Below are 114,399 nucleotides of genomic sequence, written 5' to 3' on the forward strand. Positions count from 1 at the left end.
TCGCGCTGGATGGTTGCGTGGTGAAAACCGCAGGCGTCGACGAGTCGATCCACGTGTTCGAAGGCAATGCGAAAATCTTCGAAAGCCAGGACAGCGCCGTACGCGGCATCCTCGCTGACGAAGTAAAAGCCGGCGACATCGTGATCATCCGTTACGAAGGCCCGAAAGGCGGCCCGGGCATGCAGGAAATGCTCTACCCGACGTCGTACCTGAAATCCAAAGGCTTGGGCAAAGCCTGCGCCCTGCTCACCGACGGTCGCTTCTCCGGCGGCACCTCGGGCCTGTCCATCGGCCACGCTTCGCCAGAAGCCGCTGCAGGCGGCGCGATTGGTCTGGTGCAGGACGGCGACAAAGTGCTGATCGACATTCCGAACCGCTCGATCAACCTGTTGATCAGCGACGAAGAAATGGCTGGGCGCCGCGCCGAGCAGGATCAGAAAGGCTGGAAGCCTGTGGAAAAACGTCCACGTAAAGTGACCACTGCGCTGAAGGCCTACGCTCTGCTGGCAACCAGCGCCGACAAGGGTGCCGTGCGTAACAAGGCGATGCTCGACGGGCTGTAAAACTTAACCGTCAAACAAAAAAAATGCCCCGCCAAGTGCGGGGCATTTTTTTGGACTGAACTCGATTAAATGTGGGAGCGGGCTTGCTCGCGAAGGCGGTGGGCCAGTCGACATCAATGTCGGATGTGACGGACCCATCGCGGGCAAGCCCGCTCCCACAGGGATCTTGGGTGTTCACACAATCTGTGATTCACCCGAAACCTTGTGGGAGCGGGCTTGCCCGCGATTGAAGCACCTCGGTCTTACTGAATTTCTTCAGGCTTGACGATCACCCAGTTCTTGTCCGCCGTCACGGGTAACCCTTCCTTGGCCTGAGCCGCGGCGTGCTTGGCCATCATGCCGTTAATCTGGGTCATGTATTTGTCCTTGCGGTTGACCCACAAGTGGATGCCGCCCTTGGCCACGTCGACGCTGTGGAACAGCATGAAACCGTCGCTGGTCGGAGTGTCGCCGCCCACCAGCACCGGTTTTTTCCATTCATCGATATAGGTCAGGATCGCCGCTTGTTTACCCGCCATCCAGGTTGCAGGGGTCCACAGGTACGGGGTCAGTTCGAGGCCGAGGTTGGCCTTCTCGTCATACTTGCCCGCGGTGATTTGCTTGCGCGCTGTGGTCAGTTCGCCGGACTTGGGGTCCTTGAGCAGCAGGCTCACGCCAATGACGTTTTGCGGTTTGACGTTGTAGCCGTACTTCGGATCGGAAGCGACCATGCGCACCAGCTCTTCGGAGGCGGCGGTCATCACGTAGACCTCGATGCCGTTCTCCATCAGCTTGTTGTAGAGCTCTTTCTGACCGGTGAAGATTTTCGGCGGGTTGACGTCGAGGTTCTTCACCACATCGCCTTCGTAATAAGTAGCCGGCACTGGTTTGCCCGAAGCCATCAGCTCATCGACGTAGCCTTTGAGTTCCTGGAGGGTGAAACCGGAGAACACTTGCGCGACCCATGGATAGCACACCATGTCGTCGAGTTCGCAGAGGCGGTAGTAGTAGCTGAACAGGCTTTCCTTGTGGTCGGCGGTGTCCTTGAACGGGATCAGTTTCAGGGAGGGATCGAGTTTGTCGCGGGTGATCAGGCCCTTGTTTTCCATGTACGGCAGCAACGACTCTTCGAGGTCGTAACGGTAACTGGTGTTGTCCATGTCGAACACCGCGTAGTTACCTTTGTTGGCGTTGGCCGCAATCATCGCGTCCAGCGCCTTGGCCTGATCGGCGGGCCAATGCTTTAGATCCGTGGCGAGTACCTGGCCGGCGAGGCCAAGACAGAGTGCGGCAACCAGAAATTTTGGTGCGAACTTCATCTTCATTTCTCCCTGATTCAAAGATATCGACGCTATCAAATTAGTGTGACAGTCCCCGTCTGCCTACGACCGCCCGCGTCCCTTCCGCGTCAGCTGCATCCCCGACAACGACATCCTCTTATTCCAAAAACGACAGTTAACAGACTTTTTTGATATTAATTCATTAGTTTTCAAGCTGTTAGGCTTGCCGGTTCGCAGCTGCCCCGGAAGGTGGCTGGCACAAGTCTCTCTCGGAGTTCACATGAATCTGCCGCTGATCCTCAATCTGCTGGTATTCCTCGCCCTGCTCTTTGGCTTGGCGCAAACCCGTCATACGGCGTGGAGCTTAGCTAAAAAAGTCCTGCTCGCATTGGTGTTGGGCGTGGTGTTCGGTGTGGCGCTGCACACGATTTACGGTGCCGGCAACCCGGTGCTGAAAGCCTCGATCGGCTGGTTCGATCTGGTGGGCAACGGTTACGTGCAGTTGCTGCAAATGATCGTCATCCCGCTGGTGTTCGCCTCGATCCTCAGCGCCGTGGCCCGTCTGCACAACGCCTCGTCGCTGGGCAAGATCAGCTTCCTGACCATCGGCACGCTGCTGTTCACCACTGCCATCGCGGCGCTGATCGGTATCGGCCTGACCAACCTCTTCGGTCTGACCGCCGAAGGCCTGGTGGCCGGCACGCAGGAAATGGCCCGTCTGCAAACCATTCAGAACGACTACGCGGGCAAGGTTGCCGACCTGAATGTGCCGCAGCTGCTGCTGTCGTTCATTCCGCAAAACCCGTTCGCCGACCTCGCTCGCGCCAAGCCAACCTCGATCATCAGCGTAGTGATCTTCGCGGCGTTCCTCGGTGTCGCGGCGCTGCAACTGCTCAAGGACGATGTCGAGAAAGGTCAGAAAGTGATCAACGCCATCGACACATTGCAAGCCTGGGTGATGCGCCTGGTGCGCCTGGTGATGAAGCTGACCCCGTACGGCGTCCTGGCGCTGATGACCAAAGTGGTCGCCGGTTCCAACCTGCAAGACATCATCAAGCTCGGCAGTTTTGTGGTGGTTTCCTACATCGGCCTGGGCCTGATGTTTGTGGTCCATGGCCTGCTGGTGTCGGCGGCCGGGATCAACCCGCTGCGGTTCTTTCGCAAGATCTGGCCGGTGCTGACGTTTGCGTTCACCAGCCGTTCGAGCGCGGCGACGATTCCGCTGAGCATCGAAGCGCAGACCAGCCGCCTGGGTATCCCGCAGTCCATCGCCAGTTTCGCCGCGTCGTTCGGCGCGACCATTGGCCAGAACGGCTGTGCCGGTCTGTACCCGGCGATGTTGGCGGTGATGGTGGCGCCGACTGTCGGCATCAACCCGCTGGACCCGCTGTGGATCGCGACGCTGGTGGCGATTGTGACCTTGAGTTCGGCCGGTGTGGCGGGCGTGGGCGGTGGCGCGACGTTTGCTGCGCTGATCGTGCTGCCGGCGATGGGCTTGCCGGTGTCATTGGTGGCGTTGCTGATTTCGGTTGAGCCGCTGATCGATATGGGCCGCACGGCGTTGAACGTGAGTGGTTCGATTACGGCGGGGGCGATTACCAGCCAGATGATGCAGCAGACGGATAAAGAGCTGCTGGGGGCGGATGAGCATGCGGAGTTGGCGCACGCTTAAATTCTTCAGCGTCTGATCTGGCCTCATCGCCAGCAGGCTGGCTCCCACAGGGATTTGGGGTGTTCACACAATCTGTGTTTCACCTCAAACCCACTGTGGGAGCCAGCCTGCTGGCGATGCTTTCAGGCCTTTTCCCAAACTTCAAAGTTGTACGCTGGTTTGTCGCCTTCGGCCGGATTCGGGGTGTTGGACACCAATGTCCACTGCGTCAAATCAAACTCCGGAAACCACGCGTCCCCTTCCGGGCTCAACGCCACGCGCGTCAAATACAGCCGATCCGCCTGCGCCAACCCCTGCGCATATAACTGCGCCCCGCCAATCAACATCACCTCATCGACGCCCTGCTCGTTCGCCCATTCCTGCGCGCGAACCACGGCCGCCTCCAGCGACGGATAAACTTCCGCGCCTTCCAGCACCAGGTCCGCCTGACGGCTGACCACGATGTTCAACCGGCCCGGCAGGGGACGACCGAGGGAATCCCAGGTCTTGCGACCCATGATGATCGGCTTGCCGAGGGTGGTGGCCTTGAAGTATTTGAAGTCCCCCGGCAAGTGCCAGGGCATGCTGTTGTCGACGCCGATCACACGGTTTTCACCGAGGGCTGCGATCAGGCTGAGGGGGAGTGATTTAGTCATGCCGGCGAGGATACCAGAGCCTCCCGTACCCCGATAAGCGCCACAGCGGTTATGCTCACAGCTCAATTGAGCGACGGGATGCTGCGTGACTGAACTGACTCCACTGCAAAACCTCTGGCTGACCGAGACGGTGCGCCTGCGTGAAGAACACGCCGGCCCCCTGGATGATCTGGAAGCCAACCGACTGGCCCGCAGCGCCGGCGGAGACCTGCCGACGCGGATTCAGCGTCGGGCGGGGTGGCTGGCCGAACGCGACGGCTTGGCCGACGCCCTCAAACATTGGCTGCAAGGCGCGCGACTGGCGCTGATCGTCATGGCAGTGCTGGCCATCGTCAGTGGCGCGGGCCTGGCATTCGCCGCGCTGGGTGACGGCCAGACACCGGTGAATGTGTTCTGGGCCCTGGGCAGTCTGCTGGGGCTCAATCTGATTCTGCTGTTGAGCTGGGCATTGGGCCTGGTGTTTGCCGGTGAACACGGCGCCAGCCTCGGACGCTTGTGGCTGTGGCTCAGCGAAAAACTCGCTCGCGATGCCAAAGCCGCGCAACTGGCGCCGGCCCTGCTGCTGTTATTGCAGCGACGCAAACTCAATCGCTGGGCGATCGGCGCGCTGGTCAACGGCTTGTGGTTGCTGGCGATGCTCAGCGCCCTGGCAATCTTGCTGACGTTGATGGCGACCCGGCGCTACGGCTTTGTCTGGGAAACCACCATTCTGCGCGGCGACACCTTCGTCGCCATGACCCAGGCTCTCGGCGCGCTGCCGGCGTTGCTCGGTTTCAGCGTACCGAGCGTGGAGATGATCCGCGCCAGTGGCGATGCTGCGCTGAACATCGAAAGCGCCCGTCAGGCCTGGGCCGCATGGCTGGTCGGCGTGTTGCTGGTCTACGGCGTGTTGCCGCGTCTGCTGCTGGCGCTGTTCTGCCGCTGGCGCTGGACCTCCGGCCAAGCCGCGTTGCGCCTGGATTTGAACCTGCCCGGTTATGCCCAACTGCGCGAACGCCTGATGCCCACCAGCGAACGCCTCGGCATCAGCGATGCCGCGCCTGCGCAACTGCATCGTGTCGAAAGCGGCGTCAGTGAGCAGCAAAGCGACGGCGCGTTGCTGGTGGCCATCGAGCTGGACGATCAACGCCCGTGGCCGCCGCAACTGCCGAAAACCGTGAACAACGCCGGCATCCTCGACAGTCGCGAATCGCGCAACAAACTGCTCGAACAGTTGAGTCGTTTCCCTCCGGCACGCCTGGCGATTGCCTGCGATCCGCGTCGCTCACCGGACCGTGGCAGCCTGGCCCTGATCGCCGAACTGGCGCGCAATGCCGCCGCCACTCGGGTCTGGCTGCTGCAAGCGCCGCCCGGCGAAGCACTGGATGCCGAACGCCTCGGCGACTGGCACGTGGCGCTGCAACAGCTGGACCTGCCGTTCGCCGATTGCGTGCCTGTGAACTGGCTGGAGACCGGCCATGACTAATGCCTGGAAAGCGCCCTTGAAGCTGGCCGTGGTCGGCCACACCAACGTCGGCAAAACCTCGTTGCTGCGCACCCTCACCCGGGATGTCGGTTTCGGCGAAGTGTCCCATCGCCCCAGCACCACCCGCCACGTCGAAGGCGCGCGGTTGTCGGTGGACGGCGAGCCGTTGCTCGATCTCTACGACACGCCTGGCCTTGAAGACGCCATCGCCCTGCTCGACTATCTCGAACGCCTGGAACGTCCCGGCGAACGCCTCGACGGCCCGGCACGGCTGGCCCGATTCCTCGAAGGCAGCGAAGCCCGCCAGCGCTTTGAACAGGAAGCCAAAGTGCTGCGGCAATTGCTCGCCTCGGACGCCGGCCTGTATGTGATCGATGCCCGGGAGCCGGTTCTGGCCAAGTACCGCGACGAACTGGAAGTGCTGGCCAGTTGCGGCAAACCACTGCTGCCGGTACTGAATTTCGTCAGTAGCGCCAACCATCGCGAGCCGGATTGGCGTGAAGCCCTGGCACGCTTGGGCCTGCATGCCCTGGTGCGTTTCGACAGCGTTGCACCGCCCGAGGATGGCGAGCGTCGCCTCTATGAAAGCCTCGCCCTGTTGCTGGAAAACTCCCGCGAACAACTGGAGCGCCTGATCGCCGATCAACAGGCTCAACGCCTGGCCCGTCAGCAAAGTGCGGCGCGGTTGATTGCCGAGTTGCTGATCGATTGCGCCGCGTGCCGGCGCAGTGTGGTCAGCGATGCGGAACAGGAACAGCAGGCCATCAACGAGCTGCGCAAAGCCGTTCGCCAACGGGAGCAGCGTTGCGTTGAAGGCTTGCTCAAGCTTTATGCCTTCCGCCCACAGGACGCGGCGGCCAGTGATCTGCCGCTGCTCGATGGCCGTTGGGGCGATGATTTGTTCAACCCGGAAACCCTCAAGCAATTGGGTGTTCGAGTCGGTGGCGGTATCGCTGCCGGTGCGGCCGCCGGTGCCGGGGTCGACTTGCTGGTGGGCGGCCTGACCCTTGGCGCAGCGGCGCTGGCCGGTGCGATTGCTGGCGGCGCCCTGCAAACCGCGCGCAGTTATGGCAGCCGGCTGATGGGCAAGATCAAGGGCCAGCGAGAATTGACGGTCGACGACAGCGTGTTGCGGCTGTTGGCCCTGCGTCAGCGGCAGTTGCTGCAAGCGTTGAACGTGCGCGGGCATGCGGCGATGGACAGCATCCAGGTGGCCACGCCGCAGGACAAGACCTGGCGCGAAGGCAAACTGCCCGAAGCCCTGAACAAGGCCCGGGCGCATCCGCAGTGGTCGTCACTGAATCCGCAGGCGAAGTTGAGTCAGGCGGAGCGGCAGGAGCAGATAGAGGCGTTGGCGCAGCAGCTATAAACCCTGGTGATTGTGGTGCCTGGGCTGACCTCATCGCGAGCAGGCTCGCTCCCACAGTTGGAATGCGTTCCCCTGTGGGAGCTAGCCTGCTAGCGATGGCTGCGACTCGGTTTCGCGGTCATGCGCTGATCTTCAAGAACTCCCGCACCAGCGCCCTGACCCGGTTGCGATCCGTGCGATCCGCCCGCCCGTCATTGTCCACATCCGAAGCCAATATCAGCTCGAACACCCCGTCGTTATCCAGATCACGGACGGCGGCTTTATAGGCAATCACTGGCCCTTCATGAAAATGCAGGCGCACCGTTTCAGGCGTGCTGTCTGCGGATGGATTCTGCGAGAAGATGCGCAAGTGACGCGCCTCGCCTTCACCGCTGTTGAACCAGGCACACTTCAAATAGGTGTTACCCAAAGCCTTGAGGCGCTGCCGGTCAGTCTCTGTCGCCTCACGCGGCATTTGCTCCTCTTCATGAAACCGGAAACGAACCGTATCCGCCGCCCCTGCCCCGCTTCGATCCTGTGCAATCACTTCCAAATAACGCATCCGTGCACTTCCTTGCGAAAAGCCCAGACTGAGCTGTTGCCGCAAGGTAATCGATCCGCCGTTTCGCTATTACCTGTGAGACAACTCAACGCGACTCGCCGGACAAGAGGTTCACTGCCTTGCGCTTCAACACCTCGAGATCCATCACCGGCACCCACTGCTCCTTGGCCAACTCATCCCACTGCCGCATGCGCAAACTGACTTTGCACAATGGGTCCTGTTCGAAGGCTTCAGCCTCGGCAGCCGTCATCACCCCGCCTTGATATTCCAGGGTCCGGCGGCTGGCTTCGCTCAATCGTTCGTAGTACCCGGGCTCTTTGAGCGTCAGATAACGCTTGGCCTGAACGTGGTATTCCACCAGCCGCGCCAGGCGCTCGCTGAAACCTGCACGACGCAAGTAATCGGCGCCCAGACGCTCGTGGCTGACCACGCCGAAGCCGCCCATGTTCTCGGCGCTCTCGCCGCAGATATGCCCGATGTCGTGGAAGAACGCGGCCAACACCACTTCATCATCAAAGCCTTCGGCCATGGCCAGTTCGGCCGCCTGGGACATGTGTTCGATCTGCGACACCGGCTCGCCGATGTAATCGCTGTCGCCAAAGCGCTCGTACAAACCGAACACCTCAGCGATTACTCGTTCATGACGCACCATCAGCCTTCCCCCAACAATTGAGCGACATTGCGTTCGGCCATCGCCGGCCCGACGCTCATGCCGACGCCGGTGTGCATCAGCGCCACGCTCACACCGGGCATCGGCCGCAGGAACGAGAACGGCGCCGGCCCTCGTGAACCATAGACACCCTGCCAGCGTTCGACCACTTGCACCTTGCAGCCGAGGGTTTGTTCAGCGAGTTCGATCATCCAGTTATCCACTTGCTCGGCATTGAACGGCGATGGATCGCGGCCGTAATGGTGGGAGTCGCCGATGATCAATTCACCATAAGGCGTCGGGCTGATCAGCAGGTGGATGCCGTTTTCATGCAGGTGCAGTTCCTCGCGCAGGATTTGCGCCTGCACCGCCGCCGCTTCCGGCAGATCGGCGAAGGCGCCGTAGTGCACGCAACTTAACCCGGTGAGCAATGCGTGTTGCAGATTGAGGTTGATCTGCGGTCGGGCGCGGAGCATTTGCAGGCGGCAGATTTGCGGGTTGAGCGCGGCGATCGGCTCGGCCAGCAAGGTCTGATAGTCGTGGCCGGAGCAGACGATGATCTGCTCGGCGCTGAAGGTGCCGGCGGTGCTGTGCAGGCGACCCGGTTCGATGTCGCGCACCAGGGTGGAGAAGTGAAACTCGACGCCGAGTTCGCGGCGCAGGTAGTCGATCAACGCCGCAATCGCTTCGCGGGAATACAGTTGTTGATCGTCCAGGCCGTGCAACGCGGCGCGGTGATGGCGGAACTGGCCACCGTAGAGATCGCGTAAAGCAGCACCGCGCAGCAGGTCGACGCGGTAACCGTGTTCCACGGCGCGGCCGGTGCAGAAAGCTTCGAGCAGGTGTTCTTCGGCTTCGGTGCGGGCGAACAGGTACGAGCCGTTGCGCTTGAGTTGCAAGCCGGCCCGTTGTGCCCATTGGCCCCAGATGTCGCGGCTGGCCCTGGCCAGTTCGAGCATCGGGCCCGGGGGTTGGCCGGTGACGAGGGCTTGGCCGAAATTGCGGACCGAGGCGCCCAAGGGGGTTTCGCTACGTTCGAAAACCGCGACTTTGAGACCGCGCCTGGCGGCGGCGTAGGCGTGGGACAGGCCGAGAATGCCGGCGCCTACGATCAGCATGTCGTTGTGTTGTGTCATGTGGATTTGTCCTGAATTCAAAGCCGCCATCGCTGGCAAGCCAGCTCCCACAGGGTCTCTGGTGTTCACAAAACCTGTGTTCACCCTGAATCCCTGTGGGAGCTGGCTTGCCAGCGATGGGGCCCTGTCAGCCGATAGAGATCTTACTTGGCAGCCACTTTCTCGGACTTGCCGTCATACCGCTTGCGCCACTCGGTCAGGATCTCGTCGCGATGCTTCGACGCCCAGGCAAAGTCGTTCTTGATCAGACGTTGCTCATAATCCGCCGGCAATTCGGTCTGCGGCTTGGCGATCCCCGGCTGCGCGAGCACCGCGAAGTTTTCCTTATAAAGCTCCATCGCCGCCGGGCTGGCCGAGAAGTCAGCCAGTTTCTTCGCGGCGTCTTCATGCGGTGTGCCCTTGATCACAGCGGTCGCTTCGATCTCCCAGCCCAGGCCTTCCTTCGGCAGGATGATGTCCAGCGGTGCGCCCTGGCGCTTCAACTGAACAGCCGGGTATTCGAAGGAAATGCCGATCGGAAACTCTCCCGCCGCCGCCAGTTTGCAAGGCTTGGAACCGGAGTGAACGTACTGGCCGATGTTCTGGTGCAGGTCGTCCATGTACTGCCAGCCCTGCTTCTCGCCGAAGGTCTGCAGCCAGGCGCTGACGTCGAGGAAGCCGGTGCCGGACGAGGCCGGGTTGGGCATCACGATTTTGCCTTTGTACTCAGGCTTGGTCAGGTCCTGCCAGCTCACCGGTTTGGTCAAACCCTGCTTTTCGGCTTCGACCGTGTTGAAGCAAATGGTCGCGGCCCAGACGTCCATGCCGACCCAGGCGGGCGGGTTGGCCGCGTCGCGGTAGTTGCCGCCGATCTTGCCCAGGTCTTTCGGCGCATAGCTTTGCAGCATGCCTTGCTGATCGAGAATCGCCAGGCTCGAGGCCGCTAGGCCCCAGACTGCGTCAGCCTGTGGACGGGCTTTTTCGGCCAGCAGTTTGGCGGTGATGATCCCGGTGGAATCGCGCACCCACTTAATCTCGATGTCCGGGTTGGCTTTTTCGAAGGCTTCTTTGTAGGTCTTCAGTTGCTCGGCTTCGAGGGCGGTGTACACCGTCAACTCGGTTGGCGCCGCGAAGGCGTTCAGGCTGAAAGCGGTGAGGACAGCAGCGGCCAGGGCCAGGGGCTTGAACATGATCTTTTCCTGTTTTGAGTTGAGGTTTGCGGGATGGGGAATCAATTGCCAGGCGCGGTCTGCCGCCAGGCCTGAGAGCGGCGCAGCAACCCGCGCGAAGCCCAGGCCAGCAGCAGGGACACGCCCGCCGAGGTAAAGAGAATCAGGGTCGACATCGCCGCCGCGCCGCCGACGTTGCCGGCATCGTCCATGTTCAGCACCGCCACCGCCGCGAGGATGGTGTCGGGGCTGTAGAGGAAGATCGCCGCCGAGACGGTGGTCATGGCCGAGACGAACAGGTAGCGCACGATGTCCAGCAGCGCCGGCAGGCAGATGGGCACGGTGACCCGCAGGTAGTGCCGATACAGCGGCGCCTTGAGCGACAGTGCGGCGGCTTCGAACTCGGCGTCGAGCTGGCGCAGCGCCGTGGTCGCGGTCATTTGCGCGGTGGTCAAATAGTGAGCAATGGTGCAGACCACCAGCAGGGTCATGGTCCCGTAGAGCACATGCAGCGGGTTGCCGCTGAGGTTGAAGAAAAAAACGTAACCCAGGCCCAGCACCAGACCTGGCACCGCCATCGGTACGAAACTGAGCATGCGCAGGGTCAGGTTCAGTCCGCGCTGGCCCTTGGTTTTTTCCATCAGGTAGGCGCCGGTGAAAATCAGCACGCTGCCGATCAACGCCGTGCCCAAGGCCATCTTCACGCTGTTGCCGTAGGCCAGCCAACCACCGCCCGCGGTGTCGTTGAACTGGTAGTGGTTGAGCGACAGCGACAGGTTGTACGGCCAGAATTTCACCAGTGAGGAGAACACCGCCATGCCGAACACCAGCAGCAACACCGCGCAGATCAGCAGCACGATGACCAGGTAGCAACCGTCCCGCAGCTTCGACGGTGCCGGTTGAAACACCTGAGCCCGGCCGCTCATGGAATCGCCGTGACGTCGACGCAACCAGGCATCGACCCCGAAACTGAATAGTGCCGGCAGTAACAGAACCATACCGATCAAAGCGCCGCGACCGAATTGCTGCTGGCCGACCACCGCTTTGTAGGCCTCCAGCGCCAGCACTTGATAATCGCCACCGACCACCACGGGCACGCCGAAGTCAGTGATGGTCAGGGTGAACACCAGACAAAACGCCGCGAACACGGCCTGACGCGTTGCCGGCCAAGTAATGCTGCGAAAGGCCCTTGCCGGACTGGCGCCCATACTGGAGGCGGCATCGAACAGTCGCGCATCCGCCAGGGAAAGCGCCGACAGAAGAATCATCAAGGCGTGTGGGAAGGTGTAGATGACCTCGCCCAGAACGATGCCCCAGAAGCCGTAGATATTGTCCGAGAGCAAACCGCGCAGCATGCCCTGGTTGCCGAACAGATAAACCAGCGCAATCCCCGGCAACATCGACGGCGCCATCAAGGGCAGCAGCGACATCCCGCGCCAGATGCCTTTGCCGGGAATCAACGTGCGTTGCAGCGCGTAGGCAAACAGGTAGGCCAGCGGTACGACAATCGCCGCGACGCTGAGGGACACTTTCAAACTGTTGCCCAGCAACCAGTGGAAGTTCGCACTGGTCACCAGTTCACGAGCCGCGACCAGGCCGCCACCCTGCCCCGCTTCCGAGCTGAAACCGCGCCAGAAGATCGCCAGCAACGGCATCAACACCGCGATGCCAAGCAACACCAATAAAAGGACTTTGCCACCGACCACGAACACCCGGTCGCCGATCTCGGCACGGGAGGTCTGCCGAACCTGCTTGTGCGGTATCGGCAGCGCGATGTTCGCGCTCATCAGGCAAACACCTGCAGGCTGCGTGGCGGCAAGGCGACCATGATCTGCTGCGCGCCAAGACGCGGCATGGCTTCCGGTGCCAGTTCCGCCAGCAAGGCGTGGCCGGGCAGTTGATCGAGTTCGAAGCTCATGCGGCAGCGGTTGCCGAGGAAGGTGATTTCGCGAACCTTGGCCGGAAACAGGTTTTCTTCGTGTACCGGCGGGTTGACGTTGATCGCCTCCGGGCGGCAGAACAGACGGCCCGACGTGGTTTTGGCGCTGCCATCCACCAGGCGCATGCTCATTCCGCCGACCTGGGCGTGGCTGTCGCTGCTGCGGCTGAATGGCAGCCAGTTGCCCTGGCCGACAAACTCCGCCACAAACGGTGTGGCCGGGCGGTCGTAGATTTCCTGCGGCGTGGCGTACTGCTCGACCTTGCCGTTGTTCATCACGGCGATGCGGTCGGCCATCAGCATGGCCTCGTCCTGATTGTGCGTGACCATCAGGGTGGTGACGCCGAGGTTGCGCTGCAATTGGCGCAGTTCGGTGCACAGATGCTCGCGAACCCGGGCGTCGAGGGCCGACATGGGTTCGTCGAGCAACAACAAGGACGGCGCTGGCGCCAATGCCCGAGCCAGTGCCACACGCTGCTGTTGGCCGCCAGACAATTGGCCGGGGTATTTTTTCTCGCTGCCGGTCAGGCCGACCAGTTCCAGCATCTGACCCACGCGTTTTCGCACTTCATCGCGACCACTGCCAGCGAGGCCGTAGGCAATGTTCGCTTCGACGGTGAGATTGGGGAACAGCGCGTAGGACTGGAAGAGAATGCCGTAGTCCCGCGCCTGGGGTGCCAAGTGGGAAACGTCGCGATCGCCGAGGTACAACTCGCCGCTGTCCTGTTTCTCCAGACCGGCGATGCAGCGCAGCAAGGTGGTTTTGCCACAGCCCGACGGGCCCAGCAGACACACCAGCTCACCGGCGGCGACGTCGAGGGAAACATTGTCCAGCGCGGTGAAGGCACCAAAGCGTTTCTGCACGCCGCGCACTTTCATCGGCGCGCCGGGGTTGGTCAGGGCAGTTGTGATCGAGTGGTTCATGGACGGACCTCATCAAGCAGATGAGAGCCATCCTAGGTTTGTAATGCGTCGGTCATGTGGCAGTGAGGCAAAAACGGCTGATAGTGGTATTCGGGGATTTGGGTTGATTGAAAGAGCAGTGAGTAACCCGTGGCGAGGGGATTTATCCCCGTTGGGCAGCGAAGCGGCCCTAAAATCTGCGACTGCTGCGCAGCCGAACGGGGATAAATCCCCTCGCCACGGGGGTCTATGCCGGCGCCATTTCCTGCGCCAACCCCAGAAACGCCGCCGGCAACCGCGCGCCTTTGCGTTCCTTCAGGCAGTACAAATACTCCGGAATCTGCGGTGCATTCTCAATCGTCAGCACCCGCAGTTGCGGGTCATGCGGCACTTCCTGCCGGGCAATGATGCTGATGCCGATGTTACGCAGCACCGCCTCGCGAATCGATTCACGGCTGCCAATCTCCAGCAACGGCCCGAAACTCACCCCGGCGCTGGCCAGTAACTCTTCGGTCAATCGCCGAGTCGTAGAACCCGACTCGCGCATCAGCAACGTATGCCCGGCCAGCGCACTCAACGTCACGTGATCATGCACCGCCAGCGGATGATTGCGATGCACCGCCAGCACCAGCGGATCGCTGCCGAGCACCCGGCGAATCAGCCGCGCATCGTCGAGCAACTGCGACGACGCCGCGACATCCACCCTGTAATCCTCCAGCGCTTCGAGCACTTGCTGGGAGTTACCGATCTCCACCGACACTTCCACCTGCGGCAAGCGCTCGCGAAAGGTCTTCACCAGGTCGAGGATGTAATACGGCGCGGTGGCGGCGATGCGCAGCGTGCCCTGGACCTGACCGCTGTTGCGCAGGAAAAACTCGATGTCGGCTTCCTGCTGCAACAGCGCCTTGACCATCGGCAGCAACCGCGCGCCTTCATCGCTGACGCTGAGGCGGCGGCCGCCACGGTAGAACAGCTCCACCGAGTACTGGCTTTCCAGATTACGGATCTGCGTGGTCACCGTAGGCTGGCTCAGGCCGAGCTTTTTTGCCGCCAAGGTGATGCTGCCCAGTCGGGCCACCATGTAAAACGCCTTCAGCTCGGCACTCAGCACACCCGTTCCTCATCGCTTATTTGCGCAGCAGGCGCAAACCGTTGAACACCACCAACAGGCTCACGCCCATGTCGGCAAACACCGCCATCCACATGGTGGCGATCCCGGCGAAGGTTACCCCAAGAAAGATCGCCTTGATGACCAACGCGAGGGCGATGTTCTGTTTGAGGATACTCGACGTCTGCCGCGACAGACGAATGAACGCAGGGATCTTGCGCAGATCGTCGTCCATCAGGGCGACATCGGCGGTCTCGATAGCGGTATCGGTGCCGGCCGCCGCCATGGCGAAACCGATCTCGGCCCGGGCCAGCGCCGGCGCATCGTTGATGCCGTCGCCGACCATGCCGACGCGATGACCCTGTGCATAAAGCGCCTCGATGGCTTGCAGCTTGTCGGTCGGCAGCAGATCGCCCTTGGCCTCGTCGATGCCGACTTGTGCAGCAATCGCCTGAGCCGTGTGGACGTTGTCGCCGGTCAGCATCAGGGTTTTGATGCCCAGGTCGTGCAGTTGCTGGATCGCTTCGCGGCTGGATTCTTTCACCGTATCGGCCACGGCAAACAGCGCCAGCGGGCCGGACGTGTCGAGCAACAACACCACGGACTTGCCTTGTTTTTCCAGCGCGAACAGCTTCTCTTCCAGCGCTGGCGAACACAGGCCAAGATCTTCCACCAGGCGATGGTTGCCCAGGTGGTAGACCTGACCATTGATCTCACCGCGAACACCGCGACCGGCCAACGCTTCGAAGTTATCCACAACGAGCGACACAGATTGTTTATCCACAGCCGCATTGGCGATGGCCAACGACACCGGGTGATCCGAGCGGCCGGCCAGGGCTGCCGCAATCGCCGGGGCGGTACCGTCAGCGGTGGGATCAAGCGACAAATAATCGGTCTGCACCGGTTTGCCGTGGGTGATGGTGCCGGTCTTGTCCAGCGCCAGGTAATCGAGCTTGTAACCGCCCTCCAGGTAAACACCGCCCTTCACCAGGATGCCTTTGCGCGCCGCGGCCGCGAGGCCGCTGACGATGGTCACCGGGGTGGAAATCACCAACGCGCAGGGGCAAGCGACGACCAGCAACACCAGCGCCCGGTAGATCCAGTCGAACCAGACGGCGCCCATGAACAGCGGCGGAATCACGGCGACGGCGAGGGCCAGCAGGAATACCGCAGGGGTATAGATTTTCGAGAACTGATCGACGAAGCGCTGGGTCGGTGCTCTCGCGCCCTGGGCCTGCTCCACGGCGTGGATGATCCGCGCCAGGGTCGAGTTATTGGCCGCAGCGGTCACGGTGTATTCCAGCGAGCCCGCCTGGTTGATGGTGCCGGCGAAGACTTTATCGCCCACGGTCTTCTCGATCGGCAGGCTTTCGCCGGTGATCGGCGCCTGATCGATGGTCGAACTGCCCGACACCACTTCACCGTCCAGGCCAATCCGCTCGCCGGGACGCACCCGCACGCGCACACCGAGTTCGATGGTCTTGACGTCTTGCTCGACCCAACTGCCGTCGGCTTGCTGCACCGTCGCCTGTTCCGGGGTCATCTGCATCAGGCCGCCAATGGCGTTGCGCGCCCGGTCCAGGGATTTGGCTTCGATCAATTCGGCCACGGTGAATAGAAACATCACCATCGCCGCTTCCGGCCATTGTCCAATCAGGATCGCACCGGTCACAGCGATGCTCATCAGCGCATTGATGTTCAGATTGAGGTTCTTGAGTGCGATCCAGCCTTTCTTGTAAGTGGTGAGGCCGCCACTGAGGATCGAAATCAGTGCGATGATGGCCACCACCCAAATCGGTGCGGCGTCGGTGAAGTGGATCACTTCTGCAGCCAGCGCACCCACGCCGGACATCGCCAGGGGCCACCAGTGTTTTTTCTCGGGGATCGGTGCTGGCGCTTCGCTGCCCTGCTCCATCGGTTCGGCCACCATGCCCAGCGACTTGATCGCCTCGATAATCGGCGCAGTGCTCGGCAGGTCATGGGTCACGCCCAGGACCCGATTGATCAGGTTGAATTCCAGTTGCTGCACACCCGCGAGCTTGCCCAGTTTGTTCTGGATCAGCGTCTGCTCCGTCGGGCAATCCATCGCGTCGATGCGAAAACTGCTCAACCGTGCGCCGTCAGTCGGCTTGTCGCTCAACTTGATCAGCGAAGGCGCTGCCACTTTTGAGGAACAGCAAGAGTCTCCATGCCCGCCATGCTTATGCTTCTGCACAGGCTGCAGCTTGTGGCTGTGATCGTGATCGTGATCGTGATCGTGATCGTGATCGTGACCAGCCTCGGGTTTGTGGGTGTGAAGGGAATCGCTCATTGGTTGCGTCCATGAAGGTGCCTGTTGCCAAGTAAAGACCCTGTAGCCACTATAGGGTCAAGCACCTATTTGGAGATTGTCGTCATGAAGATCGGAGAACTGGCGAAACTCAATGACTGCGCCGTCGAAACCATCCGCTACTACGAGCGTGAAAACCTGCTGCCGGAACCGGCCCGCAGCGACGGCAACTACCGCGTCTACACCCAGGCCCACGCCGAACGCCTGACCTTCATCCGCAACTGCCGCACCCTCGACATGACCCTCGAAGAGATCCGCAGCCTGCTGGCCCTGCGCGACAGTCCGCAGGATCAATGTGAAAGCGTGAATGCGTTGATCGACGAGCATATCCATCACGTGAAGGCGCGGATCGATGGGTTGATTGCGTTGCAGACACAACTGCTCGACCTGCGCCAACGCTGTGGTGAGGGGCCGGATATTGATCAGTGCGGGATTTTGCAAAGGCTGGAAGTGAGTGGCGGGGTTGTGACGACGGAGGTGGAGCATTCTCATGTCGGCCGAAGCCACGGCCATTGAGCCCAACACAGAACCCAAGGTGGGAGCTAGCCTGCTAGCGATAGCGGTTTTTCAGTCACATCATTACTGGATGTGCCGTCGCTATCGCTAGCAGGCTAGCTCCCACGGGGTATTGCGTGCTACATCAGACCGCCATCGGCGCGGTCATCGGTGGGTGATGCTCATAACCCTCAAGCGAAAAATCGCTCGGCTCGATTAACTCCAGCCACTCCGGCTGATACTCACCGGTCTTGGCAAACTCCGGCACTCGATCACTGATCACCAGCTTCGGCATCGGGAACGGCTCGCGCTTGAGCTGTTCATTGAGCATGTCCAGGTGGTTTTCGTAGACGTGGGCATCACCGATGAAATAGGTGAACCAGCGTGGCGTGTAGCCGGTCAGGCGACCGATCAGGCTCAGCAACGCAGCGCCTTCGGTGAGGTTGAACGGCGTGCCCAGGCCCAGGTCGTTGGAGCGGATGTAGAGGGTCAAAGAAATCTCTTTGGTCTCGACATTCGGGTGGAACTGGTACAGCAGATGGCACGGCGGCAAGGCCATTTCATCGAGCTGCGCAACGTTCCAGCCATGGAACAGGATGCGGCGGCTGCCCGGGTCTTTGATGATGGTGTCGACGCACTGGCGGATCTGGTCGATCGCCTTGTACAGCACCACGTAAGCCTGACCGTCCTCTTCGCCTTCGGCAATCTGACGATAGCCTTGGCTCAGGGTCTGCTCGATGGCAGCCTGGTTGCTGACCGGGATCTGTTTGTACGCCGGCCATTTGCGCCATTGCACGCCGTATATCTCGCCGAGGTCGTCTTCGCCCTGACGGAACGGATTGGCCAGCCACTGCGCATTTTCGTTAGCGTTCTGATCCCAGACCTTGCAGCCCAGCGCACGGAATTCGGCGGCGTTGTTCACCCCGCGCAGAAAACCACACATCTCGCCGATGGCCGATTTGAAGGCCATCTTGCGCGTGGTGATCGCCGGGAAACCTTCCTTCAGGTCATAACGCAGCATCGCGCCAGGGAAACTGATGGTATTCACGCCGGTGCGGTTGGCCTGTTTGGTGCCGTTCTTGATGACGTGGGCGACCAGTTCGAGATATTGCTTCATGAATTACCTGTGTCCTTGAACCCGGGGGTCGTCACCCCGGGATTCGAATTTATACGGCTGCAGCCGGAGTCGCCGGGGCGCGGTGATACGCCAGCCAGATCAGGAACAGCCCGCCGACGATCATCGGTACGCACAGTACCTGGCCCATGGTCAGCCAGTTCCAGGCCAGATAGCCCAGTTGCGCGTCCGGTACACGGACGAATTCGACGATGAAACGGAAGATGCCGTAGAACAGCGCGAACATCCCGGACACCGCCATGGTCGGCCGCGGCTTGCGCGAGAACAACCAGAGGATGGCGAACAGCGCCACGCCTTCGAGGGCGAACTGATACAGCTGCGACGGGTGGCGCGGCAGCTGCGCCGGATCGCTGAACGGCGGGAAGATCATCGCCCACGGCACGTCGGTCGCCTTGCCCCACAACTCGGCGTTGATGAAGTTGCCGATGCGCCCGGCGCCCAGGCCGATCGGCACCATCGGCGCGACGAAGTCCATCAGCTGGAAGAACGACTTGTTGTTCTTCTTGCCGAACCACAACGCTGCCAGCATCACGCCGATGAAGCCGCCGTGGAACGACATGCCGCCCTTCCAGACCTCGAAAATCAGCGTCGGGTTGGCCAGGTAAGCGTGCAGATCGTAGAACAGCACATAACCCAGGCGACCGCCGACGATAACGCCCATCGACATCCAGAAGACCATGTCGGAGAGTTTCTCCTTGGTCCAGTTCGGGTCGAAACGGTTGAGCCGGCGCGATGCCAGCAGCCACGCACCGCCGATGCCGATCAGGTACATCAGACCGTACCAGTGGATTTTCAGCGGACCGATGGCCAGGGCCACCGGGTCGATCTGCGGGTAAGGCAGCATTGCGACTCCTTGTTAGAGTTGAACCAGAATTCCCGGGCGACGCTGTCACCTCAGGATTAAGCCAGCATTTCGGGCTAGAGAAGGAAGCTCAGGCCTACGCAGAACAGCAAAGCGGCAAACAACCTTTTCAGCAACTTCGGCGACAGCCTGTGGGCCAGTCGCGCGCCGAGACGGGCGAACACCATGCTGGTCAGGGCAATCCCCAGCAGCGCCGGCAAATAAATAAAACCGAGACTATGGGCCGGCAGCAGCGGATCGTGCCAGCCCAGAATCATGAAACTTAATGCACTGGCCAAGGCGATGGGCAGACCGCACGCCGACGAAGTCGCCACGGCTTGCTGCATCGGCACGCTGCGCCAGGTCAGGAACGGCACGGTCAACGAGCCGCCGCCAATGCCGAAAATCGCCGAGGCCCAGCCAATCACACTGCCGGCCACGGTGAGACCGAGTCTGCCGGGCACCGTTCGACTGGCCTTGGGTTTGACGTCCAGCGCCAGTTGCGCGGCGATGATCAGCGCAAACACACCGATGATCTTTTGCAGGTTCGGGCCGGAAATCGCTTCGGCCGTCAGCGCCCCGAAACCGGCGCCCATCAGAATGCCCACGGTCATCCACACGAATATCGGCCAACGCACGGCGCCGCGACGGTGATGTTCGCGGACCGCATTGACCGACGTAAAGATGATCGTCGCCAGGGACGTGCCGACCGCCAGGTGGGTCAGGATCGAAGCGTCGAAGCCCTGCAAGGTGAAACTGAACACCAGCACCGGGACGATGATGATCCCGCCGCCAACCCCGAACAGCCCGGCCAGCACGCCTGCACAGGCGCCCAGCGCCAGATAGAGCAGAAATTCCATGGCCGTCCTTATACGCTTCTCAAAAAAAGCACCCGCATAGTAACGGATGCAGGGGGCACGGCTCCACTATGCAAGGCGATGGATCGACAAGCGACGACTGCGTAGAGTGGGCAAAAAACACACAAGGACCACCTTATGTGCCTGATTGTTTTTGCCTGGCGACCGGGCCACACCCAGCCGCTGATCGTGGCGGCCAACCGCGACGAGTTCTATGCCCGGCCCAGCCAGCCTCTGGCGCAATGGCCGCACGCACCGCACGTTTACGCCGGTCGCGACCTGGAAGCCGGCGGCACCTGGCTCGGTATCGGGGCCAACGGGCGCTTTGCTGCGCTGACCAATATTCGCGATCCGCACCAGCCTCCTTCGCGAAAATCCCGGGGTGAGCTGGTGGCGGGTTTCCTCTTGGGCAACATGCCGATTGATGATTACTTGAACGACATTGTCGGACGCTCGCTGGAATATGCCGGGTTTAATCTGCTGATCGGTAATGCCAACGAACTGTGGCACTTCAATGCGCGCGAGTCTGAGGCGGTGATGCTGCCACACGGGGTTTATGGGTTGTCGAATGCCGGACTGGATACACCGTGGCCAAAACTGCTCAAGGCACGGGCGGCGTTGGAGGGAGTGTTGGAAGATCCGCAGCCAGAGGCATTACTGGCGTTGCTGAATGATCCGCAGACCGCACCGTTTGCCGAGCTGCCGGATACCGGGGTGGGGTTGGCGACCGAGACGTTGTTGTCGAGTGTGTTTATTGCCAGTCCCACGTATGGGACGCGGGCGAGTACGGCGTTGATTGTTCAGGCGGACGGGACGCGGCATATGGTCGAACGGAGTTTCGGGCCATATGGGGGGCATTTGGGGGAGGTTGAGGTGCGGGTTTAGATTGTGAGGTGTCAGTTAGAACCACCCCTCACCCTAACCCTCTCCCCAAGGGGTAGAGGGGACTGACCGAGGTGTTCTTTCGAGCTACATCGACCTGAGATATCGAGTCGAACTCATATTAGAACAGCATGAAGATCGGCCCCCTTTCCCCCTCTCCCCTCTGGGGAGAGGGCTGGGGTGAGGGGTCGATTTTAGAGGCGCCGTAGGTTTAGAGAGCCTTGACCGCAGCCGGATTGACCATCTTCGCCAACCCAAGGTTCTTCAGCGCCAATTGCAGCGAGCTGTGGATAACTTGCGGATTGTCGATGGTCATCAGCTCGGCCAGCAATTCCTTGGCCTTGCTCAGGTTGACCTGACGCAGCATCCACTTCACTTTCGGCAGGTTGGTGGCGTTCATCGACAGGCTGTCGAAGCCCATCGCCATCAACAGCACCGCCGCCGCCGGGTCACCGGCCATCTCGCCGCAGATGCTCACGGGCTTGCCTTCGGCATGCGCGTCACGCACCACGCTCTGCAGGGCTTGCAGCACCGCCGGATGCAGGTAGTCGTAGAGGTCGGCAACCCGCGGGTTGTTTCGATCCACTGCCAGCAGGTACTGGGTCAGGTCGTTGGAGCCGACCGACAGAAAGTCCACTTGCCGCGCCAGCTCCTTGGTCTGATAAACCGCCGCCGGAATCTCGATCATCACGCCGATCGGCGGCATGGGCACATCGCAGCCTTCGTCGCGGACTTCGCCCCAGGCCCGGTGAATCAGGTGCAAGGCTTCTTCGAGTTCATGGGTGCCGGAGATCATCGGCAGCAGAATCCGCAGGTTGTTCAGGCCTTCGCTGGCCTTGAGCATCGCGCGGGTCTGCACCAGGAAGATTTCCGGGTGGTCGAGGGTGACGCGAATGCCGCGCCAGCCGAGGAACGGGTTGTCTTCCTTGATCGGGAAGTACGACAGCGACTTGTCACCGCCGATGTCCAGGCTGCGCATGGTCACCGGTTGCGGGTGGAACGCGGCGAGTTGCTCGCGATAGATCGCCAGCTGCTCCTTTTCGCTCGGGAACCTCTGGTTGATCATGAACGGCACTTCGGTGCGGTACAGACCGACGCCTTCGGCGCCACGCTTCTGCGCTCGCGCCACGTCCGCCAGCAGGCCGGTGTTGACCCACAGCGGCATGCGATGGCCATCGAGGGTCACGCACGGCAAGTCGCGCAGGGAGTCGAGACCGAGCGCCAGTTGTTTCTCTTCCTCCACCACTTCGGCGAACTGCTTGCGCAGCACGTCGCTGGGGTTGGTGTAGACCTCGCCGCGATTGCCATCGACGATCAATTCAATGCCGTCGACCTTGGCATAAGGCAGGTCGACCAGGCCCATCACCGTCGGGATGCCCATCGCCCGGGCGAGAATCGCGACGTGGGAGTTGCCTGAACCGAGGACCGAGACCAGGCCGACCAGCGTGCCTTCCGGCACCTCGCCGAGCATCGCCGGCGTCAGTTCTTCGCTGACCAGAATGGTTTTTTCCGGGTAGATCAGGTTCTGCTGACGCTCTTCCTGCAAGTAGGCGAGCAAGCGGCGACCGAGGTCCTTGACGTCCGAGGCGCGCTCACGCAGGTAGGCGTCGTCCATCAATTCGAAGCGGTTGACGTGCTCGGTGACCACCTGGCGCAACGCGCCCTGGGCCCACTGACCGGTCTTGATCACCGTGGTCACTTCGTTGCCCAGCGCTTCATCGGCGAGCATCATCAGGTAGACGTCGAACAAGGCCCGCTCTTCAGGGCGCAGCTGCGAGGCTAACTTGGCGGACAACGCACGCATGTCGGCGCGCACGCCTTCGATGGCGGTCTTGAACAGCCCGAGTTCGGCTTCGATATCGGTGATGGTCTTGTCGGGCACCACGTCCAGATCGGCCGGCGGCAGCATGACCACCGCGGTCCCGACCGCCGCACCCGGCGAACCCGGTACGCCGACGAACTTGGCTTCCTGGATGCCTTTGCCCTGACGGCCCAGGCCACGGATCGAACCGGTGGCTTCGGCGTGGGCGATAACACCGGCAAGCTGCGCGCTCATGGTCACGAGGAAGGCTTCTTCACCTTCATCGAACTGGCGGCGTTCTTTTTGCTGGATGACCAACACGCCGACGACGCGGCGGTGGTGAATGATCGGCGCCCCGAGGAAGGAGGCGTAGCGCTCCTCGCCGGTTTCGGCGAAGTAACGATAGCGCGGGTGATCCGCGGCGTTTTCGAGGTTCAGGGGTTCTTCGCGCGTGCCGACCAGGCCAACCAGACCTTCGTTGGGCGCCATGCTGACTTTGCCGATCGAGCGCTTGTTCAAGCCCTCGGTCGCCATCAGCACAAAGCGGTTGGACTCAGGGTCAAGCAGGTAGACCGAGCAGACCTGGCTGCCCATGGCCTCTTTGACGCGCAACACAATAATCCCCAACGCCGCCTTGAGATCCTTGGCGGAGTTAACTTCCTGGACGATCTTGCGCAGCGTATTGAGCATGGCTCGGGGTCGAACTCCGTCGTCAGTCGCGCGTTAAAAGGCGCGGGGCAAGCTCTTTGAGAGCGCGTCGATACACCTCGCGCTTGAATGTCACCACCTGGCCCAACGGATACCAATAACTGACCCAGCGCCAGCCATCGAACTCCGGTTTACCGGTCAAATCCATCCGCACCCGCTGCTCGTTGGAGATCAGGCGCAGGAGAAACCATTTCTGTTTCTGGCCGATGCACAGCGGTTGGCTGTGCGTCCTGACCAGACGTTGCGGCAAACGATAGCGCAACCAGCCCCGGGTGCAGGCGAGAATTTCAACATCTTCGCGCTCAAGACCCACTTCTTCGTTCAACTCGCGATACAAGGCGTCTTCCGGCGTCTCCTGGGGGTTGATCCCGCCCTGTGGAAACTGCCAGGCATCTTGATTGATACGGCGAGCCCATAGCACCTGTCCGGCATCATTCGTGAGAATGATCCCGACATTGGGGCGGAAACCATCGGGGTCGATCACGGCAACAACCTCGCAAACGCATGTCGCCGCATTGTTCCACAAAGGTTGTGAAGGCAGCAACGAGCCGACCTACCTTATGTGCACTCTTGTGAAAAGTCCGTATTCTGGACGCCTTTCTACAGACTTTTCAGCGAGTAACTGCAATGCGGCTGGCTTTATTCGACTTGGACAACACGCTTTTGGGCGGTGACAGCGACCACGCCTGGGGCGATTACCTGTGCGAGCGCGGTTTCCTCGACGCCGTCGCCTACAAGGCACGCAACGACGAGTTCTATCAGGATTACCTGGCCGGCAAGCTGGATAACGATGCCTACCTGAACTTCTGCCTGGAAGTCCTCGGCCGCACCGAGATGGCCACGCTGGATCAATGGCACCTGGATTACATGCGCGATTGCATCGAGCCGATTGTGCTGCCCAAGGCTATTGAATTGTTGGCCAAGCACCGTGACGCTGGCGACAAATTGGTGATCATCACCGCGACCAACCGCTTCGTTACCGGGCCGATTGCAGCACGCTTAGGCGTTGAGACCCTGATCGCCACCGAATGCGAAATGATCGACGGCCGTTACAGCGGGCGTAGCACCGATGTCCCATGCTTCCGTGAAGGCAAGGTGACCCGGTTGATTCGCTGGCTGGAAGAGACCGGCCACAATCTGGAAGACAGCTATTTCTACAGCGATTCGATGAATGACCTGCCGTTGCTGGAGCAAGTGGCGAATCCGATCGCTGTCGATCCGGATCCTAATTTGCGGGCCGAGGCTGAGAAGCGGGGTTGGCCGGTGATTTCGTTGCGCGGCTGATATCGCCTTCGCGAGCAAGCCCGCTCCCACAATTGATCTTCAGTGGACACAGGATTTGTGTACAGCCGAGATCAATGTGGGAGCGGGCTTGCTCGCGAAGGGGCCGACTCGGTCTGTAGCCTTAAACCGGCTTGGCGCCCATCAAACCCGCAATCGCGATGAAACAAACAAAGCTGAACAGTGCGAGGGCAAAGGTGAACTTGCCGTTCCCCGCCGGCGCCTTGCGCAACTTGTTCAGTCGCACCAGCAACCAGAACCAGCCCAACGCCGCCACGGTGTAGAGCACACTGGAAGCCAGCAGCCAGGTCTGCCCCAACGGCCAGCCCACCAGATGCACCATCCACCACCCGGTGAACGGCATGCTCAGCAACGCCAGGCCCATCAGCAGCCAGACAAACACTCGCGGCCGCTGCAGCGTGCGTGCCGCAGCAGTCGCATCGCCATTACGCCGCGTTTGCCAAACCCATATCCCCAGACCCAGCGCACAGCCCAACAATATTGCCGTCGCCGCGGTGTGCGCCATTTTCAGGGCGGTTAACGTTTCCATTGTTCGATGTCCTTAAGGTCTGCCCACCAGCGTAGCCGCTCAGCCGAGAAACAGCTGATAGGCCGGGTTATCACTTTCATCCCAGTACGGGTAGCCGATTTCTTCCAGCGCCGCAGGAACCAGGTGACGTTCATCGTGAGGCACTTGCAGGCCCGCGACCACACGGCCATCGGCCGCGCCATGGTTGCGATAGTGGAACATCGAGATGTTCCAGCGCCCGCCGAGCTTGTTGAGGAAGTTGAACAGCGCGCCCGGACGCTCCGGGAATTCGAAGCGCAGGATCACTTCATCGACCACGTGGGCCGCACGACCGCCCACCATGTGGCGGATGTGCAACTTGGCCAGTTCGTTGTCGGTCAGGTCCAGCACCGGGAAACCCTGCTCGCCGAGGCTGGCGATCAGCGCGCTGCGCGGGTCGGTTTCCGGATGCGTCTGCACGCCAACGAAGATGTGCGCTTCGCTGCCAGTGTTGTAGCGGTAGTTGAATTCGGTGATCTGGCGCTTGCCGATGGCTTCGCAGAACGCCTTGAAGCTGCCCGGTTTCTCGGGGATGGTCACAGCGATGATCGCCTCGCGACCCTCGCCCAGCTCGGCGCGCTCGGCGACGTGGCGCAGGCGGTCGAAGTTGACGTTGGCGCCGGAGTCGATAGCCACGAAGGTGTGTCCGGTGACGCCGCGTTGCTCGACGTACTTTTTGATCCCGGCCACGCCCAGGGCGCCGGCAGGTTCGGTGATCGAGCGGGTATCGTCGTAGATATCCTTGATCGCCGCGCAGATCTCGTCGGTGCTGACGGTGATCACTTCATCGACGTAGTCTTTGCAGATATCGAAGGTGTGCTGACCGATCTGCGCCACGGCGACGCCATCGGCAAAGAGGCCCACGGTCGGCAGTACCACACGCTCGCCGGCCGCCATAGCCGCTTGCAGGCAGTTGGAATCGTCCGGCTCGACGCCGATGATCTTGATTTCAGGCCGTAGGTACTTCACGTACGCCGCGATCCCGGCGATCAATCCGCCACCGCCCACCGGAACGAAAATCGCATCCAGACGCCCCGGGTGCTGGCGCAGAATCTCCATGGCCACCGTGCCCTGCCCGGCAATGGTGTGGGGATCGTCGTACGGGTGGATGTAGACGTAGCCTTTTTCGTCGACCAGTTTCAGCGAGTAGGCCAGGGCTTCCGGGAACGAATCCCCGTGCAGCACCACTTTGCCGCCGCGGGAACGCACGCCTTCGACCTTGATTTCCGGGGTGGTCTTGGGCATGACGATGGTGGCTTTCACGCCTAACACTTTCGCCGCCAGGGCCAGGCCCTGCGCGTGGTTACCCGCCGAAGCGGTGACCACACCGCGAGCGCGCTCTTCATCGCTCAGTTGGGTCAGCTTGTTATAGGCACCGCGAATCTTGAACGAGAACACCGGCTGCAAGTCTTCGCGCTTGAGCCAAATGGAGTTGCCCAGCCGCTCGGAGAGCTGGCGGGCCGTCTGCAATGGGGTTTCTACGGCAACGTCATAAACGCGCGAGGTGAGGATCTTTTTGACGTACTGTTCGAGCATCGGAAAGCATCACTGAGCGGGTTGGGCAGGGCCAAGGAGTCTAACCCGGCTTTCGGGCGGACGACCACACTAAACAGGTGGTTTTAAGGTTACCCGCGATCCCTGTGGCGAGGGGATTTATCCCCGTTCGGCGGCGCAGCCGTCGTGAAACCTGAGAACGGGGTGTGTCTGGGGGAATGCAGGGAGGAGCGCTTCGCACTCCAACGGGGATAAATCCCCTCGCCACAAAAGTAACGGTCGTGGCCCGCCAATCGGGCAATGACCTTCCCTGCCCCGAAGCCTATAATGCCGGCCTTTCGTTCCCTCCTTCGGCACCTCGGAGCCCGCATGACCCAGGATCAACTCAAACAGGCAGTGGCTCAGGCCGCCGTCGACTTCATCCTCCCGAAACTCGACGACAAGAGCATCGTCGGGGTCGGCACCGGCTCCACCGCCAACTGCTTCATCGACGCCCTGGCCAAGCACAAAGGCGCGTTCGATGGCGCGGTCGCCAGTTCCGAAGCCACCGCTGCCCGCCTCAAGGGCCACGGCATTCCGGTGTATGAGCTGAACACCGTCAGCGACCTGGAGTTCTACGTCGACGGCGCCGATGAAAGCGACGCGCACCTGAACCTGATCAAGGGCGGCGGCGCAGCCCTGACCCGCGAGAAGATTGTCGCGGCCGTGGCCAAGACCTTCATCTGCATCGCCGATGGCAGCAAACTGGTGCCGGTACTTGGCGCGTTCCCGCTGCCGGTCGAAGTGATTCCGATGGCCCGCAGCCACGTGGCTCGCGAGCTGGTGAAGCTCGGTGGCGACCCGGTTTACCGTGAAGGCGTGCTGACCGACAACGGCAACATCATCCTCGACGTGTTCAACATGCAGATCACCAACCCGGTGGAGCTGGAGACGCAGATCAACGCGATCGTTGGCGTGGTCACCAATGGTCTGTTCGCGGCGCGTCCGGCGGATTTGCTGCTGCTGGGCACCAGCGAAGGTGTGAAAACCCTGCGCGCCCAGTAAATCTGGCACGCCGATAAACCTGTGGGAGCGGGCTTGCTCGCGAATGCGGTGTGTCAGTTGATAGAAATGTCGACTGACACACCGCGTTCGCGAGCAAGCTCGCTCCCACATTGGTTTTGCAGTGTTGGTCAGGGCTGCGGTGGTTTCTTGAAGACGTAGAACAGGTTGGGTTCGCTGACGAGGTACATCGTGCCATCGTCATCCATCGCGATGCCTTCCGCCTGCGGCACTGTCTTCTGCAAACCCTGACGCCCCTTGCTCAGTGACATGGTGCTCAGCGGTCGCCCGTCCACATCCAGTTCCAGAATCAGTCGCGACTCGTCGGACAGCGCCAGCAAATGGCCGCTGCGCTCGTCGTATTGCAGGCTCGACAGGTCTCGCACGAACATCCCGGCATCGCGCTTGGGGTTGTTGACCACGTGCACCGCGTAGGATTTCTCCGGGTTGTAATGCGGGAAGCCCTGCACTTCGTAGATCAGCATCGGGTCGCGTTCCTTGGCGACAAACAAGCGCTTGCCCACCGAGTCGTAAGCCAGGCCTTCGAAACCCTTGTTGCCGCTCATGTGCACACCAAGAGTCATCTGCTCGGCGTCTGCCGCGTCGAGGAATGTGGTGTCCTTTTCCAGATGAATCTTGATCAGCCGTTGCTCGCGCTCATCGGTGATCACGTAAGTGTCGGCGCTGATGAACTCCACCGCCTCCGGATCACCGAAGCCCACCAGTGAAATGCGTCGAATGATCCGACCGTCCAGCGACAGCTCGATCAGCTCGGCGTTTTTGTTGGTGACGGTGAACAGGCTTTTGCGCACCGGATCGAAGGTCAGCGCCGACACGTCGTCGTTCAGCCCATCGATGACCCGGGCTTCGATTTCCACCCGATATTGATCCAGACCGATGGACTCGCTGCTCAGCGGTTGCCAGAGGGTGTGCAGGTTGAACCAGGCGCGCTCGAACAGACGCATGTATTGGCCGATCGCAACCAGCACGACCAAGGCAATCACTGTCAGGATCAAAATAAGGGGTTTGGGACGGGCAAGTCGGCGCATTAAGTCGAGCTCGGAAACAGAAACAGGCGGATGAAATATCACGCCTGTATGAATTCAAGCTTAATGGCCAGTTGCCTTTGACCACAACTGCTGGATTCGCGGCGTCTATTTCTGCTTTTCGAAACGGTAGAACAGGTTCGGCTCACTCACCATGTACAGCGTGCCCGCATCGTCCATGGTCACGCCTTCGGCACGGGGAATGGTCTTCTTCAAGCCGTTGAAGCCGCCCAGCAAGGTCATGAAGCTGACCTGCTCACCCTTCTCGTCCAGCTCCAGCAACAAGTGTGAATCGGCGGACAGCACCAGGGTGTGGCCTGTGCGCGGGTCGATGGCCAGTCCCGACAGGTTGCGGATGTCCAGTTCGTCATTGGCGAGTTTCTGCTTGTCGCCCTTGAGGGCCTGGCTGCCGTCGCTTTTCCAGCTGAACAGCGCCGGCGGACGCTCCTCACCCAGGAGGATTTGCTGATTACGCAAGTCATAGACGATGGCTTCGAAGGCCTTGTTCTGGTCCTTCGAAGGGCCGAGGTCGTATTTCGGGAAGTTGGCGATTTTCAGTTCGCGAGTGTCGGCATCGACCTTGACGATGGAGAGCATGTGTTCACGCTCATCGACGATGGCCAGCATGCCGTTGCCCATCACGGTCAGGCCTTCCGGGTTGCTCCAGCCCACCAGCGGCATCTTGCGCAGGACGTCGCCCTGCAAGCTCAGCTCAACGAGGAACGGGTTCTTGCCCATGACCGAAAACAGGGTTTTGGTTTGCGGGTCATAGGCCAGGTCCGACGCTTCGTCCTTCTCCATGCCCGGCAGCAGCTTGGCGTCGATCACCGCGCGGTAATCCGGCAGCCAGATACTTTCCTGACGCTCGGCCGGGCTTTCAAAGCGCTCACGCAGCCAGAGCACACCGCGATCATCCCAATGCATCGCAAAGGCGAGGCCATAAGCGGCGGCGGCCACCAGCAAAAGCCAGGAATACCAACGCATGACGAAGCGCGAGCGGCGGGCAGTTTTGACAGTGGGCAGCGGTCGAGAGGCCATTCAGGATGCGTTCCAGAAATTCAGGCTACGGGTAATAGCACAATTGGGACCGGCTCAGACGCCAGAATCCGCGGAATTATCCAGACAAGATGTGAAAAAAACGGGAAATGGCGGGATTGCCATGTGCAGACACAGAACTTGAGACAACCAAAAACCAATGTGGGAGCGAGCTTGCTCGCGATGAGGCCGTGTCAGTCAACTGAGATGTCGAATGACAAGCCGCTATCGCGAGCAAGCTCGCTCCCACAGGGTTTCGCGGTGTTTCGGTTAGCGGACGCTGCTGGTGAAGCTGCTGGCGCCCGGCAATTCGATTACCAGTTCATCACCGACATTCAGCGGACCAACACCCACCGGCGTGCCGGTCAGGATCACGTCACCGGCCTGCAGCGAGAAGCAGCCGGCCATGTGCTGGATCATTGGCACGATCGGATTGAGCATTGCGCTGCTGTTGCCGTCCTGGCGCACTTCGCCATTGATGGTCAGGCGAATGCCGATGTCGGTCAGGTCGGCAAAGGTGCTGCCGGACACGAACGGAGCAATCACCGCCGCACCGTCGAAGGACTTGGCGATTTCCCACGGCAGGCCCTTGGATTTCAGCTCGGCCTGCTTGTCGCGCAGCGTCAGGTCCAGGGCCGGGGCGAAACCGGAGATCGCATCCAGCACTTCTTCACGGCTTGGCTTGGTCGACAGAGGCTTGCCGATCAACACCGCGATTTCCGCTTCGTAATGCACCGAGCCACGCTCGGTCGGAATGCTGAAACCGCCTTCCAGCGGCACCACGCAACTGCCCGGCTTGATGAACAGCAGCGGCTCTGTTGGCACCGGGTTGTCCAGTTCCTTCGCGTGTTCGGCGTAGTTACGGCCGATGCACACCACTTTCCCCAGCGGGAAATGAATACGCGTACCGTCGACATACTGGTGCTGATAGCTCATTTCCGACTCCTGTTTCGTAGCGCTTAAGTTCGAAAGTCAAACAGCGAAGATCTTGCCCGGGTTCATGATGCCATTCGGGTCGAACACCGCTTTGACCGCTTTCATGTACTCGATCTCAACCGGCGAGCGGCTGTAGGTCAAGTAATCACGCTTCGTCATGCCCACGCCGTGTTCGGCGGAAATCGAGCCGTTGTACTTCTCGACGGTCTCGAACACCCACTTGTTGACGGTCGCGCACTTGGCGAAGAACTCGTCCTTGCTCAGGTTTTCCGGCTTGAGGATGTTCAAGTGCAGGTTGCCGTCGCCGATGTGGCCGAACCAGACGATTTCGAAGTCCGGGTAGTGTTCGCCGACGATCGCGTCGATTTCCTTCAGGAACGCAGGGACTTTCGACACGGTGACCGAAATGTCGTTCTTGTACGGCGTCCAGTGGGAAATGGTTTCGGAGATGTACTCGCGCAGCTTCCACAGGTTTTGCAACTGGGTTTCGCTCTGGCTCATCACGCCGTCCAGCACCCAGCCCTGCTCGACGCAGTGCTCGAAGGTTTCCAGGGCGTGGTTGGCCACTTCTTCAGTGGTCGCTTCGAATTCCAGCAGCGCATAGAACGGGCAATCGGTTTCAAACGCCGCCGGCACGTCGCCGCGGGCCATGACCTTGGCCAGGGCTTTGTCGGAGAAGAATTCGAAAGCGGTCAGGTCGAGTTTGCTCTGGAACGCATGCAACACCGGCATGATCGAGTCGAAATCGGCAGTGCCGAGGACCATCGCGGTGAGGTTTTTCGGGGCACGGTCGAGGCGCATGGTCGCTTCGACGACAAAACCGAGTGTGCCTTCAGCGCCGATGAACAGCTGACGCAGGTCGTAGCCGGTGGCGTTCTTGATCAGGTCGCGGTTCAGCTCCAGCAGATCGCCCTTGCCGGTGACGACTTTCATGCCGGCCACCCAGTTGCGGGTCATGCCGTAGCGAATCACCTTGATCCCGCCGGCATTGGTGCCGATATTGCCGCCAATCTGGCTCGAACCTGCCGATGCGAAGTCCACCGGGTAGTACAGGCCTTTTTCTTCGGCGACGTTCTGCAAATGCTCGGTCACCACGCCTGGCTGGCACACAGCCGTGCGGTCGGTGAGGTTCACCTCGAGAATCTGGTTCATGTAGTCGAACGACACAACCACTTCGCCATTCGCTGCCACCGCAGCGGCGGAAAGGCCGGTGCGACCGCCAGACGGTACCAGCGCCACTTTGTGCTCATTGGCCCAACGGACAATGGCCTGGACCTGCTCGGTGGTCTTGGGGAACACGATGGCGGTCGGGGCTGGGGCGAAATGCTTGGTCCAATCCTTGCCGTAAGCATTCAGGGAGTCGGCGTCGGTCAGCACCTTGCCAGGCTCAACCAGGGTCTTCAGCTCATCAATCAGGGCAGGATTGGTCATCGACAGAACTCTCGAACAATTCATGGTCATCCTGAGAACGCTTCACGTCGCAGGAATGAGTGTTTAGCGGGGTGCGTATGCTAGCATACCGACCCCGCAGCATAGTGCCCAACGGCCTTCTGCGGCGACGGCATTCTTGCCGTCCGGGTCAGCGTCTGCTGGCTTCCTGCCATTTTTCTCCGGGATACAGGTTTACGCAGATGAGCAAGACTTCTCTCGATAAGAGCAAGATCAAGTTCCTTCTTCTCGAAGGCGTCCACCAATCGGCTGTCGACGTTCTCAAGTCGGCGGGCTACACCAGCATTGAGTACCTCACAGGTTCTCTGCCGGAAGCCCAGCTGAAGGAAAAGATCGCTGATGCGCACTTCATCGGCATTCGCTCCCGCACTCAACTGACCGAAGAGATCTTCGATCACGCGAAGAAACTGGTGGCTGTCGGCTGTTTCTGCATCGGCACCAACCAGGTCGACCTGAACGCGGCTCGCGAACGCGGCATCGCGGTGTTCAACGCACCGTACTCCAACACTCGCTCCGTTGCCGAGTTGGTGCTGGCCGAAGCGATCCTGTTGCTGCGCGGCATTCCTGAGAAAAACGCTTCCTGCCACCGTGGCGGCTGGATCAAGAGCGCGGCCAACTCCTTCGAGATCCGCGGCAAGAAGCTGGGCATCGTCGGTTACGGCTCGATCGGTACGCAATTGTCGGTCCTGGCGGAAGGCCTGGGCATGCAGGTGTACTTCTACGACACCGTGACCAAGCTGCCACTGGGCAACGCCACTCAGGTCGGCAACCTGCACGATCTGCTGGGCATGTCCGACATCGTCACCCTGCACGTTCCGGAAACCGCGGCGACCCAGTGGATGATCGGCGAGAAGGAAATCCGCGCCATCAAGAAGGGCGGCATCCTGATCAACGCGGCTCGCGGCACCGTGGTCGAACTGGACGCTCTGGCGGACGCGATCAAGGACAAGCACCTGATCGGCGCGGCCATCGACGTGTTCCCGGTGGAGCCTCGCTCCAACGACGAAGAGTTCGAAAGCCCGCTGCGTGGCCTGGACAACGTGATCCTGACCCCGCACATCGGCGGTTCCACCGCTGAAGCGCAAGCCAACATCGGCCTGGAAGTGGCAGAGAAACTGGTCAAGTACAGCGACAACGGTACGTCGGTATCGTCCGTGAACTTCCCGGAAGTGGCCCTGCCGGCTCACCCTGGCAAGCACCGCCTGCTGCACATCCACGAGAACATCCCGGGTGTGATGAGCGAGATCAACAAGGTCTTCGCCGAAAACGGCATCAACATCTCCGGTCAGTTCCTGCAGACCAACGAGAAAGTCGGCTACGTGGTGATCGACGTCGACGCCGATTACTCGGAAATTGCCCAAGAGAAGCTGCAGCACATCAACGGCACCATTCGTTGCCGCGTGTTGTTCTGACAGTGACGTGAGCGACAAAAAAAAGGAGCCCTTCTGGGCTCCTTTTTCATGGGCGCTACTAACGTTACTTAACGTTGACGGTGATCTTCTCGGAGACGATCGGTGGATCGAAGGCCATATGGTTCATGTCGCCCAACTCCAACTGCAAGGTGTGCTTGCCAGGTGTCAGCGTCAGCTCGGTTTCGGTTTGCGCCTTGCCGAAATGAACGTGATTGGCATCTGCCGGGATGACTGCCCCTGCAGCCACGACATCCTTGGCATCAATCAGCAAATGGTGGTGACCAGTATTCTTGGTGGTATCGCCCGCTGGCGCCAACGCAACGTTCTCAACAGCGAATTTGACTTTGAAAGTTTGCGGGACAGTCCCACCATCTTCAGGAGAAACAATGGACACTTCAGCACCCTTGGGTGCCGGTGTAGCCGCACTGGCCAGCACCGAAACGCCCATCAGCAGGCCAGTCAACGCAGCACGTGACATAAACGTTTTCATTCTCTTCTCCAGTTTTTCCGTAAAATCCGCGTGGCCGAGACAACTTCACGGCCATTCGTTGTCGAAGGATCTCGACAACCATAGCAAAGCGAGCCTGAACCAGCGCATCGCAATAATGAATTCAAAGGAGTGACCATGCGTTTTTTGCCTGGCCTGATCTGCCTGCTACCCCTTTTGAGCCCTTTGGCTCATGCCGAACTGATTGACGATGTATTCGACCGCGGCGAATTGCGAATTGCTCTTGAGGCTAATACACCGCCCTTCAATTTCAAGGACGACGGCAAACTCACCGGTTTCGAAGTCGAATTGGGCCAACTGCTGGCCAATGAGCTGGATGTGCGGGCCGACTTTGTCGTCACTGATTCCAATGATCTGTTGCCCGGTGTTGAAACCGGTAAATACGACATCGCCATCAACCACATAGCAATGACCCCGGAACTGAAAGATCGTTTCGACTTCACCGAGCCTTACATTCACACCAATGCGCAATTGATCGCGCAGAAGGAAGAAGAGCCACGTTCGATCCTGCTGGTGCAATCGCTGACGGAAGAAAAGCCGAAAGCCGCCCCGGCTGTGGACCTGGCGATTCCGTTTCAGAAAGGCAATCCGGCATTTCAAGCGAGCCTGGAAGCTGCTTTGAAGCGGATCAAGGCGGATGGGCGACTTGGGGCACTGGAGCAGAAATGGTTTGGGGCGGATGCGAGTGTGGCGCCCAAACCTTGAGATTTTTGTCGCTCTCTAGATCCAGCCCCTCACCCTAACCCTCTCCCCAAGGGGGCGAGGGGACTGATCGTGGGGATCTGTAGAAATTTTGCGACCTGAAAGTCTTTGTGTTGAATCCATAATCGACTCGATCTTTCAGGTCGATGAATAGCGTCTGACACCTCGGTCAGCCCCCTCGCCCCTTGGGGAGAGGGTTAGGGTGAGGGGATGGATTCTGGATCAGCCCAAAGCCCCCAAAGCCACCGCCACCTCAACCATCTCCAGTTCGCTGAAAACCTGAACGCCGTGACGCCTGAGCAACGCCGCAGTCACTCCCTCGCCACTCACCTTCACTCCACTGAACGTCCCGTCATAGGTCAACAAATTCCCGCAAGACGGGCTATTAGCCTTGAGCACCGCAATCCGGATGCCGTGCTTTTGCACCAGTTCCAACGCCTGATAGGCCCCCGAAAGAAACTCGGCACTCACGTCCTCTCCCTCGGTGTTGATCACAGAGGCGTGGCCATCCAGCACTTCACCGCCCTGCCCGCCCGGAATTTCCGCCGCGGCCCTGGGTGTAGGCAAACCACCGGCAACCTCTGGGCACAGCGGCACCACCCGCCCCTCATCAAGCCACTGCTGCAGCTGATCGAACGGCCCGCTCGCCCCGCCGTCGTACCGCACGCGGTGGCCCAGCAGGCAGCGGCTTACCAGAATTTTCTGCATGATCAGAACGGCTCGTTACCACGACGGCGGAACCAACCCGTCAATGACAGGCGATCCCGGGTCGCGGGCAGGACTTCGTGGGGCACCTCGCCCGACAGGAACACCACCAGGCATCCGCCGGTGGGCACCACATCGTGTTCGACGCCGCCCTTCAGGTACATGCGCAACTGACCGCCGTGCTCGGGTAGCCAGGCGTCGTTGAGGTAGATCACTGCCGAGACCATGCGCCGGTCATCATCACGAAAACGATCGACATGCTTGAGGTAAAACGCCCCGGGCGGGTACAGCGCGAAATGGCTTTCGAAATCTTCCAGGCCCAGGAAGAGCCCGCGATTCATCGCCTCGCGCAGACTGTCCATCAAACCCAAGTAACTGTCGCACGCCACCGCCTGACCGGGTTCGAGCCACTGGATGTGGTCGCCGCGAATGCCCTCGCGAATCTCCGACGTCGGCCCGCGTCCCACGGCCGCCGGGGCCAGTTCACCCTCGGCTGCACGTTTATGGCACTCAGCCGCCAGTTCCCGGGTCAGACCCAGAGGCAGGAAAATATTCTGCTGCGACCAGCCGCGCTCGGCCAGGTCGTCGACGATACGTAACAGCAGCGGGTGATCAGAGGATATTTGCATGGCGCGCATAGTATTCCTGTGCCTGCAAATCCGACAGAGCCGCGCGGCGGAGGATTTGTCGGATTACTGATACGAATTCTCGACAAGTACGAAAGCCGCACGGAGAATAGTCGCCTGCTGACAGGAGTCCCTATGCGCCGTTTGCTTTTTTCACTGCTGATGCTCTGTGTGTTGCCCGCTTGGGCAGACGGCCACGACCAGTTGTACAAGGTCGCCGGTTGGCCAGATCAGCGCGCGCATTTTAACGACGCCCTCTCAGCCGCCCAACAGCGCTACCAGAACAGCCTGCCACCGGCGGTGTTCCAAGCCTTGGTCAACAACAGCAATCAACGCTTCGCCCCCCAGGCCGTGGACCAGCGCGCCGAAGCGCAACTGCGCAAAAGCCTCGCCGATCCGAAGCCCGCACTGACCTTTTTTCAATCGCCCCTAGGCAAGAAAATCGTCGCCGCCGAACTGCTGGCGACCCGTCGCGATCAGCTGGCGAAAAACGCCAAGGGTCTGCCGAAAATTCAAGCCAGCGACAGCCGCATGCTGATCATCGGCCACCTGGCCCAAGCCCTGCCAGCTCGCGAGGCTGGCGCAGAAGTCAGCCTGGCGATTGCCGGTGTCGCGGCAGACAGCCTGAGTTCGATGATCCCAGGGTTGCTCGGTGGTGGTCAGGCTCAGGGGATGTTGAATGGTCAGCGCCAGCGATTGATGGATCAGATCGGGGCCGATCTGAACAACACGCTGCTGTATGTCTATCGCGACTTGTCGGATGAAGAACTGGAAGAGTTCGCCACGTTTGCCGAGTCCACCGAGGGCAAGGCGTATTACCAGGCGGCGTTGGCGGCGATTCGGGCGGGGTTGGCGGTGGGACAGGATCCGGCGAATCTCAGCCAGTAATCTTAAGCGCCTGATACACCGCTATCGCTGGCAAGCTCGCTCCCACAATGGCTGGGTGTAAAACACAAATTTGTGTTCAACACAAAAACCTGTGGGAGCGGGCTTGCCCGCGATGAGGCCCTGAAGATCGCTAAAGATTCCGGCCTTTAATTCGCTTGCTCAAAAACCCGAAATACTCCTCCCGCATCGCCAAAGTCTCATTCGCCAAATGATGCCGCGCCTCCGGCAACATCAACACCTGCGGCCGATCAAACTTGGCCTTCAACACCTCAAGGTTATGCTCCCAATCCACCGTCATGTCCGCCTGCCCCTGCACAATCAGCGGTCGCCGTGGGCTGTTCGGCGCTGCCTCGATGCGCTTGATCCACCGCGCCAACGCCCCAACCCACGCCGTTGGCAGTCGCAGCGGCTGCAACGGATCGGCTTGCAGGAACGGCAAGAAGTCCGGGTCGTTGGAGTTCTCGCTGAAGCGCCGGGCGATGGCTTTCACGAAAGGTTTGAGCAAGTAATAACTGAGCTGTGACCAGCCCCAGGCGCGCGGTCGAACCAGCGGTGAAAACAGAATCACCTGACCCTGGGCCGGACTGTTCACGCCCTGGTTGAGCACATGATCGATCACAATCGCGCCGCCGGTGCTCTGCCCACACAGGTGCCAGGGCTGCGGAAGGTCCAGCGACTGCGCCTCGGCAAACAACCCTTCCAGCGTGTGCTGATACTCGGCGAAATCCTTGATGCTCGCCCGCTCGCCACTGGACAGACCATGCCCCGGCAAGTCGCAGGCAATCACCGCGAAGCCCTGATCCAGCGCCCACTCGATGACATGCCGGTAGAGCCCGGTGTGGTCGTAGAAGCCGTGGAACAGAAACAACGTCGCCTTCGCCCGCTCGGGCCACCAGACCTGGCTGACCACTTCATAGCCATCGACCTCGAAACGCCCCAGCCCGCTGCGCTGCGTTCGCCCCGGAAAATCCAGACCGTAGAACCGCTGATAGGCCAGCGCTTCCACGGAAAGCGGCTGCCACTCGGCCAGTGGCCGCAGGCTGGCACGCAAATGATCGGGGTCGAAAGTGGCAGGCATGAACTATTCCAGAGCGCTAAACAGACTTTATGGGCCTGCGATATTCATCTGTCGCGGCAAGCATGGCAAGCTAGCCGACCTTCGAGGATTGAAACCCATGCGTCCGGCCTACCGCACCACACTGCTTGCCAGCCTGCTCGCCCTCGTGTGCGCCGGCGTCTTGTGGGCGGCCTATGACTGGTTTCAGGGTCGCTACCTGCGCGCTTTCAGCTCGCACACTGCGGTATTTTCCGGCGACCCACTGCGCCTGCCCGACGATCTCGCCGGCCCCGGCGCCATTCGCCTGGTGCATTTCTGGGACCCGGCCTGTCCGTGCAATGTCGGCAATCAACAACACCTGACCGAACTGGTCGAGCACTACGTACCGCAGGGTGTGGAGTTTTACTCGGTACAAAAACCTGGCAGCCACGGACAGTTGCCCAACACCTTGAGCAGCCTGAAAACCATCACCGTGCTCCCGGGTTCCGAACAGATCCCCGCCAGCCCGGCGGTGGCGATCTGGGACCGCAGCGGCAAACTGGCCTATTTCGGCCCGTACAGCGAAGGCCTGACCTGCAATTCGAACAACAGCTTCATCGAGCCCATCCTGCAAGCATTGAGTGAAGGCCGCGCGGTGGGCGCCACCCATACGCTGGCGGTCGGTTGCTATTGCCCTTGGCCGGAGGGCGTGAAGTAAGGCAATCCTGACTTTTCCAGGACCGCGATGCCCGGCACAGGAGGTCTGTGCTACATGTTTGCAGCCCGCACGGGCGGCAATCCCGAAGAACAAGGAGTCACCATGAAACGCGTCCTGACCGTACTTGTATTGCTGATCGTCACGCTCGTCATCGGGGTCGGCGGGTACGTGTACATCAAGCAGCCGACGCGTCAGGGCCAGGTGGAGTTGCAGCATCTTCAGGGTTCGGTGACCGTGCGTTACGACGAGCGCGGGGTGCCGCATATCCGCGCCGAAAACGAAACCGACCTCTACCGCACCCTCGGCTACGTGCAGGCCCAGGACCGCTTGTTCCAGATGGAAGCCATGCGCCGCCTCGCTCGGGGTGAGCTGGCGGAAATCCTCGGGCCGAAACTGGTCGACACCGACAAACTGTTTCGCGGCTTGCGCATCCGCGAACGCGCCGAGAGTTACGTGGCCGCGCTGGATCGTCAGTCACCGGCGTGGAAGGCGCTGGAAGCCTATCTGGATGGCATCAATCAATATCAGGACACTCACGCGGCGCCCATGGAGTTCGACGTGCTGGGCATCCGCAAGCGTCCTTTCACCGCCGAAGACAGCATCAGCGTCGCCGGTTACATGGCTTACAGTTTCGCCGCCGCATTTCGCACCGAACCATTGCTGACGTTTGTGCGCGATCAACTGGGTGCCGAGTACCTGAACATCTTCGAACTCGACTGGCAGCCCAAAGGCGTGTTGGCCAAATCGCGCTCCACACCCGGCCCCGCCCTCGCCGCCGGTGACTGGAAAGACCTGAACGCTCTCGCCCGCCTCAGCGAACAAGCCCTGGCCGACAACGGCCTGCCGCAATTCGAAGGCAGCAATGCCTGGGTGATTTCCGGTAACCGCAGCAAAAGCGCCAAACCGCTTCTGGCCGGTGACCCGCACATTCGTTTCTCGGTGCCGTCGGTGTGGTACGAGGCGCAACTGTCGGCGCCAGGCTTCGAGCTCTACGGCCACCATCAAGCGCTGGTGCCGTTTGCCTTTCTCGGCCACAACCTGGATTTCGGCTGGAGCCTGACGATGTTCCAGAACGACGACCTCGACCTGATCGCCGAGAAGGTCAACCCGGACAACCCGAACCAGGTCTGGTATCGCGGCAAATGGGTGGACATGGTCAACACCGAGCAACAGATCGCGGTGAAGGGCCAGGCGCCGGTCACGTTGACCCTGCGTCAGTCGCCCCACGGCCCGATCATCAACGATGCTCTCGGCACCGCCGCCGGCAAGACACCGGTGGCCATGTGGTGGGCGTTCCTTGAAACGCCGAACCCGATCCTCGACGGTTTCTATCAGCTCAATCGCGCCGACACCCTGGCCAAGGCCCGCGCCGCAGCGGCCAAGGTTCAGGCGCCGGGCTTGAATATCGTCTACGCCAACGCCAAGGGCGACATCGGCTGGTGGGCCTCGGCGCTGTTGCCCAAACGTGCGAACGGGGTGAAGCCCGGTTTCATCCTCGACGGCAGCACCAATCAGGCGGACAAGGAAGGCTTCTACCCGTTCAGCGCCAACCCGCAGGAAGAGAACCCGGCGCGCGGCTACATCGTCTCGGCCAACTTCCAGCCTGTCTCGCCGACCGGCATGGAGATTCCCGGTTACTACAACCTCGCCGATCGCGGCCAGCAACTCAATCGCCAGCTCAGCGACAAGAATGTGAAGTGGGACAACGAGGCCAACCAGAAGCTGCAACTGGGCACCACCACCGCCTACGGCCCGCGTCTGTTGGCGCCGCTGTTGCCGGTACTGCGTGAAGTGGTGAGCGATCCCGCCGAGCTGAAACTGGTCGAGCAACTGGCGCAATGGAAAGGCGATTACCCGCTGGATTCCACCAGCGCCACGCTGTTCAACCAGTTCCTGTTCAACCTGGCCGACGCGACAATGCACGATGAGCTGGGCAATGACTTTTTTGAAACCCTGCTCTCGACCCGTGTGATCGACGCCGCGCTGCCACGCCTGGCCGCGACCGCTGACTCGCCGTGGTGGGACAACCGCCACACCCTCGGCAAGGAAACCCGCGCCGACACGGTGAAGGTGGCGTGGCAAGCGAGCCTCGCTCATCTCAAGACCACCCTTGGCACTGACTTCGCGCAATGGCAGTGGGGCAAGGCGCACACCCTGACCCATGGTCATCCATTGGGCATGCAGAAGCCGCTGGACCGAATCTTCAACGTCGGCCCGTTCGCGGCGCCCGGCACCCATGAAGTGCCGAACAACCTCTCGGCCAAGATCGGCCCGGCGCCGTGGCCGGTGACGTATGGCCCGTCGACACGGCGTCTGGTGGACTTTGCCGACCCGGCCCACAGCCTGACCATCAACCCGGTCGGCCAGAGTGGCGTGCCGTTCGACAGTCACTACGACGATCAGGCTGAGGCGTATGTCGAAGGGATTTACTACGAGGCGCATTTCAATGACGAAGAAGTCACGGCCAATACGCGCAGTACGTTGAAGTTTTTGCCAGTGCGCAACGCTCAGTAGATTTGTATTGGCTGGACTGGCCTCATCGCTAGCAGGCTAGCTCCCACAGTGGTCCTGTGCACGCGGATCCATTGTGGGAGCTAGCCTGCTAGCGATGAGGCCCGCAAGAACACCGCATATTCATGGCTCAAACCATCGCCGCAAAGTTCTGCCTGAACTGCTGCGGCGTCACCCCCAGCCGGCGATTGAACACCGTGCGCATATGCTGGGCATCGCGAAACCCGCACTGATACGCCACGGTCTTGAGCGGCGAATGAGTGCTTTCAAGCAGCACCCGCGCCGCATCCACCCTCGCCCGCTCGACGAATTCCGCCGGGGTGATTTTCGCTTCCTTGGCGAACACCCGGGAAAAGTTGCGCGCGCTCATGTTGGCCGCGTTCGCCAAGTCGGCAATGGTCAAGTCGCCGGTCAGGTTGGCCAGAACGTAAAGCTGCGCTAGCGCCACCGCCGACGTCGGTTCGGCGTGGGGCGTGAGGAATGGACTGAACTGCGATTGCCCGCCCGAGCGCTGGGTGAACACCACCAGCCGCTTGGCCACGCTCAATGCCACTTCCGGCCCGTGGTCCTGGGCCAGCAGGTACAACGACAGATCGATTCCCGCCGTGACACCGGCCGAGGTGAAGAGCTCTCCGTCCTGAACGTAGAGGCGATCGGCTTCAACCTGGGTCGACGGGCACAACACGGCCAGCGCCGCGGCATCGCCCCAGTGAGTAGTCACCGTGCGCCCTTCCAGTAACCCGGCCCGGGCGAGCATGAACGCGCCGTTACAGATCGAGCCAAACCGCTGCGAGCGCGCACAGGCACCACGCAACCAGGCATCGAAGGCCGCGCCAAAATCCAGGAACGGCAACGGCGGCCCGCCGGCCACCAGCAGCAAGTCATAGCCCTCCAGCGATTCACTGAAATGCCGATGGGCATTGAGTGACAAACCGTTGGAGCACGCCATCATCCCGCGTTCGACACCGATGACCTCCAAACGGTAATGGTCTTGCGGTTCGAGGAACCGATTGGCTTCGGAAAACACATCCATGGGACCAGTGACGTCCAGCGACTGGACGCCGGCGAACACCACGATGGCAACGGTTTTACTCATGGCAGCAATCGTCTCAATTGTGAGCCATCACACGACCTGTAGCAGCTGTCGAGCCTGCGAGGCTGCGTTCGGCTGCGAAGCAGTCGTAAACCCTGTGTACTCGGTTCACCTGGATGACCGAGTTGCCTGATTTCACGACTGCTTCGCAGCCGAACGCAGCCTCGCAGGCTCGGCAGCTGCTACAGGGCATGCGTACAACCCGGGTTACCTGCGTCAAACTTAGCCAATCCGGGCGCAACAAGCGAGGTTGGCGCGATATGCATGCTCATTGGCCGGGATCGCAGCCATGGATCGATTGTCCGGTTTTGGAGGCGGGAACAGACTTGTTCCATCAGCGCCGCCACGGCGTTCCCCACGAGGAAAGCACCATGAGCAGCATCATTGCCGGTATCAAAATCCCTGACAGCGCGTTGGCCCGGGCCACCACTGAATACATCCGTGACGCCGAGTCCGACTTGCTTTACCACCACTCGCGCCGGGTGTTTCTGTTCGGCGCCCTGAGCGGTGAACGCAAGCAGTTGGCCTACGATCCGGAAATGCTCTACGTCGGCGCCATGTTCCATGACCTGGGCCTGGTGGAAGGTCATCGCACCGACGACGAGCGTTTCGAAGTCGATAGCGCGAATGCCGCCAAAGCGTTCCTCAAACCTTATGGCTTGTCGGATGGCGATATCGAGCAGGTGTGGCTGTCGATCGCCCTGCACACCACGCCGGGCGTGCCGCAACACCTGCAGCCTAACGTGGCGCTGGTCACGGCCGGTGTGGAAATGGATGTGCTGGGTATCGACTACGCGGCATTCCCCACCGTGCAGCGCGAAGCGGTGGTGCATGCGCATCCACGGGGCGAAGGGTTCAAGGAATGCATCCTGTGCGCGTTCGCCAATGGCTTCAAACACAAACCGGACACCACGTTCGGCACGGTGAACGCAGATGTGCTGGTGGACAGCGAGCCAGGGTTCAAGCCGATGAACTTCGTCGAGATCATCCGCAAATCCCCTTGGGTTTCCTAAAACGACTGTGGGAGCGGGCTTGCTCGCGAAGAGGCCGTGTCAGTCGATAGTGATGTCGACTGATACACCGCTTTCGCGAGCAAGCCCGCTCCCACATTTGGATCGGGGTTGGCCACATAATTGTGGCCAACGCTTTACGCCGCTTCTGGCGCCTGCTGGGCGCGACGCACGTCCGGCTGTTTCCAGGAGTCGGCAGCGCTTTCTTCGATCGCCTGCTGGATCGCACGCTTGCGCGCTTCTTCGGCACGGCGGCTGAAGAACCAGACCAGGAAGGTCATCAACGAAACCGCCAGCAGAATCAGGCTGGCCACGGCGTTGATCTCGGGTTTAACCCCCAGACGCACCGCCGAGAACACTTCCATCGGCAGGGTCGTGGAACCCGGGCCCGATACGAAGCTCGCCAACACCAGGTCATCCAGCGACAGGGCGAACGACATCATGCCGCCGGCACCCAGCGAGGGCGCGATCATCGGGATGGTGATCAGGAAGAACACCTTCCACGGCCGCGCGCCCAGGTCCATGGCCGCCTCTTCGATGGACAGGTCCAGCTCACGCAAGCGCGCCGAGACCACCACCGCCACATACGCCGCACAGAACGTCGTGTGGGCGATCCAGATGGTGACGATGCCGCGCTCCTGTGGCCAACCGATCATCTGCGCCATCGCCACGAACAGCAGCAACAGCGACAGACCGGTGATCACTTCGGGCATCACCAGCGGCGCGGTGACCAGGCCACCGAACAGCGTGCGACCCTTGAAGTGGGTGATACGGGTCAGGACGAACGCCGCCAACGTACCCAGTGCCACCGCCGCCACCGCCGTGTAGCAGGCGATTTCCAGCGAGCGCACCACCGAGCCCATCAGTTGCGTGTTGTCCATCAAACCGACGTACCACTTGATCGACCAGCCACCCCACACCGTTACCAGTTTCGAGGCGTTGAACGAGTAGATCACCAGGATCAGCATCGGCGCGTAGATGAACAGCAAGCCCGCGATCAGCATGAAACTCGAGAAACGGAAGCGCTTCATTCTTTACCCTCCATTTCTTTGGCCTGACTACGGTTGAACAAGATGATTGGCACAATCAGGATCAGCAGCATGACCACCGCCAGCGCAGAGGCCACCGGCCAGTCACGGTTGTTGAAGAACTCTTGCCAGAGCACCTTACCGATCATCAGGGTTTCCGGACCGCCGAGCAGTTCCGGGATCACGAACTCACCCACCACCGGGATGAACACCAGCATGCAGCCGGCGACGATGCCATTCTTGGACAGAGGGATGGTGATCTTCCAGAAGCTGTTGAACGTGCTCGAACCCAGGTCCGAGGCGGCTTCCAGCAGGCTGTTGTCGTGCTTCACCAGGTTGGCGTAGAGCGGCAGGATCATGAACGGCAGGTAGGAATAAACCACGCCGATGTACACCGCCAGGTTGGTATTGAGGATCTGCAGCGGCTCGTCGATCCAGCCCATGGTCATCAGGAAACCGTTGAGCAGACCGTTGTTGCTGAGGATGCCCATCCACGCATACACGCGGATCAGGATCGCGGTCCAGGTCGGCATCATGATCAGCAGCACCAGCACCGTTTGCATCTCTTTACGGGCACTGGCAATGGCGTAGGCCATCGGGTAGCCGATCAGCAGACAGAGGACGGTGCTGATCAGCGCCATCTTCAGCGAGCCAAGGTAGGCGGCGATGTACAACTCGTCGCCGGCCAGCATCGCGTAGTTGCCCAGGTTCAACAGCACCTGGAGCTTCTGGTCGATGAAGCTGTAGATCTCGGTGTACGGCGGGATGGCGACGTCGGCTTCGGCGAAGCTGATCTTCAGGACGATGAAGAACGGCAACATGAAGAACAGGAACAGCCAAATGAACGGAACCCCGATGACCAGTTGGCGGCCACCGGGAATTATTCGATTGAGGCGGCGTTTGAATTTGCGCATGTTCATGAGCGAAGTACCACGCCGCTGTCGTCTTCCCACCACACATAAACCTGGTCACCCCAGGTTGGGCGCTGGCCGCGGCGCTCGGCGTTGGCGACGAACGACTGGACGATCTTGCCGCTCGGCAGTTCGACGTAGAACACCGAGTGCCCGCCGAGGTAGGCGATGTCGTGGACCTTGCCGCTGGACCAGTTGTATTCGCAGGTCGGCATGGTCGGCGTCACCAGCAGTTTTTCCGGACGGATCGCGTAGGTCACGGATTTGTCCTGCACCGAGGTGCTGATGCCGTGGCCGACGTAGATCTGGCGGTCCAGGTCCTTGCAGGTGATGGTCGCGTAGCCTTCGGCGTCGTCGATCACTTCACCGTCGAAGATGTTGACGTTGCCGATAAATTCACAGACCAGGCGGCTGGTCGGGGTTTCGTAGATGTCGATCGGGCTGCCGATCTGGGCGATCCAGCCCAGGTGCATGATCGCGATGCGCTCGGCCATGGTCATGGCCTCTTCCTGATCGTGGGTCACCATGACGCAGGTTACGCCGACGCGCTCGATGATCTCGACCAGCTCCAGCTGCATTTGCGAACGCAGCTTCTTGTCCAGCGCACCCATCGGTTCGTCGAGCAGCAACAGCTTCGGCCGCTTGGCCAGCGAGCGCGCCAAGGCCACACGCTGACGCTGACCACCGGACAACTGATGCGGTTTGCGCTTGGCGTATTGCGTCATCTGAACCAGCTTGAGCATGTCCGCGACACGGGCATCGACTTCAGCTGCGGGGATTTTGTCCTGCTTGAGGCCGAACGCGATGTTCTGCGCCACGGTCATGTGCGGGAACAACGCGTAGGACTGGAACATCATGTTGATCGGCCGCTCGTATGGCGGCATGTCGGTGATGTCTACGCCATCGAGGAAAATGCGCCCCTCCGTGGGCCGTTCGAAGCCTGCGAGCATGCGCAGCAACGTGGATTTGCCCGATCCCGAACCGCCGAGCAAGGCGAAAATCTCGCCTTTCTTGATTTCCAGGGACACATCGTCCACGGCAATCGTCTCGTCGAACTTCTTCGTGACCCGGTCGATTTTGACCAACACCTGTTTAGGTGTCTGGTCGCCCTCGAGGGCTTTCTTATAGGCGCCGGAGGCAACTGCCATTTACGAAACTCCCAGAAAAAAAGAGTGCAGTACGCCCGAGGTGGGCGAACTTGGATAGTTTGAGCCTTGTCGCTATTTACCCGACTTGACCTTGGTCCAGCTGCGGGTCATCAAACGTTGAATGTTTGGTGGTAATTCGACGGACACGTAGGTCTTGTCGAGGACGGCTTGCGGTGGATAAACCGACTCGTCGGTGCGGATGGACTGTTCCATCAACTTGTCCGAGCCAGGGTTGGGGTTCGCATAGCCAACAGAATCACTGACTTGTGCGATCACCTCGGGTTTCAACAAATAGTTGATGAAGGCGTGGGCCTCTTTGACGTTGGCCGCATCCTTGGGAATCGCCAGCATGTCGAACCAGAGCGCGCCGCCCTCTTTCGGAATCGAGTAGGCGATGTTCATGCCCTTGCCGGCTTCTTCCGCGCGGGCCTTGGCCTGGAACATGTCACCGGAGAAACCGATGGCGATGCAGATGTCGCCGTTGGCGAGGTCCGCGATGTATTTGGAGGAGTGGAAGTACGTCACGTAAGGCCGCACCGCCAGCAACTTGGCTTCGGCCTTTTTGTAATCTTCGGGGTTGGTACTGTTAGCGTTGAGGCCCATGTAGTTGAGGACGGTGGGCATCATTTCATCGGCGGAATCGAGGAACGCCACGCCGCAACTGTGCAGCTTCTTGATGTTCTCCGGTTCGAACACCGCGCTCCAGGAATCGATCTTGTCGACGCCCAGCACAGCCTTGATCTTGTCGACGTTGTAACCGATGCCGTTGGTGCCCCACAGGTACGGTACGGCGTACTGGTTACCCGGATCGTTTTGCTCAAGACGCTTGAGCAATACTGGATCGAGGTTGGAATAGTTAGTCAGCAGCTTCTTGTCGAGCTTCTGGAAAGCGCCCGCCTTGATCTGCTTGCCGAGGAAGTGGTTGGACGGCACGACCACGTCATAACCGGTACGCCCGGCCAGCAACTTGCCTTCCAGGGTTTCGTTGGAATCGAAGACGTCGTAGACCGGTTTGATGCCGGTCTCTTTCTGGAAGTCGGCCAGGGTGGTCGCACCGATGTAGTCCGACCAGTTATAAATATGCACAGTGCCGGCGGCCTGGACACTGACAGCGAGTGTCAGCCCGGCTCCGGCGAGCAATGCATTGCGCAACAAAGAAAAAATAGGCAAGTGGAGGTCCTCTAAAATTAGTTGGGCCCAAGTTGCCCCGCGTTACATGACAGGCATGGCTGCCCAGCAACAAAACCGGCGCGCAACTTACCCTCGAAAAACCGTTCCAGCAAACTTTATGAAGATCTGTAGCAGCTGCCGCAGGCTGCGTTCAACTGCGGAGCAGTTGTGCTGTTGAAAAAGCGGAGGTCCTTCGGACCTCAACGCAGCCTTCGGCAGCTGCTACAGGGTTTTACTTATTTACCCGATTTAATCTTGGTCCAGCTGCGGGTCATGATCCGCTGGGTCGCGGCCGGCAAGTCGGCAATCGCGTACAGCTTGGCCAGCACGTCAGCCGGCGGGTAGATGCCCGGGTCGGCGGTGATTTCTTTATCAACCAATGCCGTGGCGGCCGCGTTACCGTTCGGGAAGCGTACAGCGTTGGTGATTTCAGCCATGATTTCCGGCTTCTGCAGGAAGGTCATGAACTTGTAGGCGCCTTCGACGTTTTCGGCATCTTTAGGGATGGCGACCATGTCGTAGAAGCTGCCGGCACCTTCTTTCGGAATGTTGTAACTGACTTTCACCTTGTCACCGGCTTCAGCCGCGCGGGACTTGGCCTGGTAGATGTCACCCGAGTAACCCACGGCCACGCAGATGTTGCCGTTGGCCAGGTCGGAGATGTACTTGGACGAGTGGAAGTAACCCACCGAAGGACGAATCTTCAGGAACAGTGCTTCGGCTTCGGCCAGTTGTTTTTTGTCCTGGCTGTCGGTTGGATAGCCCAGGTAGTGCAACGCCACCGGAATCATCTCGGTTGGCGAATCGAGGAAACTGATACCGCACGACTTCAACTTCGCAGCGTTTTCAGGTTTGAACAGCAGGTCCCAGGAATTGGTTGGCGCATCGGCACCCAGTGCAGCCTTGACCTTCTCGGCGTTGAAGCCGATACCGATCGAACCCCACATGTACGGGAAAGCATGTTCGTTACCCGGGTCGCTCACCGACACCGCCTTGAGCAGGTCAGTGTTCAGGTTTTTCCAGTTAGGCAGCTTGGACTTGTCCAGCTTCTGGTAAACGCCGGCCTTGATCTGCTTGGCCAGGAAGTTGTTCGACGGCACGACGATGTCGTAGCCGGACTTGCCTGCCAGCAACTTGGCTTCCAGGGTTTCGTTACTGTCGAATACGTCGTAGACGACTTTGATGCCGGACTCGGTTTCGAACTTCTTGATGGTGTCCGGAGCGATGTAGTCGGACCAGTTATAGACGTGCAACACCTTGTCGTCCGCCTGGACCGCACTCGCCATTATGCCCATCAGGGACATGGCGAGAAGTGTCTTGCCAGCAAGCTTTTTTCCTAATGCCTTCATGCGTAATGCTCCAAATTTTTCTTTTTTGAACCACTTTGTTCAGTGGCCGAACCCGGACAACTGGAACCGCGGCTAGTCTGGCAAGATCCGAGGCGGTCTTTCAAGGAAAGGCCACCCTTTGGAACCGCTCTGAGCGAAAGTTTCATGACTCCCGCCCAGAGCCTAGCACTTAGCCCTGCAACGCACTCAGGGTCAGGTCCAGGCACTTGCGTGCCTTGGTTACCAGCTCATCGATTTCAGCCTTGGTAATCACCAGTGGCGGAGCAATGATCATGGTGTCCCCCACGGCACGCATGATCAGGCCGTTGTCGAAGCAGAACGTGCGGCAGATCATGCCGACGCCCTTGCCTTCGTAACGCTTGCGAGTGGCCTTGTCCTGAACCAGTTCGATGGCCCCCAACAGACCGACCCCACGCACTTCCCCCACCAACGGGTGATCGTTCAGTTCCCGCAAGCGTTTCTGCAAATACGGTGCCGTTTCGGCATGGACGCGCTCGATAATTTTTTCTTCGCGCAGGATGCGGATGTTTTCCAGCGCAACCGCCGCGGCCACCGGGTGACCGGAATAAGTGAAGCCGTGGTTGAAATCGCCACCTTCGTTGAGTACCGCGACCACTTCGTCACGCACGATCAGGCCACCCATCGGGATGTAGCCGGACGTCAGGCCTTTGGCGATGGTCATCATGTCGGGTTTGAGGCCGTAGAAATCGGTACCGAACCACTCGCCGGTGCGGCCGAAACCACAGATCACTTCGTCTGCCACGAACAGGATGTCGTACTTGGCGAGGATTTCCTTGATGCGCGGCCAGTAGGTGTCTGGCGGGATGATCACGCCGCCGGCGCCCTGGATCGGCTCGGCAATAAAGGCACCGACGTTGTCCACGCCGATTTCCAGAATTTTCTCTTCCAGCTGATTGGCCGCCCACACACCGAACTCTTCCGGTGTCATGTCGCCGCCTTCACTGAACCAGTAAGGCTGGGCGATGTGGACGATGCCCGGGATCGGCAAGTCGCCTTGTTCGTGCATGTAGGTCATGCCACCCAGGCTCGCGCCGGCCACGGTGGAACCGTGATAGCCGTTCTTGCGGCTGATGATGACCTTCTTCTTCGGCTGACCCTTGATCGCCCAATAGTGGCGGACCATCCGCAGCATGGTGTCGTTGCCTTCGGAACCGGAACCGGTAAAGAACACATGGTTCATGCCTTCCGGTGCGATGTCGGCAATGGCCTTGGCCAGTTCGAGTACCGGCGGGTGAGCGGTCTGGAAGAACAGGTTGTAGTAAGGCAGTTCGCGCATCTGTTTGCTGGCGGCATCCGCCAGCTCATCACGACCGTAGCCGATCGCGACGCACCACAGGCCGGCCATGCCGTCGAGGATCTTGTTGCCTTCGCTGTCCCAGAGATAAACGCCCTTGGCGCTGGTGATGATCCGCGGGCCTTTCTCTTTCAGCTGCTTGAAATCGCTGAACGGGGCCAGGTGGTGATCGTTGCTCAGGGTTTGCCATTCACGGGTTTGCGGATTGTTGCTGGTCATGCGAATTCTCCTAAGATTTCAGTGAAGGGCGCCGCCAAGTGCAACGGCGCCCGGCGCATCAGACGGCGAAGAGCAGGAATTCCCGCTCCCACGAACTGATCACGCGCTTGAAGTTTTCATGCTCGGCCCGCTTGACCGCGACGTAGCCAGTGATGAATTTCTTGCCCAGGTACTTCTCGATGGTCGCGCTGTTTTCCATGCGTTCCAGCGCGTCTTCGATGGTCAGTGGCAGGCGCAGGTTGCGGCGTTCATAGCCGCGCCCCACCACCGGCGCACTCGGGTTCAAGCCTTCGACCATGCCGATGTAACCGCAGAGCAGGCTAGCGGCGATGGCCAGGTACGGGTTGGCGTCAGCGCCCGGCAGGCGGTTTTCCACCCGACGGTTTTGCGGCCCGGCATCCGGAACCCGCAGGCCCACGGTACGGTTCTCTTCGCCCCACTCCACGTTAACCGGCGCCGAGGTGTCCGGCAGGAAGCGGCGGAACGAGTTGACGTTCGGCGCGAACAGCGGCAACAACTCGGGAATCAGCTTCTGCAAACCACCGATGTGGTGCAGGAACAGTTGGCTCATGGTCCCGTCTTCATTGGAGAAGACGTTCTTGCCGGTTTCGATGTCGATGATGCTCTGGTGCAAGTGCATCGCGCTGCCCGGCTCGCCGGTCATGGGCTTGGCCATGAAGGTGGCGGCCACGTCGTGCTTGAGCGCGGCTTCGCGCATGGTGCGTTTGAAGATCAGGATCTGGTCGGCCAGGGACAGGGCATCGCCATGACGGAAGTTGATTTCCATCTGCGCGGTGCCGTCCTCGTGGATCAACGTGTCGAGGTCCAGGTCCTGCAGTTCGCACCAGTCGTAGACGTCTTCGAACAGCGGGTCGAATTCGTTGGCCGCTTCAATGGAGAACGACTGACGGCCGGTTTCCGGGCGCCCGGAACGGCCAATCGGCGGTTGCAACGGGTAGTCCGGGTCGTCGCTGCGCTTGGTCAGGTAAAACTCCATTTCCGGCGCCACGATTGGCTGCCAGCCCTTGTCGGCATAGAGTTTCAACACTTTCTTGAGCACATTGCGCGGCGACAGCTCGATCGGGTTGCCTTGCTTGTCGTAGGTGTCGTGGATCACCTGAGCGGTCGGCTCGATGGACCACGGCACCACATACACCGCGTTCTGGTCGGGCCGGCAGATCATGTCGATGTCGGCCGGGTCGAGCAGTTCGTAATAGATGTCGTCTTCGACATAGTCGCCGGTCACGGTCTGTAACAGAACGCTCTCGGGCAGGCGCATGCCTTTTTCAGCAATGAACTTGTTGGTCGGCGAAATCTTGCCCCGGGTGATCCCGGTCAAGTCGGCGATCATGCATTCGACTTCTGTGATCTTGTGGTCTTTCAACCAATCGGTGAGCTGGTCGAGGTTGTTACTCATAAATGCCTCTTAGGCTGAGTTTCCTGACTCTTATAAGTCAGGCGTTGTTTGACGCATGGGCGTCGCGTGATACAGATTGCCACTGCAGTGGTCGCGCGCAACTACCCACTCGGGTAATGGCGCGGGTCAGCGAGAGCGTAGTGGAACGTGCAGAATCATGGGCAGAAGCCGACGCGTTGGTCGGGCTGCCAGGGCGAAACGGTTCTATATTGGAAAGAGAGCCAGTAAAGAGAATGTCGTGCAGACCGTCCAGAATATCGGACGGGGACAGCAGATTCACCGGGGAAGGAAGAGTCGACATCACGCCTTTGGCAACGCTTGCCTTGGCGTGAACGCAACGATCGCCACTGATGTGATAAGCATGCAGACCGATCTGCCTTGAGCAGATGGCGACGCCGATTAACGGCAGGCGAGACATGAAGCACCCCGGTATTATTGCTGTTATGGGTTTGAATCGAGCTTAGCCTTGTTCATTTTTTTACACAACACCCCCGTAAAAAATACAACACGGCCCGCTCAAGCTCGCGGGCGCTAAAGCGCTCAAAGGCATAAAAACGCCCCAAACTGCCTCAAAAAAGCCCTACGGGCGCTTTTTTAGGGCAAAAAAGGCCTCGCTTGACTTCGGCATGCCGTTCGGGTTGACTGAAACCCGAAGAGATCAATGATTGATATTTTTAACAACAAAGGTGTTGCATCATGTCGGTACCCCCGCGTGCCGTTCAGCTTAACGAAGCGAACGCGTTCCTTAAGGAACATCCTGAGGTTCTGTACGTTGACCTTCTGATTGCGGATATGAATGGTGTGGTGCGCGGCAAGCGCATTGAACGCACCAGCCTCCACAAGGTTTACGAGAAAGGCATCAACCTGCCGGCCTCTCTATTTGCTCTGGATATCAATGGCTCGACGGTGGAAAGCACCGGCCTGGGCCTGGACATCGGCGATGCTGACCGAATCTGCTATCCAATCCCTGACACCCTGTGCAATGAGCCCTGGCAGAAGCGCCCTACCGCGCAACTGTTGATGACCATGCACGAACTCGAAGGCCAGCCGTTCTTTGCCGACCCGCGAGAAGTGCTGGCCAATGTAGTTCGCAAGTTCGACGAGATGGGCCTGACCATCTGTGCCGCGTTCGAACTGGAGTTCTACCTGATCGACCAGGAGAACGTGAACGGTCGTCCGCAACCGCCACGCTCGCCGGTATCCGGCAAACGCCCGCATTCGACCCAGGTTTACCTGATCGACGACCTCGACGAATACGTCGACTGCCTCCAGGACATTCTGGAAGGTGCGAAGGAGCAAGGCATCCCTGCCGATGCAATCGTCAAGGAAAGTGCCCCGGCGCAGTTCGAAGTGAACCTGCACCACGTGGCCGACCCGATCAAGGCCTGCGACTACGCGGTCCTGCTCAAGCGCCTGATCAAGAACATCGCCTACGACCATGAGATGGACACCACCTTCATGGCCAAGCCTTATCCAGGCCAGGCGGGTAATGGTCTGCACGTGCACATTTCGATTCTTGATAAAGAAGGCAAAAACATTTTTGCCAGCGAGGATCCCGAGCAGAACGCCGCACTGCGTCACGCGATCGGCGGTGTGCTCGAGACCCTACCGGCGCAGATGGCTTTCCTCTGCCCGAACGTCAACTCCTACCGTCGTTTCGGCGCACAGTTCTACGTGCCGAACTCGCCGTGCTGGGGCCTGGACAACCGTACCGTAGCGATCCGCGTGCCGACCGGTGCCGCCGATGCCGTGCGCATCGAACACCGTGTGGCCGGCGCCGACGCCAACCCGTATCTGTTGATGGCTTCGGTTCTGGCAGGCGTGCACCACGGCCTGACCAACAAGATCGAGCCGGGCGCGCCCGTGGAAGGCAACTCCTACGAGCAGAACGAGCAGAGCCTGCCGAACAACCTGCGCGATGCACTGCGCGAGCTGGACGACAGCGAAGTCATGGCCAAGTACATCGATCCGAAATACATCGATATCTTTGTGGCTTGTAAGGAAAGCGAGCTGGAGGAGTTTGAACACTCCATCTCCGACCTTGAGTACAACTGGTACCTGCATACCGTTTAAGCGGTTGCAGTAAAAACAAACGCCGCAGGCTGATAAGGCATGCGGCGTTTTTTTATGGCCGCCTTCGGCGGATCGCTAGCAGGCTAGCTCCCACAGTTGATCTCCAGTGAACATAAATTCTGTGTACACCGAAAATCTCTGTGGGAGCTAGCCTGCTAGCGATGGCGGCCGGGCAGACAACATAGATGCCTGCTCGTACAATGCCCCCTGCCCCGCAGGAGGACTCCAATGACGCGCACCGCCACCGTTCGCAAACCCCGCGCCCGCAGCCAGGCCCGGATCGATTCGATACTCGATGCCGCCCGCACGCTGCTGGCGGCCGAAGGCGTGGCCAGTCTGTCGATCTACAGCGTCGCCGAGCGCGCGGAGATCCCGCCCTCCTCCGTCTACCACTTCTTTGCCAGCGTCCCGGCGCTGCTCGAAGCCCTGACGGCCGACGTCCACGCTGCGTTCCGCGCCTGCCTGCAAGCACCCATCGACCACAACGCCCTCAGCGGCTGGCGCGACCTGTCGCGAATCGTGGAGCAGCGCATGCTCGACATCTACGGCGAGGATGCTGCCGCCCGCCAGTTGATCCTGGCCCAGCACGGGCTGACCGAAGTCACCCAGGCCGACCGCCAGCACGACATCGAGCTTGGCGACCTGATGCACAAGCTATTCGATCACCACTTCGAACTGCCGAAGTTGCCGAGCGATGTCGATGTGTTCGCGCTGGCGATGGAGCTTGGAGATCGGGTGTATGCGCGCTCGGTGCAGCAGCATGGGCAGATCACCCCGCGCATGGCGGAGGAAGGGATGCGGGTGTTTGATGCGTATCTGGGGCTTTATCTGCCGCCGTATTTGCCCAAGCGCAGTATCCCAGCCTGAGATCTTTGTTGACCTTACTGGCCTCTTCGCGGGCAAGCCCGCTCCCACAGGTTTATTTGTCGCTCACAAAATCTGCGTTCGCTGGAGATCCTTGTGGGAGCGGGCTTGCCCGCGATGGCAACACCGCTGAGTTCAAGACATGCACGAAAACCCCCGAAGGGCTCACGTCCTCCGGGGTTGCTCGCAGTCCACGCCCTTACAACTTGGCGATCGACACTTCGGTGGATTTCACAAACGCAATCACTTCGCTGCCGACCACCAGTTCCAGCTCTTTCACTGAACGGGTGGTGATCACCGAAGTGACGATGCCGGAAGCGGTCTGAACATCGATTTCCGACAGCACGTCGCCCAATACGATTTCCTTGATCGAGCCTTTGAACTGGTTACGAACGTTGATGGCCTTGATAGTCATGATGTTGATTCCTGTCGTTGGATAAAACTTGAGTTATTGAGCCCAGCGCAACTGCGTAGGCAAGGGTGAAACAGGTTCCGGTTCCGGCGGTTGGCCGGGCAGTGCGAGCACGCGATTGAGTACTTCGGTTTCCAGCGCCGCCAGCCGATGGGAGCCGCGGACCCGAGGGCGTGGCAACTCAACATGCAGGTCGAGGCCGACTTCGCCCTCTTCGATCAGGATCACCCGATCGGCAATCGCCACCGCTTCACTGACGTCATGCGTCACCAGCAACACGGTGAAACCGTGCTTCTGCCAGAGGCGTTCGATCAGTTGCTGCATTTCAATTCGGGTCAGGGCATCCAGCGCGCCCAGGGGTTCGTCGAGCAACAGCAAGCGCGGTTGATGGATCAGCGCGCGGGCCAGGGCCACCCGTTGCTTCTGGCCACCGGACAATGCGGCGGGCCACTCATTGGCGCGATCCGCCAGGCCGACCGATTCCAAGGCTTCCAGCGCTTGCGGCCGCCAGTTGCCCTTGAGCCCGAGACCGACGTTATCGATGACCTTTTTCCACGGCAGCAGACGCGCTTCCTGGAACATCAATCGAGTGTCTTCCCGGGCATCGCTCAGCGGCGCAGAGCCAGCGAGCAATTCACCGCCAGTGGGTTTGTCGAGGCCGGCGAGCAGTCGCAGCAAGGTACTTTTGCCACAGCCACTGCGACCGACCACGGCGACAAACTGACCCGCCGGAATGTGCAGGTCGATCTCACGCAACACCTGCCGCGAACCAAAGGTCTTTTGCAGCTTGCGCACCACCAACGGAATTCCGCGCAGCAGGCGTGGAGGTTGTTGAGCGGTCATGCGGCACCTCCTTTGGCAACCTGATACGCCGGATGCCAGCGCAGCCACACACGTTCAAGTCCACGGGCCGCGAGGTCGGCGAGTTTGCCGAGCACGGCGTACATCAGGATCGCCAGCACCACCACGTCCGTCTGCAAAAACTCCCGGGCATTCATCGCCAGGTAGCCAATGCCGGAGCTGGCGGAAATGGTTTCCGCGACGATCAGCGTCAGCCACATGAAGCCCAATGCGAAACGCACGCCGACCAGAATCGAAGGCAGCGCACCCGGCAGAATCACCTGACGAAACAGGCTGAAACCGGACAAGCCATAGCTGCGCGACATTTCCACCAACGCCGGATCGACGCTGCGGATGCCGTGATAGGTGTTGAGGTAAATCGGGAACAGCGTGCCCAGCGCCACCAGGAAAATCTTCGCCGACTCATCGATGCCGAACCACAGGATCACCAGCGGAATCAGCGCCAGATGCGGCACGTTGCGGATCATCTGCACCGAACTGTCGAGCAAGCGTTCGCCCCATTTCGACAGGCCGGTGATGAAGCCCAAGGCCAGGCCGACGCTGCCACCGATGGTGAAGCCCAGCGCGGCACGCCAGCCGCTGATTGCCAGGTGCGTCCAGATTTCACCGCTGCGCACCAGGCTCACGCCGGCCTCAATGACCGCGATCGGCGCCGGCAGAATCCGTGTCGACAACCAGCCCGCCGACACCGACAACTGCCACACCGCCAGCAGCAACACCGGCAACGCCCAGGGCGCGAGGTTGTGGATAATTCTCTTCATGGCGCGCCTCAGCTCCGGGACGCGGCTTTGGGAAGAATGTCGTTGGCGACCATCTCGCCAAACGGGCTGACGTAGTTGGCGCCTTGGGGCAATTGCGGACGTTCGATGTCGAGGTGCGGGAACAGCAATTGCGCAACGCGGTACGACTCTTCCAGGTTTGGATAACCGGCGAAGATGAAAGTATCGATGCCCAGGTCCGTGTATTCCTTCACGCGCGCAGCCACGGTCGGGCCATCGCCCACCAGCGCCGTACCGGCACCGCCACGCCGCACCAGGTCGACACCGGCCCACAGGTTGGGGCTGACTTCCAGGTTGTCGCGGCTGCCGCCATGCAGCGCGGCCATGCGTTGCTGGCCGACCGAATCGAAGCGCGCCAGAGAGGCCTGGGCACGGGCGATGGTTTCGTCGTCCAGATGGGAGATCAGCCGATCCGCCGCTTGCCAGGCTTCGGCATTGGTTTCGCGGACGATCACGTGCAAGCGAATACCGAAGCGCACGGTGCGATCGAGCTTCGCCGCTTTCGCGCGCACTTGTTCAATTTTCTCGGCAACGGCGGCCGGTGGCGTCCAGATCACGTCTTTGATGCTCAACTGCTTTGGAATCAGCTTGAGCTGGTAGAAGCTGTCGGCGATTTTCTGTTGGGCGGCGACCACTTCAGGCGTGAGGAACAACGCGCCGTAACCCTGGCGTTTCATCGAGATCAGGGTGATGTCCGCCGGCAAGCCGAGCAGTGGCGAAACCTGTTTGGTCACGTCTTCGGGATTGGCCTTGGACCACTCGCCGACGGCGCGCACTTCTTCCACGAGGGTCTTGATCACCTCAGGATTTTTCTGTGCGTAAGGCTTGGTCGCAAGGTAGAACTGGTGGTTGTCGACGATGCCCTGGCCATCGCGCAGGGTGCGCGCTTGCAGTTGCTGTTCGGCGGCAGCCTGGTACGGGTCCCAGATGACCCAGGCATCGACGCTGCCCCGTTCGAACGCGGCGCGGGCATCGGCCGGCGGCAGGAATACGGTCTGGATGTCGGTGTATTTGAGGCCGGCGTCTTCCAGTGCACGCACCAGCAAGTAGTGAACGTTGGAGCCTTTGTTCAGGACGACTTTCTTGCCCTTGAGGCCCTGCACCGTTTTGATCGGCGAGTCCTTCGGCACCAGGATCGCTTCGCTGTGGGGCGCTGGCGGTTCGTAGGCGACGTAGAGCAAATCGGCGCCAGCGGCTTGAGCAAATACCGGCGGGGTTTCACCGGTGACGCCGAAGTCGATGGAGCCGACGTTCAGGCCTTCAAGCAACTGCGGGCCGCCGGGGAATTCAGTCCATTGCACGTCCACGCCTTGGGCGGCGAGGCGTTTTTCCAACGTGCCTTTGGCTTTGAGCAGCACCAGGGTGCCGTACTTCTGATAACCGATTCGCAGGACGCCTTCATGGGAAGAAAGCGCTTGAGCTTGAGTAATGGCGCCGAAGGTGACAGCCGCTGCAAACAGAGCGACCAGACCACGACGCAAAATGACAGTGCGCATGGCGCTCTCCTTTTTGCAGTTGGGTTTTGGCTGCACCTGCTTGGCCGTTGGCGGCTGAGTAAGGTGGAGTGAAGCAAATGCGGGTAAGGCTTAAATGCTCCAGCGAGCGCTCAACAAACGTTCGTTCAACAGGTTCGGATCGAGCGGCTTGGGCCGTCGGGCCATGGCGCTGAAAAACAGTTCCAGCGATTCATTCAGTCGTTGTTCCAGCTCTGGCGCCAGCTGCGCCTGGGCGCTGCCTTCGGCGTAAGCGATCTGGCTGTCTACCGCGAAAATTCCGTGCAACATCTCTTGGGCTTTCAGCGTCGACAACACCGGCTTGAGCGCGTAATCCACCGCCAGCATGTGGGCGATGCTGCCGCCGGTGGCCATGGGCAAAACCACCTTGTGGTCCAACGCGCGCTCGGGCAGCAGGTCCAGCACGGTTTTCAGCGCGCCGGAGAACGATGCCTTGTACACCGGGGTGGCGATCAGCAGGCCGTCGGCATTTTCAATCTGTTGCAGCAGGTCGATCACCTTCGGGCTGTTGAAGCGGGCATGCAGCAAGTCTTCGGCCGGGAAGTCCCGCACCTGGTAACTCACCACTTCCACGCCTTGCGCTTGCAACCAGCGTTGGGAGCGCTCCAGCAGCACCCCGGAACGGGAGCGTTGGCTGGGACTGCCACCGAGTGAGACGACCAGCATTCAGATGATTCCTTGAACGGTGTTGGCGATTCGCGGTTTGCGATCTCGCGTTGATGGAGGTGACCTTAGCAGGTGATTGTTATATCCATAAATCATATTTATTCATTTGGTTATTCATTTAAGGTCTATGCGAAAAGCCTTTTTCCAGACAAAAAAACAGGCCGTAAAAACGGCCTGAAATCCCCTGCTTTATGGTGATCGTTCCCACGTTCCGCGTGGTAATGCCTCAGGGACGCTCGATAGTTTGTCCAGTTATCGGTTGGGTTGTGGCGTCAGGCGCAGGTACGGCTTCACTGCGCGATAACCCTTGGGAAAGCGCTTCTTGATTTCGTCTTCGTCCTTGAGCGACGGCACGATCACCACCTCATCACCGTCCTGCCAGTTGGCCGGGGTGGCCACTTTGTAGTTGTCGGTGAGTTGCAGCGAGTCGATCACCCGCAGGATCTCGTGGAAATTGCGCCCGGTACTCGCCGGGTAGGTGATGGTCAGCCGCACCTTTTTGTTCGGGTCGATCACGAACAGCGAGCGCACGGTCAGGGTGTCATTGGCGTTCGGGTGGATCAGGTCGTAGAGGTCTGAGACCTTGCGGTCCGCGTCGGCCAGGATCGGGAAATTGACGACCGCGTTCTGGGTTTCATTGATGTCCTCGATCCATTTGTGGTGCGAGTCCACCGGGTCCACGGACAGGGCGATGGCTTTCACACCGCGACTGGCGAATTCATCCTTGAGCTTTGCCGTGAAGCCCAATTCAGTGGTGCACACCGGCGTGAAGTCCGCCGGATGGGAAAACAACACGCCCCAGCTATCGCCCAGCCATTCGTGGAAACGGAGGGTGCCGGCGCTGGAATCCTGTTCGAAGTCGGGGGCGATATCGCCCAGTCTGAGGCTCATGGTGCTGCTCCTGATGAGTGCGTGTTGAGCTCAACTGTGCCTGTGTTCCTTATGGATTAAAAGGAATAAATATCGATTTGTTTAGATCATAAACGAATATTAAATATCTGTTCACTGGACCTGTATGAGCATCAGGACGAACATCGCCGACAAGGTTCGAGAAGGCCTTGAGTTGCTGCAAAGAGGGGCGTTTTTGAGGCGGGATTACGGGGGTGACCTCGCCTTGAAAACGCAAAAGCCCCGCCCGGCGAGATGCCGGGCGGGGCTTTTTTACATCAGTTACGCGAGCGCTATTACAACAGCGGGATCGAGTAGCTGAGGATCAGGCGGTTTTCATCCTGGGAGCGAACGCCCGGGATGTTGGTGCGCCAGGTAGCGTTCTTCCACATGAAGCCAACGTTTTTCAACGGGCCTTCCGGTACGACGTAACCGACAGTCAGGTCGCGTTCCCACTCGGTGCTGTTGTTACCGGCTGCAGCAGTAGAGGTGCGGTTGGTGTCGATATCGTCGCCACGCAGATAAACCATACCGGCGGTCAAGCCAGGCACGCCGACTTTGGCGAAGTCGAACGAGTAGCGAGCTTGCCAGGTACGTTCGCCGGCACGGCCGAACTTCTGGATCTGCATGTCGGTGATGGTGTAGTTCGACGAGCCGTCGCCCTGGTTCAACCAAGGGAAGTCGCTGCTGCCGTTGCTGACCTGATAGCCGCCACCGAAGGTGTGACCGGCAACGGTGTACAGGAACAGGCCGCTGTACAGGTTGTTGTCGACCTTGCCTTTACCACTGGAAGTGCTGCTGTAGTTGCCGGAGCTGTAGTACAGCGGGTCGTGCCCGTTGGCACCGTCATCAGAGCTGTTGAAGTAGCGCAAGTCGGACTTCAACACGCCCGGACCGATTGCCCAGTTGTGCACCAGACCCAGGAAGTGTTGCTTGTAGAAGTCTTCCAGGTTGCCGTAGTAGTACTGCGCGGTCAGGTCTTTGGTGATTTTGTAATCACCACCGGCGTAGATGAACTTGTTGCTGTCGCGGCCACTCACGGTACGTGAGTTGGCACCGCCGATGCTCAGCTGTTCGTTGTTGCTGGAGTTACGCCCTTTCACGGATTCGATCTGGCCGCCGACCAGAGTCAGGTCCTTGATCTCGCCAGAAGTGATCTGGCCACCCTGCCAGGTTTGTGGCAACAGACGACCGTCGTTGGTCACGATCACCGGGTTTTTTGGCTGCAACGTGCCCAGTTTCAGTTCGGTCTGGGAGATTTTGGCTTTTGCAGTCAGGCCCAGGCTGGAGAAGTTATCAACCGCTTCGCCGTTGGACTTGCTTGGGAAAACAGTGCCGCCATACGAGTTGTTGCTCGCACCGTTAGTGCCACCGCCCGAATCCAGGCGCACGCCCAGCAGGCCGATGGCATCGATACCGAAGCCGACGGTGCCTTGGGTGTAACCGGAGATGAAGCGCAGATCGAAGCCTTGGCCCCATTCTTCGTTCTTGTTCGCGCCCGGACCATCACGGTTATCGGTGTTGATGTAGAAGTTACGCAGACCCAGAGTGGCCTTGCTGTCTTCGATGAAACCGGCGGCGCTTGCCTGCTGCGCCAAAACCCCTACGGCCACAGCCAGGGCCAAGGTGGACTTGTTCATTTGTTTCGCTCCTATCGTTTCTAATTTCTAATTTCTTATGTTTCTGGTCCTGGGTCGTTTGCCCTGGATCCTGAAATGCGCGGTTAGCGCCAGGCCGCATGTGAACGTAACCATGCACGTCTACGGTCGTCGGCTACCCGCTGTGATTTGGGGCGCGCATGGTAAAACCGAAAAATATTTATTTCATTATTTTTCATGCCATTTCGCTATATAGCTTCGTGCTACTACTCGCGCCGGGACACAGGGTATCGGCGAGTAAGCGAGCCACTTTAGGCCTCCGGATTAAAAACCAAAAAGAATAATAAATTACTATCTAAGCTCTGATTGGAATATCAAAAAACGCGCAAAAAAAACCTCGCCAGCAGGCGAGGTTTTTTGGGTTTCTGGCTTACAGGAACTGGTAGGTGTAGTTGAAGATCAGACGGGTCTGATCTTGAGCAGAGATGTTGGTATCGCCACGGTAGGTACCGTGACGCAACGTCGTGCCGAAGCCTTTTAGCGCGCCCGTCTGGATCACGTAATCCACACGCAGGTCGCGTTCCCACTCGGTCTGGTCTTTACCCACGCCGTTGGTAGCTTTGATGTTATCGCCGCGCAGGTAGGCGGCCGAGGCTTTCAGGCCAGGAACACCAAGAGAGGCGAAGTCGTAGGTGTACTGACCGAAGGTGGTGTTCTCACCGGCACGGACGAAGCCGTTAACCATGGCGTCGGTGAACAGGTAGAAGCTCGTGCCCCCTGCGCCTTCGTTGCGACCGTTGCTGTCGACCACGTTGCCCTGGTTCAGATAGACGAAGCCACCGTCATCGCTGACACGCTGATGGCCGAGCAGGAAGGCGTTGGCACCCAGGGTATAGGTGAACATGGCGCTCCAGGTCTTGTTATCGACCTCGCCCGGGTTCTTGGCGTAACCACCGTTGTTATTGAATCGATAGCCTGCGTCGCCGTTCTTGCCGTCGGAGCTGCTGTCGAAATAGCGCAGGTCAGTCTTGAAGGACTGGTTGGCGCTGATCGGGAAGACGTGCACCAGGCCGAAGAAGTTCTGCTTGTAGTAGTCTTCCAGGTTCGCGTGGTAGTACTGCAGGGTCAGGTCTTTGGTGACCTTCCAGTCAGCACCGGCGTACTGGAATTTGTTGCTTTCCTCGGTACCGCCCGCCACTGCCAGACCGGTAGTGTTTGACGAAGCGCGACCCTCGGCGTGCTCGAGTTGGCCGACGTTGAAGGTCACGTTGTCGATTTCCTTCGAGGTAATGGTGCCACCTTCAAAGGTCTGGGGCAGCAGACGGCTGTCGTTCGCGACCAGAATCGGCATGTTCGGTTGCAGAGCGCCACCCAGGTGAGCCTCGGTCTTCGAGAAGCGGGCCTTGACGTTGCCCGCTACGCGGCTCCATGGGTCTGATGCGGAACCATCGGAATCGCTTGGGAAGAATGTGTTGTTGTCCGGGTGATGACCACGGCCACCATCCAGATGGATGCCGACGAGTGCCTGGGCGTCAAAACCAAAGCCCACAGTGCCTTGGGTGAAACCGGACAGGAAATCGAACTTGAGACCTTCAGCAGTTTCTCGCTGATCGTTTGCAGTCCCTTCGCGGGTGTCCGCGTTGTAATACATGGTTCGGGAACTGACGGAAGCCTTGCTGTCTTCGATGAAACCGGCGGCGCCTGCCTGCTGCGCCAAAACCCCTACGGCCACGGCCAGGGCCAAGGTGGACTTGTTCATTGTTTAGCTCCTCTCGTTTCTAATTCTTGTGTTCCTGGCCCTGGGTCGAACGCCCCGGATCCTAAGATGCGCGATTAGCGCCAGACCGTGACCCACAAGTCAATCGTAACTATGTGTGTCTACGACCATGGTCTAATCCCCGGTGTTTTGGTCCTTGCGGGGTCATGAGTTCGTCATAAACCCAAAAAGAATTGGTTTATTCTTTTTTCATACCTTTTAGGAATTTAGCTCACTGCCATTCGTCGTCCCGGGCCAGAGCGGTCGACTCACAAACTAATTCCTAAAAGGTATTTGTTTGCCTTTTTTTAGATCGATTAGCTTTGACGCAATTCGGAAATAATCCCCTACCGAAAGGCGATGCCATGACGACCAAACGCGCACTATCCAGACCAATTGTTACAGTTTGTGTATCGGTTTTATGTTCGCTCAGCGCGCAAGCGGCGAACCTCACGGTCGGCTATCAAACCGGCATCGATCCCAGCAAATCCCCCAAGCCGATGGGGTTTACGAAAAGACCATAGGCGAGAAAATCGACTGGTGTCGTTTCAACAGCGGCGTGGAAGCGTGGCGACATTGATGGCGCGTTTGTCTGATCGCCGGCACTGGGGGAGATTCGCAAGACCGGCAAGACCGGCAAGACGCTGACCGACGCCGCACAAGTGGGTCAGTGGGGCGCGCCGGCGTTCGAGGTGTGGGTGGCGCGTAAGGATTACGCAGAGAAGCATCCGGACGTTGTGACTCGTTCGCCGACTATGCGGCGCATAAAGACAGCTGGACGGCTGACTCGGTGCCGGTGCAGAAAATCGCAAAATTGACCGGTGCCATTGCCGACGTGCCCGAATTGCTGGCCGGTTCTGCGTTCCCGGATGCCAAGGCCCAACAGACCACCGCGCTGCTGGACGGCGGCACGGCCAAGGCGATTGGCGAGACGGCGAAGTTCTTGAAGGAGCAAGGGAAGGTCGAGACGGTGCTGCCGGATTATTCGGCGTATGTCAGCGCGAAGTTCGTACAGAAATAAACGCAAAATACTGTGGCGAGGGGATTTATCCCCGTTGGGCTGCGCAGCAGTCCCATCTTTTGGGGCCGCTTCGCAGCCCAACGGGGATAAATCCCCTCGCCACAACAGCCCTCACTTACAGGGCTTTTTCGAAGATCTTCGAATTACGCTGATAGTTGTACAACGACGCCCGGGCCGACGGCAGGCGCTCCACGCTGCTCGGCACAAACCCACGCTCACGGAACCAGTGAGCGGTCCGGGTCGTCAGCACGAACAAGGTTTTCAGGCCCTGAGCCCGGGCGCGGGTCTCGATGCGTTCCAGCAACTCATCACCGCGACCGCCATGGCGGTATTCCGGGTTCACCGCCAGACAGGCCAGCTCGCCAGCGTCCGAATCGGCAATCTGATACAGCGCCGCACAGGCGATGATCATGCCTTCGCGTTCCACCACGCTGAACTGCTCGATCTCACGCTCCAGCACCTCGCGGGAACGACGCACCAGAATCCCCTGCTCTTCCAGCGGGCTGATCAGGTCCAGCAAACCACCGACGTCTTCGATGGCCGCTTCGCGCACAATCTCGAATTGCTCCTGGGCCACCAGCGTACCGCCACCGTCGCGGGTGAACAGTTCGGTCAGCAGCGCGCCGTCTTCGGCGTAACTGACGATATGGCTGCGCGCCACGCCGCCCCGGCACGCTTCAGCCGCCGCATCCAGCAACTCCGCCTGATAGTTGCTGCCCAGTCGCTGCAAATGCGCCGGTACTTGTTGCGGACGCAGCTCGCGAACCAGCCGACCGTTTTCATCGATCAGGCCCAGGTCCGCGCCAAACAGCAGCAGTTTGTCCGCGCCCAGGTCAATGGCCGCGCGCGTGGCGACGTCTTCGCAGGCGAGATTGAAGATCTCACCGGTCGGCGAGTAACCCAATGGCGACAGCAGCACGATGGAGCGCTCGTCCAACAGGCGATTGATGCCCTTGCGGTCGACCCGGCGTACTTCGCCGGTGTGGTGATAGTCGACGCCTTCCAGCACGCCGATCGGCCGCGCCGTCACCAGGTTGCCGCCGGCTACCCGCAGGCGCGAGCCCTGCATCGGCGACGAGGCCATGTCCATCGACAGCCGCGCTTCAATGGCGATGCGCAGTTGGCCGACCGCATCGATCACACATTCCAGGGTCGCGGCATCGGTGATGCGCATCCCGTGGTGGTAATGCGGGGTCAGGCCACGCGCGGCGAGGCGGGTTTCGATTTGTGGGCGGGAACCATGAACCAGCACCAGCCGCACGCCGAGGCTGTGCAACAGCACCAGGTCGTGGACGATATTGCCGAAATTCGGATGCTCCACGCCGTCGCCGGGCAGCATGACGACGAAGGTGCAGTCGCGGTGGGCATTGATGTAAGGCGAAGCGTGACGAAGCCAATTAACGTATTCGGGCATGAACCTGGGCCTGTAATAAATAGCAGCCAAATAATGGGCGAAACTGAAAACGCACAGCGGGCTGATGGTTATCGTCGGAACAGGCTTGGCGACACGCGAGCTCTCCTCATGAATACGGGTTGGGACACTGGCAATTTAAACCGTTTAGTCAGTCAAGACATAGAACCTGTGGGAGCGGGCTTGCTCGCGAAAGCGGAGTGTCAGTCGCAATTGATGTACCTGACACACTGCTTTCGCGAGCAAGCCCGCTCCCACATGAAGTTCGTTCAACCGACTGGCATGGGCGATTTGGCCGGTGTCAGGCAGTAATGTTCAATCAATTGTCGTAATAGATGCACGGTAGGCTGCAAACGTGACATTTCGAGGTATTCCCCCGGTTGGTGCGCACAGGCGATGTCGCCCGGGCCCAGCACCAGTGTTTCGCAGCCAAGACGCTGAAGATAAGGCGCTTCGGTGCCGAACGCCACTGCTTCGGCGAGATGGCCGGTCAGCTTTTCAGCCACCCGGACCAATTCCGCGTCTTCGTCTTGCTCGAACGGCGGCACTTCAGGGAACAGCGGCGCGTAGCTGATCTTCACCTGATGGCGTTCGGCAATCGGGTTGAGCCTCTGCAGAATGGCCGAACGCAGCGCTGCAGGGTCCATGCCCGGCAATGGCCGCAAGTCGAACTCCAGCGAGCATTGGCCACAGATTCGGTTGGGGTTGTCGCCGCCATGGATGCAGCCGAAATTCATGGTCGGCGTCGGCACACCAAACTGTGGATTACGGAATTCACGCTGCCACAACAGGCGCAGGCCACGTAGTTCGCCGATGGCATCGTGCATGGCTTCGAGGGCGCTGTGGCCCAGGCGCGGGTCCGAGGAATGACCGCTCTGACCGAGGATGTCGATGCGTTCCATCATGATGCCTTTGTGCATGCGGATCGGCTTCAGCCCGGTCGGCTCGCCTATTACCGCCGCACGCCCCAGCGGACGGCCGGCCTCAGCCAGGGCGCGAGCACCGGACATCGAGCTTTCTTCATCGCAGGTGGCGAGGATCAGCAGCGGCTGTTTGAACGGTTGATCGAGCAGCGGAATCACCGCTTCGATAGCCAGAGCAAAAAAGCCTTTCATGTCGCAACTGCCCAGGCCCACCCAACGGCCATCGACTTCGGTCAGCTTCAGCGGATCGGTCTGCCACAACGCGCCATCGAACGGCACCGTATCGCTATGCCCGGCAAGCACCAGGCCACCGGGGCCGGAACCGAAACTGGCGAGCAAGTTGAATTTGCCGGGGCTGACCTGCTGGATGTCACAGGCAAAACCCAAGTCACCGAGCCACGTCGCCAGCAAGTCGATGACCGGACGATTGGATTGATCAAGGCTGGGCTGGGTACAGCTGACCGACGGCGCGGCAATCAGCGCAGCGAACTGATCTTTCATGGACGGCAAAGTCATCGCTGACTCCCACTCGCGAATTGAAGACCATCATAGAACCATCTGGCGACAGGAATAAACCGCCGCGGCGCGCAGTGTCGGTCAGTCCTGTACACTGCACGGCCTTGGCAGCCACACATTTCCCCCGGCTGCGCTCCCGATCCTGGATTTTCCGGCCATGCAGAAAGAAACCGAAATCAAACTCCGCGTCAGCCGCGAAACCCTCGCTGCCCTGCGCGAGCACCCGCTCCTGAAAAAACGCAACAAAAGTGGCTGGGAACGCCGTGAGTTGATGAACCAGTACTTCGACACGCCTGAGCGCGACCTGGCCCGCGCCAAGGTTGCCCTGCGCTTGCGCAAGGATGGCGAAGAAGTGATTCAAACCCTCAAGACCCGCGGCCAGAGCGTCGCCGGCCTGTCCGAGCGTAACGAATACGACTGGAACCTGCCCAAAGCCAAGCTCGACGTGAAAAAACTCGACGGCGAATGCTGGCCAGAAGAATTGGCCGAGCTGGACAAGAAAACCCTGAAACCGATCTTCACCACCGATTTCGTTCGCGAACGCGCTGAAATCGCCTGGGGCCGTGGCAAGACCAAAGTGGTCATCGAAGCCGCGCTGGACCTGGGCCACGTGGTGGTCGGCAAGCAGAAAGAAGAAATCTGTGAGCTGGAACTGGAACTGCGCGAAGGCGAGCCGGCTGCCCTGCTGGAACTGGCCGCCGAACTGGCTGCGACCCTGGCCCTGATGCCGTGTGACATCAGCAAGGCCGAGCGTGGTTATCGCTTGTACGACGCCAACAGTTACTCATTGAGCCTGCCTGCGCCGCAAATCACCGCTGAAACGCCGCTGGATGATGCATTCGCCGCGCTGAGCTGGCACTTGCTGAGCAGCAGCCAGCGTCTGGCCGAACAGTATCGCTTCAACGGCCACTGGCGCCTGTTGCAGGACTGGGTCGAGAACCTCGCTGAGTTGCGCGCCTTGCTCAGCAGCCTGGGCCAGGCCGCACCGCGTCAGTCGACTCATGATCTACGCGTTGCTCTGGATGCCTTGCTCGAAGACTGGCGCCCGCTGGTTCAGGCAGGTATCGACGACGAAGACGTGCGCAAAGCTGCGCCGGAGCAGTTCCTCGAAGAACTGGAAGACCCGCGCTGGGGCCTGTTCTCGCTGAACACTTCACGTTGGTTGCTGGCCCGCACCTGGGCGGCTGATCGCAACGTCCGTGGCAATCGCCAGGGCGCTGCGCAGTTGGGTAGCTGGTTGCCGCGCTTGCTCGGTGAAGAAGCGACGTCGCTGCAATTGCAGCGTTATCAGCAACAGCCGGAAGATTTGGCCGAGCAACTGCCGCGTATCGAGCGCATCCAGGCCTGGCTGCATCACGCTCGCAATGTGTTGGACATCCCGGAAATGGATCGCCTGTACGGTGAGCTGAAGCAACTGGCGCAATTGGCTAACGAGCCGATCACCGATGAATCGCTGGATGCGCGCAAGCAGCAGGCGATTGCGGTTTATCAGAATCGTGCCTGGAAAATGTTGCTGCGCATGTAAGACCGCCATCGCCAGCAGGCTGGCTCCCACAGTTGGAATGCGTTCCCCTGTGGGAGCTAGCCTGCTAGCGATGAGGCCAGCACATTCACCGCAAAACTTCAGACCGGCAAACTGGTGGTGGACTTGATCTCCGACAACGCCACAATCGAGTTCACTTCCTGAATCCCCGGCACCATCGACAGCTTCTCAAAGAAAAACCGCTCATACGCCTCGATGTCCGCCGTGACAATCCGCAGCAAGAAATCCACCGACCCCATCAGCACATAACACTCCAGCACTTCGGGAAAGCCGCGTATCGCCTCGGTGAACTCGGTGAAGTTCGAGCGCCCGTGCGCATTGAGTTTGATCTCGGCAAAGATCTGCGTGTTAAGGCCGATTTTCTTCCGGTCGAGCAACGTCACCTGCCCGCGAATGATCCCCTCCTCCTTCATCCGTTGAATCCGCCGCCAGCACGGCGACTGGGAGAGCCCCACCTGCTCGGCGATCTGCGCGCTGGAGAGCGAAGCGTCTTCCTGCAGCAACGCGAGAATCTTGCGGTCGTAGCCATCCAGCTCGTTTTGCATAAATAAACCCGTGATTGATAGCTAGCCGAATCAAACAATTCGAAAAACAGCCAATAAGCCCAATCATAGATAAGAAATGCCTGGCAGCGAATGTAAAAATTTCTCCATTGATTTGGAGACCGACCATGCCGCACCTGGAAGCCGTGAACACCTCGCCCACCCGCGCCGATGTCTGGAACGCCGGCAACGCGCACTGCCGCGTTCATTACCAACTGCTGGCCGAAGCCGAGCCAGACCTGCTGTGCCGGGTGCTCAACCTGTTCGCCTTGCAGTGTCTGACGCCGCAGCAGGTCTGCGCGCAGCGGATGGACGATCTGATGTCGATCGACATCGTCATGGACGGGCTGAGCTGGCATCGGGCCGAAGTGATTGCAGAAAAATTACGTAACCTGATCAGCGTGTGTTTTGTAGAGCTGCAAGCCGCTGATTCGGCGTGGAATGAGCCGGCTCAGGCGGCAGGCTGACAAACCTCGACACGGCTTCGTCGGGTAGTGGCCCAACGGTCGGTGGGTCCGCGACTATCCTTTGCGAACTGTTGTTCATGAGGAGCCCGCATGTCCGTTCAACTTGCCATTCAGGACCGCTGGCTGGATCTCAATGATTTGCTGCGTGAACTGGTCGCCCAGGGCTTTATCAGCCAGGACTCGGCCGAACACGCGCTCAATGCCCGCCGCCGGCATGCCGCCAATGGCCAGATGCATCCCCTGGAATTCATCGCCAGCCAGCACCTCGACGACCTTAGTCGTCCTGGCAAACATCTGGATCTGGAAAGCCTGACCCTGTGGCTGTCGCAGCAGGCCGGCCAGCCTTACTTGCGCATCGATCCGCTGAAGATCAACGTCGCGGCCATCACGCCGCTGATGTCCTACGCCTTCGCCCAGCGCCACAAGATCCTGGCGGTGTCCATCGACCGCGACGCGGTGACCGTGGCCAGCGCCCAGCCTTATGTCAACGGCTGGGAAGCTGACCTGACTCACGTGTTGAAGCTGCCAATCAAACGCGTCGTCGCCAACCCGGTGGACATCCAGCGCTTCAGCGTCGAGTTTTTCCGCCTGGCCAAATCGGTCAGCGGGGCGACCAACGCCGATCAGCAAACCAGCTCCCTGGGCAACTTCGAGCAACTGCTCAACCTCGGCGCCAGCGATCAGGAGCCAGATGCCAACGACGCGCACATCGTCAACATCGTCGACTGGTTGTTCCAGTACGCCTTCCAGCAGCGAGCCAGTGATATCCACATCGAACCCCGGCGCGAACAGGGCACGGTGCGCTTTCGCATCGATGGCGTGCTGCACAACGTCTATCAATTCCCGCCGCAGGTGACGATGGCGATCGTCAGCCGCCTGAAAAGCCTCGGGCGGATGAACGTCGCGGAAAAGCGCAAACCCCAGGATGGCCGGGTAAAGACCAAGACCCCGGACGGCGGCGAAGTCGAGCTGCGGCTGTCGACCTTGCCGACGGCGTTCGGCGAAAAAATGGTCATGCGGATCTTCGACCCGGAAGTGCTGCTCAAGGACTTCGATCAGTTGGGCTTCTCCGCCGAAGACCTGCGCCGCTGGCAGGACATGACCCGCCAGCCCAACGGCATCATTCTGGTGACCGGGCCCACGGGGTCGGGCAAAACAACCACGCTGTACACCACGCTAAAGAAACTGGCGACACCGGAGGTCAACCTCTGCACCATCGAAGACCCGATCGAGATGGTCGAACCGGCGTTCAACCAGATGCAGGTCCAGCACAACATCGACCTGACCTTCGCCGCTGGCGTGCGCGCGCTGATGCGGCAGGATCCAGACATCATCATGATCGGCGAGATCCGCGACCTCGAAACCGCGGAAATGGCCATTCAGGCCGCGCTCACCGGTCACTTGGTACTCTCGACCTTGCACACCAACGATGCGCCCAGCGCCATCAGCCGCCTGCTGGAACTCGGCGTGCCGCATTACCTGATCAAGGCCACAGTGCTCGGCGTCATGGCCCAACGCCTGGTCCGTACCTTGTGCCCGCACTGCAAGGCACCGCTGACGTTGAGTGAAGAAGACTGGCAAACCCTGACCAAACCCTGGCAAGCGCCGCTGCCGACCAACGCCCAACGCGCCATCGGCTGTCTGGAGTGTCGCGACACCGGCTATCGCGGCCGCGCCGGGGTCTACGAAATCATGCAGCTGACCGATGGCGTAAAAGCGCTGATCAATCCCGACACTGATTTGCTGGCGGTGCGGCGTCAGGCGTTCAAGGAAGGCATGCGCAGTTTGCGTTTGTCGGGGGCGCAGAAAGTGGCGGCCGGCTTGACGACCATCGAGGAAGTATTGCGGGTGACCCCGCAGAGCGAACAAAAGTAGGCGCGGCCATCACGGAACTGGATTGGGGAAATGGCGATCCAACTCCGTAGTTAACCAGTGGAGTCACCCATTATGCGTCTCAAACTTGCTGTCGCTACCATCGCCTTGTTGTCCCTTCCAGTCGGTTCGGCGATGGCCGATAGCTTTTGGCGTAACGTCATTTCGTCCGGTGCTACCACCGGTTCGACCTACCTGACCTTCAAGGATCACAAGCTGATTGTTGCCGCGCAGGATGACGCCGGCAGCTTCGTTGCCAGTGACGGCGGCATCCGCGGTCCTTATCTGGAAGCCGCGATGCAGAAAGTCCGCGCCGACAACCCGGGTCTGCAGGCGACGGACATGGAACTGGCGAACGCGATCCTGGCGAAGAATGCCGTGGCTTCGGAATAAGCTTTACCTAAACAAAAATGCCGCTCTAACGAGCGGCATTTTTTTGCCCAATACAAAACCCTGTGGGAGATTCTATGTTGCCCGGCAACCCTGAATTCTCAGGCTGACAGGTATTCGCTCTGATTTTTCATCAGGGCAAATGCCACTCGACAGAGCTTTCGGGCCAAGGCAACCAAGGCCTGGGTTTTCGAGAAGCCTCTAGCCAGGTATGCCTCGTAAAACGGCTTCCATTTAGGCGAGCGACACGCCGCCATTGCGGCGTTGTACGCCAAACGACGAACCTCCGGATCTCCTTTTTTGGTCAGGTACCGCCGCCCATTCTTCTTGCCGGAGTCTTCGACTGCCAAGTCCATTCCCAGGAATGCGATGAACGCATCGCTGTTCGCAAAATCGCCCCGCATAAAGGTCGTCGCCAACCCGGTTGCGGTCAGTTCCCCAACGCCTTCGATGGCTTTGCAGCGATCAATATTCGCCTCAATTCCCGCCTCTTTGCTGACCTTGCGCAGCAGTTTCTGAATCGCCTGATCCGCTTGCTTGAACGCCTTCTGCTGAGCGACCTGCACTTTCTTCAACAAGGGTTCATTGGCCCAACTCAACATCAGCCCAGCATGGTTCTGGATCAGCGTTGCACGTCTGTGAAGCAGGCTTTTCAGCGAGCTGTAGGCCTTGGGTGGCGGGCTCCAGACCCGCAGTTTGCTTTGTTCATTCTCCAGGTAACGCGCCAGCAAACGCGCATCGCAGGGATCGTTCTTGGCTCGTTGGCCAACGCCACGGCGGTAATGACTCACGCGATAAGCATCCACCACGTAGACCTGATGACCCATCTCATGGGCCAGCTCTACCGTGTCCAAGTGGTAGATGTTGGTGGCTTCAACGGCGATAGCACTTTGGGCAGGCAGGGTTTTAAGCCAACGCTTGAGGGCGGTTCGATCGTTCTTGATGTCTTGAATGATTTGCAGGTCGGTGCGATAGACAGCAATTTGGGCCTTGGCGATATCGATACCAACAACCGTCTGCGAAGTAAGGATTGTCATGACGAATCCTCGGAGCTAGGGTTTAAGTGCTTGTTGGGGTCTACCGTTGCGCTGGCTTGTCTCTATCGTCGGTTTACCGATGAATTCCTTATCGGCGCTTTGGGTAGAAGGGGCGGGACGAGAAGTCTCCCACAGTCTGTACTGGTCAGAGTCAGAATCGAGTCTGTAGTCCCACCCACCCCTTCAAGTCTAAACATACAAGCGAGCCTGCTCGCGATAACGGTGGATCAGTCGACATCTTCAGCGACTGTTACACCGTTATCGCGAGCAGGCTCGCTCCCACATTGGATTTGCGTAGTGCGGGAGATCAGCGGTAATCATCGACCGGTACGCACGCGCAGAACAAATTGCGGTCGCCATAGACGTTATCCACCCGATTCACCACCGGCCAGTATTTATGCGCCTTGGTGTGCGCATCCGGCGTCACCGCTTGCTCGATGCTGTAAGGCCGCTCCCAAATGCCGGTGATATCGGCCAGGGTATGCGGCGCTCGCTTCAGCGGATTGTCCTCGGCTGGCCAGTTACCTTTCTGTACCTCGGTGATTTCCGCACGAATGCTCAGCATCGCGCCGATAAACCGGTCCAGCTCGGCCTTTGACTCACTTTCGGTCGGCTCGACCATCAGCGTCCCCGGCACCGGGAATGACATGGTCGGCGCATGGAAACCGTAATCCATCAGGCGCTTGGCCACGTCCTCTTCGCTGATCCCGGTCAGCGCCTTCAGTGGTCGCAAATCCAGGATGCATTCGTGCGCCACACGCTCGTTGCGCCCGGTGTAGAGCACGGGGAACGCCCCGGACAAATGCTGCGCCAGGTAATTTGCGGCAAGGATCGCCACCTCGCTGGCATCCGCTAACTGCGGCCCCATCATGGCGATGTACATCCAGCTGATCGGCAAAATGCTCGCACTGCCCCAAGGCGCGGCGCTGACCGCGCCGTTCTGCGGCAGCGGCCCTTCAATCGGCACCACCGGGTGATTGGCGACGAACGGCGCCAGGTGCGCGCGCACACCAATCGGGCCCATGCCCGGCCCACCGCCGCCGTGGGGAATGCAGAAAGTCTTGTGCAGGTTCATGTGGGACACGTCGGCGCCAATGTCCGCCGGCCGCGTCAATCCCACCTGGGCGTTGAGGTTGGCGCCATCCATGTACACCTGGCCGCCGTGGCTGTGGATAACTTCGCAGATTTCGCTGATGCCTTCTTCATACACGCCGTGAGTCGACGGATACGTCGCCATCAGGCAGGCAAGTTTGTCGCCCGCGTCCGCAGCCTTGCCTTTGAGGTCATCCAGATCGACGTTGCCCGCCTCGTCGCACTCGACGATCACCACGCGCATCCCGGCCATCTGCGCCGACGCCGGGTTGGTGCCGTGGGCGGAGGACGGGATCAGGCAGATGTCTCGTGCCCCTTCATGACGGCTCTCGTGGTATTTGCGGATCGCCAGCAGCCCGGCGTACTCGCCTTGGGCGCCGGAGTTGGGTTGCATGCAGATCGCGTCGAAACCGGTGATCGCGCAGAGCCAGCGCTCCAGTTCCTCGATCATCAGCGAATAACCCACCGCCTGCTCTTTCGGCACAAACGGGTGCAGGTTGGCGAATTGCGGCCAGGTGATGGGGATCATCTCGCTGGTGGCATTGAGTTTCATGGTGCAGGAGCCCAGCGGAATCATCGACTGGTTGAGCGCCAGGTCTTTGTTTTCCAGTTGCTTGAGGTAGCGCAGCATCTCGGTTTCGCTGTGATGGGCGCTGAATACGGGATGGCGCAGATAAGGCGAGGTGCGCAGCAATCCTGCGGGAATGCCGGATGCAAGGGATTCACCGTCCAGTTCGTCGACGTTCAGCCCATGATCGGAACCGAGGAACACATCGAACAGTTTCGCCACCGTGGTTTCGTCTGAGGTTTCGTCAAGGCTCAGCCCCAGCTGCCCGCGCCCGAGAATGCGCAAATTGATCTGTGCGGCCTGGGCACTTTCGATGATTGCCGTCTGAGTGCCACCGACCTCCAGCGTCAGCGTGTCGAAAAAGTGGGTGTTGAGGCGGGTGATGCCGTGACGCTCCAGACCGGCAGCAAGGATGCAGGTCAGCCGGTGGACGCGCTGGGCAATTTGCTTCAACCCTTCCGGGCCGTGGTAAACCGCGTAGAAACTGGCGATGTTGGCCAGCAATACCTGAGCGGTGCAGATGTTCGAATTGGCCTTCTCCCGCCGAATATGTTGCTCGCGAGTTTGCAGGGCCATGCGCAACGCGGTATTGCCGCGAGCATCTTTCGAGACGCCGATTATCCGCCCGGGAATCGCTCGCTTGTACTCTTCGCGGCTGGCAAAAAATGCCGCGTGTGGTCCGCCGTACCCCATCGGTACACCGAAACGCTGGGACGAGCCGAACACCACGTCGGCGCCCAGCTCACCCGGCGGGGTCAGTAACAGCAGGCTCAGCAGATCCGTCGCCACACAGGCCAGCGCCTGCTGGGCATGCAAGTGATCGATCAATGGCCGCAGATCGCGGATCTCGCCATGGGTGTCCGGATATTGCAGCAGCGCGCCAAACACCTCGTACTGCTTCAAGTTATCCACAGCATCGATGATCAGCTCGAAACCGAAGCCTTCGGCGCGGGTTTGCACCACGGAGATGGTTTGTGGATGGCAGTTCTCATCGACGAAGAACAGATTGCTTTTGGACTTGGCGACCCGCTTGGCCAGCGCCATGGCTTCCGCCGCCGCGGTGGCTTCATCGAGCAACGACGCGTTCGCCAGCTCGAGACCTGTCAAGTCGATGGTCAATTGCTGGAAATTCAGCAGCGCTTCGAGCCGGCCTTGGGCAATCTCAGGCTGATAAGGCGTGTAGGCGGTGTACCAACCGGGATTTTCCAGCACGTTGCGCAGAATCACGGTGGGCGTGAGGGTGCCGTGGTAGCCCATGCCGATCAGGCTGGTCCAGACCTGGTTCTGCTCGGCGTACCCACGCAGCTTGGCCAGCGCGGCTTCTTCGTCGAGGGCGGGCGGTAAATCGAGCGCCCGATTCAGACGGATTCCCGGCGGCACCGTTTGCTCGATCAGCTCGACCCGACTGCCGAGGCCGAGGCTGTCGAGCATCGCCTGTTGCTCGGCGGCATCGGGGCCGAGGTGGCGGCGAAGAAAAGCATTGGGGTCGCGTAACTGGCTCAAGGACGGCAATTGGGACATGACGGGCTCTCTCTTGACTGGCGCTCAACGTCGATGCAACACGGTCAAACCAGCATAGCAGCCAGTACAAACGGCGGACCTTGTGGGAGCGGGCTTGCTCGCGAAGGGCTGTGTCAGTCGATGTAGATGTCAGCTGAAAGACCGCCTTCGCGAGCAAGCCCGCTCCCACAGGGAAAATCCGTCAGGCGAAAAAAAGCCCCGACGGATCGGGGCTTTGGGATGACGCTCAAGGCTTACTCGCCGATGGCGGCCTTGTAACCAGCTGCATCGAGCAGCTTGTCCAGCTCAGCCTTGTCGCTAGGCTTCAGTTTGAAGATCCAGGCACTGTACGGTTGGGAGTTGAGCAGTTCCGGGTTAGCGCTCAGTTCTTCGTTGATCGCAATCACTTCACCGGATACCGGGGAGTAAATGTCGGAGGCGGCTTTAACCGACTCAACGACACCGGATTGATCACCGGCAGCGAAGACTTTTCCGACTTCGGTCAGCTCAACGAACACCACATCGCCCAAGGCTTCCTGAGCGTGATCGCTGATGCCCACGGTGACGGAGCCATCAGCTTCCAGGCGGGCCCATTCGTGACTTTCGGCAAAACGCAGGTCGGCAGGGATATCGCTCATGTTCTGTGTCCTCAAGAGAATTGTCAGCGGTCGTTGCCCGCCAAAAAGGTTAGATCAAGGTTTTGCCATGGCGTACGAAGGTCGGTTTGACCACTCGGACCGGGTACCACTTGCCACGGATTTCCACTTCTGCGCGGTCGGCAGTTGCCATCGGCACGCGCGCCAGTGCTATCGACTTGCTAAGCGTAGGAGAGAAACTACCACTGGTGATCTCTCCTTCGCCAACATTGGCGATACGGACCACTTGATGAGCGCGCAAAACCCCACGTTCCTCAAGGACCAGACCGACCAGTTTGTGCTGCACACCACCCGCCCGCTCGGCTTCCAGGGCGCTGCGACCGATGAACTGGCGAGTGGCCGGTTCCCAGGCAATGCTCCAGGCCATGTTCGAGGCCAGTGGTGAAACGTCCTGATGAATGTCCTGGCCGTACAGGTTCATGCCGGCTTCGACACGCAAGGTATCCCGGGCGCCCAGACCGATAGGAGAAATGCCCGCGCCCACCAGATCGTTGAAAAACCCTGGAGCCTGATTGGCCGGCAGCACGATCTCCAGACCGTCTTCACCGGTATAGCCGGTGCGCGCGATGAACCAGTCGCCATCAGGCTGGCCTTCGAAGGGCTTGAGCATCTGGATCAGGTTGCCGCGGGACTGGGTGACCAGTTCGGAGATCTTGTGCCGGGCATGGGGGCCTTGAATCGCCAGCATCGCCAGTTCGGAGCGCTCGTTGAGCTGCACGTCGAAACCATCGATGTGGGCCTGCATCCAGGCGAGGTCCTGATTGCGGGTGGAGGCGTTGACCACCAGCCGATAACCGTCCTCGAGACGGTAGACGATCATGTCGTCGACGATGCCGCCGCGCTCGTTGAGCATGGTGCTGTACAAGGCACGGCCGGGGCTGTGCAGGCGCTCGACGTCATTGGCCAGCAAATGCTGGAGCCAGGCCTTGGCCTGAGGGCCGGCGACATCGATCACGGTCATGTGGGATACATCGAAAACCCCGCAATCGCGGCGCACCTGATGGTGTTCCTCGACCTGCGAGCCGTAATGCAGAGGCATATCCCAACCGCCAAAATCGACCATCTTCGCGCCGAGGGCGAGATGAAGGTCATACAGAGGCGTACGCTGTCCCATGGGTTTCTCCTTCCGGGCGTGGCGAAGGTGCGGGCAAGTGCTTAACGGGCGAAAGCCTTGAAATAGAAGGCTTTCAGCCGATATCAGCTACCGAGTCCGTAGGACGGACCGCACCGAATGCCGCGCATTGTAGCCTCAAGGTGTAGGACTGACACCTAGGCGTTTCGATGCGCCGAACGTCGAATCAATCCGATGACCGGTAACAGCCCGACCAAAACGAGAGTCAGGGCCGGCAACGAAGCCCTCGCCCACTCGCCTTCGCTGGTCATTTCAAAGATCCGTACGGCCAGCGTGTCCCAGCCAAACGGGCGCATCAGCAGGGTCGCGGGCATTTCCTTGAGCACATCGACGAACACCAGCAACGCGGCGCTCAATGTGCCGGGCAGCAATAACGGCAGATACACTTTGAAAAACAGTCGTGGCCCACTGACGCCAAGGCTACGTGCCGCTTCGGGCAAAGAAGGCCGTATTCGCGCCAGGCTGCTGTCCAGCGGCCCATAAGCCACCGCGATGAAACGCACCAGATAGGCCAGCAGTAGCGCCGACAGACTGCCCAGCAGCAATGGCTTGCCGGCCCCGCCGAGCCAGCCTGACAACGGGATGACCAGTTCGCGGTCCAGGTAACTGAACGCCAGCATGATCGACACCGCCAACACCGATCCCGGCAGGGCGTAGCCGAGATTGGCCAGGCTGACACCGGAACGGATCGCCCGGGTCGGCGCCAGTCTTCGGGCAAATGCCAGCACCAGCGCAACGCCGACGGTAATCAACGCTGCCATGCCGCCCAGGTACAGGGTGTGGACAATCAGCCCGGCGTAACGCTCATCCAGATCGAAACGTCCACGCTGCCAGAACCACACCACCAGTTGCAGCATTGGAATGACGAACGCACAGGCGAACACCAGGCCACACCAACTCATGGCCGCCAACGCCTTGAAACCCCGCAGGTGGTACAGCGCCTTGACCCGGGGTCGCTCATTGCTCATGCGGCTGGCCCCGCGCGCACGACGTTCGCCGTACAACACAATCATCACCACCAGCAGCAACAGGCTGGCCAGTTGCGCGGCGGTGGAGAGGCTGAAGAATCCGTACCAGGTTTTGTAGATGGCCGTGGTGAACGTGTCGAAGTTGAACACCGACACCGCACCGAAGTCCGCCAGGGTTTCCATCAACGCCAACGCCACGCCGGCACCAATCGCCGGCCGCGCCATCGGCAGGGCCACGCGCCAGAACGCCTGCCACGGCGATTGCCCGAGCACGCGTGCCGCTTCCATCAGGCCTTTGCCCTGGGCCAGGAATGCAGTGCGCGCCAGCAGGTAAACGTAGGGGTAGAACACCAGCACCAGAACGAGGATGACGCCGCCGGTGGAGCGTACGCGCGGCAATCGCAGCCCGGTACCGAACCATTCCCGCAGCAAGGTTTGCACCGGGCCGGCGAAATCCAGCAGGCCGACGAAGACGAAGGCCAGCACATAAGCCGGAATCGCAAAAGGCAGCATCAGCGCCCAGTCCAGCCAGCGCCGGCCGGGGAATTCGCAGAGGCTGGTCAGCCAGGCGAGGCTGACGCCCAGGAGCGTGACACCGATTCCGACGCCGAGCACCAACGTCAGCGTATTGCCCAGCAAGCGCGGCATCTGGGTGTCCCAGAGGTGGGACCAGATTTGCTGATCGATGGTTTGCCAGGAGAAAAACAGCACGCTCAGGGGCAGCAGGACCAGCGCGGCGATGGCGAAGACCAGGGGATACCAGCGGCGTTGGGCGGGGTGAGCCAAGGGAATTCTCTAGAAAATATTCGTCCGACTCTAACTTGAAGCCGGCTCCATTTTGTGGCGAGGGAGCTTGCTCCCGGGTGCGAAGCAGCCGCAGGAGGTTATCAGATCATCTCGATCCTGACCTATAGACGCCAACGGGGCCGCTTCGCAGCCCAGCGGGAGCAGGCTCCCTCGCCACAGGTAGCCGCACGCCACAATAACGGTGAGGTCAGTTCCAGCCCGCCCGATCCATCATCCGAATCGCTTCAGCCTGACGCTTGCCGGCAATTTCCACCGGCAGTGTGTCGGCCACAAACTTGCCCCAGCTCGCTACTTCAGCAGATGGCTGAACCGCAGGGTTGGCCGGGAATTCCTGGTTCACGTCGGCGAAGATCTTCTGCGCTTCAGGGGTGGTCATCCATTCAACCAGGGCCTTGGCCGCTTCCGGGTGCGGTGCATGCTTGGTCAAGCCGATGCCCGACAGGTTCACGTGAACGCCGCGATCACCCTGGTTGGGCCAGAACAGTTTTACCGGCAGGTCCGGCTTCTGCTTGTGCAGACGGCCGTAGTAGTACGTGTTAACGATGCCGACGTCGCACTGACCGGCGTTGATCGCCTCGAGCACGGCGATGTCGTCGGAGAACACGTCGGTGGACAGGTTGTTGACCCAGCCTTTGAGGATCTTCTCGGTTTTGTCGGCACCGTGCACTTCGATCATGGTGGCGGTCAGGGACTGGTTGTAGACCTTCTTCGCCGTGCGCAGGCACAGGCGACCTTCCCACTGTTTGTCAGCCAGTGCCTCGTAGGTGGTCAGCTCACCGGGTTTTACCCGATCGGTGGAGTAGGCAATGGTTCGCGCCCGCAGGCTCAGGCCGGTCCAGGCATGGGAGGACGCGCGGTACTGCAGCGGAATGTTGGCGTCGATCACCTTGGAGGTGAACGGTTGCAGGATGCCCATCTGCTCGGCCTGCCAGAGGTTGCCGGCATCGACGGTCAGCAGCAGGTCGGCGGTGGCGTTCTCGCCCTCGGCCTTGATCCGCTGCATCAACGGCGCTTCCTTGTCGGTGATGAACTTCACCTGCACACCGGTTTTCGCGGTGTAGGCATCGAACACCGGCTTGATCAGCTCGTCGATACGCGAGGAGTAGACCACCACTTCGTCGGCGGCCTGTGCAGCAGTGCTGCCGATCAGGGTCAGGGCGAGTGCGGTCAGTAGACGCTTCGGTGCCAACATGGGAGCGGTCTCTCGATTGGAAAAGTGAGAGCAAATGATAAGGACTCACATTTAGCTTCTCAATCGAACAGTTTGCGGAGGAGTTACCAGATGTTGCATAGCCAGAGTGGCTGACCTGTGGCGAGAGGATTTATCCCCTCACCACAGGACTCTGTCCACTTCAGGCCTTGGCCAGCGCCGGCAAATCCCCGATCAGCCCCAGCGCTTCGCGCACGAACAACGCCTTGGCCTCGGGCATCTGGTCGACCATCTTCAACCCGGCATTACGCAACCAGCGAACCGGCAACGGATCGGCCTGGAACAAACGCTCGAAACCTTCCATCGCCGCCATCAACGCCAGATTGTGCGGCATGCGCCGACGCTCATAACGACTGAGCACCTTCACATCCGCCAACCGCTCACCGCGCCCCGCCGCTTGCAGCAGCACTTCGGCCAGCACGGCAGCATCGAGGAAACCCAGGTTCACGCCCTGCCCGGCCAGCGGGTGAATGGTGTGCGCCGCATCGCCGATCAGCGCCAGGCCTTCTGCTACATAACGCTTGGCATGCCGCTGACGCAGTGGCACACACACACGAGGATCGGCGCTGAGCACTGTGCCGAGCCGGCCTTCAAAGGCGCGCTCCAATTCGAGACAAAAACCCGCGTCGTCCAGCGCCATCAGCCGTTCGGCTTCACTGGGCGTGGTCGACCAGACGATCGAACACCAATCCTGCTGGCCGTCCCGTTCCAACGGCAAGAACGCCAGCGGACCATTGTCGGTGAAGCGCTGCCAAGCGGTCATTTGATGCGGTTTGGCGCTGCGCACGCTGGTGACGATCGCGTGGTGCAGATAATCCCACTCACGCGTAGCCACGCCGGTCAGGCGCCGTACCGCCGAGTTGGCACCATCCGCCGCAATCACCAGCGGCGCGCGCAAGGTGCGGCCATCGGCCAGGGTCAGCAGCCAGTCATCGCCGGAGCGGCGCATCTGCTCCAGGCGCGCATTGGCCAGCATTCCGAGGTCGCAGTCGTGCAGACGATCGAGCAAAGCATCCTGAACCACGCGGTTCTCGACGATATGCCCCAGCACATCGGCATGCACGCTGGCGGCCGAGAAATGGATCTGCCCGGTGCCGCTGCCGTCCCAGACCTGCATTTCGGTGTAAGGGCTGCTGCGCCGATTGGCGATGCCGTCCCACACGCCGAGGCGTTCAAGAATTCGCTTGCTAGCGGCGGACAAGGCGCTCACCCGCGGTTCGAACGGCGCCTGGCCATCGAAGGGCTTGACGCTCATCGGGCTGCCGTCCAGCAGCAAAACTTCCAGCCCGCTGTCCTGCAACGCCAGCGCTAGGGCGCTGCCGACCATTCCGGCCCCGACAATCAGCAGATCTGCGCGCATTTCCATGCTTTAAGCCTGTCTCGCTTGCGGCTTGAGCCGCACGTAAAGGGTTTTCTGCACCCGCGCCACCAGGGCGCCGGCGCCGTCATGAATATCGACCTGCAATTGCGGCAGGTATTTTTCGCCATTCGCCGTCTGCCGGCGGATCTCGTCGAGCAAGGTCTCGTCGATCGTGAAACGGGCGAACACCGGGCCTTTGCCCGGCGCGATGAAATCGATGTCAGCAGCTTTGTCCCAGACGATGTATTGACGTCCGAGGTTTTCCATCAGCATCAGCATGTAGAAGGGGTCGACCATCGAATACAGGCTGCCGCCAAACTGGGTGCCGACGTAATTGCGGTTGTACCAGCTCAGGCCCATGGACACCTGGATGTCCCGGAAGTCATCGCTGATGTGCCGCACCCGAACCCCGGCGCCGAAGTACGGCGGATAGAACGACATGAACCAACGCATCAACCGCGCTTTGCCGAACGTGCCAACCAGCCACTTAAGCATCAGGACGCGTACCCAATCCCATGGCCTGCCGGGCGAACCAGCGCTTGGCCGGCGGCAGCAGATCGAGGCCGAGCAGGCCGATGTTGCGGCCCAGCGAAACCAGTGGCTGGGTGCTGCCAAACAAACGGGTCACCTGATCGGAGAAGCCCACGGTCAGGTTCTGATCCATGCGCTGACGTTCGCGGTAAGCCTGCAATGTCGCGAAATCGCCGGGCGAGGTCTCACTCGCCAGCAGTGCATCGGCCAGAGCCTGTGCATCACGCAACGACAGGTTGAAACCCTGACCGGCGATCGGGTGCAGGCTGTGGGCGGCGTTGCCGAGGATTGCCAGATGCGGGCGCACTTGCTCTTCGGCTTCGATCAGCGTCAACGGGTAAAGATGCCGCGCGCCCACCTGTTTCAAGGTGCCAAGGCGATAACCGAACACGCCCTGCAACTCGCTGAGGAAGCTGCGCTCATCCAGCGCCGCCAGTCGTTGCGCGTCCATCCCCAATCGGGTCCAGACCAAGGCGCAACGGTTTTCCGGCAGCGGCAACAACGCCATCGGGCCGTCATCGGTGAAGCGCTCGAAGGCCATGCCGTTGTGCGCTTCGCTCGGAGTGATGTTGGCAATCAAGGCGCTTTGGTTATACGGACGCTTTTTGATGCCGATTCCCAATTGCTCGCGCAGGCCGGATCGGCCGCCATCGGCGAGCACCGCAAGGTCGCATTCCAGGGTGGTTTCGTCGTTGAGGGTCAGGCGATAGCCATCGGTCAGCGGCTCCATGCGCGTGACTTCCGCCGGGCAGCGCCAAGTGACAACGTCCTTGTCCAGACCTTGCCAGAGGCATTGGCCAAGCCAGGCGTTTTCCACCACATAACCCAGCGCCGGAACGCCTTCTTCCATCGCTGACAATCGCGCGGTGGAGAAACGTCCACGGTCGGAGACATGAATCTGCTTGATCGGCTCGGCGCGGCGGGAGATTTCCTGCCACACGCCCAACCGTTGATAAATCTGTTTGGCCCCGTAGGACAACGCCGAAGAACGGGCGTCGTAACTCGGTTGATAGGTGTGGCCGGGGGCAAAGGGTTCAATCAGCACGATCTTCCAGCCGCGGGCCTTGGCCCCGGCCTGCAACGCCAACGCCAGGCTGGCACCGACCAGACCGCCACCGATGATTGCCAGATTGACTCGACTCATGCGGCTTGTGTCCGCGCGGCAGCCATCAAGGCCTCGATCTCGGCGACCGTTTTCGGCACGCCCTGGGTCAGAATTTCACAACCGTTTTTGGTGACCACCACGTCGTCCTCGATGCGCACGCCTATGCCGCGCCATTTCTTCGCTACGTTCTGGTTGTCCGGGGAAATGTAGATACCCGGCTCCACGGTCAGCGCCATGCCGACTTCCAGCACCCGCCATTCGCCGCCGACCTTGTACTCGCCGACATCATGCACATCCATGCCCAGCCAGTGGCCGGCGCGGTGCATGTAAAACGCTTTATAGGCTTCGCTGGCGATCAACTCGTCAACGTCGCCCTGCAACAGGCCCAACTTCACCAAACCGGCGGTAATCACCCGGACCGTGGCTTCGTGCGCCTGATTCCAGTGTTTGTTCGGGGCGATTTCGGCGAATGCAGCTTCTTGCGACGCCAGCACCAACTCGTAAATCGCTTTCTGCTCCGCTGAATACTTGCCGTTGACCGGCCAGGTGCGGGTGATGTCGCTGGCGTAGCAGTCGATCTCGCAACCGGCATCGATCAACACCAGGTCGCCGTCCTTGAGCACCGCGTCATTCTGCTGGTAATGCAGGATGCAGCTGTTGCGTCCGGCGGCGACGATCGAACCGTAGGCCGGCATCTTTGCTCCGCCCTTGCGGAACTCGTAATCAAGTTCGGCTTCGAGACTGAACTCATGCAACCCGGCCCGGCTGGCCTGCATCGCGCGGATGTGCGCCTGGGCGGAAATCCGTGCGGCTTCGCGCATCACCTTCACTTCTGCCGCCGATTTATACAGGCGCATGTCGTGCAGCAGATGATCCAGGGCAACGTATTCGTTCGGCGGCTGGGCGCCGAGGTGCGCTTTAGAGCGGATCACGTTGATCCACTCCATCAGGTGCCGGTCGAATTCCGGGTTGCTGCCCATGGCCGAATACACCCGGTCCCGACCTTCGATCAGGCCCGGCAGGATGTCGTCGATGTCGGTGATGGGAAACGCATCGTCGGCGCCGAAGTCGCGGATCGCGCCTTCCTGACCAGCGCGCAGGCCGTCCCACAACTCGCGTTCGGCATTGCGTTCACGGCAGAACAGAATGTATTCGCCATGTTCGCGACCGGGCATCAGCACGATGACAGCCTGCGGCTCGGGGAAGCCGCTCAGGTACTGGAAATCGCTGTCCTGGCGGTAAACGTGCTCGACGTCACGGTTGCGAATGGCCACTGCGGCGGCGGGCAGGATCGCGATACTGTTGGGTTCCATCTGCGCCATCAAGGCCTTGCGGCGACGGCTGTATTCCGATTTCGGGATATGAATCATGGGCAGATGGCTTTCCCTGGCAAACGATTAATGCAACGACGGCTTGGCGGCTGGCGGCACATCGGCTTTTTTGGTTTCCGAGAACAGCAGCAGCGGCGCAACGCGCAGGTATTCCATCACTTCCATGTAGTCGCTTTCGCCGTCTTCGGACTCTTCCAGGGCGTCTTGCACTTGGGAAATGGCGGCCAGATCCTGCAACACTTCAGTGGCTTCAGTACTCAGCATGCTGCTGTCACGGCAGTTCAGGCCGAAACCGCTGAGGAAGCCCTGGCACCATTGGCCCAGTGCCGCGGCACGCTCAGCCAGCGGTTCGTCATCGGTCGGCAGCAGCAGAACGACCGTCACGTCGTCGCCGGTGAGCTCGCCCTTGACCATCTCCTGCAAGCCGATCAAGGCATTGCGGACACTGTCCTGGGGCTCGGTTTCGAGCAGCTCGGCGGCATCGATCAACCACTCTTCTGCATTGAAGCCCGCACCGGCGCAGCTGCGGCCGAGCAGCAGGCCATGCAGTTCGGCAGGCGAGACGTTATGACCGTTGGAAGTCAGCAGTGTGGCGAAGGCTTGGTACGGGGAATTCTGAATGGGCATGGGCAGCTAGGCGCCAGACGGCGCTATGTCTAGAATGAAGGCCTTGTATCCTACATCGACAGACTCGCCAAGACTATTAAAGGCTGTCCGCCCGTTACCCCCATCAGACTATTCAGTGGACACAATGGAAGACACCGACCTGCAAGCGCTGATGGCCAGACTCGAACTGCTAATTGATCGGGTCGAGCAACTTAAGAGTCAAAACGGACTCCTATTAGCTCAGGAAAAAACCTGGCGCGAGGAACGCGCTCACCTCATTGAAAAGAACGAAATCGCCCGGCGTAAGGTCGAATCAATGATTTCGCGCCTCAAGGCCCTGGAGCAAGACTCATGAGTTCAAGCAATAGCGTTACCGTGCAGATCCTCGATAAAGAATATTCGATCATCTGCCCCCAGGAAGAGCGCAGCAACCTGGTGAGCGCCGCCCGTTACCTGGACGGCAAGATGCGCGAAATCCGCAGCAGCGGCAAAGTCATCGGTGCCGACCGCATCGCCGTGATGGCCGCGCTGAACATCACCCACGATCTTTTGCACAAGGAAGAGCGCCCGGATGTGCAGGCCAGCGGCTCGACGCGAGAGCAGGTTCGCGACCTGCTGGATCGCGTCGATCTGGTGCTCGCCACCGATCCGGACGTCACCAAGGGCTGAAACACGAAACCGCTTGGGGTATACTCGCAACACTCCCTGGGGTGCTTGCCAGTTGACCACGTCCCTGAGCCGATTCGCACTACCCTGGAGGCTGCACGTTGGGCTGGTGTGCATGTCCGCTAGACGGAAAGCCTTAAAGCCTACTGCATCTTCCACCTTGAACTTTCGGGTTCAAGGGCTAAGTCAGCAGCGGTTCATCCGGGGAGCCTGATTCCAGTCCGATGCCGGTTTAAATACCGGCATCGGCTTTTTTACGGGTACGCTTTATGTATCCGTCCTGTCGAAGCCTGAATCCATGACCGAACCTGCGCTGCTGCCCCGCCCGCAACTTCGACGCATGCTGCGCAAGGCCCGCCGCGCACTGACACCCAGTCAACAGCGCCAGGCTGCTCGCGGGCTGTACAAGCAATTAGCCCAGCAGCCGCTGTTTCGCCGGGCAAAACACATCTCCCTGTATCTGCCCACCGACGGTGAAATCGACCCGCGCTTGCTGCTGCGCGCTGCGCAGCGTCGGGGCAAGGCGACTTATCTACCGGTGCTCAGTGCCTGGCCGCGAACCAAAATGGTGTTCCAGCGGATTCGTCCCGGTGAAAAGCTGAAGCCCAACCGCTTTCGCATTCTCGAACCCCGGCACAACCTCGCCCGTCAGCGCAAAGTCTGGGCGCTGGACCTGGTCCTATTGCCGTTGGTGGGATTTGACGACGTCGGCGGACGCCTGGGAATGGGCGGCGGTTTCTACGATCGAAGCCTCGCCTATCTGGCGCGCAGGAAAAACTGGCGCAAGCCGACACTGCTGGGGCTGGCCCATGAATGTCAGAAGGTAGAACGATTGGCTCAGGCGAGCTGGGATGTGCCGTTGCAAGGAACGGTAACCGACAAGGCGTGGTATTTCGCAGGTTAGACGCCAGGATCAGCGGCGTCCGAAAGACAGTCTCAGCGCTTGAAGGCCGACGATTGTTGTTGCTGCGCGATTTCGATCGGTGCGTCGGTCTTGTTATTCCACAGGCTTTGGGCATAGCCAGTGGTCACGACGCCGAGGCCGAACAAAATAACCAAAATCCATAGTAAATCCGGTTTGCGTTTCATCGATTGCCCCCCAAAGGCACATCAACACGATGACAGCAGCGGTTTCCGTTGTAGGTGTAGGCCGTGCAGCAGCGTCAAGCTTAGAAGGCCGGCATTTTGCGACAACGTGAACTGACACGCAAACGCTGGCGTCAACCGACTGTCGGTTTGTCATAAAATTGCCCGACAACTTGCCCACTCACCTCGCAAGGAGCAAAAACCATGGCCTATTGGCTGATGAAATCCGAGCCCGATGAACTCTCGATCAAAGATCTTGCGAAGCTTGGAAAAGCGCGCTGGGACGGGGTTCGCAACTATCAGGCGCGTAACTTTTTGCGGGCGATGGCAGTGGGCGACGAGTTTTTCTTCTATCACTCCAGCTGCCCCGAGCCCGGGATTGCCGGGATCGGAAAGATTGTTGAAGCGGCGTATCCGGACCCGACGGCGCTGGAGCCGGAAAGTCATTACTACGATCCCAAGGCCACGGCAGAGAAAAACGCCTGGAGCGCGATTGATGTGGCGCATGTCGAGACGTTTGCCAAAGTGTTAAAGCTGGATTACTTGAAGCAGCAGACGGCGTTGGCGCAGATGCCGTTGGTGCAGAAAGGTTCGCGGCTTTCGGTGATGCCCGTCACCGCCGAGCAATGGGCAGCGGTGTTGGGCCTGCGCTGAAAAACGCTGCACTGCCCGCCGCTCTGATCTGGATCGATCAGGCGTGGCACCCAGTTGACAGATATCAAGTCGCCCCACCGCTTGCCTGTCAGACTACGACGCTACATACGCAGGATGCCGATATGTCGATGCACAGCCGCTCTTCACTTTTCTTTGCCTTTTTGCTGGGAGCTTTGCTGCTGGCTGCCGGGGGGTTTGGTTATTGGAAGTCGACGCTTAACCGACTGCCCGAAGGGTTGTATGTCGGTAATGGTCGGCTTGAAGCCACTGAAGTACAGATCGCCAGCAAAACACCCGGCCGGCTGGCCGAAGTCCTGGTCGATGAAGGCGACAAGGTGACCAAGGGCCAACTGCTGGCACGCATGGACACCCGGACCCTCGAAGCCCAGCGCAGGCAGGCTGAAGCCGAAGTGATACGCGCCCGGGAGAACCTCAATGCCGCCCAGGCTAATGTGCAACTGCGCCAGAGCGAGCAACGGCTTGCGCAGCAAGAGCTCAACCGCTCCCAGGAATTGTTCAAACGCGGTTTCGCCAGCGGCCAGATCATCGACCAACAGCAATCGCGCTTCGACACCGGCAACGCGGCCGTCACCGCAGCCCGCGCTCAGGTGTCCGCTGTCGGCGCAGCCATTGGCGCGGCACAGGCACAAGTCGCTCAGCTGACCAGCGAAATTGACGACAGCAGCCTGCGGGCGCCCATTGACGGGGTGATTCAGCTGCGTATGGCCGAACCCGGTGAAGTCCTCGGCGCCGGTGGGCGGGTATTGCTGCTGATCGATCCGAATGACCAGTACATGAACCTCTATCTCGCTGCATCCGTCGTCGGACGCCTGGCGGTCGGTGATGAAGCGCGGATCCTGCTGGACGCCCTGCCCGGTCAGCCGTTGCCGGCGAAAATCAGCTTCGTGGCGGCCAAATCGCAGTTCACACCCAAAGAAGTCGAGACTCGCGACGAACGTCAGAAACTGGTGTTTCGGGTCAAGCTACGCCTGACCCAACCCAGCAGCGTGCCCCAAGCCAAACCGGGGATGCCCGGTAACGGTTACGTGCGCACGGCGCCCATTGCCTGGCCGGCCAATCTTCAATGACCGCCCTGGCGCTGCGTGCCGCCGGCCTTCAGCACCGTTACGGCCAACAGCAAGTGCTAACCGACATCACGTTCAGCCTGCCCGCCGGTACCCGATGCGGCTTGATCGGTCCGGATGGCGCCGGAAAATCCAGTCTGTTGGGTTTGATCGCTGGCGTGAAGACGTTACAAGACGGCCAACTGGACGTGCTCAGTGGCTCGATCCAGGACCGACGGCACCGAAACAGCCTCTATTCGCGAATCGCGTTCATGCCTCAAGGCCTGGGCGGCAACCTGTATCCCGAACTGTCGATCAGCGAGAACATTCACTTCTTCGCCACCTTGTTCGGGCTGTCCGGAACCGAATGTGATCAGCGCATGCAAAGTCTGTTGCTGGCCACCGACCTGCTGCGGTTCGCCGAGCGCCCGGCGGGCAAGTTGTCGGGCGGAATGAAACAGAAGCTCGGCCTGTGCTGTGCGCTTATTCATGAGCCCGACCTGCTAATCCTCGACGAGCCGACCACCGGGGTCGATCCCTTGTCCCGGCGGCGTTTCTGGGAGTTGATTGATGACGTTCGGCGCCAGCGCCCGCAACTGACGCTGCTGGTCGCCACCGCGTACATGGAAGAGGCCGAGCAATTCGAACACTGCCTGATGCTCGATGGCGGCAAACTGATCGCCGCCGGCCTGAGCCGAGACCTCGGGGCGGTGACTCCCAGCGGCAAGCTCGATGACGCCTTTACCCACTTTCAGGGCGACACCGGCCGTGACAACCAGCCGCTGGTGATCCCTGCCCGAACCAACGCCACCGCCGACATCGCCATCCAGGCCCACGACCTGACCCTGCGCTTCGGCGACTTCACGGCGGTGGACAAGGTCAGCTTCGCCATCGGCCGCGGCGAGATCTTCGGGTTTCTGGGCTCCAATGGCTGCGGCAAAACCACCACCATGAAAGTGCTCACCGGGCTGATCCCGGCCAGCGAAGGCAGCGCCACGCTGCTGGGCAATCCGGTGAATGCCAAGGATCTGGCCACCCGCAAGCGCGTCGGCTTCATGTCCCAGAGCTTCTCGCTCTATGGCGAACTCAGCGTGCGGCAGAATCTGGATTTGCACGCGCGGCTGTTCGATTTGCCCAAGGCCGAGAGCGCGCAACGCATCGACGAGCTGATCCAGCGCTTCAATCTTGGCAGCGTCGCTCATCAACCGTCTGGAGCACTGCCCCTTGGCCTGCGCCAACGGTTATCCCTGGCGGTGGCGGTGCTGCATCGCCCGGAAGTGCTGATCCTCGATGAGCCGACGTCCGGCGTCGATCCGGCTGCCCGGGATGATTTCTGGCGGTTGCTGATCGAACTGTCTCGCGAACAGGGCGTGACGATTTTCCTGTCCACGCACTTCATGAATGAAGCCCAGCGCTGCGACCGCATCTCGCTGATGCACGCTGGCAAAGTCCTGGCCTGCGACACCCCGGCAGCCCTGCAACAGCAGTTCAATGGCCAGACACTGGAGGCGGCGTTCGTCACTTGCCTGGAACAGGCCCAAGGCCCGATCGCAACGTCGACGCCGCCAACGCCCGTCGACACGACGCCCGTACCAGCCACACCGATGCAAGATAGCCGCTTCAGCTTTGGACGGTTACGGGCGTTGGCGAGTCGTGAAGGCAAGGAGTTGCTGCGCGATAAGGTGCGCATGGCCTTTGCCCTGCTCGGGGCAATGTTCATGATGGTCATCTTCGGCTACGGCATTTCCCTGGACGTGGAAAAACTCGCCTTCGCGGTTTACGACCAGGACCAGACCCCACAAAGCCGGGCGTACCTGGAGGCTTTCCGCAGCTCCCGTTATTTCGACGAACAACCGCCCATCAGCGACGCGGCGCAATTGCATCGACGATTACAGCGCTCGGAAATCAAACTGGCCCTGGAGATCCCGTCGGGATTTGGCCGAGATCTGTTCGCTGGTCGCCAACCCGCGGTGGCAGCCTGGTTCGACGGCGGCATGCCGTTTCGCGCCGAAACCAGCCGCAATTACGTGGAAGCGGTACACCAGGCCAACCTGGTGCAATTGGCCGAGCAGTCCAGCCCCGCACTGAACCGGCAAACGGCAGCCAAACTGGAAACCCGCTTCCGTTACAACCAGGATGTCGTCAGCGTCAACGCCATCGGCCCTGGAGTGATGGCACTGATCCTGGCGTTCATCCCGGCCATGCTGACAGCGCTGGGCATCGTGCGGGAGAAAGAGCTGGGTTCGATCACCAACTTCTACGCCACACCGCTCACACGACTGGAGTTCCTGTTAGGTAAACAAGCGCCGTATCTGGCCATCAGCCTAATCAACCTCGCCGTCCTGACCGCCATGAACCGCTGGCTGTTCGGCGTGCCATTCAAAGGCAGCGCCCTGACCCTGGCCTTCGGCGGACTGCTCTACGTGCTGGCAACCACTAGCATGGGCCTGTTGATTTCGGCGTTCACCCGAACCCAGATCGCCGCCATTCTCGGCACCATGATCATTACCAGTTTGCCGACCATTCAGTTTTCCGGCTTGATCGTGCCGCGGTCGTCCCTTGATGGCGCGGCTGCTGTCATGGGGATGCTGTTTCCAGCGGGCTATTTCCTCGATATCGCCGTTGGCACATTTACCAAGGCACTGGATATCCGGCAGCTGTGGCCGCAATGCCTGGCACTGTTCGGGTTTTTTCTGGGTTTCACCGGCCTTAGCCTGGCCATGCTGAAAAAGCAGGAGGCCTGATGCACAAGCTTGCGCACATCCTGCGTCTTGGCCTCAAGGAACTCACCAGCCTGCGACACGACAGCGTGTTGCTGCTGTTCCTGTTCTATGCCTTCACCGTCGCGATCTACATGCCGGCTGCGGGCTCGGTGATCGGCGTGCACAACGCCAGCGTGGCCATCGTCGATGAAGATCACAGCCACCTGTCACGACAATTGGCGCAAGCCCTGCAACCGCCGGAATTCCAGCCTCCGGTGGCGCTGCCCTACGAACAACTGGACGAAGTGCTCGACAGCGGGCGATTCACGTTCGTCATCAATGTCCCGGCCAATTTCCAGGCGGATCTGTTGGCTGGCCGCCAGCCAGCCGTGCAGGTCAACGTCGACGCCACCGCCATGAGCCAAGCGTTCATGGGCGCGGGGTACATCGGACGGATTTTCCAGCGCGAATTGCTGACCTATAGCGGCCAGGGCGATGCGGCGAGCAAAGCCCCCGTGCTGCTGACCACGAGAGCGCTGTTCAATACCAACCTGGAGGGTGGCTGGTTCCTGGCAGTGATTCAAATCGTCAACAACATCACCATCCTCGCCATCATCCTGACCGGCACAGCGCTGCTGCGTGAACGCGAACACGGCACCCTCGACCATTTGCTGGTGCTGCCCCTGACGGCGCTTGAAATCATGCTGGCGAAAATCTGGAGCAACATGCTGGTGGTGGTGTTATGCACCTGGGTCTCGCTGGAGGTGATCGTCAAAGGTGCACTCGGCGTGCCTCTGGCCGGCTCCATGACCCTGTTCTTGCTGGTGACGGCCATTTATCTGTTCGCCAGCACAGCGCTGGGGATATTCCTCGCGACCCTCGCCCGCTCGACACCGCAATTCGGCCTGCTGGCAATTCCGGTGATCATCCCGATGTTGCTGCTCTCCGGGGGCAGTACGCCGCTCGACAGCATGCCGCAATGGCTGCAATGGGTGATGCAAGGCTCGCCCTCGACGCACTTCGTCAGCCTCAGTGCGGCGATACTGTTTCGCGATGCGGGTATCCGTGTGGTGTGGCCGGACTTGCTGGCGTTGAGCGCCATTGGCCTGCTGTTTTTTTCCGTTGCGCTGATGCGGTTTCGCAAAAGCCTGGCGTCCTGAATCGCGGGCAAGCCGGCGCCCACAGGATTCTGCGCAGGTCCTGTGGGAGCGGGCTTGCTCGCGAAGAGGCTGGCCCGGGCAGCGTTAGACTTACTGAATGATGAGGTTGTTGAACAGCAAATCCTCAACCACCGGCTTGCCGGTTTCGTCATTCATCACTTGCTGAGTCTGCTTCAAAGCTTCCTGACGCAGCTTTTCCTTGGCTTCAACGTTGCTCATCGCTTCGGTCGTCTGCTGCGCAAACAACGCCACCAGCTGATTGCGGATCAACGGCTCGTTGGCCTTCACCGCTTTTGTCGCCTCGTCACCGGTCACGCGCAAGGCCACATCGGCCTTGTAGACCTTGAGCTTCGGCGTACCGTCCAGCCCGTAGTTGCCCACGAACGGCGGGCTCAGGGTGATGTAATTGACCTTCGGAGCTTCACCTTCTTTGGCTTCTTCGGCCATCGCTGCCACGGGCAGAGACAGGGCCAGCAACAACATGATCCACGCTTTCACAATTCGCTCCTTATCCGGTTTGCGGCCTAGCATAACGACCCGCCGCTCAAGCACAAGCTTATGGCTGGCTATCAGGGTCGGGCATGCTCGTTGACCCATCGACTCACACACCTACACTTATCGGCCATCACTCCCAAAGGAATAGCCCTGATGAAAGCCGTGCTGTGCAAAGCCTTCGGCCCCGCCGAATCGCTGGTGCTGGAAGACGTCGCCAGTCCTGTCGCGAAGAAGAATGAAATCCTGCTGGACGTGCATGCCGCCGGGGTGAATTTCCCGGACACGCTGATCATCGAGGGCAAATACCAGTTCAAGCCGCCCTTCCCGTTTTCCCCGGGTGGCGAAGCGGCCGGAGTGGTCAGTGCGGTGGGCGAAAAGGTCAGCCACCTCAAGGTCGGTGACCGGGTCATGGCCCTGACCGGCTGGGGCAGCTTTGCCGAACAAGTCGCGGTGCCGGGCTACAACGTGCTGCCGATCCCGCCATCGATGGACTTCAACACCGCCGCCGCGTTCAGCATGACCTACGGCACATCGATGCATGCGCTCAAGCAACGGGGCAACCTGCAACCGGGTGAAACCCTGCTGGTGCTCGGTGCTTCCGGCGGTGTCGGCCTGGCCGCCGTGGAAATCGGCAAAGCCATGGGCGCCCGCGTGATCGCCGCCGCCAGCAGCGCCGAAAAACTCGCCGTGGCCAAGGCTGCCGGCGCCGATGAATTGATCAACTACAGCGAAACCAGCCTCAAGGACGAGATCAAACGCCTGACCGACGGCCAGGGTGCCGACGTGATCTACGATCCGGTCGGTGGTGACCTGTTCGACCAGGCCATCCGTGCAATCGCCTGGAACGGCCGGCTACTGGTCGTCGGATTCGCCAGCGGCCGCATTCCGGAACTGCCGGTGAACCTGGCGCTGCTCAAGGGTGCGGCGGTGGTCGGCGTGTTCTGGGGTTCGTTTGCCCAACGCCAGCCGCAGGACAACGCGGCAAACTTCCAGCAATTGTTTGGCTGGTTTGCCGAGGGCAAGTTGAAACCACTGGTGTCGCAGGTGTATCCGCTGAGCAATGCGGCGCAGGCGATCAATGATCTTGGCCAGCGCAAGGCGGTCGGGAAAGTGGTGGTTCAGGTTCGCTGAGCCTGAAAAAAAGCGGTCTGGATTATCCAGGCCGCTTTTTTATTGTCGGAGGCTAAAGCAACTTCCGGATATCTTCCGGCAGCAAGCTCATGTATTTGCGAACCGGGCTGTTCCGGCACTCCCGAACGATTTTCGGCACGCGCTTGTTCAACTTGGCAATCAATGCCAGGCGCTGCTCTTTTTCCAACTGTTCCGTATAAATCACATTCGACAGATAGGCCCGCGTGTAACCAAACAAGGCCGCATCAACCCATGCGTATTCCGGAATGTCGCCCATCGCCTCATTAACATCACGGCATCTCAACCGCTGGAGCCATTGGTTAGCGTGAATGGGCGTATCAAGATCCAGTCTGAAAACCATTGGGGCCGTCACTTCCTGCTCAGCAGGCAAGTCCCCTTCGACTGCCCACGGCTTGAAGCGCCATTGCGTGATTGCCTTCCTGGTCGCCTCTGCCAGATCGGGATGGTCGCTTTGTAAAATGCTAATTTTGTTGACCGAGCCGTCGGCATACACCGTGAATCTGACCCTGACCTCACCCGTCACACCGGCTCGGAATAGTTCTCTAGGGTAAATAGGCTTCGGATTGTTTTCAGGGAGCAAAAACACCTCCCCAGCCCAAACACCCACTGACCCAACCAACAAAAGCAAAAACACCAACCACCGCATAACCCCTCCCCTTCACCACTGAAATGCCAATCCAGGCACCAGCACAAAGGTTAAGACTCGGTGATCAGAAACAGAACGCCGCGACTTCCTGTTCAGTCGCAGGACATTTCCCAAAGCCCCGTCCTACCCCGGACCGAAATGCCTCATCAATGACCACTCGGGACGTTTCCCACAACGCCCTTCACTTATACCTGTGCGACATGTTCATAAAGGAACACGCGATCCCCCACATTTCCGCTGTTTGGTCGATGCGAACCGGTGCTATTTTCGGTAACGAAACTGTAACATTCGCATCCGCAGTCAAAACAAGAAATCTGGAGCTCTTGAATGTTTGCTTTCTTTCGTCCTGCCGCACATCAGGCTCCATTGCCTGAAGAAAAAACAGACGACACCTATAAACGCCTCCGCTGGCAGATCTTCGCCGGGATTTTCATTGGGTATGCGGGTTATTACCTGCTGCGCAAAAACTTCTCCCTGGCCATGCCCTACCTGATCGAAGAGGGCTATACCCGTGGCGAGCTGGGTCTGGCGTTGTCGGCGATTGCCATCGCCTACGGTTTGTCCAAGTTCCTGATGGGCATTGTTTCCGACCGCTCCAACCCGCGCTTCTTCCTGCCATTCGGCCTGCTGGTCTCGGCTGGCGTGATGTTCATTTTCGGATTTGCGCCTTGGGCGACGTCCAGCGTGACCATCATGTTCATCCTGCTGTTTATCAACGGCTGGGCCCAGGGCATGGGTTGGCCGCCAAGTGGGCGGACCATGGTTCACTGGTGGTCGCAAAAGGAACGCGGCGGCGTAGTGTCCCTGTGGAACGTCGCACATAACGTCGGCGGTGGCCTGATCGGCCCGCTGTTCCTGCTGGGCATGGGCTTGTTCAATGACTGGCACGCGGCGTTCTATGTGCCGGCGGCCGTTGCCATGGCGGTGGCGGTGTTTGCCTTCGTCACCATGCGCGACACACCGCAATCGGTTGGCCTGCCGCCGATCGAGAAGTACAAAAACGACTACCCGGAAGGCTATGACGCCAGTCACGAAGAAGAATTCAGCGCCAAGGAAATCTTCGTCAAATACGTGCTGCGCAACAAAATGCTCTGGTACATCGCAATGGCCAATGTCTTTGTCTACCTGCTGCGCTACGGCGTGCTGGACTGGGCACCGACCTACCTCAAAGAAGCCAAAGGCTTCAGCGTGGACAAAACGTCGTGGGCGTATTTCCTCTACGAGTGGGCAGGTATTCCCGGGACACTGTTGTGCGGCTGGATGTCGGACAAGATCTTCCGTGGCAACCGCGGCCTGACCGGCATGGTGTTCATGGCGTTGGTGACCGTGGCGACGCTGGTCTATTGGCTCAACCCGGCCGGCAACCCGACTGTCGACATGATCGCGCTGATCTCGATTGGCTTCCTGATCTACGGTCCGGTGATGCTGATCGGCCTGCAAGCGCTGGAACTGGCACCGAAAAAAGCCGCCGGTACGGCAGCGGGTTTCACGGGTCTGTTCGGGTATCTGGGTGGCTCGGTCGCAGCCAGTGCAGCGATGGGCTACACCGTGGACCACTTTGGCTGGGACGGCGGTTTTGTCCTACTGATCGGCGCGTGCCTGTTGGCGATGGCCTTCCTTGCACCGACGCTGTGGCACAAGCAAGTCGCCAGTCAGAGCCGCGAAGCGATCGCCTGATCGGCTTTTGATTTACAGCGCTTGAGCCGCGCCTCCAGATTCCGGTCTGGCATGGCGTGGCTGCGCAGGGCGTTGGCGGTCTGCTCGACATAATCGCGAGTGGTGCCGTAACGCCCGCAAGCGTTTTCGAACACGTGGCTCAGCACATGATCCGGCAAGTTGCCGGCGTAGCTGGGCAAGTGCCGCTCCAAGACAAATCCCAATGCCTGAACCTGGCTTCCGTCTTCGAGACGGCAGTTGAGCCAGTGTGGGCGATAGGACGGGAACGGCATTTCGCGCTGCCAAAGCGCATAAAGCGAGGCTTCCAGTTGTTCTTCGGGCAAACGATAAGCGAAGCCGCTGCAAGAACCGCCGCGATCCAGACCAAAGACCAGACCGGGGACTTCCGGCGTACCGCGATGTTCGTGGGACCACAGGTACAAGCCACGATGGTAGCCATGCACTCGGCCGCGCACTCGCTCCACCGCCGCGCACTCAGGGCGCCAGATCAGCGAACCATAAGCGAACAGCCAGACCGGCCCGCCCTTGTGACGCGCCATGGTCGACTGCATCGAGCTGAGCAATTGTTCGTGCGTAAGCTGCGGCCCCAGATCGAGCCGCGGAGGGTAAGCCAGATTCAAAAATGAAGATTCAATGGCGCTCATGGCGAATAGCGTTCAGCTCCCCGCGAGTGAAGAATTACTTAATAGAACGCACCGCTGTAACAATAAGGCACATATGTTTTAAGGCAATTTAAGTGCCATGGCACAATTTTTAAATAATTGCCTCGCTGAGATATAACCTACCGGCATTTATATAAATCCATAAATACCGATCGGCTATATGGGAAGTTATAACGCTTAAGACCGTGGCGCGTACGCAAACACATCCGCGCGCATCTGATGAGCATCCATCCCCGCTTCAACCAACGCATCCAGTGTGCCGTAGACCATGGCCGGTGAGCCGCTGGCATACACGTGCAAGGATTTCAGATCAGGGAAATCCTCACACACCGCCTCATGCAGCATCCCGCAACGCCCCTGCCAGCCGCATTGATCGCTGACGACTTTATGCAGAAACAGGTTCGGGAGTTTCAGCCATTCGTCCCAATGTTCGATTTCGTAAAAGTCTTCGGGACGACGCACACCCCAATACAGATGCACCGGATGTTTAAACCCCGCGGCCCGGCAATGTTCGATCAGGCTGTGGATCTGGCCCATGCCGGTGCCTGCGGCGATCAGCACCAGCGGACCGTCCGGCAATTCCGCCAGATGGGTATCGCCGAACGGCATCTCGATCCGCACCATCGGATTGCGCTGCAGTTGTTCGATCAGGTTTTGCGCACTGCTTTCGCGCGCCAGTACATGGATTTCCAGGTCTCGCCCGCCATGCGGGGCCGAGGCCAGGGAGAAGGCGGATTTCTCGCCGTTCTCACGCTCGATCATCAAATACTGGCCAGCGTGATAACGCGGCGGCTTGCCCGCCGGCGCTCGCAGATGCACGCGAAAGGTATCGCCACCCACGTCCCTGCACTCAATGACCTGACACGACAAGCTGCGCACCGGCAATTCTCCCAGCGCGAGCACGCCATCCCACAGCACGATGCAGTCTTCCAGCGGCTCTGCTATGCAAGTGTAGAACTCGCCATGGTCACGCACATCGCCGGCCTGTTCGACCCGCCCTTCCACCAGCAACGCCGCGCACACGTGGCAGTTACCGTTGCGGCAGCTTTGCGGGCATTCATAGCCCAGGCGCCGCGCGCCATCGAGAATCCGCTCGCCGGGCAGAATCTGTAGCACTGCTCCGGAGGGCTGCAAGGTTACACGCATCAATCTATTCCTAACTGATTCCAGATGGCATCGATCCGCTGGGTCACGGCGTCGTCCTTGACGATCACCCGGCCCCACTCGCGAGTGGTTTCGCCCGGCCATTTGTGCGTGGCATCGAGCCCCATCTTCGAGCCCAGGCCGGAGACCGGCGAGGCGAAGTCGAGGTAGTCGATCGGCGTGTTGTCGATCATCACCGTGTCGCGCTTGGGGTCCATGCGCGTGGTAATGGCCCAGATCACGTCGTTCCAGTCCCGGGCGTTGATATCGTCGTCTGTGACGATAACGAACTTGGTGTACATGAACTGTCGCAAAAACGACCAGACACCGAGCATTACCCGCTTGGCGTGTCCCGGATACGACTTCTTCATGGTCACGATGGCCATGCGGTACGAGCAACCTTCCGGCGGCAGGTAGAAGTCGGTGATTTCCGGGAACTGCTTCTGCAGGATCGGCACGAACACTTCGTTCAGCGCCACGCCCAGAATCGCCGGCTCATCCGGCGGACGGCCGGTGTAGGTGCTGTGGTAGATCGGTTTGATCCGGTGGGTGATGCGCTCGACGGTGAACACCGGGAAGCTGTCGACTTCGTTGTAGTAACCGGTGTGGTCGCCGTACGGGCCTTCGTCGGCCATTTCGCCCGGATGGATCACGCCTTCAAGGATGATTTCCGCAGTGGCTGGAACTTGCAGGTCATTGCCGCGGCATTTCACCAACTCGGTGCGGTTGCCGCGCAGCAGACCGGCGAAAGCGTATTCGGACAGGCTGTCCGGTACCGGCGTCACGGCGCCGAGGATGGTCGCCGGATCAGCGCCCAGCGCCACGGAGACCGGGAACGGCTGGCCGGGATGCTTCTCGCACCACTCGCGATAATCCAGTGCGCCGCCACGGTGGCTCAGCCAGCGCATGATGACTTTGTTGCGGCCAATGACCTGCTGACGGTAGATGCCGAGGTTCTGGCGGTCCTTGTTCGGACCTTTTGTGACGGTCAGGCCCCAAGTGATCAGCGGGCCGACATCGCCCGGCCAGCAGGTCTGCACCGGCAGCATCGCCAGGTCGACGTCGTCGCCTTCGATGACCACTTCCTGGCACACCGCATCCTTGACGACTTTCGGCGCCATCGCAATGATCTTGCGGAAGATCGGCAGCTTGGACCAGGCGTCTTTCAAGCCCTTCGGCGGCTCAGGCTCTTTGAGGAAGGCCAGCAGCTTGCCGATCTCGCGCAGTTCGCTGACCGCCTCGGCGCCCATGCCCATGGCCACCCGCTCGGGGGTGCCGAACAGGTTGCCGAGCACTGGAATGTCGTAGCCGGTCGGGTTCTCGAACAACAGCGCCGGGCCTTTTGCCCGCAGCGTGCGATCACAGACCTCGGTCATCTCCAGCACTGGAGAGACGGGGATCTGGATGCGTTTCAACTCTCCGCGCTGCTCAAGCTGCTGCACGAAATCCCGAAGATCCTTGAATTTCATTGACGATGGCACCCCTAAAATAGGCGTACATCCTACCTGCTCTGCCGTCCGCTGGCAGCTTATCGCTGATTACTTGGCCGCATTTGCGTTGCCATTGCCCAGTGTCGTCCGGGCTTGCAAGCGGTTGAACAGCGGATCAAGCACCGGCGCGATGAAGCGCGCACCGACCTCTGACAGGTGATTGTCGTCGGTATACAGCGAATGGCCGTCGAGCTCGGCGCGGCACAGACCCGCTTGATCACACAACAACGGCGCCGGATCGACCACGGTTACGCCGGGGTTGGCCGCCGCCACTTGCGCAAACAGTTGGCTGATGAACGCCTGACGCTTGAAGTGCTCGGCCACTGCCAACCCGACGTCATCGGTCGGACGGTGCAACATGGCCAGGCGGCTGAGGCGGTACGGCGGACTGAAGGGTTGCAGCGGCGCCTCCTTGATCAGCCAGACGCGGTGCCCGCCATTGCGCAATTGCCGGACGGTCGCCTGTAATCCTTCGGCGAGTCGCTGCTCGGCATGGGTCCGGTCGTAACGACCTTGGGAATCTTTCAGAGCATGCCCGAGGTCGCCCTTCGCATCGCCATAGAGATACAGGCTCCAGCGCGCGACCAGCACCACGTCGCCCACCGTTTGTGGTTTCAAGGCCTGCTCGACCCGACGATTGAAACGAGCGCAGCGCTGATCATGCTCAAGCCCTTCCACCGGGATGCAGCCCGCGGAGCTGGTGAGAATCACGTTGATGCCATGTTTTTGCGCCCCCTCATCGAACACCGGAATCAGGGCGGTGGCGTGGCTGTCGCCCCAGACCAGCACCCGTGACGACAGTGCTGGCGCCCCGTAATGACAGAAAAGTTCGTCGTCAGGGGTCTTGTCGTCGGCCAGGCAGCGCATCAGTTCCGGTCGCCATTCCTTCGCCTCGGCGTACTGCAACGCTTGATCGGACAGGCGCGACGGCAAGCCATCGGTCCAGCGCAGCGATTGGCCGGCCAGGCCCAACACCAGAATGCCGAAACCGGCCGCCACCAGCACCTGCCGACGCCCCGCCAACAGCCGCCGCTCGCGGAACGGCGTCTCGACGAATTTCCACGACAAGTAACCCAGCACCAGGGTGAGCAGAATCAGGCCGGCAATATCAAACGGGCCGGGCTCATCGACACTGGCATAGCTGGCAAAGACAAACACCGGCCAGTGCCACAAGTACCAGGAATAGGAAATCAGCCCGAGGCCGACCAGCACACGACTGGCCAGCAATCCACCGACCAGAGTCTGCCGGTGGCCGTTGGCCCAGATCAGCGCAACCACACCCAGGGTCGGCAGCAACGCTGCGGCACCGGGAAATGGCGTGCTTCTGTCGTAACCCACGACCGCCAGTAGAATCATCCCGAACCCGACCAGGCTGACCACTTGAGCGCCAGCGGTAGTCAGGCGCCATTGGCTTCTGGGCGCAACAGCCAGCATCGCGCCAGCCAACAGCTCCCACGCACGCATCGGCAACAGGAAAAACGCTTTCTCGGGATGATGCGCAACGGCCCAGACACTGAGCCCGAACGACACCAGCAACACCGCGAACAGCGCCAGTCGCCAATGCTTGAGACGGCTCGACAACAGCGTCAGCAACAGCGGGAAGACGATATAGAACTGCTCTTCAACCGCCAGTGACCAGGTATGCAGCAACGGTTTGAGGTCGGAAGCGACATCAAAATAGCCGTCCTGACGCATGAACAGGATGTTGGAAACAAACATCACCTGGTAACGCACCGAGCGCCCCAGCTCTTCATAGTCCTTGGGCGCCAGCAGGAACCAGCCCACCGCCAGCACGGCAATGATCATCGCAAACAACGCAGGGAGGATTCGTCGGGCACGTCGGGCCCAGAAATCGACAAAGCTGAAACGCCCGGCCTGACGCTGGTTCCAGATGATCGAGGTGATCAGGTAGCCGGATATGACAAAGAAGATGTCCACGCCGACGAATCCGCCGGTAAACCCTGGAACACCAAAGTGGAACAGCACCACAGCAATCACGGCGATTGCGCGTAAGCCGTCGATGTCCCTTCGATAAGCAAGCGTGCTCATAAACAGTAAGGCCAGTCAGTTGATTGTTTTTACGATCGTTTTTAGTTTTCTAACTGACCGAAGTTAATCACAAACCTCCCATTTTTCGCGCAAAAAAAATGGCGCCCCGAAGGACGCCATTTTTAGCGGATGTAAAACCGCCTTACTTACGCTTCATCGACAAGAAGAACTCGTCGTTGGTCTTGGTCGTTTTCAGCTTGTCGACCAGGAACTCGATGGCAGCGATTTCGTCCATCGGGTGCAGCAGCTTGCGCAGGATCCACATACGCTGCAACTCGTCGTCGGCCGTCAGCAACTCTTCGCGGCGGGTGCCGGAACGGTTGATGTTGATGGCCGGGAAGACGCGTTTTTCAGCGATACGACGGTCCAGAGGCAGTTCCATGTTGCCGGTGCCTTTGAATTCTTCGTAGATCACTTCGTCCATCTTCGAGCCGGTTTCAACCAGCGCGGTGGCGATGATGGTCAGCGAACCGCCTTCCTCGATGTTCCGCGCGGCGCCGAAGAAACGTTTCGGTTTCTCCAGGGCGTGGGCATCGACACCACCGGTGAGCACTTTGCCGGAGCTCGGGATCACGGTGTTGTAGGCGCGAGCCAGTCGGGTGATGGAGTCGAGCAGGATCACCACGTCTTTCTTGTGCTCGACCAGGCGCTTGGCCTTCTCGATCACCATTTCGGCAACCTGCACGTGGCGGGTTGGCGGCTCGTCGAACGTCGAGGCAACCACTTCGCCGCGCACGGTGCGCTGCATTTCGGTTACTTCTTCCGGACGTTCGTCGATCAGCAATACGATCAGATGAACTTCAGGATTGTTACGCGCGATGTTGGCTGCGATGTTCTGCAGCATGATCGTTTTACCGGCTTTCGGCGGTGCAACGATCAGACCGCGCTGGCCTTTGCCGATCGGGGCGCACAGGTCGATGACACGACCGGTCAAGTCTTCGGTGGAACCGTTGCCGGCTTCCATCTTCATGCGCACAGTCGGGAACAGCGGGGTCAAGTTCTCGAAGAGAATCTTGTTTTTCGCGTTCTCGGGACGATCGTAGTTGATCGTGTCGACCTTGAGCAGCGCGAAATAACGCTCGCCTTCCTTCGGAGGGCGGATCTTGCCAACGATGGTGTCACCGGTGCGCAAGTTGAAGCGACGGATCTGGCTCGGCGAGACGTAAATGTCGTCCGGACCGGCGAGATAGGAAGCGTCAGCGGAGCGCAGGAAGCCGAAGCCGTCCTGGAGAATCTCCAGCACGCCATCACCGGAGATTTCCTCGCCGCTTTTAGCGTGCTTTTTGAGCAGGGAGAAAATCACGTCCTGCTTGCGCGAACGGGCCATATTTTCTATGCCCATCTGTTCGGCCAATTCGAGCAGTTCGGTAATCGGCTTTTGCTTGAGTTCAGTCAGATTCATATAGGAATGACGTAATCATTTATGGAGGGGGGGAAATTAAGCTTTTGGCTTAATGAGGCCGCGCCGCAGAGAAGGCGACAGGATCGCGTACTTATTCGAAAAGGAGTGCGTCGGCGACGGCTAGCAGGGGGCAGTGGAGAAACCAGTGCGGGGCCGAATGTACCACCTGAGTTTCGGAGCGTCTAGCCCTCAATAACGAAAAGGCCCCGCATTATGCGGGGCCTTTTCATGACGCTTTATAACAACGCTTAGATGTTGGCGTCGAGGAAGGCAGCCAGTTGCGACTTCGACAGTGCGCCGACCTTGGTCGCTTCAACGTTGCCGTTCTTGAACAGCATCAGAGTCGGGATACCACGCACGCCATGCTTGGCCGGGGTTTCCTGGTTCTCGTCGATGTTCAGCTTGGCAACGGTCAACTTGCCAGCGTAGGTGCCAGCGATCTCGTCCAAAACCGGGGCGATCATTTTGCAAGGGCCGCACCACTCAGCCCAGTAGTCAACAAGCACAGGGCCAGCAGCCTTCAGTACTTCTTCTTCGAAGTTAGCGTCGGTGACGTGCTTGATAAGATCGCTGCTCATGGATGTCTCCGGGTTGTAAGCAATAAAAAAACGTGGCCCATCATAGCCGCCCTTCCCCCGTTCAGGAAGGTGCAGTTGATTGAGTCTCGCTATGGTGCCGCATGACTTTGGGTATAGCTCAAGTCACGGAGTGGCGGGAGCGACGAAGGCAATTCCGGTGCGCAAGGCGGCATTGCGTACATGCTCCTGCATGGCTTTCTGCGCCGCACCGGACGAGCGCCGGGCCAGCGCGCGGAGGATTTTGCGGTGTTCCTGCCAGGTTTCCATGGCGCGTTCGGCCCGGATGAACGGTAGCTTCTGGCTCTCCAGAAAGATGTCGGCGCTGGCGGTGAGGATGCTCAGCATCGCCTGATTGCCGCTGGCCAGCAGGATGCGTCGGTGAAAATCGAAATCCAGTCGCGCCGCCGCTTCGAAGTCGCCGGCCTTCAATTCATTGCGCATGGCGGCCACGTTGTCTTCCAGCGTATCGAGCTCGTGCGTGCTCAGGGTCACCGCAGCCAAACCGGCGGCAAAACCTTCCAGGGCATAGCGCAACTGGAAAATATCCAACGGCGATGCCTGGGCCGCGAATGGCCAGCTCAGCGCCCCATCGCCCCGCGGCAAATCGACCGGCGACTGCACGAACACGCCCTTGCCCGGCTGGATACTGATCACGCCCAGCGCACTCAACGACGACAGCGCCTCACGCAGCGATGCCCGACTGACCCCCAGTTGCACCGCCAGATCCCGTTGCGAAGGCAAGGCATCGCCCGGCGCGAAACCCTGCTCGGCGATCAGTTTTCGGATGGCTTGCAGCGCCACTTCAGGTACGGCTCGGGAAATCGAATTCATGGTTTTTCAGATGAACCAGGACAATGAGCGGCTAGTTGTAAAGCTATTCGCTGCCCTCGGCAAGTCGTGCCCCATGGGGGTTCGGCACCTTTCACGGGTGCGCCATGAGGGTGCGAAACGCCCCGCCACTGTTCAGACCAGTAAGACCGAACGAGTCCAGCAAAACCGTGGCCTGCGCCACCCAAAACCGCTTCTTGGCATGGCCCGTGCTCTGTCGATCCGCAGCATTCATTCCTCGCCGATCCGGAGATTCGCCATGACCCTGCGTTACAGCGCCCTTCTCACTGCCCTGTTTGCCAGCCTGATGCTGAGCCAGGCGCCCGCTCACGCCGACGGCCTGGAGGATGTGGTCAAACGCGGCGTCCTCAAAGTGGCCGTGCCTCAGGACTTTCCACCGTTCGGTTCGGTCGGCCCGGACATGAAACCTCGCGGCCTCGATATCGACACCGCCAAACTGCTGGCCGACCAACTCAAGGTCAAGCTTGAGCTAACGCCGGTCAACAGCACCAACCGCATCCCGTTCCTGACCACCGGCAAGGTCGACCTGGTGATCTCCAGCCTGGGCAAGAACCCCGAGCGCGAGAAAGTCATCGACTTCTCCAGCGCCTATGCGCCGTTCTACCTCGCCGTGTTCGGCCCGCCTGATGCTGACATCAAAGGCCTGGACGACCTCAAGGGCAAAACCGTCAGCGTCACCCGGGGCGCCATCGAAGACATCGAGCTGACCAAAGTCGCTCCAGAGGGCGTGACGATCAAGCGCTTCGAAGACAACAACTCGACCATCGCCGCGTACCTCGCCGGGCAAGTCGACCTGATCGCCAGTGGCAACGTGGTGATGGTGGCCATCAGTGAGAAAAATCCAAAACGCGTGCCTGCGCTGAAAGTGAAGCTCAAGGACTCGCCCGTCTATGTCGGCGTGAACAAGAACGAGCCGGCGCTGCTGGGCAAGGTCAATCAGATCCTCGCCACCGCCAAGACCGACGGCGCGCTGGAAAAGAACTCACAGACCTGGCTCAAAGAGCCGCTGCCGGCCGATCTCTGATCGTCGCCCGGGAGACTTGATATGGCCTATCAGTTCGACTTCCTGCCGGTTGTGCAAAACACTGACCTGCTGCTGCGCGGCGCGTTGTTCACCCTTGAGCTGACCGCCATCGGTGCGGTGCTCGGGGTGGGCCTGGGCATTGTCGGGGCGCTGGTGCGGGCGTGGAACATTCGCCCGTTCTCGGCGATCTTCGCGGTTTACGTCGAGTTGATCCGCAACACGCCGTTCCTGGTGCAGCTGTTTTTCATCTTCTTCGGTTTGCCATCACTGGGCGTACAGATTTCCGAATGGCAGGCGGCGGTGCTGGCGATGGTGATCAACCTCGGCGCCTATTCGACCGAGATCATCCGCGCCGGCATCCAGGCGATCCCCCGGGGACAGCTGGAAGCCGCTGCTGCGTTGGCGATGAGCCGATTCGAAGCGTTCCGCCACGTGATCTTGCTGCCAGCGCTGGGCAAGGTTTGGCCAGCGCTGAGCAGCCAGATCATCATCGTCATGCTCGGCTCGGCGGTCTGTTCACAGATCGCCACTGAGGAATTGAGCTTTGCCGCCAACTTCATTCAATCGCGCAACTTCCGCGCCTTTGAAACCTATGCCCTGACCACGCTGCTGTACCTGTGCATGGCGCTGCTGATCCGCCAGTTGTTGAACTGGATCGGCCGTCGCTACATTTCGAGGAGCAGCCAATGAGCGATTTCACCTTCTGGGACGTCGTACGCAACCTGCTCACCGGCCTGCAATGGACCCTGGCGTTGTCGATGGTGGCGTTTATCGGCGGCGGACTGATCGGCTTGCTGATCATGGTCATGCGCATCTCGAAAAAGCCCCTGCCGCGCAACATTGCCCGCACCTACATCGAGTTGTTCCAGGGTACGCCGCTGTTGATGCAGCTGTTTCTGGTGTTTTTCGGCGTGGCGCTGGCCGGCGTGGAGATTTCGCCGTGGATGGCCGCGGCACTGGCCCTGACGCTGTTCACCAGCGCCTATCTGGCGGAGATCTGGCGCGGCTGCGTCGATTCAATTCCCAACGGCCAGTGGGAAGCCTCGTCGAGCCTGGCGCTCAATCCGCTGGAGCAACTGCGTTACGTGATCCTGCCGCAAGCGCTGCGCATCGCCGTGGCGCCGACCGTGGGCTTCTCGGTGCAAGTGGTCAAAGGCACCGCCGTGACCTCGATCATCGGCTTCACCGAACTGACCAAGACCGGCGGCATGCTCGCCAACGCGACCTTCGAACCCTTCATGGTCTATGGCCTCGTGGCCCTCGGTTACTTCCTGCTCTGCTACCCCTTGTCCCTCAGTGCGCGCTACCTGGAAAGGAGACTGCATGCCTCTGCTTAGAATTTCCGCCCTGCATAAATATTACGGCGACCACCATGTGCTCAAAGGCATCGACCTGAGCGTCGAGGAAGGCCAGGTAGTGGCGATCATCGGCCGCAGCGGTTCAGGCAAATCCACCTTGCTGCGCACCCTCAATGGCCTGGAATCGATCAACGACGGCGTAATTGAAGTCGACGGCGAATACCTCGACGCCGCCCGCGCCGACTTGCGCAGCCTGCGGCAGAAAGTCGGGATGGTGTTTCAGCAGTTCAACCTGTTCCCGCACCTGACCGTGGGTGAAAACGTGATGCTCGCACCGCAGGTGGTGCAGAAAGTGCCGAAGGCCAAAGCGGTCGAACTGGCGCGGGAGATGCTGGAACGGGTCGGGCTGGGCGAAAAGTTTGATGCCTTTCCGGATCGGCTGTCGGGCGGACAGCAGCAGCGGGTGGCGATTGCCCGGGCGTTGGCGATGTCACCCAAAGTCTTGTTGTGCGACGAGATCACCTCGGCGCTGGACCCGGAACTGGTCAATGAGGTGCTGAGCGTGGTTCGGCAGCTGGCCAAAGAAGGGATGACGCTGATCATGGTCACCCATGAAATGCGCTTTGCCCGGGAGGTTGGGGATAAGTTGGTGTTCATGCACCAGGGCAAGGTGCATGAGGTGGGGGATCCGAAGATTTTGTTTGCGAATCCGCAGACGGCGGAGTTGGCGAATTTCATCGGGACGGTAGAAGCGACAGCCTGAAAGAACCTCAGCGTCTTAAATGCCCTCATCGCTAGCAGGCTAGCTCCCACAGGGGTACGCGTTCCAATGTGGGAGCTAGCCTGCTAGCGATTGACCGCGCAGCGGTCAGTGTCTGGAACTGCGCTGGATCAAGGCTTTGAACGCTGCGCGTTGGCGGCAGCGTTTGATCGTGGCACGATGTCGAGGTTATCGACCGAGACCCCATGACCATGCCGCAATCCCAAGCCAAGAATCTGTCCTTGATCGCCGCAATCGACCTGGGCTCCAACAGCTTTCACATGGTCGTGGCCAAGGCCCAGAACGGCGAAATCCGTATTCTCGAACGTCTCGGGGAGAAGGTGCAGCTGGCCGCCGGCATCGACGATGAGCGCCAGCTCAACGAAGAATCCATGCAGCGCGGGCTCGATTGCCTGAAGCGTTTTGCCCAACTGATCAACGGTATGCCATCCGGCGCCGTACGGATCGTCGGCACCAACGCCCTGCGTGAAGCCCGCAACCGCAATGAATTCATCCGTCGCGCCGAAGAAATCCTCGGTCACCCGGTGGAAGTCATCTCCGGCCGTGAAGAAGCGCGCCTGATCTACCTCGGCGTGTCCCACACCCTCGCCGACACCCCGGGCAAACGCTTGGTGGCCGACATCGGCGGCGGCAGTACCGAATTCATCATCGGCCAGCGCTTCGAACCGCTGCTGCGCGAAAGCCTGCAAATGGGCTGCGTCAGCTACACCCAGCGCTACTTCAAGGACGGCAAGATCACCCCGGCCCGCTACGCCCAGGCGTACACCGCAGCGCGGCTGGAGATCATGAGCATCGAACACGCCCTGCACCGCCTGACCTGGGATGAAGCCATCGGCTCCTCGGGCACCATCCGCGCCATCGGCCTGGCGCTGAAGGCCGGCGGTCATGGCACAGGCGAAGTGAATGCCGAAGGCCTGGCCTGGCTCAAGCGCAAACTGATGAAGCTGGGCGATGTCGAGAAAATCGACTTCGAAGGCATCAAGCCTGACCGCCGCGCAATCTTTCCTGCCGGCCTGGCGATTCTCGAAGCGATCTTCGACGCCCTCGAACTGCAACGCATGGACCACTGTGAAGGCGCCCTGCGCGAAGGTGTGCTCTATGACCTGCTGGGCCGTCATCACCATGAAGACGTCCGTGAACGCACGCTCAGCTCGCTGATGGAGCGTTATCACGTCGATCTGGAACAAGCGGCGCGGGTCGAACGTAAAGCCCTGCATGCCTTTGATCAAGTGGCCAAGGATTGGGACCTGGACGACGGCGTCTGGCGCGAACTGCTCGGCTGGGCCGCCAAGGTCCATGAAGTGGGCCTGGACATTGCTCACTATCAGTATCACAAGCACGGATCCTACCTGATCGAGCACTCGGACCTGGCCGGGTTCTCCCGCGAAGACCAACTGATGCTCGCACTACTGGTGCGCGGTCACCGGCGCAATATTCCCAAGGACCGGTTTGCCGATTTTGGCGATGACGGCATCAAGCTGATTCGCCTGTGCGTGCTGCTGCGCTTTGCGATTCTGTTCCATCACATCCGCGGCACCCAGGAAATGCCGCAGGTCGTCTTGCACGCCAGGCGCGACAGCCTCGATGTGTTGTTCCCGGAAAACTGGCTGGATGAAAACCAACTGACCCAGGCCGACTTCGCCCTTGAGGCGGAATGGCTGACCCGGGTCAGCTTCACGCTGAACGTGCGCTAAACCCAACTTTGTGGTGAGGGGTTTCTGTGGTGAGGGGATTTATCCCCGTTCGGCTGCGAAGCAGTCGTAAATCAGTGCATACGATCTGCCTGATACACCTCGATGCCAGTTTTTGGGGCTGCTTTGCAGCCCAACGGGGATAAATCCCCTCGCCACAGAGCTCCCTCGCCACAGATATGTAGCCAAAACAAAAATGGCGATCCGCAGGGATCGCCATTTTTAATTACCCGACTTGTGCGTTATCGAACAGTCAGGATCGGACTGCCCAACCGCTCCAACAAGGTCGCCTGCGCACTGCGCGGGTTCTGGTTGCCGGTTGGCGTATTGCGGATGTAGCGACCGTCCGCCTGCAGGCTCCAGCTGTGAGTGTTATCGGTGAGATACAGTTCCAGCTCTTTCTTGACCCGCATGATCAGCTTCTTGCCTTCCACCGGGAAGCAAGTCTCGACGCGCTTGTCGAGGTTGCGCTCCATCCAGTCGGCGCTGGAGAGGAACATCTGCTCTTCGCCGCCATTGAGGAAGTAGAAGACCCGGGTGTGTTCCAGGAAACGGCCGATGATCGAGCGCACGTGGATATTGTGCGAGACCCCGGCGATGCCCGGCCGCAGGCAGCACATACCGCGCACCACCAGATCGATGCGCACGCCAGACTGGCTGGCCTTGTACAGCGCGCGGATGATCTTCGGATCGGTCAGCGAGTTGAATTTGGCGATGATGTGCGCCGGCTTGCCGTCGAGGGCGAACTGGGTTTCGCGGGCAATCATGTCGAGCATGCCCTTCTTCAACGTGAACGGCGCGTGCAGCAGCTTCTTCATGCGCAGGGTTTTACCCATGCCGATCAGCTGGCTGAACAGCTTGCCGACGTCTTCGCACAAGGCGTCGTCCGAGGTCAGCAAGCTGTAGTCGGTGTACAGGCGGGCGTTGGCCGCGTGGTAGTTGCCCGTGCCCAAATGCGCATAACGCACGATCTCGCCGGCCTCGCGACGCAGAATCAGCATCATCTTGGCGTGGGTCTTGAAGCCGACTACGCCGTAAATCACCACCGCACCGGCCGCTTGCAGACGGCTGGCCAGTTGCAGGTTGGACTCTTCATCGAACCGCGCGCGCAACTCGATCACCGCGGTGACCTCTTTGCCGTTACGCGCGGCATCGACCAGCGCATCGACGATTTCCGAGTTGGCGCCGGAGCGGTACAACGTCTGGCGGACCGCCAATACATGCGGGTCCTTCGCGGCCTGGCGCAGCAGGTCGACGACCGGGGTAAACGACTCGAACGGGTGCAGCAGCAGGATGTCCTGCTTGCTGATCACGCTGAAGATGTTCTCGCTGTTCTGCAGCAGTTTCGGGATCTGCGGGGTGAACGGCATGTACTGCAGGGCGCGCTGACTGTCCAGGCCGGTAATGCTGAACAGGCGAGTCAGGTTGACCGGGCCGTTGACCTGATACAGCTCGGTCTCGTGCAGGTTGAACTGCTTGAGCAAGTAGTCGGACAGGTGTTTCGGGCACGTGTCGGCGACTTCCAGACGCACCGCGTCACCGTAGCGACGGGAGAACAACTCGCCGCGCAACGCGCGGGCCAGGTCTTCCACGTCTTCGGTATCGACCGCGAGGTCGGCGTTCCGGGTCAGGCGGAACTGGTAGCAGCCCTTGACCTTCATGCCCTGGAACAGGTCATCGGCGTGCGCATGGATCATCGACGACAGGAACACATAGTTGTCGCCCGCGCCGCCCACTTCTTCCGGCAACTTGATGACGCGCGGCAAAAGGCGTGGCGCCGGGATAATCGCCAGACCGGAATCGCGACCGAAGGCGTCGATGCCTTCGAGTTCGACGATGAAGTTCAGGCTCTTGTTCACCAGCAACGGGAACGGGTGCGTCGGGTCGAGGCCGATCGGGGTGATGATCGGCGCGATCTCGTCGCGGAAATAGCGGCGCACCCAGGTCTTGATCTTGGTGGTCCAGTGACGCCGACGGATGAAGCGGACCTGATGTTTTTCCAGCTCCGGTAACAGAATGTCGTTGAGGATCGCGTACTGGCGGTCGACGTGACCGTGTACCAGTTCGCTGATGCGTGCCAGGGCCTGGTGCGGTTGCAGGCCATCGGCGCCGGCCTGTTCACGGGCGAAGGTGATCTGCTTTTTCAGGCCGGCCACGCGAATCTCGAAGAACTCGTCCAGGTTGCTGGAGAAGATCAGCAGAAACTTCAGCCGCTCCAGCAATGGATAGGACTCGTCCAGCGCCTGTTCCAGCACGCGGATGTTGAACTGCAGTTGCGATAGCTCGCGATGGATATACAGGCTGCTGTCATCCAGGCCGGGAATGGCAATCGCCGGCGCCGCGGTCACGGGTTCGGCGACCGCCGCGGGCGGAGCGGGCTCCAGCTCCGGCGGGGTCTCGGCGATTTGCTCGACCACCGGTTGAGCTTCTTTTACGGCAACTTCAGTGAGTCCTTCGGTATTCATGGAATGTTCCTGGGAGGGCTATTTCTGCTCTCGTAACAATTGAGCGGCACGCACGGCAAAGTAAGTCAGGATGCCATCAGCACCTGCACGTTTAAAAGCGGTCAGGGATTCAAGGATCACCCCTTCACTCAACCAGCCATTCTGGATGGCCGCCATGTGCATGGCGTATTCACCGCTGACCTGATACACAAAGGTCGGCACTTTAAATTCTTCTTTGACCCGGTAAAGGATGTCCAGATACGGCATGCCCGGCTTGACCATGACCATGTCCGCGCCTTCTGACAAGTCCGCCGCCACTTCGTGCAGGGCTTCGTTGCTGTTGGCCGGGTCCATCTGGTAGGAGGCCTTGTTGGCCTTGCCCAGGTTCAGCGCCGAGCCCACCGCGTCGCGGAACGGGCCGTAATAGGCGCTCGCGTACTTGGCCGAGTAGGCCATGATCCGCACGTTGACGTGATCGGCCAGTTCGAGCGCTTCGCGGATCGCCTGGATGCGACCGTCCATCATGTCCGACGGGGCCACCACCTGAGCGCCGGCCTCGGCGTGGGACAGGGCCTGCTTGACCAGTGCGTCGACAGTAATGTCGTTCTGCACGTAGCCTTCTTCATCGAGGATGCCATCCTGACCGTGGGTGGTAAACGGGTCGAGCGCCACGTCGGTGATCACCCCCAGTTCCGGGAACTGCGCGCGCAGTGCGCGGGTGGCGCGCTGGGCAATGCCGTTAGGGTTCCAGGCTTCGGCGGCGTCCAGGGACTTGAGCTCCGGTGGCGTCACCGGGAACAGCGCCAGCGCGGGAATCCCCAACTCGACCCACTTGGCCGCTTCTTCAAGCAACAGATCGATGGTCAGGCGCTCCACGCCCGGCATCGACGCCACCGCTTCGCGACGGTTTTCACCGTCCAGCACGAACACCGGCAGGATCAGGTCATCGACGGTCAGAACGTTTTCACGGACCAGTCGACGCGAAAAATCATCACGGCGATTGCGACGCAGGCGGGTTGCAGGAAACAAACGGTTGGCGGGGGTAAAGCTCACGGCAGACTCCTGAGCCCGCGCTGGGGGCGAGCGTGACAGTTATAAGCGGCCATTATGACCAACGTATGACAGTTATGTGCATCCCTGCGTCACGTAGCCGCATTCCATTGTCCTTGTAGGAATTGTTCACGTCGAGACACATTTGGACACTTTCATGAATGTGCACGAAGGCGTAGGCTGCGCGTTCATTTCGCCAGCATCCAGACAATGCTCCAACAATTTCTTCAGGAATTCGGCTACTTCGCCCTTTTTCTCGGCACGTTCTTCGAAGGCGAAACCATTCTGGTGCTCGCAGGCTTCCTCGCGTTCCGCGGATACATGGACATCAAGATCGTCACGATCGTGGCGTTCTGCGGCAGTTATGCCGGCGATCAGCTGTGGTATTTCCTCGGGCGCAAGCACGGCCGCAAATTGCTCGCGCGCAAACCACGCTGGCAAATGATGGGTGACCGGGCGCTGGAACATATCCGCAAACACCCGGACATCTGGGTGCTGAGTTTCCGTTTTGTCTATGGATTGCGCACGGTCATGCCGGTGGCGATCGGCCTGTCGGGCTATCCGCCGGGACGTTATTTGCTGCTGA

General features: G+C 60.1%; 101 protein-coding genes, 1 other RNA gene and 4 pseudogenes (2 of these 106 running past the window's edge). 37 read left to right on the forward strand and 69 right to left on the reverse strand.

Translation table 11 applies throughout. The features are described 5' to 3' along the window. Positions 1-563, forward strand: the end of a protein-coding gene (gene ilvD / locus ACA053_RS27635) for a dihydroxy-acid dehydratase (protein WP_007945541.1). 1,279 nt of this gene lie to the left of the window's left edge; the window shows 563 of its 1,842 coding nt (coding positions 1,280-1,842); its start codon lies off the left edge, out of view; its stop codon occupies positions 561-563. A 242-nt stretch (positions 564-805) separates the two neighbouring features. On the opposite strand, the gene ACA053_RS27640 is transcribed toward ilvD, so the two are convergent. Next, positions 806-1,861: an HAD family hydrolase gene (locus ACA053_RS27640; protein WP_497314313.1), complete on the reverse strand. Its 1,056-nt coding sequence runs from the start codon at positions 1,859-1,861 to the stop codon at positions 806-808. Between the two features lie 241 nt (positions 1,862-2,102). On the opposite strand from ACA053_RS27640, the gene ACA053_RS27645 reads away from it, so the two are divergent. Then, complete coding sequence (locus tag ACA053_RS27645) at positions 2,103-3,494, forward strand: L-cystine transporter (protein ID WP_497314315.1); 1,392 nt, start codon at positions 2,103-2,105, stop codon at positions 3,492-3,494. 122 nt (positions 3,495-3,616) lie between these two features. Here ACA053_RS27645 and ACA053_RS27650 read toward each other — a convergent pair whose 3' ends face one another. Further along, the gene (locus ACA053_RS27650) at positions 3,617-4,129 is read right to left on the reverse strand and encodes a dihydrofolate reductase (RefSeq protein ID WP_109635646.1); all 513 of its coding nucleotides are present in this window, start codon (positions 4,127-4,129) and stop codon (positions 3,617-3,619) included. Positions 4,130-4,214: 85 nt separating this feature from the next. Between ACA053_RS27650 and ACA053_RS27655 the strand changes: the two genes are divergently transcribed. Beyond that, positions 4,215-5,594: a DUF2868 domain-containing protein gene (locus ACA053_RS27655; RefSeq protein ID WP_497394130.1), complete on the forward strand. Its 1,380-nt coding sequence runs from the start codon at positions 4,215-4,217 to the stop codon at positions 5,592-5,594. Continuing rightward, positions 5,587-6,963, forward strand: a complete 1,377-nt coding sequence (locus tag ACA053_RS27660) for a GTPase/DUF3482 domain-containing protein (protein WP_497394131.1) — start codon at positions 5,587-5,589, stop codon at positions 6,961-6,963. Before ACA053_RS27655 ends, ACA053_RS27660 begins: the two co-directional genes overlap by 8 nt. A 118-nt stretch (positions 6,964-7,081) precedes the next feature. On the opposite strand, the gene ACA053_RS27665 is transcribed toward ACA053_RS27660, so the two are convergent. From ACA053_RS27665 to ACA053_RS27700, 8 genes are all read right to left on the reverse strand, one after another. Continuing rightward, positions 7,082-7,504: a hypothetical protein gene (locus ACA053_RS27665; RefSeq protein ID WP_497394132.1), complete on the reverse strand. Its 423-nt coding sequence runs from the start codon at positions 7,502-7,504 to the stop codon at positions 7,082-7,084. 85 nt (positions 7,505-7,589) lie between these two features. Then, positions 7,590-8,156, reverse strand: a complete 567-nt coding sequence (locus tag ACA053_RS27670; RefSeq protein ID WP_497314322.1) for a phosphonate degradation HD-domain oxygenase — start codon at positions 8,154-8,156, stop codon at positions 7,590-7,592. Continuing rightward, a complete protein-coding gene (locus ACA053_RS27675; RefSeq protein ID WP_497394133.1) occupies positions 8,156-9,289 on the reverse strand; it encodes a TIGR03364 family FAD-dependent oxidoreductase in 1,134 nt (377 codons plus the stop codon). Before ACA053_RS27675 ends, ACA053_RS27670 begins: the two co-directional genes overlap by 1 nt. 143 nt (positions 9,290-9,432) lie before the next feature. Then, entirely contained in the window at positions 9,433-10,458 is a 1,026-nt protein-coding gene (locus tag ACA053_RS27680) for a putative 2-aminoethylphosphonate ABC transporter substrate-binding protein (protein WP_109635657.1), read from the reverse strand. 41 nt (positions 10,459-10,499) lie between these two features. Further along, the gene (locus ACA053_RS27685; protein ID WP_497394134.1) at positions 10,500-12,224 is read right to left on the reverse strand and encodes a putative 2-aminoethylphosphonate ABC transporter permease subunit; all 1,725 of its coding nucleotides are present in this window, start codon (positions 12,222-12,224) and stop codon (positions 10,500-10,502) included. Further along, on the reverse strand, positions 12,224-13,300 hold the full coding sequence (locus tag ACA053_RS27690; RefSeq protein ID WP_109635660.1) for a putative 2-aminoethylphosphonate ABC transporter ATP-binding protein: 1,077 nt from the start codon (positions 13,298-13,300) through the stop codon (positions 12,224-12,226). Before ACA053_RS27690 ends, ACA053_RS27685 begins: the two co-directional genes overlap by 1 nt. A gap of 226 nt (positions 13,301-13,526) precedes the next feature. Further along, positions 13,527-14,390 carry a LysR family transcriptional regulator gene (locus tag ACA053_RS27695; RefSeq protein ID WP_497314329.1) on the reverse strand — a complete coding sequence of 288 codons (864 nt, stop codon included), beginning with the start codon at positions 14,388-14,390 and terminating at the stop codon, positions 13,527-13,529. Positions 14,391-14,406: 16 nt separating this feature from the next. Further along, complete coding sequence (locus tag ACA053_RS27700; RefSeq protein ID WP_497394135.1) at positions 14,407-16,698, reverse strand: heavy metal translocating P-type ATPase; 2,292 nt, start codon at positions 16,696-16,698, stop codon at positions 14,407-14,409. Positions 16,699-16,782: 84 nt separating this feature from the next. Here ACA053_RS27700 and cadR point away from each other — a divergent pair, with 84 nt between their 5' ends. After that, the gene (cadR, locus tag ACA053_RS27705; protein WP_497394136.1) at positions 16,783-17,232 is read left to right on the forward strand and encodes a Cd(II)/Pb(II)-responsive transcriptional regulator; all 450 of its coding nucleotides are present in this window, start codon (positions 16,783-16,785) and stop codon (positions 17,230-17,232) included. 124 nt (positions 17,233-17,356) lie between these two features. On the opposite strand, the gene ACA053_RS27710 is transcribed toward cadR, so the two are convergent. The 3 genes from ACA053_RS27710 to ACA053_RS27720 form a co-directional block, all read right to left on the reverse strand. Beyond that, on the reverse strand, positions 17,357-18,328 hold the full coding sequence (locus ACA053_RS27710; protein WP_497314335.1) for a thymidylate synthase: 972 nt from the start codon (positions 18,326-18,328) through the stop codon (positions 17,357-17,359). A 49-nt stretch (positions 18,329-18,377) separates the two neighbouring features. Then, on the reverse strand, positions 18,378-19,190 hold the full coding sequence (lgt, locus tag ACA053_RS27715) for a prolipoprotein diacylglyceryl transferase (protein WP_497394137.1): 813 nt from the start codon (positions 19,188-19,190) through the stop codon (positions 18,378-18,380). Positions 19,191-19,264: 74 nt separating this feature from the next. After that, a complete protein-coding gene (locus ACA053_RS27720; protein WP_109635669.1) occupies positions 19,265-20,047 on the reverse strand; it encodes a sulfite exporter TauE/SafE family protein in 783 nt (260 codons plus the stop codon). Between the two features lie 135 nt (positions 20,048-20,182). Between ACA053_RS27720 and ACA053_RS27725 the strand changes: the two genes are divergently transcribed. Then, positions 20,183-20,929 (forward strand): NRDE family protein, encoded by a 747-nt coding sequence (locus ACA053_RS27725; RefSeq protein ID WP_497314337.1) that lies wholly within the window; start codon positions 20,183-20,185, stop codon positions 20,927-20,929. 208 nt (positions 20,930-21,137) lie between these two features. On the opposite strand, the gene ptsP is transcribed toward ACA053_RS27725, so the two are convergent. Next, positions 21,138-23,417: a phosphoenolpyruvate--protein phosphotransferase gene (ptsP, locus tag ACA053_RS27730; RefSeq protein WP_109635672.1), complete on the reverse strand. Its 2,280-nt coding sequence runs from the start codon at positions 23,415-23,417 to the stop codon at positions 21,138-21,140. A 22-nt stretch (positions 23,418-23,439) separates the two neighbouring features. Continuing rightward, positions 23,440-23,919, reverse strand: coding sequence for an RNA pyrophosphohydrolase (locus ACA053_RS27735; protein ID WP_007945562.1), 480 nt, complete (start codon positions 23,917-23,919; stop codon positions 23,440-23,442). Between the two features lie 143 nt (positions 23,920-24,062). Here ACA053_RS27735 and ACA053_RS27740 point away from each other — a divergent pair, with 143 nt between their 5' ends. Further along, entirely contained in the window at positions 24,063-24,719 is a 657-nt protein-coding gene (locus tag ACA053_RS27740) for a histidinol-phosphatase (RefSeq protein ID WP_109635673.1), read from the forward strand. Between the two features lie 121 nt (positions 24,720-24,840). On the opposite strand, the gene ACA053_RS27745 is transcribed toward ACA053_RS27740, so the two are convergent. Together ACA053_RS27745 and ilvA are read right to left on the reverse strand one after the other, a co-directional pair. After that, positions 24,841-25,266: a DUF2269 domain-containing protein gene (locus tag ACA053_RS27745; RefSeq protein WP_109635675.1), complete on the reverse strand. Its 426-nt coding sequence runs from the start codon at positions 25,264-25,266 to the stop codon at positions 24,841-24,843. Between the two features lie 39 nt (positions 25,267-25,305). Next, complete coding sequence (gene ilvA / locus ACA053_RS27750) at positions 25,306-26,820, reverse strand: threonine ammonia-lyase, biosynthetic (RefSeq protein WP_403107561.1); 1,515 nt, start codon at positions 26,818-26,820, stop codon at positions 25,306-25,308. A 327-nt stretch (positions 26,821-27,147) separates the two neighbouring features. Here ilvA and rpiA point away from each other — a divergent pair, with 327 nt between their 5' ends. Then, on the forward strand, positions 27,148-27,822 hold the full coding sequence (gene rpiA / locus ACA053_RS27755; protein ID WP_461977620.1) for a ribose-5-phosphate isomerase RpiA: 675 nt from the start codon (positions 27,148-27,150) through the stop codon (positions 27,820-27,822). A gap of 128 nt (positions 27,823-27,950) precedes the next feature. Here the strand turns inward: rpiA and ACA053_RS27760 are convergent, their stop codons facing one another. From ACA053_RS27760 to ACA053_RS27775, 4 genes are all read right to left on the reverse strand, one after another. After that, positions 27,951-28,868: an SdiA-regulated domain-containing protein gene (locus ACA053_RS27760; protein WP_109635680.1), complete on the reverse strand. Its 918-nt coding sequence runs from the start codon at positions 28,866-28,868 to the stop codon at positions 27,951-27,953. 105 nt (positions 28,869-28,973) lie between these two features. Further along, positions 28,974-29,903, reverse strand: coding sequence for an SdiA-regulated domain-containing protein (locus ACA053_RS27765; protein WP_497394138.1), 930 nt, complete (start codon positions 29,901-29,903; stop codon positions 28,974-28,976). Between the two features lie 267 nt (positions 29,904-30,170). Next, positions 30,171-30,836, reverse strand: coding sequence for a fumarylacetoacetate hydrolase family protein (locus ACA053_RS27770; protein ID WP_084320379.1), 666 nt, complete (start codon positions 30,834-30,836; stop codon positions 30,171-30,173). 36 nt (positions 30,837-30,872) lie between these two features. Next, complete coding sequence (locus ACA053_RS27775; protein WP_109635685.1) at positions 30,873-32,267, reverse strand: D-2-hydroxyglutarate dehydrogenase; 1,395 nt, start codon at positions 32,265-32,267, stop codon at positions 30,873-30,875. Between the two features lie 200 nt (positions 32,268-32,467). On the opposite strand from ACA053_RS27775, the gene serA reads away from it, so the two are divergent. Then, positions 32,468-33,697, forward strand: coding sequence for a phosphoglycerate dehydrogenase (gene serA / locus ACA053_RS27780; RefSeq protein ID WP_109635687.1), 1,230 nt, complete (start codon positions 32,468-32,470; stop codon positions 33,695-33,697). Positions 33,698-33,761: 64 nt separating this feature from the next. Here serA and ACA053_RS27785 read toward each other — a convergent pair whose 3' ends face one another. Next, the gene (locus tag ACA053_RS27785; protein WP_109635689.1) at positions 33,762-34,187 is read right to left on the reverse strand and encodes a DUF4399 domain-containing protein; all 426 of its coding nucleotides are present in this window, start codon (positions 34,185-34,187) and stop codon (positions 33,762-33,764) included. 135 nt (positions 34,188-34,322) lie between these two features. Between ACA053_RS27785 and ACA053_RS27790 the strand changes: the two genes are divergently transcribed. Beyond that, complete coding sequence (locus ACA053_RS27790) at positions 34,323-34,910, forward strand: transporter substrate-binding domain-containing protein (protein WP_497314345.1); 588 nt, start codon at positions 34,323-34,325, stop codon at positions 34,908-34,910. Between the two features lie 219 nt (positions 34,911-35,129). Here ACA053_RS27790 and ACA053_RS27795 read toward each other — a convergent pair whose 3' ends face one another. Both ACA053_RS27795 and ACA053_RS27800 read right to left on the reverse strand, forming a co-directional pair. Further along, positions 35,130-35,615: a 2-thiouracil desulfurase family protein gene (locus ACA053_RS27795; RefSeq protein ID WP_109635692.1), complete on the reverse strand. Its 486-nt coding sequence runs from the start codon at positions 35,613-35,615 to the stop codon at positions 35,130-35,132. A gap of 2 nt (positions 35,616-35,617) precedes the next feature. Further along, positions 35,618-36,250 carry a 2OG-Fe(II) oxygenase gene (locus ACA053_RS27800; protein WP_497394139.1) on the reverse strand — a complete coding sequence of 211 codons (633 nt, stop codon included), beginning with the start codon at positions 36,248-36,250 and terminating at the stop codon, positions 35,618-35,620. 123 nt (positions 36,251-36,373) lie between these two features. Here ACA053_RS27800 and ACA053_RS27805 point away from each other — a divergent pair, with 123 nt between their 5' ends. Next, on the forward strand, positions 36,374-37,126 hold the full coding sequence (locus ACA053_RS27805) for a DUF2059 domain-containing protein (RefSeq protein ID WP_109635695.1): 753 nt from the start codon (positions 36,374-36,376) through the stop codon (positions 37,124-37,126). Positions 37,127-37,256: 130 nt separating this feature from the next. Here the strand turns inward: ACA053_RS27805 and bipL are convergent, their stop codons facing one another. After that, a complete protein-coding gene (gene bipL, locus ACA053_RS27810; protein WP_497394140.1) occupies positions 37,257-38,204 on the reverse strand; it encodes a phospholipase BipL in 948 nt (315 codons plus the stop codon). A 97-nt stretch (positions 38,205-38,301) separates the two neighbouring features. Here bipL and ACA053_RS27815 point away from each other — a divergent pair, with 97 nt between their 5' ends. Further along, positions 38,302-38,880: a DUF6436 domain-containing protein gene (locus tag ACA053_RS27815; RefSeq protein ID WP_497394142.1), complete on the forward strand. Its 579-nt coding sequence runs from the start codon at positions 38,302-38,304 to the stop codon at positions 38,878-38,880. A gap of 102 nt (positions 38,881-38,982) precedes the next feature. Next, positions 38,983-41,394 (forward strand): penicillin acylase family protein, encoded by a 2,412-nt coding sequence (locus ACA053_RS27820; protein ID WP_497394143.1) that lies wholly within the window; start codon positions 38,983-38,985, stop codon positions 41,392-41,394. Positions 41,395-41,521: 127 nt separating this feature from the next. Here ACA053_RS27820 and ACA053_RS27825 read toward each other — a convergent pair whose 3' ends face one another. Further along, entirely contained in the window at positions 41,522-42,487 is a 966-nt protein-coding gene (locus ACA053_RS27825; protein WP_497394145.1) for a GlxA family transcriptional regulator, read from the reverse strand. Between the two features lie 368 nt (positions 42,488-42,855). On the opposite strand from ACA053_RS27825, the gene ACA053_RS27830 reads away from it, so the two are divergent. Next, a complete protein-coding gene (locus tag ACA053_RS27830; RefSeq protein ID WP_497394146.1) occupies positions 42,856-43,497 on the forward strand; it encodes an HD domain-containing protein in 642 nt (213 codons plus the stop codon). Between the two features lie 134 nt (positions 43,498-43,631). Here the strand turns inward: ACA053_RS27830 and ACA053_RS27835 are convergent, their stop codons facing one another. From ACA053_RS27835 to ACA053_RS27870, 8 genes and pseudogenes are all read right to left on the reverse strand, one after another. Continuing rightward, positions 43,632-44,525, reverse strand: a complete 894-nt coding sequence (locus ACA053_RS27835) for an ABC transporter permease subunit (protein WP_010466694.1) — start codon at positions 44,523-44,525, stop codon at positions 43,632-43,634. Next, the gene (locus ACA053_RS27840; RefSeq protein WP_178082364.1) at positions 44,522-45,403 is read right to left on the reverse strand and encodes an ABC transporter permease subunit; all 882 of its coding nucleotides are present in this window, start codon (positions 45,401-45,403) and stop codon (positions 44,522-44,524) included. Before ACA053_RS27840 ends, ACA053_RS27835 begins: the two co-directional genes overlap by 4 nt. Before the next feature lie 35 nt (positions 45,404-45,438). Then, positions 45,439-46,581, reverse strand: coding sequence for an ABC transporter ATP-binding protein (locus ACA053_RS27845; RefSeq protein WP_109635704.1), 1,143 nt, complete (start codon positions 46,579-46,581; stop codon positions 45,439-45,441). A 72-nt stretch (positions 46,582-46,653) separates the two neighbouring features. Further along, positions 46,654-47,751 (reverse strand): polyamine ABC transporter substrate-binding protein, encoded by a 1,098-nt coding sequence (locus ACA053_RS27850; protein ID WP_497394148.1) that lies wholly within the window; start codon positions 47,749-47,751, stop codon positions 46,654-46,656. Between the two features lie 236 nt (positions 47,752-47,987). Beyond that, complete coding sequence (locus ACA053_RS27855) at positions 47,988-49,100, reverse strand: polyamine ABC transporter substrate-binding protein (protein WP_497394149.1); 1,113 nt, start codon at positions 49,098-49,100, stop codon at positions 47,988-47,990. A gap of 169 nt (positions 49,101-49,269) precedes the next feature. Then, positions 49,270-50,634, reverse strand: coding sequence for an aspartate aminotransferase family protein (locus ACA053_RS27860; protein WP_497331719.1), 1,365 nt, complete (start codon positions 50,632-50,634; stop codon positions 49,270-49,272). 58 nt (positions 50,635-50,692) lie between these two features. Continuing rightward, positions 50,693-52,051 carry a glutamine synthetase family protein gene (locus ACA053_RS27865; RefSeq protein WP_266009438.1) on the reverse strand — a complete coding sequence of 453 codons (1,359 nt, stop codon included), beginning with the start codon at positions 52,049-52,051 and terminating at the stop codon, positions 50,693-50,695. Between the two features lie 103 nt (positions 52,052-52,154). After that, positions 52,155-52,469: pseudogene (locus ACA053_RS27870) on the reverse strand (gamma-glutamyl-gamma-aminobutyrate hydrolase family protein); the annotation flags it as partial. Positions 52,470-52,747: 278 nt separating this feature from the next. On the opposite strand from ACA053_RS27870, the gene ACA053_RS27875 reads away from it, so the two are divergent. Both ACA053_RS27875 and ACA053_RS27880 read left to right on the forward strand, forming a co-directional pair. Next, positions 52,748-54,124 carry a glutamine synthetase family protein gene (locus tag ACA053_RS27875; protein WP_109635714.1) on the forward strand — a complete coding sequence of 459 codons (1,377 nt, stop codon included), beginning with the start codon at positions 52,748-52,750 and terminating at the stop codon, positions 54,122-54,124. 228 nt (positions 54,125-54,352) lie between these two features. Next, positions 54,353-54,991 carry a TetR/AcrR family transcriptional regulator gene (locus tag ACA053_RS27880; RefSeq protein ID WP_109635715.1) on the forward strand — a complete coding sequence of 213 codons (639 nt, stop codon included), beginning with the start codon at positions 54,353-54,355 and terminating at the stop codon, positions 54,989-54,991. Between the two features lie 196 nt (positions 54,992-55,187). Here ACA053_RS27880 and ACA053_RS27885 read toward each other — a convergent pair whose 3' ends face one another. The 9 genes and pseudogenes from ACA053_RS27885 to ACA053_RS27925 form a co-directional block, all read right to left on the reverse strand. Beyond that, complete coding sequence (locus ACA053_RS27885) at positions 55,188-55,403, reverse strand: TOBE domain-containing protein (protein ID WP_003229256.1); 216 nt, start codon at positions 55,401-55,403, stop codon at positions 55,188-55,190. 33 nt (positions 55,404-55,436) lie between these two features. Next, positions 55,437-56,243, reverse strand: a complete 807-nt coding sequence (gene ssuB / locus ACA053_RS27890) for an aliphatic sulfonates ABC transporter ATP-binding protein (RefSeq protein WP_109635717.1) — start codon at positions 56,241-56,243, stop codon at positions 55,437-55,439. Next, the gene (gene ssuC, locus ACA053_RS27895; RefSeq protein WP_497394150.1) at positions 56,240-57,022 is read right to left on the reverse strand and encodes an aliphatic sulfonate ABC transporter permease SsuC; all 783 of its coding nucleotides are present in this window, start codon (positions 57,020-57,022) and stop codon (positions 56,240-56,242) included. Before ssuC ends, ssuB begins: the two co-directional genes overlap by 4 nt. 8 nt (positions 57,023-57,030) lie before the next feature. After that, a pseudogene (locus tag ACA053_RS27900) lies at positions 57,031-57,585 on the reverse strand (LLM class flavin-dependent oxidoreductase); the annotation flags it as partial. Further along, positions 57,577-58,536: pseudogene (locus tag ACA053_RS27905) on the reverse strand (sulfonate ABC transporter substrate-binding protein); the annotation flags it as partial. The pseudogenes ACA053_RS27905 and ACA053_RS27900, both read right to left, overlap by 9 nt. A gap of 90 nt (positions 58,537-58,626) precedes the next feature. After that, positions 58,627-59,220, reverse strand: coding sequence for an NADPH-dependent FMN reductase (ssuE, locus tag ACA053_RS27910; RefSeq protein WP_497394151.1), 594 nt, complete (start codon positions 59,218-59,220; stop codon positions 58,627-58,629). A 252-nt stretch (positions 59,221-59,472) separates the two neighbouring features. Beyond that, positions 59,473-60,111 (reverse strand): peroxiredoxin, encoded by a 639-nt coding sequence (locus ACA053_RS27915; protein WP_497394153.1) that lies wholly within the window; start codon positions 60,109-60,111, stop codon positions 59,473-59,475. A gap of 293 nt (positions 60,112-60,404) precedes the next feature. Then, on the reverse strand, positions 60,405-61,748 hold the full coding sequence (locus tag ACA053_RS27920; protein ID WP_109635725.1) for an OprD family porin: 1,344 nt from the start codon (positions 61,746-61,748) through the stop codon (positions 60,405-60,407). 388 nt (positions 61,749-62,136) lie between these two features. After that, on the reverse strand, positions 62,137-63,465 hold the full coding sequence (locus tag ACA053_RS27925; RefSeq protein WP_497394154.1) for an OprD family porin: 1,329 nt from the start codon (positions 63,463-63,465) through the stop codon (positions 62,137-62,139). Between the two features lie 362 nt (positions 63,466-63,827). Here ACA053_RS27925 and ACA053_RS27930 point away from each other — a divergent pair. Continuing rightward, positions 63,828-64,483 (forward strand): annotated as a pseudogene (locus ACA053_RS27930) (hypothetical protein). Positions 64,484-64,598: 115 nt separating this feature from the next. On the opposite strand, the gene argA reads toward ACA053_RS27930, so the two are convergent. Continuing rightward, positions 64,599-65,897, reverse strand: a complete 1,299-nt coding sequence (gene argA, locus ACA053_RS27935; protein ID WP_109635728.1) for an amino-acid N-acetyltransferase — start codon at positions 65,895-65,897, stop codon at positions 64,599-64,601. 266 nt (positions 65,898-66,163) lie between these two features. Continuing rightward, complete coding sequence (gene argE / locus ACA053_RS27940; RefSeq protein ID WP_497394155.1) at positions 66,164-67,333, reverse strand: acetylornithine deacetylase; 1,170 nt, start codon at positions 67,331-67,333, stop codon at positions 66,164-66,166. Positions 67,334-67,490: 157 nt separating this feature from the next. Here argE and ACA053_RS27945 point away from each other — a divergent pair, with 157 nt between their 5' ends. Further along, positions 67,491-68,858 (forward strand): CYTH domain-containing protein, encoded by a 1,368-nt coding sequence (locus tag ACA053_RS27945; RefSeq protein ID WP_109635732.1) that lies wholly within the window; start codon positions 67,491-67,493, stop codon positions 68,856-68,858. A 98-nt stretch (positions 68,859-68,956) separates the two neighbouring features. On the opposite strand, the gene ACA053_RS27950 is transcribed toward ACA053_RS27945, so the two are convergent. Beyond that, the gene (locus ACA053_RS27950; protein WP_131061030.1) at positions 68,957-69,421 is read right to left on the reverse strand and encodes an Lrp/AsnC family transcriptional regulator; all 465 of its coding nucleotides are present in this window, start codon (positions 69,419-69,421) and stop codon (positions 68,957-68,959) included. A gap of 125 nt (positions 69,422-69,546) precedes the next feature. Here ACA053_RS27950 and ACA053_RS27955 point away from each other — a divergent pair, with 125 nt between their 5' ends. The 3 genes from ACA053_RS27955 to ACA053_RS27965 all read left to right on the forward strand — a co-directional run bounded on the left by ACA053_RS27955 (position 69,547) and on the right by ACA053_RS27965 (position 72,150). Continuing rightward, positions 69,547-69,885 carry an ACT-like domain-containing protein gene (locus tag ACA053_RS27955; protein WP_497394156.1) on the forward strand — a complete coding sequence of 113 codons (339 nt, stop codon included), beginning with the start codon at positions 69,547-69,549 and terminating at the stop codon, positions 69,883-69,885. Positions 69,886-69,975: 90 nt separating this feature from the next. Next, entirely contained in the window at positions 69,976-71,760 is a 1,785-nt protein-coding gene (gene tfpB / locus ACA053_RS27960) for a type IV pilus assembly ATPase TfpB (protein ID WP_497314380.1), read from the forward strand. Positions 71,761-71,829: 69 nt separating this feature from the next. After that, positions 71,830-72,150, forward strand: coding sequence for a DUF2388 domain-containing protein (locus tag ACA053_RS27965; RefSeq protein ID WP_169857239.1), 321 nt, complete (start codon positions 71,830-71,832; stop codon positions 72,148-72,150). 98 nt (positions 72,151-72,248) lie between these two features. On the opposite strand, the gene ACA053_RS27970 is transcribed toward ACA053_RS27965, so the two are convergent. The 11 genes from ACA053_RS27970 to ACA053_RS28020 form a co-directional block, all read right to left on the reverse strand. Beyond that, positions 72,249-73,184, reverse strand: coding sequence for an IS110 family transposase (locus tag ACA053_RS27970; protein WP_497394158.1), 936 nt, complete (start codon positions 73,182-73,184; stop codon positions 72,249-72,251). Between the two features lie 307 nt (positions 73,185-73,491). Then, on the reverse strand, positions 73,492-76,365 hold the full coding sequence (gcvP, locus tag ACA053_RS27975) for an aminomethyl-transferring glycine dehydrogenase (protein WP_497394159.1): 2,874 nt from the start codon (positions 76,363-76,365) through the stop codon (positions 73,492-73,494). Between the two features lie 233 nt (positions 76,366-76,598). Beyond that, the gene (gcvH, locus tag ACA053_RS27980; protein ID WP_497314383.1) at positions 76,599-76,982 is read right to left on the reverse strand and encodes a glycine cleavage system protein GcvH; all 384 of its coding nucleotides are present in this window, start codon (positions 76,980-76,982) and stop codon (positions 76,599-76,601) included. A gap of 49 nt (positions 76,983-77,031) precedes the next feature. Continuing rightward, entirely contained in the window at positions 77,032-78,114 is a 1,083-nt protein-coding gene (gene gcvT, locus ACA053_RS27985) for a glycine cleavage system aminomethyltransferase GcvT (protein WP_109635741.1), read from the reverse strand. Positions 78,115-78,269: 155 nt separating this feature from the next. Next, positions 78,270-79,886: an ABC transporter permease gene (locus ACA053_RS27990; protein ID WP_497394161.1), complete on the reverse strand. Its 1,617-nt coding sequence runs from the start codon at positions 79,884-79,886 to the stop codon at positions 78,270-78,272. A 208-nt stretch (positions 79,887-80,094) separates the two neighbouring features. Continuing rightward, entirely contained in the window at positions 80,095-81,099 is a 1,005-nt protein-coding gene (locus ACA053_RS27995; protein WP_109635745.1) for an extracellular solute-binding protein, read from the reverse strand. Positions 81,100-81,259: 160 nt separating this feature from the next. Beyond that, the gene (locus ACA053_RS28000) at positions 81,260-82,477 is read right to left on the reverse strand and encodes a 2-octaprenyl-3-methyl-6-methoxy-1,4-benzoquinol hydroxylase (RefSeq protein ID WP_497396254.1); all 1,218 of its coding nucleotides are present in this window, start codon (positions 82,475-82,477) and stop codon (positions 81,260-81,262) included. A 9-nt stretch (positions 82,478-82,486) separates the two neighbouring features. Then, a complete protein-coding gene (locus tag ACA053_RS28005) occupies positions 82,487-82,972 on the reverse strand; it encodes a DUF4442 domain-containing protein (protein WP_497314387.1) in 486 nt (161 codons plus the stop codon). Then, the gene (gene ubiH / locus ACA053_RS28010; protein WP_497314389.1) at positions 82,965-84,152 is read right to left on the reverse strand and encodes a 2-octaprenyl-6-methoxyphenyl hydroxylase; all 1,188 of its coding nucleotides are present in this window, start codon (positions 84,150-84,152) and stop codon (positions 82,965-82,967) included. Before ubiH ends, ACA053_RS28005 begins: the two co-directional genes overlap by 8 nt. After that, on the reverse strand, positions 84,149-85,483 hold the full coding sequence (gene pepP / locus ACA053_RS28015; protein ID WP_109635752.1) for a Xaa-Pro aminopeptidase: 1,335 nt from the start codon (positions 85,481-85,483) through the stop codon (positions 84,149-84,151). Before pepP ends, ubiH begins: the two co-directional genes overlap by 4 nt. A 27-nt stretch (positions 85,484-85,510) precedes the next feature. Then, positions 85,511-86,071 (reverse strand): YecA/YgfB family protein, encoded by a 561-nt coding sequence (locus ACA053_RS28020; protein ID WP_497394162.1) that lies wholly within the window; start codon positions 86,069-86,071, stop codon positions 85,511-85,513. Between the two features lie 124 nt (positions 86,072-86,195). Here ACA053_RS28020 and ACA053_RS28025 point away from each other — a divergent pair, with 124 nt between their 5' ends. From ACA053_RS28025 to ACA053_RS28040, 4 genes are all read left to right on the forward strand, one after another. Beyond that, the gene (locus tag ACA053_RS28025) at positions 86,196-86,405 is read left to right on the forward strand and encodes a TIGR02449 family protein (RefSeq protein WP_003177365.1); all 210 of its coding nucleotides are present in this window, start codon (positions 86,196-86,198) and stop codon (positions 86,403-86,405) included. Next, entirely contained in the window at positions 86,402-86,719 is a 318-nt protein-coding gene (locus ACA053_RS28030) for a cell division protein ZapA (protein WP_007942435.1), read from the forward strand. The genes ACA053_RS28025 and ACA053_RS28030 overlap by 4 nt, the downstream gene beginning before the upstream one ends. Positions 86,720-86,749: 30 nt before the next feature. Beyond that, positions 86,750-86,928: non-coding RNA, 6S RNA (gene ssrS / locus ACA053_RS28035), on the forward strand. Between the two features lie 86 nt (positions 86,929-87,014). Next, positions 87,015-87,620 carry a 5-formyltetrahydrofolate cyclo-ligase gene (locus tag ACA053_RS28040; RefSeq protein ID WP_010465002.1) on the forward strand — a complete coding sequence of 202 codons (606 nt, stop codon included), beginning with the start codon at positions 87,015-87,017 and terminating at the stop codon, positions 87,618-87,620. A 32-nt stretch (positions 87,621-87,652) separates the two neighbouring features. Here ACA053_RS28040 and ACA053_RS28045 read toward each other — a convergent pair whose 3' ends face one another. Continuing rightward, complete coding sequence (locus ACA053_RS28045) at positions 87,653-87,805, reverse strand: hypothetical protein (protein WP_178082330.1); 153 nt, start codon at positions 87,803-87,805, stop codon at positions 87,653-87,655. A 201-nt stretch (positions 87,806-88,006) separates the two neighbouring features. Here ACA053_RS28045 and ACA053_RS28050 point away from each other — a divergent pair, with 201 nt between their 5' ends. The 4 genes from ACA053_RS28050 to ACA053_RS28065 all read left to right on the forward strand — a co-directional run bounded on the left by ACA053_RS28050 (position 88,007) and on the right by ACA053_RS28065 (position 93,382). Then, the gene (locus ACA053_RS28050; RefSeq protein ID WP_497314393.1) at positions 88,007-88,456 is read left to right on the forward strand and encodes an EVE domain-containing protein; all 450 of its coding nucleotides are present in this window, start codon (positions 88,007-88,009) and stop codon (positions 88,454-88,456) included. A 122-nt stretch (positions 88,457-88,578) separates the two neighbouring features. Continuing rightward, on the forward strand, positions 88,579-89,544 hold the full coding sequence (locus tag ACA053_RS28055; RefSeq protein WP_497314395.1) for an HlyD family secretion protein: 966 nt from the start codon (positions 88,579-88,581) through the stop codon (positions 89,542-89,544). Continuing rightward, complete coding sequence (gene rbbA, locus ACA053_RS28060; RefSeq protein WP_497394163.1) at positions 89,541-92,264, forward strand: ribosome-associated ATPase/putative transporter RbbA; 2,724 nt, start codon at positions 89,541-89,543, stop codon at positions 92,262-92,264. The genes ACA053_RS28055 and rbbA overlap by 4 nt, the downstream gene beginning before the upstream one ends. Then, on the forward strand, positions 92,264-93,382 hold the full coding sequence (locus ACA053_RS28065; RefSeq protein WP_497394164.1) for an ABC transporter permease: 1,119 nt from the start codon (positions 92,264-92,266) through the stop codon (positions 93,380-93,382). The genes rbbA and ACA053_RS28065 overlap by 1 nt, the downstream gene beginning before the upstream one ends. A gap of 90 nt (positions 93,383-93,472) precedes the next feature. Here the strand turns inward: ACA053_RS28065 and ACA053_RS28070 are convergent, their stop codons facing one another. Beyond that, positions 93,473-93,880: a flagellar basal body-associated protein FliL gene (locus tag ACA053_RS28070; RefSeq protein WP_109635761.1), complete on the reverse strand. Its 408-nt coding sequence runs from the start codon at positions 93,878-93,880 to the stop codon at positions 93,473-93,475. A 150-nt stretch (positions 93,881-94,030) separates the two neighbouring features. On the opposite strand from ACA053_RS28070, the gene ACA053_RS28075 reads away from it, so the two are divergent. Further along, on the forward strand, positions 94,031-95,008 hold the full coding sequence (locus tag ACA053_RS28075) for an NADPH:quinone oxidoreductase family protein (protein WP_007899393.1): 978 nt from the start codon (positions 94,031-94,033) through the stop codon (positions 95,006-95,008). Between the two features lie 52 nt (positions 95,009-95,060). Here ACA053_RS28075 and ACA053_RS28080 read toward each other — a convergent pair whose 3' ends face one another. After that, complete coding sequence (locus tag ACA053_RS28080; protein WP_109635763.1) at positions 95,061-95,675, reverse strand: energy transducer TonB; 615 nt, start codon at positions 95,673-95,675, stop codon at positions 95,061-95,063. A gap of 327 nt (positions 95,676-96,002) precedes the next feature. Here ACA053_RS28080 and glpT point away from each other — a divergent pair, with 327 nt between their 5' ends. Further along, the gene (gene glpT, locus ACA053_RS28085; RefSeq protein WP_497394165.1) at positions 96,003-97,352 is read left to right on the forward strand and encodes a glycerol-3-phosphate transporter; all 1,350 of its coding nucleotides are present in this window, start codon (positions 96,003-96,005) and stop codon (positions 97,350-97,352) included. Here the strand turns inward: glpT and ACA053_RS28090 are convergent. The 7 genes from ACA053_RS28090 to ACA053_RS28120 all read right to left on the reverse strand — a co-directional run bounded on the left by ACA053_RS28090 (position 97,328) and on the right by ACA053_RS28120 (position 105,507). Beyond that, positions 97,328-97,996 carry a gamma-glutamylcyclotransferase gene (locus ACA053_RS28090; protein ID WP_109635766.1) on the reverse strand — a complete coding sequence of 223 codons (669 nt, stop codon included), beginning with the start codon at positions 97,994-97,996 and terminating at the stop codon, positions 97,328-97,330. The two genes, glpT and ACA053_RS28090, sit on opposite strands and share 25 nt — an antisense overlap. A gap of 195 nt (positions 97,997-98,191) precedes the next feature. After that, a complete protein-coding gene (locus ACA053_RS28095; protein ID WP_109635768.1) occupies positions 98,192-99,160 on the reverse strand; it encodes a CDP-6-deoxy-delta-3,4-glucoseen reductase in 969 nt (322 codons plus the stop codon). Next, complete coding sequence (gene ubiD / locus ACA053_RS28100; protein WP_007942423.1) at positions 99,160-100,626, reverse strand: 4-hydroxy-3-polyprenylbenzoate decarboxylase; 1,467 nt, start codon at positions 100,624-100,626, stop codon at positions 99,160-99,162. Before ubiD ends, ACA053_RS28095 begins: the two co-directional genes overlap by 1 nt. Positions 100,627-100,695: 69 nt before the next feature. Then, a complete protein-coding gene (locus tag ACA053_RS28105) occupies positions 100,696-102,696 on the reverse strand; it encodes an acyltransferase family protein (RefSeq protein WP_497394166.1) in 2,001 nt (666 codons plus the stop codon). Positions 102,697-102,838: 142 nt separating this feature from the next. After that, on the reverse strand, positions 102,839-104,098 hold the full coding sequence (rho, locus tag ACA053_RS28110; RefSeq protein ID WP_007942421.1) for a transcription termination factor Rho: 1,260 nt from the start codon (positions 104,096-104,098) through the stop codon (positions 102,839-102,841). Positions 104,099-104,346: 248 nt separating this feature from the next. Next, positions 104,347-104,676 (reverse strand): thioredoxin TrxA, encoded by a 330-nt coding sequence (gene trxA / locus ACA053_RS28115; RefSeq protein WP_007899382.1) that lies wholly within the window; start codon positions 104,674-104,676, stop codon positions 104,347-104,349. A 123-nt stretch (positions 104,677-104,799) separates the two neighbouring features. After that, positions 104,800-105,507: a FadR/GntR family transcriptional regulator gene (locus ACA053_RS28120; protein ID WP_497314406.1), complete on the reverse strand. Its 708-nt coding sequence runs from the start codon at positions 105,505-105,507 to the stop codon at positions 104,800-104,802. A gap of 256 nt (positions 105,508-105,763) precedes the next feature. Here ACA053_RS28120 and ACA053_RS28125 point away from each other — a divergent pair, with 256 nt between their 5' ends. The 5 genes from ACA053_RS28125 to ppx all read left to right on the forward strand — a co-directional run bounded on the left by ACA053_RS28125 (position 105,764) and on the right by ppx (position 110,322). Next, a complete protein-coding gene (locus ACA053_RS28125) occupies positions 105,764-106,549 on the forward strand; it encodes a transporter substrate-binding domain-containing protein (RefSeq protein WP_109635774.1) in 786 nt (261 codons plus the stop codon). A gap of 21 nt (positions 106,550-106,570) precedes the next feature. Then, positions 106,571-107,239: an amino acid ABC transporter permease gene (locus ACA053_RS28130; protein WP_109635776.1), complete on the forward strand. Its 669-nt coding sequence runs from the start codon at positions 106,571-106,573 to the stop codon at positions 107,237-107,239. Continuing rightward, positions 107,236-107,886, forward strand: a complete 651-nt coding sequence (locus tag ACA053_RS28135; protein WP_497314408.1) for an amino acid ABC transporter permease — start codon at positions 107,236-107,238, stop codon at positions 107,884-107,886. Before ACA053_RS28130 ends, ACA053_RS28135 begins: the two co-directional genes overlap by 4 nt. Then, entirely contained in the window at positions 107,873-108,610 is a 738-nt protein-coding gene (locus ACA053_RS28140; protein WP_497314410.1) for an amino acid ABC transporter ATP-binding protein, read from the forward strand. The genes ACA053_RS28135 and ACA053_RS28140 overlap by 14 nt, the downstream gene beginning before the upstream one ends. 209 nt (positions 108,611-108,819) lie before the next feature. Continuing rightward, positions 108,820-110,322, forward strand: a complete 1,503-nt coding sequence (gene ppx / locus ACA053_RS28145) for an exopolyphosphatase (RefSeq protein ID WP_497396256.1) — start codon at positions 108,820-108,822, stop codon at positions 110,320-110,322. A gap of 239 nt (positions 110,323-110,561) precedes the next feature. Here the strand turns inward: ppx and ppk1 are convergent, their stop codons facing one another. Both ppk1 and hemB read right to left on the reverse strand, forming a co-directional pair. Further along, complete coding sequence (gene ppk1 / locus ACA053_RS28150; protein ID WP_497394168.1) at positions 110,562-112,784, reverse strand: polyphosphate kinase 1; 2,223 nt, start codon at positions 112,782-112,784, stop codon at positions 110,562-110,564. 18 nt (positions 112,785-112,802) lie between these two features. Continuing rightward, positions 112,803-113,816: a porphobilinogen synthase gene (gene hemB, locus ACA053_RS28155; protein ID WP_008150323.1), complete on the reverse strand. Its 1,014-nt coding sequence runs from the start codon at positions 113,814-113,816 to the stop codon at positions 112,803-112,805. Between the two features lie 207 nt (positions 113,817-114,023). On the opposite strand from hemB, the gene ACA053_RS28160 reads away from it, so the two are divergent. Further along, positions 114,024-114,399 carry the 5' portion of a DedA family protein gene (locus ACA053_RS28160; RefSeq protein ID WP_109635785.1) on the forward strand. The gene runs 248 nt beyond the window's last position, so only the first 376 of its 624 coding nucleotides appear in the window; it begins with the start codon at positions 114,024-114,026; its stop codon lies beyond the right edge, outside the window.

It is taken from the genome of Pseudomonas sp. LBUM1672 (assembly GCF_059695655.1).

What these genes read in the sequence shown, in the direction of transcription:
- ACA053_RS27785 (WP_109635689.1), bottom strand. Translation starts at nt 34,187, where the DNA reads ATGAAAACGTTTATGTCACGTGCTGCGTTGACTGGCCTGCTGATGGGC.
- ACA053_RS28125 (WP_109635774.1), top strand. Translation starts at nt 105,764, where the DNA reads ATGACCCTGCGTTACAGCGCCCTTCTCACTGCCCTGTTTGCCAGCCTG.
- ACA053_RS27995 (WP_109635745.1), bottom strand. Translation starts at nt 81,099, where the DNA reads ATGTTGGCACCGAAGCGTCTACTGACCGCACTCGCCCTGACCCTGATC.
- ACA053_RS27675 (WP_497394133.1), bottom strand. Translation starts at nt 9,289, where the DNA reads ATGACACAACACAACGACATGCTGATCGTAGGCGCCGGCATTCTCGGC.
- ACA053_RS28135 (WP_497314408.1), top strand. Translation starts at nt 107,236, where the DNA reads ATGAGCGATTTCACCTTCTGGGACGTCGTACGCAACCTGCTCACCGGC.
- ACA053_RS28090 (WP_109635766.1), bottom strand. Translation starts at nt 97,996, where the DNA reads ATGAGCGCCATTGAATCTTCATTTTTGAATCTGGCTTACCCTCCGCGG.
- ACA053_RS28105 (WP_497394166.1), bottom strand. Translation starts at nt 102,696, where the DNA reads ATGAGCACGCTTGCTTATCGAAGGGACATCGACGGCTTACGCGCAATC.
- ACA053_RS28055 (WP_497314395.1), top strand. Translation starts at nt 88,579, where the DNA reads ATGTCGATGCACAGCCGCTCTTCACTTTTCTTTGCCTTTTTGCTGGGA.
- serA (WP_109635687.1), top strand. Translation starts at nt 32,468, where the DNA reads ATGAGCAAGACTTCTCTCGATAAGAGCAAGATCAAGTTCCTTCTTCTC.
- ACA053_RS28045 (WP_178082330.1), bottom strand. Translation starts at nt 87,805, where the DNA reads ATGAAACGCAAACCGGATTTACTATGGATTTTGGTTATTTTGTTCGGC.
- ACA053_RS27770 (WP_084320379.1), bottom strand. Translation starts at nt 30,836, where the DNA reads ATGAGCTATCAGCACCAGTATGTCGACGGTACGCGTATTCATTTCCCG.
- ACA053_RS27860 (WP_497331719.1), bottom strand. Translation starts at nt 50,634, where the DNA reads ATGACCAGCAACAATCCGCAAACCCGTGAATGGCAAACCCTGAGCAAC.
- ACA053_RS27865 (WP_266009438.1), bottom strand. Translation starts at nt 52,051, where the DNA reads ATGAGTAACAACCTCGACCAGCTCACCGATTGGTTGAAAGACCACAAG.
- gcvT (WP_109635741.1), bottom strand. Translation starts at nt 78,114, where the DNA reads ATGGGACAGCGTACGCCTCTGTATGACCTTCATCTCGCCCTCGGCGCG.
- ACA053_RS27700 (WP_497394135.1), bottom strand. Translation starts at nt 16,698, where the DNA reads ATGAGCGATTCCCTTCACACCCACAAACCCGAGGCTGGTCACGATCAC.
- ACA053_RS27650 (WP_109635646.1), bottom strand. Translation starts at nt 4,129, where the DNA reads ATGACTAAATCACTCCCCCTCAGCCTGATCGCAGCCCTCGGTGAAAAC.
- gcvP (WP_497394159.1), bottom strand. Translation starts at nt 76,365, where the DNA reads ATGTCCCAATTGCCGTCCTTGAGCCAGTTACGCGACCCCAATGCTTTT.
- argA (WP_109635728.1), bottom strand. Translation starts at nt 65,897, where the DNA reads ATGCCCGAATACGTTAATTGGCTTCGTCACGCTTCGCCTTACATCAAT.
- ACA053_RS28065 (WP_497394164.1), top strand. Translation starts at nt 92,264, where the DNA reads ATGCACAAGCTTGCGCACATCCTGCGTCTTGGCCTCAAGGAACTCACC.
- ppk1 (WP_497394168.1), bottom strand. Translation starts at nt 112,784, where the DNA reads ATGAATACCGAAGGACTCACTGAAGTTGCCGTAAAAGAAGCTCAACCG.
- ACA053_RS27805 (WP_109635695.1), top strand. Translation starts at nt 36,374, where the DNA reads ATGCGCCGTTTGCTTTTTTCACTGCTGATGCTCTGTGTGTTGCCCGCT.
- ubiD (WP_007942423.1), bottom strand. Translation starts at nt 100,626, where the DNA reads ATGAAATTCAAGGATCTTCGGGATTTCGTGCAGCAGCTTGAGCAGCGC.
- ACA053_RS27660 (WP_497394131.1), top strand. Translation starts at nt 5,587, where the DNA reads ATGACTAATGCCTGGAAAGCGCCCTTGAAGCTGGCCGTGGTCGGCCAC.
- ssuE (WP_497394151.1), bottom strand. Translation starts at nt 59,220, where the DNA reads ATGCTGGTCGTCTCACTCGGTGGCAGTCCCAGCCAACGCTCCCGTTCC.
- ACA053_RS27945 (WP_109635732.1), top strand. Translation starts at nt 67,491, where the DNA reads ATGCAGAAAGAAACCGAAATCAAACTCCGCGTCAGCCGCGAAACCCTC.
- ACA053_RS27765 (WP_497394138.1), bottom strand. Translation starts at nt 29,903, where the DNA reads ATGGCCTCTCGACCGCTGCCCACTGTCAAAACTGCCCGCCGCTCGCGC.
- ACA053_RS28030 (WP_007942435.1), top strand. Translation starts at nt 86,402, where the DNA reads ATGAGTTCAAGCAATAGCGTTACCGTGCAGATCCTCGATAAAGAATAT.
- ACA053_RS28005 (WP_497314387.1), bottom strand. Translation starts at nt 82,972, where the DNA reads ATGCTTAAGTGGCTGGTTGGCACGTTCGGCAAAGCGCGGTTGATGCGT.
- ACA053_RS27885 (WP_003229256.1), bottom strand. Translation starts at nt 55,403, where the DNA reads ATGACTATCAAGGCCATCAACGTTCGTAACCAGTTCAAAGGCTCGATC.
- ACA053_RS28020 (WP_497394162.1), bottom strand. Translation starts at nt 86,071, where the DNA reads ATGCCCATTCAGAATTCCCCGTACCAAGCCTTCGCCACACTGCTGACT.
- bipL (WP_497394140.1), bottom strand. Translation starts at nt 38,204, where the DNA reads ATGCCTGCCACTTTCGACCCCGATCATTTGCGTGCCAGCCTGCGGCCA.
- ACA053_RS27920 (WP_109635725.1), bottom strand. Translation starts at nt 61,748, where the DNA reads ATGAACAAGTCCACCTTGGCCCTGGCTGTGGCCGTAGGGGTTTTGGCG.
- ptsP (WP_109635672.1), bottom strand. Translation starts at nt 23,417, where the DNA reads ATGCTCAATACGCTGCGCAAGATCGTCCAGGAAGTTAACTCCGCCAAG.
- ACA053_RS27760 (WP_109635680.1), bottom strand. Translation starts at nt 28,868, where the DNA reads ATGCGCCGACTTGCCCGTCCCAAACCCCTTATTTTGATCCTGACAGTG.
- ACA053_RS27815 (WP_497394142.1), top strand. Translation starts at nt 38,302, where the DNA reads ATGCGTCCGGCCTACCGCACCACACTGCTTGCCAGCCTGCTCGCCCTC.
- ACA053_RS27880 (WP_109635715.1), top strand. Translation starts at nt 54,353, where the DNA reads ATGACGCGCACCGCCACCGTTCGCAAACCCCGCGCCCGCAGCCAGGCC.
- ACA053_RS27790 (WP_497314345.1), top strand. Translation starts at nt 34,323, where the DNA reads ATGCGTTTTTTGCCTGGCCTGATCTGCCTGCTACCCCTTTTGAGCCCT.
- ACA053_RS27670 (WP_497314322.1), bottom strand. Translation starts at nt 8,156, where the DNA reads ATGGTGCGTCATGAACGAGTAATCGCTGAGGTGTTCGGTTTGTACGAG.
- ACA053_RS27855 (WP_497394149.1), bottom strand. Translation starts at nt 49,100, where the DNA reads ATGAAGGCATTAGGAAAAAAGCTTGCTGGCAAGACACTTCTCGCCATG.
- ACA053_RS28050 (WP_497314393.1), top strand. Translation starts at nt 88,007, where the DNA reads ATGGCCTATTGGCTGATGAAATCCGAGCCCGATGAACTCTCGATCAAA.
- lgt (WP_497394137.1), bottom strand. Translation starts at nt 19,190, where the DNA reads ATGCTGCCTTACCCGCAGATCGACCCGGTGGCCCTGGCCATCGGTCCG.
- ppx (WP_497396256.1), top strand. Translation starts at nt 108,820, where the DNA reads ATGCCGCAATCCCAAGCCAAGAATCTGTCCTTGATCGCCGCAATCGAC.
- ACA053_RS27955 (WP_497394156.1), top strand. Translation starts at nt 69,547, where the DNA reads ATGCCGCACCTGGAAGCCGTGAACACCTCGCCCACCCGCGCCGATGTC.
- cadR (WP_497394136.1), top strand. Translation starts at nt 16,783, where the DNA reads ATGAAGATCGGAGAACTGGCGAAACTCAATGACTGCGCCGTCGAAACC.
- gcvH (WP_497314383.1), bottom strand. Translation starts at nt 76,982, where the DNA reads ATGAGCGATATCCCTGCCGACCTGCGTTTTGCCGAAAGTCACGAATGG.
- ACA053_RS27640 (WP_497314313.1), bottom strand. Translation starts at nt 1,861, where the DNA reads ATGAAGTTCGCACCAAAATTTCTGGTTGCCGCACTCTGTCTTGGCCTC.
- ACA053_RS27845 (WP_109635704.1), bottom strand. Translation starts at nt 46,581, where the DNA reads ATGGCAGTTGCCTCCGGCGCCTATAAGAAAGCCCTCGAGGGCGACCAG.
- ACA053_RS27795 (WP_109635692.1), bottom strand. Translation starts at nt 35,615, where the DNA reads ATGCAGAAAATTCTGGTAAGCCGCTGCCTGCTGGGCCACCGCGTGCGG.
- tfpB (WP_497314380.1), top strand. Translation starts at nt 69,976, where the DNA reads ATGTCCGTTCAACTTGCCATTCAGGACCGCTGGCTGGATCTCAATGAT.
- ACA053_RS27685 (WP_497394134.1), bottom strand. Translation starts at nt 12,224, where the DNA reads ATGAGCGCGAACATCGCGCTGCCGATACCGCACAAGCAGGTTCGGCAG.
- ssuC (WP_497394150.1), bottom strand. Translation starts at nt 57,022, where the DNA reads ATGAAGAGAATTATCCACAACCTCGCGCCCTGGGCGTTGCCGGTGTTG.
- rpiA (WP_461977620.1), top strand. Translation starts at nt 27,148, where the DNA reads ATGACCCAGGATCAACTCAAACAGGCAGTGGCTCAGGCCGCCGTCGAC.
- argE (WP_497394155.1), bottom strand. Translation starts at nt 67,333, where the DNA reads ATGACTTTGCCGTCCATGAAAGATCAGTTCGCTGCGCTGATTGCCGCG.
- trxA (WP_007899382.1), bottom strand. Translation starts at nt 104,676, where the DNA reads ATGAGCAGCGATCTTATCAAGCACGTCACCGACGCTAACTTCGAAGAA.
- ACA053_RS27875 (WP_109635714.1), top strand. Translation starts at nt 52,748, where the DNA reads ATGTCGGTACCCCCGCGTGCCGTTCAGCTTAACGAAGCGAACGCGTTC.
- ACA053_RS27680 (WP_109635657.1), bottom strand. Translation starts at nt 10,458, where the DNA reads ATGTTCAAGCCCCTGGCCCTGGCCGCTGCTGTCCTCACCGCTTTCAGC.
- ACA053_RS28120 (WP_497314406.1), bottom strand. Translation starts at nt 105,507, where the DNA reads ATGAATTCGATTTCCCGAGCCGTACCTGAAGTGGCGCTGCAAGCCATC.
- ACA053_RS27835 (WP_010466694.1), bottom strand. Translation starts at nt 44,525, where the DNA reads ATGAAGCGCTTCCGTTTCTCGAGTTTCATGCTGATCGCGGGCTTGCTG.
- ACA053_RS27830 (WP_497394146.1), top strand. Translation starts at nt 42,856, where the DNA reads ATGAGCAGCATCATTGCCGGTATCAAAATCCCTGACAGCGCGTTGGCC.
- ACA053_RS27950 (WP_131061030.1), bottom strand. Translation starts at nt 69,421, where the DNA reads ATGCAAAACGAGCTGGATGGCTACGACCGCAAGATTCTCGCGTTGCTG.
- ACA053_RS27665 (WP_497394132.1), bottom strand. Translation starts at nt 7,504, where the DNA reads ATGCGTTATTTGGAAGTGATTGCACAGGATCGAAGCGGGGCAGGGGCG.
- glpT (WP_497394165.1), top strand. Translation starts at nt 96,003, where the DNA reads ATGTTTGCTTTCTTTCGTCCTGCCGCACATCAGGCTCCATTGCCTGAA.
- ACA053_RS27645 (WP_497314315.1), top strand. Translation starts at nt 2,103, where the DNA reads ATGAATCTGCCGCTGATCCTCAATCTGCTGGTATTCCTCGCCCTGCTC.
- ACA053_RS27720 (WP_109635669.1), bottom strand. Translation starts at nt 20,047, where the DNA reads ATGGAATTTCTGCTCTATCTGGCGCTGGGCGCCTGTGCAGGCGTGCTG.
- ACA053_RS27915 (WP_497394153.1), bottom strand. Translation starts at nt 60,111, where the DNA reads ATGAGCCTCAGACTGGGCGATATCGCCCCCGACTTCGAACAGGATTCC.
- ACA053_RS28040 (WP_010465002.1), top strand. Translation starts at nt 87,015, where the DNA reads ATGACCGAACCTGCGCTGCTGCCCCGCCCGCAACTTCGACGCATGCTG.
- rbbA (WP_497394163.1), top strand. Translation starts at nt 89,541, where the DNA reads ATGACCGCCCTGGCGCTGCGTGCCGCCGGCCTTCAGCACCGTTACGGC.
- ACA053_RS27690 (WP_109635660.1), bottom strand. Translation starts at nt 13,300, where the DNA reads ATGAACCACTCGATCACAACTGCCCTGACCAACCCCGGCGCGCCGATG.
- ACA053_RS28000 (WP_497396254.1), bottom strand. Translation starts at nt 82,477, where the DNA reads ATGCGCGCAGATCTGCTGATTGTCGGGGCCGGAATGGTCGGCAGCGCC.
- ACA053_RS27925 (WP_497394154.1), bottom strand. Translation starts at nt 63,465, where the DNA reads ATGAACAAGTCCACCTTGGCCCTGGCCGTGGCCGTAGGGGTTTTGGCG.
- ACA053_RS28075 (WP_007899393.1), top strand. Translation starts at nt 94,031, where the DNA reads ATGAAAGCCGTGCTGTGCAAAGCCTTCGGCCCCGCCGAATCGCTGGTG.
- ubiH (WP_497314389.1), bottom strand. Translation starts at nt 84,152, where the DNA reads ATGAGTCGAGTCAATCTGGCAATCATCGGTGGCGGTCTGGTCGGTGCC.
- ACA053_RS28095 (WP_109635768.1), bottom strand. Translation starts at nt 99,160, where the DNA reads ATGCGTGTAACCTTGCAGCCCTCCGGAGCAGTGCTACAGATTCTGCCC.
- ACA053_RS28140 (WP_497314410.1), top strand. Translation starts at nt 107,873, where the DNA reads ATGCCTCTGCTTAGAATTTCCGCCCTGCATAAATATTACGGCGACCAC.
- pepP (WP_109635752.1), bottom strand. Translation starts at nt 85,483, where the DNA reads ATGATTCATATCCCGAAATCGGAATACAGCCGTCGCCGCAAGGCCTTG.
- ACA053_RS27710 (WP_497314335.1), bottom strand. Translation starts at nt 18,328, where the DNA reads ATGAAGCAATATCTCGAACTGGTCGCCCACGTCATCAAGAACGGCACC.
- ACA053_RS27800 (WP_497394139.1), bottom strand. Translation starts at nt 36,250, where the DNA reads ATGCGCGCCATGCAAATATCCTCTGATCACCCGCTGCTGTTACGTATC.
- ACA053_RS27740 (WP_109635673.1), top strand. Translation starts at nt 24,063, where the DNA reads ATGCGGCTGGCTTTATTCGACTTGGACAACACGCTTTTGGGCGGTGAC.
- rho (WP_007942421.1), bottom strand. Translation starts at nt 104,098, where the DNA reads ATGAATCTGACTGAACTCAAGCAAAAGCCGATTACCGAACTGCTCGAA.
- ACA053_RS27775 (WP_109635685.1), bottom strand. Translation starts at nt 32,267, where the DNA reads ATGACCAATCCTGCCCTGATTGATGAGCTGAAGACCCTGGTTGAGCCT.
- ACA053_RS28130 (WP_109635776.1), top strand. Translation starts at nt 106,571, where the DNA reads ATGGCCTATCAGTTCGACTTCCTGCCGGTTGTGCAAAACACTGACCTG.
- ACA053_RS27725 (WP_497314337.1), top strand. Translation starts at nt 20,183, where the DNA reads ATGTGCCTGATTGTTTTTGCCTGGCGACCGGGCCACACCCAGCCGCTG.
- ACA053_RS27970 (WP_497394158.1), bottom strand. Translation starts at nt 73,184, where the DNA reads ATGACAATCCTTACTTCGCAGACGGTTGTTGGTATCGATATCGCCAAG.
- ACA053_RS27820 (WP_497394143.1), top strand. Translation starts at nt 38,983, where the DNA reads ATGAAACGCGTCCTGACCGTACTTGTATTGCTGATCGTCACGCTCGTC.
- ACA053_RS28025 (WP_003177365.1), top strand. Translation starts at nt 86,196, where the DNA reads ATGGAAGACACCGACCTGCAAGCGCTGATGGCCAGACTCGAACTGCTA.
- ilvA (WP_403107561.1), bottom strand. Translation starts at nt 26,820, where the DNA reads ATGCTCGAACAGTACGTCAAAAAGATCCTCACCTCGCGCGTTTATGAC.
- ACA053_RS27745 (WP_109635675.1), bottom strand. Translation starts at nt 25,266, where the DNA reads ATGGAAACGTTAACCGCCCTGAAAATGGCGCACACCGCGGCGACGGCA.
- ssuB (WP_109635717.1), bottom strand. Translation starts at nt 56,243, where the DNA reads ATGACCGCTCAACAACCTCCACGCCTGCTGCGCGGAATTCCGTTGGTG.
- ACA053_RS28080 (WP_109635763.1), bottom strand. Translation starts at nt 95,675, where the DNA reads ATGCGGTGGTTGGTGTTTTTGCTTTTGTTGGTTGGGTCAGTGGGTGTT.
- ACA053_RS27825 (WP_497394145.1), bottom strand. Translation starts at nt 42,487, where the DNA reads ATGAGTAAAACCGTTGCCATCGTGGTGTTCGCCGGCGTCCAGTCGCTG.